Below are 115,343 nucleotides of genomic sequence, written 5' to 3'. Positions count from 1 at the left end.
TCAATTGGGATGGAGGCGAGAATTGAGAAGTTCGGATAGATCTTTTGAGTCCAGTGATTTATTTTCCATTGGATGGTCCAACCCAGCTTTTCCTAGTTCTTTGCCAGATCCGGATAAAGTGCCTGGAGCCAATATAGATAATCCGCGTAGTCCGCTCTCAGCTACTAGACGGGATATAGCGGGTTATGATGATACCAGAACAGATAATATTAATGCTTCGGCAGAATTAACGTATAAAGTTCCTGCAATAGAAGGGTTGAGTTTTACAGGAAGAGCTGGTTATTTACAAGTTTATAGATTTCGTAGTATTTTATCAAAGCCATATGAGTTGTGGTACTTAACAGATACCGGTTATAAAAGCCAAGTTGGTAGAGAGCAAACTACTTTGAGTGAGCAAACCTATAGATTTGAACGCTTAACTACCAACATAAGCGCAAATTATAATAGAAGTTTTGGGGAACATAACTTAAGTGCACTTCTTCTTTTTGAAAGTATTAGTGAGCAAACGAGGGATTACAGTGCCAACGGAAATGATTTATTGTCTAGTGCAACTCCCTTTTTATTTGCTAACAATCCAGATTTCGCCACGGTGTCCGGAGGAGGATCAGAGTTGGGGAGAACAGGTATTGTTGGGCGTTTAAATTATGACTATGCAAGCAAATACCTATTGGAGTTATCTTTTAGGCAAGATAAATCATCATTCTTTCCAGAAAATTCCAGGACTGGATTCTTTCCAGGAGTATCTGCTGGGTGGGTATTGTCTAAGGAGGATTTCTTAAAAAACTCAAAGTCAATTAACTTGTTAAAATTAAGAGGGTCTTATTCTCGCTTAGGAAATGATGGGTCCAATACCTATGACTATATTGATGGTTTTGAACAGTTAAGAGGCGAAAACGGATATGTTTTTAATGGAGATTACCAATCTGTAATACGTACCCTAGGTATTCCTAACCCCCGTATTACTTGGCAGCTAAGTGATTTATACAACGCAGGTTTGGAAATGCGATTTATGAATAATAGGTTGGGATTGGAAGTTGATGCGTTTTACAGAAAAAGAAGTCAATTGTTGGCTTTGGATCCTGGAGTTGTAATCGTTAATACATCCGGAGCAGTATTGCCATATGAAAACATTGAGGAAAGAGACAATAGAGGCTTTGAGGCAGCATTAAATTTTAGAGGAGGTGTGGAAGATTTTAATTATAAATTTTCTGCAAATGCCTCATGGTCAAGGGAAAAATGGGTAAAAAACTTTAGTGACCCAGAAGAATTTATTACTGAGGACAGAGAGCGCATAAATAAACTAAGTGGCAATTGGCTAAATAGAACTTTTGGTTATGCTTTTGACGGCTTCTTTACCCAGGAGGAAATTGATAATTTAACCATAGATTATTTTAATGGTCAAAGTCCTAATCTAAGAGCGGGTGATATTAAAATAAAGGATACCAATAATGATGGCAAAATTGATCAGGATGACCGTATACTAATAGGCCGTAATACAGTACCTGAGATTTTATATGGTTTTAATACCGAGCTTAACTATAAGAATTGGGATTTTACCATGTTTTGGCAGGGGGCTTCCAATTTTAACCAGAACTTTAGTGGTCAACAAAGGGGTATTTTTGTGCAGAATAGTGGTACTGCCACACCATACCAATACATTGTAGATAATTTATGGACAGCCGAAAATAATGGTGTAGGGGCGGAATTTCCTAGAGACTTAACAGGTCCTACCAATAGTTTGACACTGGATAAATACTTTATGGATTCTGGTTACTTACGCTTAAAGAACATTGTTGTTGGTTATTCTTTGCCAAAAGAAATATTAGAGAAATCCGGTATTAGTAATGTCAGGTTATCGGTAAGTGGAACCAATATTTTAACCTTTGATAAATTAGGTGTATTTCCTTGGGATCCTGAAACCGGGGGTGTTAATAATTACCCCGCACAACGTCAATATACTCTTGGTTTAAACGTAAGTTTCTAAAAAATAAAAAATGAGAAAAATAAAGATTTTAGTTATAGTTTCCTTGTTGGCCAATTTGGCTTGTCAAGACCCTTTAGATGCAACAAGATTGGATGTGATCTCAGCAAATGTAGTGTGGGATGATGCCAATTTAGTGGATGCCTATATGGCAGATGTATTCAATAGAATAGACGTGGTGTACCAACCAAATTATGGTAGGGTAAACAATGAGCTTTATGCGGAAACCAGTCTTGGGGCTGAAGGACGATTTAGGGGCACTGCAAACGGCTATTCAGATGTAGGCGGTAGTGTAAATGGTAGCAATACAAATCATGTCATGGCTTATTGGAGATGGCAGCTAATGCGTGTTGTCAACGAGGCCATAGCGCGATTATCTGATGAAAATAGCGGATTAACCACGGAATATCGTGAACAGCGTTTGGGACAAGCTTACTTTTCCAGGGCGATTATGTATTTCCAAATGGTAAAACGTTATGGTGGTGTACCAATTATTTTAGAAGTGCAAGATGTAAGTTTGGATCCAGACTTACTTAAAGTTCCAAGAAGTACTGAAAAAGAAACATACGATCAAGTTATAAGTGATTTCAATAAGGCAATAGAACTATTACAGGATAAGCCCGTGGGTGGTTGGGAACCAAATGTGGATGCGGCCATTGCCTTTAAGAGCCGTGCTGCTTTATATGCGGGTAGTATCGCAGAGTTTGATGCCTTGCTTCCTATGAAAAAGGATGGCTTGGTAGGTATTAGTGCCTCTAACGCAGACAACTATTATACGCAATCATTGGAAGCTTCAAAGCTTCTAATGCCGGCACCTTTTGGTACCGGCTCTTACCAGTTAAGACCGGGCGCTACAACATCTGAATATCGTGAAATTTTTGACGATATAGGAAGTGCTAATGATACTGAGAGCATAATGTTCCAGCAATTTAGCGGTCAAGGAGGAATTACCAATAGTTTTGATACGCATACTTTGCCTAGAGCACTCCCCGATCATGCTAACTGGGGAGCAGCTGAAAATGTATATTTTGAAACTATTACTTGGTTTGATTATAAAGATGGAACTGATGGAGAATTACTACCCGATGGATCGGGAACTTTAGAAGATAATTTAGGGCCTGATACATTTTATGATCTAAAGGAATTGTTTGATGCCAGAGATCCAAGATTTAAGGCCTCTGTAGGTTATCCCGGAATGGTTTATGCTGGGGCACCTGCATATTTTCATGAGGCAGTAACGGATGCTGTCGCCGCCGCTGATGCTGGCGTACCTACATCATCCCCACGTCAAAACCGAATTCAATCCGCAATAGCAGCCTATAAATTAGCAAACACAGCAACACCTATCGTAGCTTCTCTTCAAAGTAATAACCCGCTTATGATAATGAGATTGGCAGAGATTTATTTAAACTATGCCGAGGCCGCATTTGCTTTAGGACAAACAGATAATGCTTTGGATGCTGTAAATGCAATTAGGGAAAGAGCTGGAATGCCATTGTTAAGTACAATAAGCTTTGACGATATAGTGAATGAACGTAAACTGGAATTAGCATTTGAGAGACATCGCTATTGGGATTTAAAACGTTGGAGAATAGCCGGCGATTTCTTAAATCAGCAATATACTGGGGTTCAATTTACTTGGGATGTTGCAGCTGATACGTACTCAATTACAAGAAAAACTAGTACAGAAGCCGTTGTGCGTCTATTTAAGCCACAAGATTATTATTTACCTATTCCTGTGGAGGATATTGAAAATAATGATGCTTTAATCCAAAACCCCGGATTTGAACTTTAGTATGGCCCTTATGATTTAGATTCATAATCATGCATCCAAAAGGACCTAGTCAAATTTTTTGTAGGTAGGGGTGCCATAACATGCTAAAATCTAGGTTGCGATAATTTTATTATAAGTGGATAGTTTAATTTTTAAAAGGGCAGATTTACAAAATCTGCCCTTTTTGTACCTATAAGCCGTTAAGTTGCTCATCGGCTACTCAAGCTTTGGTGTTACCTAGATGTCATTGGCTATATTTCCATATAGCGTGATTTTTTTAATGCCATGAAAAATTTATCAAAAAGAGGATTGAAACTTATAGTTTAAGCAAAAAACGTACCGCAAGAGGTCGTTTTTATGGTGGCAACTTCCCTATTCATATGCTAATTTTAAAAAATGATTTTTAGAAGAAATATATCGTCAATATGAACTATTCAACATTAAAATTTTGACCAATGTTAAGAGTACTCAATTTTATAACAATACTGTTTGCCTTGTCCCTATTCTCCTGCCATGCCCAGAGGAATAAGAAAACATCGGTGAAAACGGCAACACCATCCCCTAACATTATCTACATCCTTGCAGATGACCTGGGGTATGGCGATGTCAAGGCCTTTAACCCTGAAGGGAAAATTGCCACCCCTAACTTGGACGCTATGGCAGCCAATGGTGTTAAGTTTACAGATGCCCATACCTCATCGGCAGTATGTACCCCTACCCGCTATGGTATATTGACGGGGCGATATAATTGGAGAACCTCCTTAAAGAGTTTTGTATTAAGCGGCTATTCAAAATCCTTGATAAAACAGGAACGTACCACAGTTGCCGAAATGCTAAAAACACAGGGTTATACTACGGCTTACGTGGGCAAATGGCACCTTGGCTGGGATTGGGATATGCAGGATAAGAATCCTAACTTACAGCATAATAAACTAAATGGGAATCCAAAGGTGAATTTTGCTGCTCCGGTCGAAAATGGGCCAGCTACCCATGGGTTCGACTACTCCTTTGGTTTTTGTGGTTCATTGGATATGGCACCCTATGTATACGTGGAGAACGATATGCCTACCATGGTGCCCACCAAGTCTACCGTTTCGGTCGATGAAAAAGGGATATGGCGAAAAGGACCAACTTCGGACGATTTTGTACACGCCAACGTGCTGCAGGATTTGACGGATAAGGCCGTTGAGTATATAGATGAAAAGGCGAAGGGAAAAGCGCCCTTCTTCTTATATTTTCCATTGCCCGCTCCCCACACACCTATTTTGCCCACCACTGAATTTTTGGGTAAAAGCAATACCAATATGTACGGCGATTTTGTAATGCAGGTAGATGATGTGGTAGGCCAAATAAGGGCAGCCCTTAAAAAACAGGGCATATCGGAAAATACCCTTTTGGTGTTTACCAGTGACAACGGCTGTTCGCCCAAAGCCGATTTTGAGGAGTTAGCCAAAGTAGATCATGATCCCAGCTATACTTTTAGGGGAACCAAGGCCGATATTTTCGAAGGCGGGCACCATGTTCCCTTTATTGTAGAATGGCCTAATAAAGCTCCAAAAAATGCCAGTACGGACAAAATTATCTGTACTACCGACTTTTTTGCCACTTGCGCGGAATTAACAGGGTACAAAATTAAGGATGCCGAGGCAGAGGACAGCTATAGCATGCTGTCCCTTATAAAAGGAGAAAAAGATGAGGAGATTCGTGAATATACCGTTCATCATTCCATAAATGGATCTTTTGCCATCAGGCAGGGCTCTTGGAAATTAAGTATTTGTCCCGGTTCCGGCGGGTGGAGCTACCCAAGGCCACAGGATATAAAAAAGGAAAATCTTGATTTGCCCTCTATGCAGCTATATAATTTGGCAACTGATATTGGGGAGACAAAAAATTTGATAGCCCAACACCCAGAGAAAGCAGCCGAACTTAAGTCGGCCCTAAAAAAGATAATTCTAGATGGCAGAAGTACTCCTGGAACCAAGCAGAAAAATGATGGCATGGAGGGGTGGACACAAATTGATGGCATTGTCAACTAAATTTTTACTAACAATCATACAAGTCCATGCTTAAGTTTTATATATCCATTCTATCCTTTCTTTTGGTATTCTCTGTTTCCTGTCAAAAGCAGGAAAGTGAGAGTCGGCCCAATATTGTTTTCATCCTTGCCGATGATTTGGGCTATACCGATCTTAGTTGTATGGGCAGCACCTATTATGAAACACCAAACATAGACCGTATAGCAGATCAAGGAACTATTTTTACCAACGGCTATGCTGCAAGTAGGGTGTGTAGCCCTTCAAGGGCCAGTATAATGTCCGGTAAATTTACTGCCAGGCATAATATTACCGTACATATAGGGTCTCCTTCCGGTGAGGCATGGCGAAAAAGGAATCGCTTTACAAAACTGCTTCCTGCCGATTATACCCACAACCTGCCCAAGGATTACATTACCATGCCCGAAGCATTGAAACAGCATGGGTATAAAACTTTTTTTGCAGGGAAATGGCACTTAGGGGATAAGGGTTCTTGGCCCGAAGATCACGGATTTGATATCAACGTTGGCGGCTGGACTTCAGGAGGGCCAAGGGGAGGTTATTTTTCACCCTACCAAAACCCCAATTTGGAAAACCTGAAAGAAGGGGAGAACCTTTCGCACCGCCTTGCCAAGGAAACCGTAAATTTTATACAGGAAAATAATCCGCAGAAAACCGGAAAACCTTTTTTTGCTTACCTGTCCTTTTATGCGGTGCATTCGCCAATCCAGACCACACAGGAAAAATGGAAGAAATATCGGGATAAGGCTGTAGAACAGGGAATAGCGGAAAGTGCCTATAGCATGGGGAAATTTTTGCCCATTCGCCAAGTACAGGACAACCCCATATATGCCGGTTTGGTAGAACAAATGGATGATGCCGTTGGGCAGGTACTTTCGGCCCTTGATGATTTGGGATTGGAGGAAAATACCATTGTAGTGTTTACCTCCGATAATGGAGGGGTAGCTGCCGGGGATAATTTCTCTACCAGTAATAAACCCCTGCGAGCGGGCAAAGGGTACCAGTTTGAGGGCGGTATCAGGGAACCCTATTTTATTAAAGTTCCCGGTCTCTCCAAAGGAGGTGAGAAGATTGATTATCCTGTATCTGGAACGGATTTTTATCCCACATTTTTAGAGTTGGCAGGTGCCGAAAAACTGCCTGGGGAACACAATGACGGCATTAGCCTTCTTCCTTTATTTAAAGGGGAAACGCCGGCAGAGCGCGCCCTTATCTGGCATTTTCCGCATTACGGCAACCAAGGGGGAGAGCCTTCTTCAATTATTCGCCGAGGCAACTGGAAGCTTATTCATTACTATGAGGACGGAAGAAAAGAACTCTATAACCTGTCTAAAGACCTTAGTGAGACAACGGATGTTGCGACAGCCTATCCTGATAAGGTAGAAGAGCTGAACAAGGAGTTGTTCGACTATCTAAAAGAGGTGGGGGCCAAATACGCAAATCCCGACCCAGAATATTCAGAAGAGAAGGCCAAGGAGTTTTTGCACAAAATGGAATATGAAAAAATGCCTGCTTTGGAAAAACAACGGATGGAGATGCTATCCAATGATTTTGATCCCAATAACAACTGGTGGGGCAGTATGGCGACCAAAGATTAAAAATATATAAGCAAAATTTAAAATTTATATGATAATGCGGAGAATGTTCTTTTTTATTGCCCTGTTGACAGTTTTGGTGTCCTGCCAAAAACCGCTGAATAGTTTCCACCTAACTTCGCCAGACGGTAATCGTTCGCTTGCTATAGAACTTGTTGATGATAAGTTGAATTATTGGGTACATTCGGGAGACTTGCAAAGTATAGGGACTTCGGAACTGGAAATATTTCCAAACGCCTCAGTAACCATTTTGGAGGCTTCCGAAAGTGAAAACGATGATAGTTGGAGTCCGGTTTGGGGGCAGCAAAGCAGCATCCGGGACCATTATAAAGAACTTCAATTGGATCTAAATATCGATGGAGTATCCGGTAAATTGCTGGCCAGGGCCTATAATGAAGGAGTCGCATTTAGATTTGTCCTCCATGAAGGCGATAAGCCAAAGGAAGCCATTTTTAAATGCACATATAGCATTCCCCAAGGAAGTAATTTTTTTACGCCCGCAGGTGAAAGTGAGCCCTTGGGTCCCGTGGATTTTAAAGGATTAACGGATTATTTACTAAAGAAAAGCGATAAAAAAAGGAAAATAAGCGTCCCGTTGGTGGTTGAATCGCCAAACCAATCCTATATGGCACTATTGGAGTCGGACCTTTATGTGGCCAAGAGTATAGACCCTATGCAGCTGGATATAGCAGGTGCGGAAGGAAAAATATTGTCCGTAAACAAAGTAGAATTGAATGAAAAGGAATGGACCAGTCCCTGGCGGGTTATTCTTTTCGGGAAATCCGCTGGGGATCTTGTGGTGAACACAGTACCTATCAATTTGGCAACTCCATCCAAACTTGATACTACAGATTGGATAAAGCCTGGAAAGACCTTGTGGGACTGGCGTGTTCATGGGTACACTGCTCCCGATGGTTTTGAGTATGGCATCAATACCGAAAGCTATTTCCGTTTTATCGACTTTGCCGCAGAAAGAGGAATCGATTATTTCCTTATTGATGATTCTTGGTATAAGGAAGTTACCAAGGGACATTTTGAGCTTTCGGATAAACTGGACCTACAAAAAGTAATTGATTATGCCGAAGAAAGGGAGGTAGATCTAATGTTGTATTATGATAGGAGGCACGGAGAATACGGCGATGAGGAACTTTTTCCCTATTACCAGTCTTTGGGGATGAAGGGCATTAAATATGGTTTTATGGGTAACAATGTGGATTTTACCAGGGAGGCCATAAAGCAAAGTGCAGCCAGTAACTTACTGATCGACTTCCATGACAGTCCGGTACCTTTTACGGGAATAAGACGTACCTACCCCAATGCCATTACCCGCGAATATTGTCATGCCCAACAAGATTCACGTCGGGCCTTTACCCCAGAATCATTCATCAAAATGGCACTGATAAATGCCATTACCGGTCCTTTGGATATGAACAACGGCAACTTTGATTTGATCGGAATCAACAATGGCCTAAGGCAAAAAGGCCCACGGGAAACAAATACTTATTTTTCGACAGTAGCTTCTGAAGCCGCCCGAACATTGGTTATTTTCAGTGGTTTGGTCTGTATCCCGGATGCCCCGGAAGCATATGCGGCCAAGACCGATCTGTTCGAATTTATTCAAAAATTGCCTGTTGGGAAATGGGACGAGAGCCAGGTGCTACATTCCAAAATAGGCGAATATATTACTACGGCCAGGCGCCACGGTAAAGAATGGTTTATAGGAAGTGTGTACAACCAAGAAGGGGGAACTCTGGACATTGATCTGGACTTTTTGGAGACGGATCAGGAATACGATATCACCTTTTACGAAGACACCAAGGAAACCCATTGCAAGACCAATCCAGAAGCTTACCAGGTAAGGAAGGGCAAAGTAAGGAAAGGGGATGTTATTAAGGCCGTAATGGCGCCAGGAGGCGGACATTGTATGTGGATACGGCCAACTAAATAACACCTAATTCTTTCTGTGATGTAGATTTCTCACTTTGGGAAAGAATTCCAGTTGTTGAATTTTATGAGCCCGAGATATGTACAATTTATGCGTAGCAATAGCTAATTTATGAGTGTTATAAGGGAATTAATAGTATTATTTTAGACCAACAAACCATGGGTAACAAGTACATATTTTTTTCAAAAAAAAGAATGAAAATTTTCGTTCTACCAATCATCATCTCTCTACCCTTGAGCTTCCTTTTGGGTTGCGGATCCAATGCCCAAAACCCGTCCAAGGAAGTAAAGCCAAATTTCATTATCATCTTTACGGACGATCAAGGCTATGGAGACCTTAGTTGTTTTGGTGGTGAACATGTCTACACCCCCAATATTGATAAAATGGCCGCGGAAGGCGCTAAGCTCAGCAGTTTCTACGTGGCGGCCCCTTTGTGTACGCCGTCACGAGCAGCCCTTATGACGGGTTGTTACCCAAGAAGGCTAAACATGGAACCGCCCTCCAGTTTGGCGGTGGAGCTGCCAAATGTACCTGCGGGAAAACGGTTCCCGGTTTGTTTGGCTGCCGATGGAAATGGTTTGAACCCAGATGAAATTACCCTCGCAGAAATCGCCCAATCTGTGGGTTACAGAACTGGGATGTTTGGGAAGTGGCATTTGGGGGATCAGCCGGAGTTTTTACCAACCAGACAAGGGTTTGAAGAGTTTTTTGGCTTGCCATACAGTCACGATATTACTCCTAGTCACCCTAGACAGGAATTTTTTAAATTTCCATCCCTACCTCTTTTAGAAGGGGAAGAAGTCATAGCCCTGGATCCCGATCCCAATTATTTAACCAGAAGCATTACGGAACGGGCGGTGAAGTTTATAAAAAATCATAAGGATGAGAACTTCTTTCTTTATGTGCCACATCCCATTCCTCATGGGCCCTTGGCAGCATCATCAGAAATTAAAGAAGCATATGCACAAGAATTGGTCAATGGTCAAAAGGCTTCACCAGATCTTTATTCAACGGCTATTTATGAGATCGACTGGTCGGTAGGAGAAATTCTTTCGGCCCTAAAAGAACAGGGTATCGATGAAAATACGATTGTATTATTTACAAGTGATAACGGATCAGCTAATAGAAGGGGATCTACAAAACCATTGAGGGGGCATAAGGGGCAAACCTTGGAAGGAGGCATGCGTATGCCTACCGTGATTCGCTGGCCCGGTAAGATTAAAGCAGGGGTTGAAATTGATGAACTTCTTACCACTATGGATGTGCTTCCCACTTTTGCTAACTTGATTGGAGCAAAAATGCCCGAAGACCGTATTATTGATGGGAAGGATGTCATGTCCGTGCTTCTGGGTGGTGCAGAAAGTCCGCATGAATACTTTTTTTATTCCCATTGGGGAGTTTTGGAAGCGGTTAGGTGGAAAGATTGGAAGCTCAGGATCATAAATGGGGAAGAGGCACTCTATAACCTTAAGGATGATATTGCAGAGAAGAACAATTTAAAAGATCAATATCCTGATATTGTTGCACAACTAAAAAATGCAATGCAAGAATTTGATACGGAAGTAACCAAAAATGCGCGTCCTTCAGGGCATGTTGAACATCCAAAGGCATTAACCTTAACAAGTTCACAAACAAATGAACATTGAATATAATGAGTAAACAACTTATATTTTTAGGCTGCCTTGTTTTATTAATGGGTTCGTGCAATTTTAAAAAGCAAGATCCTGCCAATAAGCCAAACTTCATAATCATCTTCACCGATGATCAAGGATACAGCGATGTGGGCTGTTTTGGGTCGCCAAACATCAAGACCCCACATTTGGACAAAATGGCGTCTGAAGGGATGAAGTTTACCAACTTTTATGCCCAAACTGTCTGTGGGCCATCCCGAGCGGCATTAATGACAGGCTGTTACCCTATGCGCAATGCACGAAACGACAATGGAGACGTGCCACACCCCAAACTATCCCTGAGTGAAATTACCATTGCCGAGGTCCTAAAACCTGTTGGTTATAAAACTGGAATGATCGGGAAATGGGACCTGGCTGGGCACAATCCAGAGCAATTCAACCCCAATCTACTTCCAATGCACCAGGGATTTGATATGTCTTTTTTTACACCAACAAGCAACGATTCCAGAGTACATTTATTGAGAAACAATCAGTTGATTGAAAAGAATACTGATATGTCCACCCTTACAAAAAGGTATACGGATGAGGCTATCAATTTTATTGAAAAGAGTAGTGAACAGCCATTTTTCTTATATCTGGCACATACCATGCCGCACACTAAATTGGCGGTTTCAGATGCCTTTAAAGGGAAGTCGGAAGGTGGCTTTTATGGCGATGTCATTGAAGAAATAGATTTTAATGTTGGAAGGATCTTGGCCAAGCTTAAGGAAACAGGGCTGGATAACAACACCTATGTAATTTTTACCAGTGACAATGGACCGTGGTGGATCAAGAAAGACCATGGTGGCCATGCCCAGCCCCTTAGGGGAGCCAAAACCTCTGCCTGGGAAGGCGGACTTAGGGTACCCTTTATAATTAGGGCGCCTGGAAAAGTGCCGGCTGGTAAAACGTCAGATTTGGTAACGGCTACCCTAGATATGCTACCAACCTTGGCCCAAATTGCAGGAGCAGCAATCCCCAAGGATAGGGTAATAGATGGATTGGATATTTCAGATATTATCCATGGAGAAAGAACTGACTTAGACCGACCTTTTTTCTATTATCAGCACCATGTATTACGAGCTGTTAGAAAAGGAAAATGGAAATTACATTTGCCCCATCAGCCCCATTCTACCTCTATCGTCTATAAGAAATGGCCCATTCACTCTGCGCCCGAAGACCGCGTTTTATTTTCAAAATACATGTTGTATGATTTGGAAAACGACTTAGGGGAGACCACCGATGTTTCTGCCGATAACCCAGAGGTTGTTACCGAACTGGTAAAACTATTGGATTGGGCAAAGGAGGATATAGGTCATTTGGAGACAAGAGGAATAAATGCAGGCCCCTTGGGAACAGAGCCCTATTTTACACCAAATGATATTATTCCTGTGAAGGAAAAGAGTAAACAATAAACGATTAATGGGATGTTTTATAAAATAAAATTTTGTCGAAAATTAACGCTTTTAATAAGTGTTGTTTCACTTTTATATTGTGGTTTGTCAAGCTTGTTTGCCCAAGATAAACCAAACGTACTGTTTATTTGTACCGATGAGCAACATCCGGCGATTTCGGGGTTTCGAGGGAATCCGGTGATAAAAACACCCAACCTTGATGCCCTTGCAGCTAAAGGGGCCCATTTTACAAGGACCTATGTTGCAAGCCCGGTATGTGCTCCTAGCCGGGCCGCATACATGTTTGGTAAGTACGTTAACCAAATAGAAAGTTGGTATAACGCAAAAGCCTGGCCAACGGATGAAGTTACCTGGGCCACCAAACTTACAGAAAGTGGTTATCATACGGCCCATTACGGCAAAATGGATTCACCTGGATTATATGACAAACTGGGTTTTACAGAGGAGTGGCATTCTGCCAAAAGACCGGAAAGAAAGACTATAGGCCCGGACGCACGGTTTTTACCTGACCGACCTCGCTTGGCCAAAGGACATCTTAGGGTGAACACATTTGATATTAAGGATTATAAGGCCGACCCTTATACGAGAGGTTCCCATAAATTTGGACAATACGCCGTTGACCGTCCAACCATTAATCATGCCTTAAGGTTTCTGGAAAATAGAGAAAACGACAAGAAGCCTTGGATGCTGCATGTGGGACTTCTCATGCCCCACTGGCCTATGACGCTACCACAAAAATATTATGACATGTATGCGGATGTGGAGATCCCCATGCCCCATGACGCAAAGTTCCCTAACAAGGATATACATCCTGCCCTGCAGCATTTTCAAAAGTGGGACGGTTTGGATGTGCCTCCGGATGAGGAGAAGTTTAAAAATGCACTCAGAGCCTATTACGGGATGATAACCTGCCTTGATGATATGGTAGGAGAACTTATCGCCAAACTTAAAAAAGATGGGACTTATGACAATACGTTTATCATCTTTACCTCAGATCACGGTGATAATCTAGGGGAACATGGATTGATGGGTGACAAACATACCCCTATGGAAGGCTCAGTAGCTGTTCCGTTGATTATCACTGGCCCAGGTGTACAACCTGGTTTGAAGGTAGATGCCCCCGTCACTTTAGTAGATATGTATCCAACGATCATGGATATGGTAGGGATTTCCCATAACGATTCCCAGCTGTCAGGGGTAAGCCTGCTGCCTGTTTTGGAGGGAAAAGAGGCAGCTCCGGATCGGGACATATTCTCGGAATGGCATGGGGTTGGATTTCCGGGAGCTTGGTATATGCTTGCAAACAAGAAATACAAGTATATCTACTACGAGCGCAACAGACCCAGCTTGTTTGATATGGAGGAAGACCCGAAAGAACTAAATGACCTTGCACTTAATCCGTCATATGCCGAAAAACTAAAAGAGTTTAAAGCAAAACTTCACACTATGATTGATCCTATTAAGGTGGCCCAACTGGCCAGAAAGGATCAGGGATTGATTACCGAGGACGGGAAGGAATTGATATTCGGAGAAGCTGAGGTTCCGGATACAAAAGAATAGTAATAATTGGCACCTTAGTAGTAGCACAACGGTGTTGCGTTTTAATTAATGTAACCACCAACTATGAAAGAGATTAAAAATGATAAGGCAGAACATATCAAATGTGAATTTATAAAAAGTGGAAATATGAATCTCAGATTAAAAAACAGTCAAACTATGACTTTAAAACTAAGTGTTGCCCTTATTCTTGTATGTTGTATTGGGGCCTTAAAAATGCAGGCCCAAGATATGCCCAATGTAGTGTACATTTTGGTAGATGATTTGGGCTATGGTGATGTTGGTTGTTATGGAGCAACAAAAGTAAAAACCCCACATATAGACAAACTGGCGAGCGAAGGTAAAATATTTACCGATGCACATTCTGCCTCAGCAGTATGTACCCCATCCCGTTATGCCTTGCTTACGGGGCAATATCCAGTGCGGGCAAATAACGGAAAGGGATTGTGGGGGCCTTCACCCGTTACGTCGGAATTATTGATAAACCCTGAGCAATTTACACTTGCCGATGTGTTTAAAAAGAGTGGTTACGCAACAGCTGCTTTAGGGAAATGGCATTTAGGGTTTGGAGAAGGGGAAAACACTTGGGATAAGCCATTGCGCCCTGGACCCAACGATTTAGGATTTGACTATTATTACGGTATTCCAGTGGTAAATAGTGCACCCCCATATGTATATGTAGAAAATGACCGTGTAGTGGGCGAGGATCCAAACGACCCTTTGGTGTATGTAGGAAGAGGGAAGGAAAAAGAGGTTACACCAATTACTCCTATACCACCAGAAGCTTCCCAACGCACGGCCAATATGTTTAAAGGTGCTGTAAAAGCCCATAAGCTGTACAATGATTATACGGTGGGAACAGTATTGGCAGGAAAGGCTGTGGATTGGATTACAGAGAAAACAACCAAAGAGAAGAAAAGTCCTTTCTTTTTATACCTGGCCACCACCCATATTCATCACCCATTTACTCCTGGAAAAAATTTTCAAGGAAAAAGTGATGCCGATCTTTATGGCGATTTTATTCAGGAGCTGGATTGGATGGTGGGACAGGTAACTTCTACACTGGAAAAACAAGGAGTTGCCGAAAATACTTTAGTTATTTTTACCAGTGACAATGGGGCTATGTTGAATTTAGGGGGGCGTAATGCCGTAAAGGCGGGTCACAAAATAAACGGAGACCTTCTGGGCTTTAAGTTTGGTGTGTGGGAAGGTGGCCACCGTGTACCTTTCATTGCCAAATGGCCAGGGAAAATTGAAGCCGGTAGTGTATCCGATCAGTTGATCTGTAATGTAGATATGTTGGCTACTTTTATGGCCCTAACCAAACAAAATTCAAAAGATATTGATGATTTGGATGGTGTAAATGTGTTACCGGCCTTGGTAGGCAACCCTAAAGAACCCATTAGAAAAGAATTATTGTTGGCACCAAGAAGTCAGAAACACTTGTCACTGAGAAAAGGAAAATGGATGTATATTCCAGCTCAGGGGAGTGGAGGCTTTAGGGGTTATAAACCTCAGCATCATGCATGGGGAGGTGCTCCTGGAGTAGCTTATGTAGGGGGTACCAATAGTGATATGGAGAAAGGACAACTAAAAGAGGATGCCCAAATTGCACAATTATATAATTTAGAAGAAGACAAATATCAAACCACCAATGTATACAACCAGTTTCCGGAAGTGGTAAAAGAAATGGAAGCTGTTTTAGCAACCTTTAGGCCCAAAGACTAATTTTAATGTCTGGTCTATGCGTTGTATTATACAATTCGGAAAATGAAATAAAAAAAATGGGATTAAATAAACCAATGTTAATTATTGCCATAGCCTTTTTGTTAGGGGCTTGTAATTCGCCCAAAAAGAAAAATTCAGCTGTAATAGAGCCCTATGACGGTAGCTGGGAATCCCTTCAAAAAATGCCGGTACCCGACTGGTTCAATGACGGGAAAATAGGGATCTTTATTCATTGGGGCCCTTATAGTGTCATCGGTCACCGCAAAGGGGGTAGAGGATATGCGGAACATGTGCCAAAGTTGATTTACGAAGACTCAACATATTATTATAAGTATCTAAGAGAGCGCTGGGGCGCTGTGCCTCCGGAGTTTGGTTACAAGGATATTATTCCCGAGTTCAAAGCTGAAAATTGGAATCCTGACGATTGGGCAAAACTCTTTGCTGAAGTAGGCGCAAAGTATGTGGTCCTTACGGCAGAGCATCATGACGGTTGGGCAAATTGGGATTCGGACCTTACGCCTTGGAATGCAATGGACATGGGGCCCAAAAGGGATATTGTAGGCGATTTGGGAGAGGCAGTTCATAAGCATGGGCTTAAATATGCACCTTCCTACCACAGGGAAAGGCATACGAGCTTTTTTACCACCAAAAAATACGTGGTAGATGCCGAAGCAAGGCCCGATATCCTAGAGGAAATTAAGCGAGTTCCACAAGCGGAATCGCTTTATGGCCCATTTGGCTTTAGCAAGGAGGCCGTGGATGAATATGTGGCGAGGTGGAAAGAAATTCAAGAGAAATATCAACCCGATATGCTGTGGGTAGACGATATTCCTATTTTTACCCGTGATGGGAACGATACTCGTAAAGATCCCCAGGAATTTAAGCCTGTTATAAAGTATTTTTATGACCAGTGTCGCCTTATGATCACCGATTTTATGAATAACGGAGCACAAAGGGGACAGGAAGTTTATGTGAATAACAAAGGAGCCAATAGAAACTGGCCCGATGGGGTAGGCTGTTTGGAAAAGGATAACCTAAAGCTAGAAGTAATTGGCCCAAAATGGCAAAGCTGTACCACCTTTGGCACTTCCTTCGGTTATTTGGAGAACGATACCTACAAGACTGTTGAAGATGTGATTAGGGAGATGGTAGAGGTAGTGTCAAGAAATGGTAATTTCTTGGTGAATATCGGACCCAAGGCAGACGGGACCATCCCAGAGGAGCAAATAGAGCGATTGCAAGAAATGGGCAAGTGGTTGGGAATAAACGGGGAGGCAATTTATGGAACCCGCTATTGGAAGGTAAATCAGCAGGAAACAGGAAATCTTGCCTTTACTACCAAGGGAACAAAGCTTTTTGCGATTGCCTTGGAAAAACCAGAGGAATCCATAGTAATTGAGGGAACAAAAGGATGGACCGATAATGAAGTGGAGTCGGTTAAACTTCTAGGATCCGAGGCTGTGGTTAAATGGAGCATGACGCCCGCAGGCTTGAAAATTTTTCCCCCTGCAGACTTGGGAAAAAGTGAACATGCCTGGTCTTTTGAAATCGCAACCACTAGTGAACAACACGCACCCAATGTTATACAAACAGATGCCAATAAGGCGTTGAAGGGAACTAAAAAGGTAGATTTGGATGGGAACAATTAAAAAGGCGATAGGTTTTCTTCTTTGCTCTTTGATATTGTCTTCCTGTGAGCAGGAAAAAAGACCAAATATCATTTTTATCATGGCAGATGACCTGGGGTGGCAAGATGTGGGCTTTATGGGCAGCAAATGGTTTGAAACCCCCAACTTGGATCAGCTGGCAGCGGAAAGCCTTGTTTTTAACAATGCCTATATGTACCCAACCTGTTCCCCTTCACGAGCGGCATTGTTAACAGGTAAACAGTCCTTTAGAACGGGAATATACAATGTACCCGTACTGGAAAGAGGGGATAATCAACACAACATATTTTCGCGTTGGACAGTTGGCCTGGAACATAAGATGTATGCCGAACCATTAAAAAAAGCCGGTTACCAATCCATTCACTTGGGTAAATGGCATGTGGTTGGCCCCAACCCAAAAGAAGAGGCCGATTTTCCATTTGAAAAACCCTTAAAGCAACCGGCCAACGGTAGTTTGGATTGGTTGGCAGACCACTTAACCATTGATATTCAAAAATACTATCCATTGGGAAAGGGGTTTCATGAGAACGTAGGAGGTACTTGGTGGGGCGATCCTGCCCGTGGGTATACCCAAGGCTATAAATCTGAGAGCGGTGGCTATAGGGCCCCTTTTAAAAACCCGTTCATTGGTGACAAAGAAGATGATGAATGGTTGACCGATCGGCTTACCGATGAGGCTATCAATTTTATAAAACGCAACAAAAAGAAACACTTTTTTGTGAACCTTCATTATTATGCACCGCACCGGCCTACGGTTCCAAGAGACCAAGATTTGTTTCAGAAATATATGGGTAAGGCTTCAGATCCCAAAACAGGTCAAGGAGAAAATAACCGTGAAGAAATTGCGGGCTACGCTACCATGATAGCCGCCATAGATGAAAATGTAAAGCGCATTTTTGATTATTTGGATAAGGAGGGGTTAAGGGAAAATACCATTGTGATATTCACTTCCGATAACGGATATAATGGTTTGCAAAGCGGCACCAACAACTTGCGTGGAGCCAAAGGCACCATTTACGAAGGGGGGTTGCGAGTGCCTGCTTTTGTAAATTGGAAAAACCATATTGAACCCAGGGTTTCAGAAACGCCCATTTGCGGAATGGATTATTTTCCTACATTTTTGGAGTTGGCCCAGATAAAGGATTATGACGGCAAACTTGATGGGGAAAGTATAGTGCCTTTATTGAATAACACTTCATTTAATGAGCGGGCACTTTTTTGGCATGTGGCCAGTACCTATAAAAATCCGCCCTGTTCCATAATCAGAAAGGACGAATGGAAGCTGATCCAGTTTTTAAACGATGGTAAAGCGGAATTGTACAACCTGGATAAGGATTTAAAAGAGTCCCATAATTTGGCGGAAAACAATCCTGAAATAGTTTCACAGTTGCTGGATGAACTTATGACTTGGCGCAAAAACAATAGTGTGCCGCTTCCACCGGCATCAACCTTGGAATTTTAGAATAGTGTACAAATTATTTAATGGGTAAAATATGGTAAAAAACAGACAATTTTTAGTAGCGGTAATCCTAATATCCCTGATTATTGGTTGTACCAATAAAAAGAGATCGGCCTTAAATACCTCAGGGGAATGGGTTATAGATTCCCAGGAGGACTGGAAAGCGGAGATGGCCCAACAAACGAATATGAATATTGCTGATGGCAAACTACAACCCACAGACAGCCTGGCAACTTTTAGGAGTGCCCTAAAAAAGTTTGATAAAAAGCAAACGCTGAAATCTATTGCCTTAACGCAGTCGCCCGACTGGTTAAATTGGAAACCGGTTCCCAATGTGGGGCCTTCCAATCTTGGTGATGCACCGGTAGCCTTGCAGTTAGGCGAAGGCAACTATTGGATGTTTGGGAGATATGGCAAAAGTAAAAGTCAGAAAGAAGGTGTGTTCAAGGCGGAGGAGGCAACGCTGAAAGGGTTTGATATACCGTTATTGACAACACCATTTAAAAACCAATATGATGCCCCAGGAGGGCTTAAACCCACTAAAGGTGGATATCATGCCTGGCAAAGCAAGGATATGGTTAACTGGGTGCATCATGGGCCTGTATCCGAAAAGTTTTCAAAATGGGTAACTACGGCGGAATATGTAGATGGTAAGCTGTATTTGTACTATGATTTTCCAAACGATCAAGATCCACATCTTTATATTGATGAGGATTTAACCGATGGTGAACCAGGAAAGAATATGGGGATGGCTTTTAACGACCCTACACATGGTTCGGACTGTGCAGTAATTAGGGATCTAGAGGGTAATTTTCATTTAATTGTAGAAGATTGGTCCCCTATTGATGCATCTGCGCATGCTTGGGATTCTCCTTTGGCGGTTCATGCCGTAAGCAAAGACGGAATCAAGGATTTTAAGATCTTGGATCCACCTGTGGATGAGCGCACCAAACCTACAGGGAAATTTGCAGAATATGTACATCCGCATTGGCATGCCGAAGATCCTGATAGATTCCCAGGGAAAAAGGCTGAGGTAGATGTTCCCCAACATAAGGTCAAAGCAGGGGAAACACGTGCTTTTGCCAAATATGAAATTCATGAACCTGAGCAAAATGCATATGGTGACTGGGCGTCCATATCTATTGGGGGACAGTACTATTTATTTGCCGATTTTGATCCGGCTGGCGGACACGGAAGAGGAAGTATGAGTGCTGCTTGGTTTACCTCGGACGATATAAATAAACCATTTACTTTCTGTGGAAATATTGGCCAAGGACACCCAGACCCTGATATTATATTTGCCGAGGGCAAGTTTCATTTGATCACGCAAATGAACACAGACTACATTAGTGATGGCCCTTGGGTAGAAACCGTTGAGGTACGGGTAGGAGTGGATACCACTAACGATGGGGCTGTTGACCGGTGGAGCGAGTGGCAGGTGGTAAAGGAACAATATGATTATATGGAAGGTTTTGCCAAACAGATTGAAAAAATTCCTGCTACGCTTAATCTTTCAGGGCTTCCGGAAGGCTACGGCTTCCAATTTGAAGTGAAAGTAGCGGATAACACAGAAAACGAATCAAAACCAATCCTGGACAGAGTGGTGGTTGCTTTTGAAAAGTAGGTCTGCGGTAGCTATTGCCGTTAAATACCTCCCTTGCAAAAGGTTTAATAGGCTTGGACATAGTAAAGTAAAGGCCGGAAATGGAGGAAAGAGGATTGGCGGAAGGCGAAAAAGCTGAGAAAACAAAAGAGTATTATATATTAGAAAAATTGCAATTAAACATTAAAAACGAATGAAAAGATCAATTGGAAAAACCTGGTATCTATTCCCTATTTGTAGCGCTATGGCATTGTTGTTCATGCTGAGCTGTAAGTCTAAAAGTGAAGAGAAACCAAAAGAGGAGGTCATTGCTGCAGAAGTAGCCGATACGCCTACAAAATTTACCTATCAGGAGATTCCTGGCATTGGGATAGATAGTTTGTACAACCGTCGGGACAACAGTGATATCATTAAAGTAGGGGACACCTATTATGTGTGGTATTCCAGAATGGATAGACCAACCACCGCTGGTTATTGGGCAACCATTTGGTATGCAACCTCAAAAGATGAAGGGCATACCTGGGAAGAGCAGGGCATGGCCTTGGATGTTGGACAGGAAGGTGAATTTGACAGCCATTCGGTTTTTACCCCCAATATATTGGCCCATAAAGGAAAATATTATTTGTACTATACGGCTGTACAGCCAACTCCCGGTAAAGCAAACAAAGAGTTTGAAAACAATTCAACCAACGATTTTACTGCCATTGGCCTGGCAGTTGCCGATAGCCCGGACGGTCCTTTTGTTAGGGTAAAAAACAATCCTATTTTGGAAGTAAGTGAGGTACCTGAGGATTTTGATAGTTACCGTATAGATGATGCCAGTTTGTTGGTAAGGGATCAAAAAATATGGCTGTATTATAAGGGAAGGTCCATTATACATGGAAAAAAGGGACCGGGACGCACAAAAATGGGGGTCGCCATAGCCGACCAGCCTGAGGGGACTTATAAAAAACACCCAAAACCCTTGGTAGATAAAGGACATGAGGTGTTGATCTGGAACCATAATGGGGGAGTAGCCTCTTTGGCATCAATAAGTAAAACCATACACTGGGCCAAGGACGGAATAAATTTTTCCCCAATGGAGGAAAACCTAAAGAAAATTCCAATTGCTCCAGGCCTTTATCGCCCGCATTTGGAAGATGGGAATAAGGCCATGGAAATTCCGGGCTGGGGTATCTCTATAAAGGGTAAAAAAGGATATGTTTACCTAGAGCGCTTCGAAATGAATTAAAGGGAATTTAATTTAATAACGATATGGGGGCTCGCACTTTTGGTGCAAGGCCCCATACCTTTTTATATTTCACTGTCAAGAATCGCCCTCTCCTTTGAAAAGCTGTTCTCTGGCGCGGATTTGGGCAGGGTTTCCTGAAAATCCCTGAGTTTCTCCATTAATTCCTGGACCTTTTCCGGGTTTTCCGCAGATAGGTCTTTCTGTTCTGCCCAATCTGTGGCAATATTGTACAGTTCTGTTCTACCCATCTCTTGGTTGGTCAATAGTTTCCAATTAGCCTCTTGTACGGCGGCACTGGGCCAAAAACCAGGTCGGTCACTGGAAAAACGCCAGTCCCAGAAGATAGGCTTTTGCCGGTTAAAGGGTTTTCCCATAATAGCGGAGGCAATGCTTACGCCATCCGGTTGGTAGGCTTGGGGATGGTTGGTCCCTGCCAATTCCAAAAATGTGGGCAGTAGGTCTACCGCGGCCAATTCGGTAGTTTTATCTACCACTCCGGCAGGTACTTTAGCTGGCCAACGTACCAAAAAAGGAATGCGAATGCCACCAGCGAAGAGTGCGCGCTTACGACCTTTGAGTCCGCCAGTTTCTCCAACAGAATAGTAGGTTCCCAAACCGGGCCCGGTAGAATTATCCTTTGTTATTTTATTCTTGCCCGTTATTTCGGGACCATTGTCGGAGGAGAAAACAACCAAGGTATTGTCATCTATTCCAAGCTCCTCTAGGGCAGCAAATAATTCCCCAATACGGGCGTCATATTCGGCTACTACTGCAGCATATACCTGTTCCTGTTCGTTTAAATGTGCAAATTGCTGCATATACTTTTCCTTGGGGTAATGTGGGGTATGGGTGGCATGGATCCATGCATTTATAAAAAATGGTTTGTCCTTGTTCCGTTTGGCAAAATCAATGGTTTTGTACAGGGTAGAATCTGCCTGCATTTGATATAATCTGCTTGGCAAATTAAACGCCCCATATTCATCATAGCCGTATTCCAAAGGAGAAGGGGCATCTTTTACATGGGTGTTGGATAAATGCCATTTACCAAAATGGGCAGTTGTATAACCTGCTTTCTTTAACATTTTGGGGAGTAAAGGTGCTTCTGGGTTCAACCAATCGGGCATATTTCTTTTTATATGGGATGCAACAGAGGCAAAATGTCCGTGTACACTATGACGTGCTGGATATTGTCCTGTCATTACCCCCACCCGGCTGGGGGAACAAACCGGGTTCACCACTGAGAAGTTCTGAAAATCGATGCCCTCGGAAGCCATTTTATCCAAATGGGGTGTTTTACAGAAAGTACTTCCGTGAACGCCCAAATCGCCATAGCCCCAATCATCGGCAAAAATAAATATGATATTCGGTTGGGTTTCCTCCGTGGAAACAGCTTCCTTTTTAGTCTCTTTTTTGCTGCCACAGGATAGGAGAAATAGGGAGCAAAAGAACAAGATTATTGATCTCATCTTCATCTTTTAAATTAAATTTTAAGGTATCTGTTCTTACATCGGAACTGCTGGTTGACCCTTAGAGATAGCAAAAGCGTTCCTTAGACAAACCTAAGGCCAAACCTCAAAAGAGGCTTTCTCATATCGCTCTTTTTCTTTCTTATTTCAATCAGTTAGGAAGAAAGCACATCAATACCTACATTTTAACCCATTTGGGAAGGTCCCAATTTTCTTTAACATATGCCTGTGGCCTACCAGGGGTTGTTCTTCCGTTGGTAATTATTTTAGATATCTTTTTACTGAGTTTTTTCACCACATCAGGGTGTTTAAAATAGAGGTTGGTAGTCTCAGATGGGTCTTCCTCAATATTATAAAGTTCCAATTCGGCTTCCCCATCTTTAGGTTTAATAAATCTAGGTTCCAAGGAGCCTCCAGAACCGCGTAGCATGTTCAATTTCCATTTGCCATCGCGTATGGCAAAGTGGCCAGTTACCGAATGGTGGATTACCGGACCTCTCGCATCACCTTTCTGCTCGTCCCCTTTTAAAATGGGCAATAGGCTATAACTGTCTTCCCCTGCATTATCGGGCAGATCAACACCAATAATATCCGCAATGGTCGCCAGATAATCGGTTTGGCATACGGGGACATCGGATTGTAATCCTGCCTTGATCTGCGCCGGCCACCTCATTAGGAAGGGAACGCGGTGCCCTCCTTCATAGATATCGCGCTTACCACCCTTAAAATGTAAGCTGCTGTAATGTCCGTATACATCCCGTTGGTACACATAGTTGGTTTCCGCCCCGTTATCCGAAGAAAAGATCACCAAGGTGTTGTCATCAATGCCATTGGCCTTTAGGGCATTCAGCACTTGGCCTACCCTATAGTCTGTTTCTTCCATAAAATCCCCGTAATTGCCACAGTTGCTACGGCCCTGAAAATCTGGGTGGGTACTATGTGGCAAATGTGGACTGTTCAATGGCAGGTATAAAAAGAAAGGCTTGCCGTTTTTTGCTTCTTGGGCCGATTCGTTTATATACTCCACTGCCTTATTGGCCAAGGTTTCCAGTACCAGCTCGTCATTGAAGGTGGGGGCTACCTCTACCCAGCCTCTTCCGCCTTCCTTTTCATAAGGAGGGGTCATTCTATAGGGCTGTGGCCTAATTGTATCGCTAAATGTTCTGGGATTGGTAGCAGGTTTCTTTTTTGTCCATAACAAAGGGGGATCCAATACCCTATCGTTTTCCAAATAGGTAAGTATACCATAGTTCATAGAGGCAGGAATACCAAAAAAGTAATCAAAGCCCTTTTCGGTAGGGCCATCGGTAAAGGGTTTGGACCAGTCACGGCCCTGTCCCAAACTGCCTTCAAATTCCATTTGTAGATGCCATTTGCCAACCATGGCCGTATTGTAACCATTCTGCTGTAGCAAGGAGGCAATGGTCATCCTATCCTGTTCAATCAAACAGGGACCATCGGCTCCAAGAACCCCCTTTTTTAAGGAAGTCCTCCAGCTGTATCTACCGGTAAGTAAGGAGTATCGGGAGGGTGTACATACGGCATCACTACTATGTCCATCCGTAAAGATGATTCCCTCCTTGGCCAATATGTCCATGTTGGGAGTCTTAAATTTGGCATCGGGGTTAAGGGCGGCTACATCCCCATAACCTTGGTCGTCGGTATAAATTATAACAATATTGGGTTTTTGACGGCTTTGAGCCATGGAGTTCATAGAAATCAGTAGTAGTAAAACGCCAAGTATATGTTTTGGTTGATATCTCATCTCTTTTAATTATATTTTATTCAACAACGGGAATTTGGTTATCCGTTCTAAAAGGATATGCAGGTAGATTGGCGCCATTCACCAAGTTTACGTCCGGTTTTCCGGCGAAGGCATATCTAACATAGAGCGGGTTTGTTATACTGCTATTGGAGAGAATCACGGTTTCTCCTTGTAGTTTTGCCTCTGCCGGCTTCCATTGCATGGATTCGTCCGCAACCCAAAATCCCCTGGGGGCTTTATGATCTATAGTTTTTAAACCTTGGGCATGGTTAAAATGAACGGCCAACTGCTTATTTAGCTTTTCTACTTTTTTTAATGTGGGGCCTTCCGCAACAATTTCCTTATTAAGGGTATGTTTTTCCGCGGCTAGTGCCAGCCTAATGCCAATAGGAAGTTTATCCTTTGGATGTATGTTTTTTTCATCCCCTAGGTCAATGGTATTGACAACAGAGGTATGGGGAAGGTCCAATACCTTCATTTGCGATTCCCGCATCCAAGCCCATGATAGTGCGGTGGGACTTTTGGGGTCTATACTTGGCTTTATTGCCGTTCCCTTGCCATATCCCGGAAGCATAACAATGGAGAAATGCATGCTATTATTGTTCCATTCCTTTCTATAGCGTTTTATCCATGATTTAAGGACATCCCCATATTCTTTCATCCCTATTACCCTATGGAACCAAGTGTCTTCTGTAACCTCGGGTACCCCGGAAAAGTAACGGGTATTGCGTTCCCCTTGGTACCATACCAAGCCCCTGCATGCATAGGGGGCCAAAGGCTTCATCATGGCATTATATAGAATATTGGGTTGCCTCCTCATAAAAATATCCTCTTTGGTAGACCAGCTCTCACCATTGGAAAGGGTGGAATTGATTCTATTTCTGGTTTCGGTATCGGCATCCAAGTCGTCCATAATAGCTTTAAAATATGGATAGTCCTTGACCATATCCCTGGGCATCCAGGCTTCCAGGGACGAGCTGCCCCATGAGGCGTGTAATATCCCTACGGGGATATCTTCCGCTTTTTCAAGGAAGTATGCAAAGCCAAAGGCTACGGCACTGCTTGGGGGTACGCCTTCCCAATTACCAATAACATTGTCTTCTTCTTCAAAGGAAACCGTTCTTTTTACCTCAAAACTTCTTATATTTTTAGCTGTGGGCAGTAGTGCTTTGACTTTCGGTGCATTGTCAACTGCATATTGCATGTTGGATTGCCCTGAACATATCCATACCTCACCCACTACCACATTGGAAAGTACTATTTCGGTATTTCCGCTAATAGTCATTTTCCTAGGGGTCTTGGAGGCTTTTAAAGGCTTCAATTTTACCATCCATTTTCCGTCTTTTCCCGCCTTTGTGGATCTGGTCTGACCGGCAAATTTTACCGTTACCTTTTCCTTGGGCGACGCAACACCCCAAACGGGGACGGCCATGCCCCGTTGCAATACCATATTATTGCCGAACAAATTGGACGGTTTTAATTCTTGGGAATACGTAGCTACTGTGTTAAATAGTAGCACTACTAATAAGGTTAAGAGGAACGGCTTTTTTGTCATTGTTATAAATTATCGTTTTTATTCCATACTTCCTTCGGGGGTCAAACGTATTTCTTTAAGGCTGGCTCTTTTTCTATTGCCATCTACCAAGCTAACTGTTATGGTATGTTCTCCCGCTGTTTCAAATTTTAATAGCCCCATCTCATAATAGTTATAGACCTCCGATGAATTCTGCTGATTCTGAACTAAGTTTCCTTTGTCCGAGCTGATTTTCCAGACTAGGCGGCCAGAGCCTGCATAATTCAGTTCTGTTTGATAGTAGCCGGGCTCCTTCACCATTACCGTCCAGCTTACCTTTCCCTTATCTGTCCAATCTTGGGCCTGTTTAATGTGTTTCCACTCCCCAAATTTTTCCATCCACCGTTTCTCTTTGATGTTACAGGCTTTGGCGGTGGCAAAATCAACTGGCAGTGCTGTGGCAAAAACAGGGTCTAAACTAAGTCTTGAATCTACCTCTGGACCACCTTCTACCTCAAGCTCAATAACGGAAATCAATTTTTCCGGTCTTTGGGCGGGAAGGCTTATGGCCGTCCAATCCCCTTCCTTGGCTGTTTCCAAAGTCAATGGCTCTCCGTTTACCCAGAGCTTTGCGAAGATAATATTATTTTTTAGGCCTGGAAGCCATAATTTGCCATCCAATGGCCATTTATATACACTGAGGTTCAACTTGCCATCTGAGGCTATGGTAACATCTCCCCAGGGCAATTTGCGCCCCCAGGGAGAAGCCTCGGTCTTATATACTACCTGAGGGTATTTGTTGATCCATGCTCCAGAGGCCCTTAAGGATTCCTGTGCCTCCATTGGAATACTGCCGTCAGGGGCCGGTCCTACATTTAACATATAGGTGCCTCCCCGCGCCACGGTAGAGATTATACTTTTTAAGATCCGTTTGGGGCTCTTCCAATTCTGATCGTACCAAGCATATCCCCAAGAATCATTGGTAACATCTACGGTTTCCCATAGCCCCCCTATATTGGCAACTGGAATGTTCATGTCGCCTAGCGATTTGTAGTCGCCCAAGCCGTGGCCGGCCCTTCCAGAAATCATGGCATTGGGTTGGTGCTTACGTACCACATCTACCAATTCTGCGACATATTTTTTCTCCATATTTCCAGGGGTATCAAACCAGACCATGGCAATATCCCCATATTCGGTCACGATTTCCTTTACCTGGGGCAGGCATTTTTTCTTGAAGTAATAATCAAAGCCTACTGCCTTGCCTTTTTTATTGACTTTAGGGCCACCGTTGCCGCCGGGGAAGGTCCAGTCCTGATTGTGTGAATAGTAAAAGCCGAATCCAAGTCCCATTTCCTTACAGGCTTTGGCCAGTTCTTTCATAGGGTCCCTGGCAAAGGGGGTGGCCTTAACAATATTAAAATCATTGCTTTTGGAGTTGTACATGGCAAAGCCGTCATGGTGCTTGCTGGTAACGACTATATATTTCATACCGGCATCCTTTGCCAACTGTGCAATTGCCTTGGCATCAAAATTAACCGGGTCAAAGTTTTTGGCTTCCGCCATATATTCATCTACTGGAATATTGGCCCTCCTTGGGTTCATGATCCACTCACTAATACCGTAATACGTACTGTCTTTCCATTTATTGGCAATATTGGAGTAAATACCCCAATGGATGAACATGGCGTAGTTGCCGTCATCAAACAGGGCTGTCCTGGAAGCGGGTGCATCTGCGCCCAAGGTGTTCTGTTCGCCCCACATTTCATCCATCGTCTTTTCTGTTTGTTTTTCCTGTGCCAATATGGTATTTGCTTGCATTATAAGTGCCATCAATAGCCATATAAATTGCCTTTTCCCAATTTTAAAATTCATTGTGTGCTATTATTTAAAGATTTATGCTAGTTTAATTAGTCCCCTAATTGTTTTAATTTGAAGTTCTTGTTTTTTATTTTTTGTTGACCATTCGCATGGGAGAACTATACATCATCCCTTCTGAATCCCTGATGTTAACAAAATAGGCCTGAGTGTTGCTGGGCAATTTTGCCGAAATTATCCTCCCTGTTTTGGAAAAATCCATGCTTGTTTGCTGCCATGTATAGTTATCGCGGCCCCAATCTGCAGTATCTGTAGTGGTATAAAGATAGGCTTCTGTTGCCTTTTCATCGCACTCATATACCAGTTGGTCTTTTTTTCTAAGTCCCTTAAATTTGGGGACAAGGGGGCGCTTGCCATTTTTTACAATATAATCGGCAAAGGCATATATTTCTTCCGGTTCCCAACCCGGTCTATGCCCGTGTTTCATATTATGCTCAATGTAGAGGTACTTTTCATTTTTGGAAGCTTTATATGTTTTGGTAAAGCTGTTCATAGTGAAATGAAAATCATTGGTGCCGTTTACGAATAAGCTAGGCTGTTCTTGCAGTGATAGATACAGTGAAGGTTCCCAATTTTGAAGGTAGAACTGTTGCTGTTCTGTTGTTAAACCGGCTAGGAGCTTTTTGTAATGGGGGGTTTCCTGTAAGAACCCACAGCCATAGACCGGTATGGCAAAGGCATATCTATTATCAATGCCGGTAATTACATTGGTAAGAATGCCACCCCAGGAAATACCACTAATTCCTATGCTCTGGGCATCCACCTCAGGGAAACTCTTTAGCAAACTACTGGCCAGTATAACATCGGCAACAGCGTGGTAAAACCATTGGTCCTCCAACTTTTTAGTAACCACATCCTCAAAAAATCCTATTCTTCGTGGCCCGGAATATTCATGGCCAGGCCACAATTTTTCTCCGGTATTATGTTCAACTCTTTCTCCGGGGACCTGTCCTTCCAAGGCTACTGCCATAGCAATATATCCCTTGTCTGTCCATTTCTTGACCCATTCCGGGAAAGCGGTACCGCCCCCACCATGAACCAATACCACGGCAGGCCTTTTCTCACCGGCTAGAAGTCCATTGGGCAGCCCGTACCAACAAAAAACCTTCGTCTGTTTTCCATTATAGGGCAGCCCCTTAAAAAACAATCCCTTTATGTTAGGAAACTGCTTGTGTTCATCATAATCATTGGTAAAGCTATAACTGGGGGCAATAAATACCCCTTCTTTGATGAGTTTGTTTTTTATCCAGAGGGGACCTGTCTTCTCTTGGGGATTTATAATGGGCCCATTTAAAGTGTGCAATTGTTCTTGCGCAGTACTGCAAATAGTCAGGAACAAGAGAAGGCAACCCAATACATTGCTTTTCTCAAAGTTTTTTTTCTTTAATAGGAACATATAATCCAAATACCACATTGTTGCTTAATACTCTTTTGAAAACTACGGCCCTTCCTCATGGCCAGCAGGTTTTATGAGGTCAAAGCTAAAGACAGATAAGGGAGAATACCTTCTCTTTTCAACCAATCCTTTGCTTATTTCAACCAATCAACCTGTATAGTATACCTTGGGCTTATTTAAAACAAATAATATAGGGGCAATCTAAAGGTTTTGTGTGGTTTGCATGAATAGAATAAATTATCCTAGATTTCATGTTCTGTTCATTTTTTGCATCGCCCAAAAAACGAACCAAAAAATGCTAGGCTGATTTTAAATTTCTATAAATCCACGCACTTTCCACAGCCGCACCGTCCAGGCCGCTTTCACTGGGGTGAAATGCTCTTTGGACGGCTTCTTTTTTCCATATGTGGAAACCACTTGATTTAGGACGAAATTGAAAATAGGCCGTTTCTTAGTTCCGTACCCCTTTAGGGTGTAGACAAATCATTGTAAGTTATAGAGTACTGTTAAACATAGACTTCAAAGTCTGTAGTGTGGTCTATCTTCTTTTGTAGTGGGGATGGCATGGCCGTTGAGAATTATTGAAGCATTGGAAATAATTTAAGCCCGGACATCGGTCTGTAAAATCTTCTTTTAGCTAATCGATAATCCTGAAACTCATTAGTTCGAAGATTTTGGACAAGCAAAGACACCGAAGATTCACGATAACCTTTAAATATCAATAGGGACTACATGGGTAAACCAATATCCAAAAAACAGCCATCAATAAGCGGGATATATGTTAGGCCTTGTGTGTTCCTGGTTAATTGATCTTGATAAATTCGGAAGGGGAAACCCCGTGTAGTTTTTTAAAAGCGGTGGAGAAATAGGAATTGGACTCGATACCTATCTTATACATCACCTCGGAAACATTAAGGCCCTCATTATCCCCTAGAAGCTCGGCTGCCCTTTGTAATCTAAAATTTCTTAAATAGACATTGGGGGACTGTCCGGTAAGCTGTTTAAGGCGTCTATAAAAGTGTGAGGTGCTAAGTCCTATTTCTTTGGCGAGCTCTTCCACCCCAAAATTGGAATCGGAAATGTTTTTTTCCATTATGGCAATAATGTTGCTCAAAAATTCCTTGTCCCGGGTTGAAATTCCACTGGCATTCTTGGGGAGCTTACTATTCCTTGAGAAATATTCCCGTAACCGTTCCTTGGTCCGGATCAATTTTTCTACCCTTAGCTCAAGGTGTTTTAAGGAAAAGGGCTTGCCTAGGTACTCATCGGCTCCAAACTGCAGTCCTTTTATCATATCCTCGTTCTCGTTCAAAGCGGTTAGGAGCAGCACGTGAATATGACTGAGTTCTGGGTCCGACTTTATCTTCTCGCACATTTCAAATCCGTCCATCTCTGGCATCATTACATCGCTAATGACCAGGTCAGGTTCTTTATTTCTTATTTTTTCCAGCCCCTCTATCCCATTGTTCGCTACTTCAATATTATATTTATCAGATAAGGTGCCCTTTAAAAAAGTCTGTACATCCACTTCGTTTTCCACCAGTAGGATGGAATACTTCTTTTTACTGCCATTGTCCTGTGCTATAGCCCTGTTCCCATCAGTAATTTTAGAGGACAAAGGAATCCAGTCGTCCACAAAAGATTTTTTGGAAATATCAATTTCCTGCGCATTGTATGTTTTTAGGGATTGGGAAGGGAGTATGACCGAAAAGCGGGTTTCTACCCCGGGTGTACTTTGAGCAGCAATTTCACCATTGAGCAAGTTTACAAGAGATTTGCAAAAAGACAGGCCTATCCCGCCACCGCTTACCTTATTGGTCCTATTTCCCAATTGATAGAATCTTTCAAAAATGTTTTCTAAATCCTCTTCCGGAATGCCCTTTCCACTGTCTACAACATCTATGAGGATTATCTTTTCTCCTGAAGTATATTCAATTTTTAATTCGATGCCGATAGTGCCAAAGGGAGGGGTGTTCTTAAAAGAATTGGAAAGTAGATTGAAGATAATACGTTCGGTTTTTTCTACATCGATTATTATTTCTTCGTCCGGGGAACTTACTTTGTGGGTAAAATTGATGTCTTTTTCAATGGCGTAATTTTCAAATGTCTCAATGGTAGGGGCAATAAAAGCACCTAAGGTTTCCTTCCTTAAATTTAATTTCAATCGCCCCTGTTCTGCCTGTTGAAAGCTGATCAATTGATCTGCCAGACTTAGAAGTCGTTTCGTATTTTTCTGGATGATCGCTAAATATTTGTTGTTTTCCGGGTCAGTATTTCGGCTAAGTAAGCGTTCCAAAGGACCGGCAATCAATGTCAAGGGTGTTCTAAATTCATGTGACATATTGGTGAAATATTCAAATTTGCCCTTGTTGATTGTGCGCACCCTTTCTTTGTCCAATTCTTCAAATTTTAGGCGTTGCTTTAATTTCTCATGTTGCGAGAAATAAACTACTACTCCAATGCCAATACTCACTGTAAGCAATGTAAAAATAAGATAGCTCCACCATGTGCGGTACCAAGGGGGCAATATTTTAAGGTCCAATGTTTTGGTCTTGGTACTCCAAATGCCATCGCCGTTGGCCGCCCGTACCTTAAATTTGTAACCTCTGGCCGGTAGGTTTGTATAGGTAACCGTAGTCTTGCCTTCATTTACAACTACCCAATCTTCATTAAAGCCTTCCAGCTTATAGGCCACCTTATTTTTGGCAGGGGTAGAGGTATGCTCCACGGCCAGCTCAAAGGCAATAAATTGCTCTTTTTGGCTTACGGCTATCCCTTTTGTCTCTGAAATAGATCTCTCTAGTATTAGCTTATTGTTAAGTTTTTCGCCTATTTGTACCCGCTCGTTATTTATAAGAAGGTTGGTAATTAGTACTTTGGGGGGTTGGTGATTTAATTTAATTTCCTCGGGCTTAAAAATTGTTAGCCCATTTAATCCGCCAAAATAATAATATCCCGACCTGCCCTTATAAAAGGCCCCTTGCCTAAAATTGTTATGTGGGAGGCCATCGTATACATCAAATACATCTATGCTGTTGTCTCTTAGGTGCAATCGCAGTAGCCCCATATCGGAGCTCAGCCATAAAAAGTTGTTCCCATCTGGCAATATACCATAGATGGCGTCGTCCGGTAACACATCATTTTTGCGCAAAAAGGAGATTTTATTAGGTTTTCCCGAACTGTCCAAGGACATTTTGTTTAACCCGCCACCAAAGGTACCTACCCAGATATTATCTGAATTATCCTCATATAGCGAGAATACATTCTCATAACTTAATCTTATTTTGTCCTCCTGGCTGTCTGTATAAGTATGCAGCACCTTAATTTCACTTCCATTATAAGCAGCGTGGATCAACCCTTTTTTGGTTCCAATCCACCATGAACCATCGCTGGACTTTAGGAAAGTATGGCCAATTTCATTTTCCATGGGCATAGCCGATTTAACCACTAACTTTGGATTTTTATTGCTGTCAATTTCGGACCATGGATTGCGTACTACAGTGAGATGGCTTCCCAATAGCAGCATTTCATTTTCTGTTAGTTGACAAATACTTCTAATTCCGTTGTTTAAAAGAGGTATGCCATCCTTTGTCAATTCTACCTTTTTAAATTGATCATTTTTGGGGTTATACACTATCAGGCACTGGTCTGCCCCAAACCATAAGTACCCTTTTTTATCCTCATAAATGCTCCGAACAATATCCATGTCGGAAATAGGAAATCTATTGTCCAGGTTTTCAAACTTAAGTGAGTTGGAGGTCTCAGCATTTACGGCAGTGGTACTTCTAAAAAGGGGAGTGGTATAACCGGACAACCATAACCTTCCATTGCTGTCTTCAAGAATTGCTGTAAGTAAATTATCGGTCAAAGACTGCGGATCATAGGGGTTGTTGGAGTAGTTTCTAAATTGTTTTTGGGTAAGATCCAGCTTATTTATTCCCCCTTGGGCCGTGCCCACCCAAAGTACATTAAAATCATCCTGAAAAAGGGCATTGATATTTTGACTACTTATGCCAAAGGAATTTCGGGGGTCATAGGCATAGTGTTGAAAATTGTCCTCCTCTTCCAAATATTTATAGAGACCGTTATCGGTTGTGCCTATCCATACACTATTGTTATGGTCTTCAAAAATTACATCTACTGCAATGTTGGAGTTTGCGGGATTAAATTTATTATTCGTATTAAAATTAGTGATAATATGTGCCTTATCTCCCTCTAGAGATGCCTTGTAAAGCCCTTTATTGGTCCCTATCCAATAGATGTTGTTCCTGTTTATAAGCGAGGTAACAACTTCCTCTTCCAAAGCCTTGAATTTGGTCAAGGCCTTTATCTCCAAATGCTTTCCAGGAAGCTCGGTTCCTAGGGATAGGTCCCAGAGTCCCTTGGAGGTAGCCAGTAGCAATGAATTTTTGTCCCTAAAGCTGAAATCGTTTAGATAGGGAACCTCAGGGTACGATTCCAGGAGGTTATGGGAAACCTGGAATACGCCATTCTGTACATCCGTAAGTTGGCATGCATAAAGTTTGTTTTCACCGGAAAACCAGATTTTACCATCCGCACCGGAACCAATCCCGCTTATGCTAAGCCTACTGTCTAGGGGAACTGTGAGAAATTTTTCTAGGGATGGAACATAAACATTAAGCCCTAGGCTGGTACCTATCCATAATAACCCCTCTTTATCATTATACAATTGTTTAATATCGTTGCTAAGAATGCTTCCATTGCCCGCAGTTTGGGTGGTGTAGGTTATAAATTCATAACCATCGTGCCTAATGAGTCCGTTTGGTGTGCCAAACCATAAAAACCCATATCTGTCCTGTGCTATGGAATTAATGGTATTCTGGTTAAATCCCTGTTGGTTGGAGAACCTTTCAAACTTTTGGGAATATAGACAGCTTGGGACCGAAAGGCTAAAAATAATAATGCCCAACAATAGTAGTAAAGAGGCTTGCTTACAATTCTTTTTATTTCCCATGTTTTAATTTTGCAGAAGACTACGGTCTAATCCCTTTTGTTGCTGAAGAGAAACAAATATAAATTTGTTGGACCGTAATTCCTAGCTTATTATTTTTTGGAATGGCCTGAGACAATTGAAAAAATAAGCTTGAAAATTTCAATTCTAAGCCAGATTATAATTGGTCCAATGAAGATGTTGTAAAAAAATACGGTTTATGATCTACCTAAGGCTTTGGGTTGTATTCTTGTGGTGATGAAAGGGCTGAACCAAGGGGAGCGATATTTTAATGAACACGCAGAAGCCATACGGTAGTAATTAGGTATCGGGGCAAGTAAAGAGCAATATTAAAAAGTGTACTATAAATACAATAATCAAATATAAAATGACCCATAAAATTTTATTCGTTTACGCTTTACTATCCACTTCTTTTTCCCTCCTGGGCCAAACGTATATTACCAATGTAAGCGTTGGGGATGTGGAACGGCAAAGACTGCTTCCCAATCAGACGGTGGTAATTGACAATAATAAGATTAAGGACATTAAGAAAAGTACAAAAGTTAAGATTCCTGAAAATGCCAAGGTGCTGGATGGAAGTGGTAAGTTCCTATTTCCCGGATTGACCGATGCCCATATTCATTTTTTTCAGAATGGCGGACTCTATACCCGTCCAGATGCCATTGATCTACGAAAGGAGAGACCTTATCACAAAGAAATGGCCCATGCGCTTCAAAATATGGAAGAAGTGCTGTTGCGGTATTTGCAAAACGGTATTACCAATGTGATAGATGTTGGGGCCACTTATAATTTTCTTGAAAAAAGGGATCAATTTAAGGGTAGGGCAGATACACCATCGGTTTATATGACAGGGCCTTTGTTGACCACCTATGAACCCTCGGCCTTTAAGGATTTGGAAAAGGATGCGCCTTTTAGTTTGGTAAGGACCAGGGAAGAAGCAGTAAAAATGGTGCAGGAACAACTTCCGTACCGCCCAGATTTTATTAAGATATGGTATATAGCGGCCAGGGATGGGTTGGCAGTGGAAGAAAGTGCGCGTAAAAATTTGCCAATCATCAAGGCTATAATCAACGAAGCCCATAGCAACAACTTAAAAGTTGCCGTACACGCCACCCAACGGATTACCGCACAATTGGCCGTGGAAAGTGGAGCCGATTATTTGGTGCACAGTGTAGTGGATGAAGAGATAGCGGATAGTTTTGTGCAATTGCTTAAAAAAAACAATACCATCCTTTGTCCTACCTTAACCGTACATCTGGGATACAGCAATACTTTTGGGCAAAAGGAAGAACTTGGCCATGAGGACCTGCTAAAGGCAGATCCCTTTCAATTGGGGACCCTGTTAGATCTAAAACATTTGCCAGATACCCTATTGGTCAGCAGCTATAAAAAGCGCTCAAATTCCCAGGCCAATAAAGACCGACTAGACCGTAGGGACAGGATTATGATGGCCAATCTAAAGAAACTTTCCGATGCCGATGTTGATATTGCCACAGGTACCGATGCCGGAAATATTGGGACACTTCACGCTTCATCCTATTGGGCAGAATTACGGGCCATGAGTAAAAATGGTATGGGAAATTGGCAGCTAATAAAAGCCTCTACCCTTAACGGTGCTAAGGTCTTGGGCAAGGAAAATGAATTTGGGAGCATTGGCGTTGGCAAGCAGGCCAACCTTATTCTATTGAATTCCAATCCAATTGAGGATATAGAAAACCTTATGGATCTCCATACGGTGATCAATAACGGCACAGTGTTTAATCCAGATGAAATTCTGCCCGATAGCCCTTCCCATCTGGCACAGCGACAATTAAACGGCTATAACCTAAGGAATATAGATGCCTTTTTGGAACCCTATGCAGACGACGTTGAGGTGTATACCTATCCAGATAAATTGCGATACAAGGGGAAAGAAATTATGAGGGACAGATACTCCAAGATGTTCCAAAATACACCCAATTTACACTGTGAATTGGTGGCCAGAATTGCTAAGGGGAATATAGTAATAGACCAGGAACGTGTGCAATTTGGCAATAGGATTAAAGAAGCCGTGGCTATATACCACATAGAAAACAATAAAATTAAAAAAGTGTATTTTATAAAGTAAATGGGGGCGGCCGGCAACGGAACACTTTTAAGGACCATCAACATTTTGTGATTACATCCTGTCAATACAGGTATGGGCCTGTATCCATATCCAACAACAATGGAAAAGTTCAAGGCTGGGCATGCCACATTTGAAGAGGAAAGAGTTTGGTGCAATTAAGGTTAATTAAACCTTTGCTATACTTTATAGTCTAAAAAATAATAAAATGACCCTTTAAAATGAAGTTACAAAAATGTATCTTTCTTTTGGCTGTTTGCTTACTACCCCTATGCTATGGATTTATTACAGTGAACCCAGAAAAGGAATCATCCCATTTGTCAAGGAATCAAGAGATCCCCGTTTACAATTTTGAATCCTTAAAGCCACTTTTATATACCAATTCCGATAAAGTCCATATAGTTAATTTTTGGGCGATGTGGTGCGCTCCTTGTGTAAAAGAGTTACCTATACTTAAGCAGTATGAAGCCAATAATCCAAATGTGGAAATTCTGCTGGTAAGTCTTGATTTTCCCGAAAATATTGATTCTACGCTAAAGCCTTTTTTAAAGAAAAAGGGGATTACATCAGAAGTTGTATTGTTGGATGACCCCGATGCCAATAGTTGGATAGACAAGATAGACCCCAAGTGGTCAGGGGCAATACCCTTTACCATCATATTCAATAATGAAAATCGCTCTTATCACGAACGTGCTTTTGAGAATATTGAGGATTTAGAAAATGAAATAAAGAAAACTATAAAAAACAAATAATTATGAGAATTCATCATATACTGTATACAGCAATACTTACAGCGGGCAGCTTTCTTATAACTCTAGGTGCTGCCGCCCAGGAAAGAAAAGGACCACCCCGTGGCGGTGGCGGACATAGTCCTGTCCAAACAAAGACCTTGGAAGAAGTTGGAGGTTATAAAATTGGGGATGTCGCAACCGATTTTAAACTGAAAAATGTAGACGGAAATATGTTCTCCTTGTCCGATATAGAAAAAGCCAAAGGATATATAGTAGTTTTTACTTGTAATGAATGCCCTTTCGCCAAAATGTATGAGGACCGATTAATTGCCTTGCATAATGAGTATGCACCAAAAGGATATTCTGTAATTGCCATCAATCCAAATGTAAGCGACTCCAACACAAGGGAGGGCTTTAAAGCAATGCAGAAAAGGGCAGAAGAAAAGGAGTTTCCATTTGTGTATTTGGCAGATGAAGGACAAAAAATAGCTCCGCAATACGGTGCGTTAAGAACACCTCACGTATTTTTGTTGGACCATGAGCGCAAGGTACAGTATATAGGCACCATAGATGATAATGCCCGATCTGCAGAAAACGTAAAAGTAAAATATGTTGTTAATGCAATTGAATCCTTGGAAAATGACGAAAAGCCAAATCCCAACTTTACAAAGGCTATTGGATGTCAGGTAAAGATTGCAAGAAACTAAATAAGTCCATTATCTTTAGGAAGGCCATTTAGGCATATGGGAAACTGCTGACTACCTTTTTCTGCAAACAACAGGGCTTGGTTCAGATATGGCATTTCAAAGAGACAGTATCATTTAAAAGTGGGGATATACAAATAAAATCATATAGGTATGAAAATAGGAATATTGGGAATGGGTGGTGTAGGAAGTTTTATTGGTGCAAAACTTACGAAGCATTATGAAAATGATGAAAATACCCAAATATTCTTTATTTGTCGCAATGAAACAAAGGAGGCTATTGTTAACAATGGACTTACCTTAATTGCAGCTGATAAAACCATTAATTCCAGGCCTTATTTAGTTTCCGATAAGCCTGATGAAATTGGATTACTGGATATACTAATAATTGCTACAAAATCCTATGCATTGGGTACTGCCATTAGTGACTATCAAGATTGCCTTAAAGACGATACCATTATAATCCCATTGCAAAATGGGGTAAACGCAAAGAATATAATTGAGAAGAACATAGATCACGACAGTACAAAAATATTGGAGGGTTGTATTTATATTGTTTCAAACATTGAGGAACCGGGCATAGTAAAACATATGGGCGGACCTGGAAAAATATTTTTTGGGAACAATGACAACCATGATTTTGGATGGGTTGGGGACATATTGGCCAAAGGTGGTTTAGATGTAACTTACACCAAGGACATTCAGGAAATATTATGGAAAAAATACCTGTTTGTTTCACCATTGTCCACAATGAGCACTGCACTCCATATTAGCTTAGGGGAATTGGCCGAAGATTCCATACATATGGCCAAACTTAAAAAAATGATGATAGAGGTCCAAGAGTTGGCCAGTAAGCACAAGGTAACCTTAACCAAAGAAGATATAGAAGCGTCCTTGGCTATGCTTTCCAAGTTTCCGTATAAATCCAAAACATCCTTACAGTTAGATTTTGAGAACCGAAACAGCAATACCGAAAAGAATATTTTAGTGGATTTTGTTATAGAAAATGGGGAAAAATTTGGGGTTGACACAGATCATTACCAGGAAATGAACAATATTATAAACACAACTCGTAAAAGCTAATAATAACGGTGCTTTTTATACCGATCCGCCCCTGATATATCAAACTTTGGGTCATTTAATAATTGCGGTTAGACTGGAGGTCTTTAAAATAGGTCGTTGTTAGTAGGGTCCCCAAGCTTGTGTATCATAAAAGTTAACCCTAAATAGAGTATAAAGCCTAGTGACCATTGCCGCTTAACCATCATTTGCCAAAGGGGTTGCAACAATTGTTTTTCTTCTTTGACCTTTAAATTGAATAGAGAACCAATATTTTTTATATTAGTGGGCTGTAATCAACACTTGGTTGTAGTATTCCCCCCACTGTACACCCACAAAAATTTATAGTAATCATGGGTCTAATAGTACGTATTAGTAAGGAGTTACGCTTGCTATATGGGAATATAGGTGCGGGTTACTTTGTATGTATGTTGGCAACAATTTGACAAAACTTCGCTCTATTCAATAACTCAATATAACAAATGCTTAAATTGAGATACTAATTATTTAAAATCTAGATTAAATGAAAAGAATAACAAAAAGAAAAGCTTTAATTTTATTATCAATTGGAATACTTGCAATTGCAACTTCACAAATTGCATCTCAATATTTTGAATTACCTGATTTTACAAAGGGTTCTTTTATCGGAATTGGAATCGGACTTTTACTTACTTCTTTAATTTTTGGAAATTTCAAAACTGTTCGTGATTAGAATCGAACAAAAGCGGAAAAACGGAATTGCCTACCATAAATGGAAAAAATTGCCCCTTTTTTTAATTACACTAACCAAAATTATACTGACAGAATAAAATATCAGCAAAATGGATATATATAAATTTTGCCGAATCTGAATTTTAAAAAGTACGGGAAAAATCAGAACCTAATTGATAAAAAAACTATTGAAATGTTAACTTAAGAAGGATTCGATCGTTTACATAGAGGCTTAATGTAATAGTCAACAAAACAATTCATAAAACAAATAATTCCCAAAAATGTTTAAAAAAGTACTTTTTTGTGCTATACTAATGTTAGCATTTAGTTGCTCTAAAGATGATTGCACTAAAACACAGACCCTATACGGGGGATATGGACCATACGGCCCTCTTCCTGATAAAACCATTGAAGTCCCTTGTGATTTTTCCGATCCTGTACCAATAGGAGAATTGTAATATTCACTTTGATAGCATATTATGGTTAAACCAAATAGAGTCCCTTATAAAAAACACTAGGAAATAAATACGTGCTACAACAACTTATAAAATTAACTGCTCTTTTGTGTTTTATTATAAGTTGTTGTTTGTTTTATCTAATTTTCCTCCACTCTAAAAAGCGTGGCAAGACGGAAATTCCTCGCAGGTAAACCCGCAACTATTCTAATACGAGATGTTGCCTACAAGCTAAAAAAACGACATTTCTAGCTAAAGGACTACTGTAAAAATGGAATTGAGAATTAAATTGCCGGTTTAAGGTTAGCCTTAAAAGATTATTGGGATCAAACTTATTATTACGGAATGAAAACAATTTTTGACAAAACCACCAGAAACGGCTTGATTGCCCGAATTGAATTACTACATGAAAATAGTGCTGCCAATTGGGGCAAAATGAATGTTTCACAAATGCTGAAACATTGCACTCTTTATGATGAATGGTTATTAGGGAAGAACAATCCAATATATAAACAAGCATTTATTGGAAAAATATTTGGGAAAATGGCTTTGAAAAGTATGATAAAAGATGAAAGACCATTGAAGCAAAATATGGGAACTTTAGATGAACTTAAAGTAACAGAAAGCAACGGAAATGTATCAGTTCAAAAAGAGAAATGGATTGATTTAATCAGAGAATTTGAACATTTTTCAAATCCCGATTTTATTCATACTTTTTTTGGAAAGATGACAAAAGAGCAAATAGGATATTTGGACTATAAGCATACTGACCACCATTTGAGACAATTTGGGGTATGAAAAAAGAGGAAAGCAATTAAAAGTGAAAACATCAAGTGAATTTAAAAAGAGTTAATAGCAGAACACAAAAGTAAGTTGCCAAACAATGCCTCCTATGAAAAGCAGGCGAAACAGTAATAAACTTAAGGCTTTAGGCTTTTATCAAAGTATGTGTTTAACCGAAAGTTTAGTGCTTCAAAATCGGCTACTATTTTATACAAACCGTTGTTAACAGGCTAAAAACGAATTGCTATGTTACATTTGGTTTGGTCAATAGGTAGGCTTCCCTAAAAAAGGAAACTATAATAAAATAAAACATGGAATATCACTTCGATAAAAGTTTGGATTTGGAGTTTAATAAAATAGATGAATTAAAATGGACTCCCTGGATAGGAGAAAATTATTTAAACAATACCTCTGCACCCAAAGTATTAATAATAGGTGAAAGTCATTATGAATGGGATAAAGAAGAGGATGATCAAGAATCTATTGAGTATTTAAAAAACCCAGATTTTACAAGAAATTTTATTAATTAGAGAGGACTTCATTTTCTTTCGGATGGGATAGTTAATGCTAATGTTTTAAGGAATTTAGAACGATCAATTTTTCAAAGTAAAAATGTAGAAAATGAACATAAATGGAATAATGGAGTAATAGCTCGTATTATGTGTTCATACAAAGAGCTTTATCATCTAGATATAATAATGCTAGGCCCGATGCTCAAGATTTTATAAAAGGGTGGGAAGTTTTCGATGGAGTTGTATCCATTTTAAAACCTGACATTTGTTTGTTCTTAGGGGTAGAATCTACTAACCACTACAACGTACTGAAACCTAAACCATCCCTTAATATAACTTTTCTAGACATTGAAAAGGAAGATTCAAGAATTGGTTCATCATATCCAAGAACCGGGAACCTTAAACTTGATGACAATAAAGAAATAAAGCTGATATTTATCAAACACCCAAGTAGCTATTTCAGCTGGGAAAAGTGGGGAGATTTTCTTAAAAAGAAAATTGAGATTTAAAAGAAGATATACTTATATAAGTCGGTTTTCCCCATTCAAAATTTCTCCTTTCCCATACTGAGGTCCGCGTCATTGAACAGCTGTTCTATTTCCAGGTTTTCTGTATCCTAATCTATATAAAGATTTTGCGACAGCTCAAAGAGGTGGGCCTCCGTTTCATAAAAATTCATCAAATTGCCCGCTGTGTTCACGAAAACCAGATAGTCGCCAGGGGAAGGCAATCTAGAAAAAGCCACTATTCTCTTTTAATAAAACTCCCTGCTCCTGTACAACTCGATGCTAGGGAGCTGTGTCCAAAGTTAGAGGTAATGTTACCGATTTGGTAACTTTTTGTATATTTGCTCTAAAGAACTCGTTTTGAGAGTAATAGCGAAAAGAACTATAAGGGAATTTTGGACCAAGCACGAGGATAGTGAACAACAATTGACCGCATGGTATAGGGAAACTGAAAAATCTGAATTTAAAAACTTGAACGAGCTAAAAATTGAATATCCAAGCGCAAGCATACTAAAGGACAATCGAATTGTTTTTAACATAAAGGGCAATAGATATCGGTTAATAGCAAAGTTCAATTTTGAATACCAGATCTGTTGGATTCGCTTTGTTGGGACACATGCTGAGTATGATAAAATTAATGCAAACGAAATATAAAATGAAAATAGCACCTATAAGAAACGAAAAGGACTATCAGAACGCAATTAAGCGTCTAGAACAGATATTCGATGCCGAAAAGGGTAGTGAAGAAGGAGACGAACTCGAAATTTTATCGATTTTAATCGACCAATATGAAAACGAGAATTTTCCTATTGGAATGCCAGATCCTATTGAGGCCATTAAATTCCGAATGGAACAAATGGGAATGAAGCAAAAAGACTTGGCAGAGGTCGTAGGTTATAAGAGCCGTGTAAGTGAGATTTTAAGTAAAAAGCGTAAACTAACTTTGGATATGATAAGAAAACTTAATACCACTTTACATATTCCAACTGAAGTTTTGGTTCAGGACTACTAGCAGAAAGCGGGTGTCTAACAAAACGTAAGAGTAATCTGGTCATAGTGTTATGTTTTAACTTTTACTTATTTTTAAGTAGTTGTAGAAACTTTACGTCTTTGTGCTTAGAATAAAAAATATAACCGGCCCACTCCCCCACCAGAATAATATAGTCGAACATGTGTCTGATTTGTACGGGCAGGCAAAAGTATATGTAATGGGCAAGACGGATTGGGTGCATTAGTTTTTTCACGCACTGTTGATAGCTTAGGCATGGTAGCATATCATCTAAAAATGTATTGGAATGTACAAAACCTTACTTTTTATCGCTTCTAACAATGGGCCAATTTTGTTGGATATTTTTAGCAGTAAAATGATATGAAATGAAAGCCTTTACGAGATCAAAATATGGTGGGCCAGAATTACTTCAATTGGAAGAGGTAGAAAAGCCTAGTTTAAAAGATGGCCATATTTTGGTCAAGGTTTTGGCCAATTCCGCCAATCCCGCAGACTGGCATATTCTTAGGGGGAAGCCTTTTTTTGCACGTTTCTCTTTTGGGCTGTTCTATCCAAAAGAAAAAATTCTTGGGGCCGACTTCGCAGGTGTTGTGGAGGAAGTGGGGAACAATGTAGACCGGTTGCGAATTGGTGACCGGGTATTTGGAGAAACACTGGGTGCCGCCTTTGCACAATATGTCTGTGTCCCGGCAGAGGTATGTGGTATTATGCCCAGAAATGCCAGTTTTCCGGAAATGGCAAGCGTACCAGTAGCCGGACTAACCGCTTTACAGGCCCTCATTACAAACGGACAACTCAAAGAAGGGGAATCGGTTTTGATCAATGGTTCCTCAGGAGGTGTAGGCCATTTTGCAGTTCAAATTGCAAAGGCCTATGGCGCTGAGGTAACTGGGGTATGTTCCACTAAGAATGTGGATTTTGTTAGGTCCTTGGGTGCCGATGAGGTTATAGCCTATGATAGGATTGATATCCATAAACACATGGGTAGGTACAGCCTCATCATAGATAGCCACGGTAATCTCACCCACAACGATTATATGCGTATGGGAGACCGTGGGGTTATGGTAGGCTTTACTACCATAGGTCATATGATAAGGGTGCTTTTACAAAATACTTTTAGTAAATTTCCTTTAAAGCAGTTTACTGCAGAAGCCAATAGAACGGATTTGGAGACATTGGCATCCTTGATAGAGAGTGGGAAAGTTAAAGCTTACGTTGGGAAAACCTACCCCTATACCCAAATACCCGAGGCTATAAAGTATATTGAAGCCATGCGTACCAAAGGGAAAGTGGCAATGGTTTGGGAACAAGGGTAGCGGTATTCAGCGGTTTGTAAAAAGGGTCTTGACAAAGGCAAGCCCCCAAAGCGGAGTATAGTGGGGCAATAGCCCTAAGAACCAATAAATAACCTCTATAGAATTTTGAGAAATGGAGAAAGTAGATAATTATTTAGAACAGATAAAAAACTGGAAAGAAGAAACAAAGTTGCTCCGGGAAATATGTCTTGATTGCGGACTAACAGAAGATTTTAAATGGATGCACCCTTGCTATACATATCAAGAAAAGAACGTAGTGCTTATACATGGATTTAAAGATTATTGTGCCTTGCTATTTCACAAAGGGGCGCTATTGCATGACGGCCACAATATTTTAGTGCAACAAACAGAAAATGTACAATCGGCAAGGCAAATTAGATTTACCAAGCCCTCAGAAATTACCAGTCTAAAGTCGATTATAAAAGCCTATGTCTTTGAGGCTATTGAAGTGGAAAAAGCGGGGCTGAAAGTGAAATTGAAAAAGACGTCACAATTTAAAATGGTAGATGAGTTTAAGCAGGCATTGGAAAATGATCCCCAACTGCAATCCGCGTTTAAAAGTTTGACCCCCGGCCGGCAACGCGGGTATTTATTGTATTTTTCACAGGCCAAGCAATCTAAAACCCGTGTTTCCAGAATAGAAAAGTCCATTCCTAAAATATTGGAAGGAAAAGGTCATAACGAAAGATAAACTTGCCCAGAGTATTTCAAGTAAGGTTGCAGCAGCTAAAATTTGTCCAATAAACTGAAGGAGCTATGAGGAAGCTTTTGTTTGCCTAATTGGGAGTAATTGCTCCCATCCTATACTGGTCTGGGTACATAGGCAAGGGACAATGGATAATTAAATAGACTCGGGTGCCCTTTTTACTTTTTGACCTCCCTTAACCACCTCCTTTCATTAAAGATTTTTCTTGTTAAAATGTATATGTTTGCAACTTGATTCATTATAGCTTCAAAAAACGTAAATCTTAAATTGAATAATTATGCTTAAAGCACTAACTAAAATGGCCCTTGTGGCAAGCATGGGTATGCTTTTACTTGCCTGCAGTTCAGAGGATCCCGAGCCAGAACTGGTATTCAACGATTTTCAGCCGGAAACAAATAGTATAACCTATACCTCTGCAAATATTATTTTTTACGGTTCGTTTTCCTTTGATAACCGTACTTTTTTGTATAGGAAAAAAAATACGGGGGGTACTTTCCAGGAGTTACCTTTTGAGGGGAGTAGGGTAGAATTGACCAATTTGGAAAGGGCTACCACCTATGAGTATAAGGTGCAAATTTCCAACAACAGTAGTACAAAAGAATCCGATACCTATTACCTTACCACCAAGGCGGTAACCATAGATTATAATAAATTATTGTTGGATAAGGAGCCGGGCTATACTTCGCCAACCTTACTTTTTGCCCATACTAATCAGGAAATTACCATCCATGCTGAAGGTCTTTCGGAATTTGACAATGTAGCCCTTTATTTGGTGAATGAGGAGAGGACAGACAGTTTGGCCATGGCAACGACCAAGGTTGCAGATTCCCTGCGATTTACCATCCCAGAAGATTTTCTTGGGCAGGATCCAAGGGAGACGGACAAAAAGACCTTCGTAGGGCTGCAGATAGGGGATACCTATCAATATTTGATGAACTATCACGCCTATGTTAACTTTATAACTGGTAAACTGGTTTCTGGTGACGAAGGATTGTTAAGGCTAAAAATTATTAATTCAAAACCCTACATTAGGTCTGTAGATGTTAGACTGGCAGACAGCTCCCAATGCTTAAATTACACCCAACTTACTTTTCTAGGTGACTTTTTAGGTTATTGGGAAGAGTATTCTTGGACCCCCAGTAGTGCCCAAATTACCATTTATGATGCAGATGGGGCCGTATACTATTCCCAATTGCATGAATACGGGGATGATACAGATGAGTGTGGGGACCTATGGGTAACCATTAATAGTAGTAAAACTTTGGTAGAAGGAGTGCACAATTACCACCAAAGAAACTATGCCACCACAAAAATTTATTTAATGCCCGATGGTGACTATTCCGCGGAACTGCGATTTGAGTTTAATGACGGTCAATTGCCCCGCACCACAGAACGCTTTTATTTTACTAAGGAATAAACTTATAAGGCTTCTTTTAATAAGAAACCCAGCCACCGTGCTGGGTTTTTTATGCTTTGGAAGGGCATTCATGTCCCCTACTGTCGCCCCCGCTGGCGCGAGCCTGCCTATCCCGTCAGGCAGGCATCTTGCTCCTGCCATAAGTACCCCTGCTGGCGCCGGCCTTACTATACCTTCAGGGGGGCATCCTGCCCCATCCACAACAAGATCTACTGATAATAACCTAGGAAATATACACTTAAATCCAGTGTTGTACGGTGGCTGTGGTATTGCCAATATTCCTTATCTTAGAAAGGAGGAAACAACCCCCTGGTTGTAGTGTTCCCTCCACCGTTCCGAATAGAAAATTTAACCAATAAATCATGGAAGATGAAAAATGCAGTTCCAATACATAGTGTATACAATTTGGCCGAAACACTGATTTTTCCCAATGCTATTACTTTGAAAATACTCCTTTCCGGAAAGCATACCAACGGAATCCAAGCAATTTTTGAAGATATTGTTGAACCAGGAGTAGGTCCAGGAAGGCATATTCACCACCATCAAGACGAAACATTTTTCTTTTTGGAAGGAAAATTTATCGCAGAAGTAGGAGGTGAAATGTTTGAATTTAAGCCAGGGGATGTAGCCTTTATTCCCAAAGGAACAGTACACGCATTTAAAAATGTAGGTGATACAAGTGCAAGACTGCGTTACATTTTCTCCCCAGCCAAGACCATTGAAGAAATGTTTCGGGAATTTTATAAACGCTCTAAAGAGGGAGCCTTAACATTGGAAGAAATGGCAGAAATTTCAGCAAAACACGGACAGGAGTTTGTAGGACCACCACTATGATTAAAATATTGGTTAAAAAAGAAAATATGGCAACTAAGATTTTTTGGAAATATTAGTGGCTTTGCTGAAGCACCAAATCCGTTTTGCTATATTTGGAGTCTGTTCCAAAATGAAAGGATAGCATTTATAATTGGCTAGCTTTCATACACTAACCCTCAGGAGCAAAAGAAAGAGCATGGAAAATATATTGATATTACTGATATTTTTGATTTTACCTATTTCAACTATTTTTCTGTTTATTCTTAAGGACAATAATAGGACAAGAAGAAATATTCTGAATTTTATTCTTATTGCCAATACTTCATTGTTCCTGTTTCCATTGGCTTATGCCTACCTTGCTACCGGTTCAGGAGGTAATATGTGGAATGAAAATGGTCCTGGCGCAATTTTATGGCTTTATATGTTGATATTGCCAATATGCGGAATCATTCAGTTTATTCTTTTTTTGCTAAAAATTATTTTTTATCAGTCCAGTAAATTCAAGGCAGCAAAAAATTAATGGTTTTTGGAATTCGGCTTGGGGAAGTGGCCTTACCCCAGCTAATCACTGCCAAACAGCTTTTCATTAATGAAGTCTCCTCTTGCTGGCGCTAGCATCTTGCTCGTGCCATAAGAACATCTAATTAACATATAGCAGCCTGAATTATTAGTCTGTTTTAGGAATTCCTGAGCCTAGGGCGGGGGTAAACTTTGTGTTGTACGGTGGTTGTAGTATTGCTAATATTCATTATATTAGAAGGGAGCAAACAAACACTTGGTTGTAGTATTCCCCCCGCTGTACTTCCACAAAAATTTTATTATAACAAAGCGTATGGATACCTATTCATAATAGCTATTTACGGTAACATGTAGGTGTAGTTCTTTTATACTTAGGTTGTGCGTCACATTTGCCAACGCTATTGATAAACAAAACGGGAAGGCCGAAAACCGAACAAAGTAGGCAATTAATAACTAACCAATATTATGAAAAAAATATCAGGATTATTAAACGAAATGGCTGTACTGCTAACAGTTTGCATTTTTGTATTTGGATTTCAAAGTTGTAAGGAACAGCCCAAAGAAAAGGAACCACCGGTAACCGAATTTAATCTAACGACCGCCAAAGCTGAAATTGAAGAAGCCAACAAGAAATTTATGACTTTTCTGGCAAAGGGAGATTCTATTGGGATAGCAAATTCATACACTGCAGATGCCAAAGTAATGTTTGCAGGAGCACCTTCTGTAACTGGAAGAGAAAATATTCAAAAACTATTTTCAGGTATTATTAATTCTGGAGTAACAAGAATAAACCTTGAAACTAAAGAAGTTTTTGGCACCGAAGATTTGTTGGCAGAAGAGGGTGAAGTGACTGTTTATGTGAACGATGATACGGTTGCAGAAGAAAAATATATTATTCTTTGGAAGAAAGAAGATGGTAAATGGAAGTTGTTCAGAGACATTGCCAACTCAAATTCGCCAGCAGAAGAGTCAACTAATTAGTGGAGAGATTACAATGGAGTAAGTTTAAAATACGAGCGTACAATAACTAGGTCTTCTTTTGGCGGTACAGCCTATCGCGAAATAAAACGCCTTGGCGCCGGCCTGCCTAATCCGACAGGCCCCCTCGCTGGCGCGAGCCTGCCTATCCCGTCAGGCAGGCATCTTGCTCGTGCCATAAGAACACCTAATTAACATATGGCAGCCTGTATTATTCTTCCATAATTCAAAGGTATAGGGCAGATATCGGGTCCACAGAGCTAAGGAACGGCTCTACTTTGTGTTGTAGAGTGCTTGTAGTATTCCTCCCACTGTGCTCCCACAATATATTGCTAATTACCAATAGGTTATTGCTGCCTATTAAGTGCTATTTACGATTGATATAAGGGAAAATAGGCGCAGCTTACTCAATACCTGGGTAGTGTATTTAAAAAATCCATTGCTGGTCGTTAACACAGATTCCAAATGACAAACCTGCTTGCCCATAAATAAAGACGGAGGTGTTGAGGTAGAATAGATTAGGGAGTTTCAATTTTCTCTACAAAAACATCAAACTGCGTTATCACTTGATTTTCAGGTATTGATATGGAGAAAATCTCGCCAAGATTGTTTTCAAATATCCTAATGGGATACCCTTTGGTTTTTATAGATATACTTTGACTTGTTTCAGTATCAAACAAAAGAACTTCCCGCTTTAAAAACTCAGTTTTCACATCACTTCCATACCAATCTGGGTTATTGGAAGAAGCAAAAATGTATTTTGAATCTTTACTTAATCCTAGAGCAAAAAGATTTTGGGGCATTTGTGCTTCTATCTGAAAAGTAAGGGTTGAATACAACGTTCTTTGGCCATAATTTATCAAAGAGTTGGCTGAGTCACTATAAAAAGAGACATTCTTGTAAACAGGAATATAATTGGAATCTAAGGGTAAAGAAACTACTTTCTTATTTTGGATCTGTCCTTTTTCATCAATTGTAAGGAGGATACTTTCCTGTTCAGCCTTATGACCAATAAGAATTTCATTATCATTCACAGCAAGCATCCTGTAATTAGAATCTCCATGATGAGTGGTGTAATGAATTTGCTTGTCCAGAAGAATTAACTCTTCTCCATCTCTTTGGAAAACAAATATATTATCATTATCCACTACCACTATAAAACCATTCTTTGTATATAAAAAATCAACAATAATAGACAAATTAAATTCTTCATATAGGTAGAAGGAGTCAAAAGAAGAATTCTCTATAAGCGAGTTTGGATCATGAAAATGCATATTGTTGCCGCTATTAACAATTAATTCTCTTCCTTCTGGAAAATTAATGGGTTTTTTAAACGGAATTCTATAAGAAAAGCTGGTATTTTCACTGGTAAATGATTCTACTAATCCTGTAGCATAGTTATATCTTAACACTGCATTTAAGTCATAATTGGCCCAATCGGGAATCTTACTCCGACCATATAAGTATACAATAGGTTCTTCCGTGTCTATCTCTATATGTTCAATACTAATGGAACCAACCATATCCTTTCTTCTAAAAGAGACTTGTTCATAGTTGGAAACAATTTTGCTGCCAAATATATTGTAAGCGTTTATGGCAAAAAAAGGATTCTCCAAATAGGGTGGGTCCGTGTCAAGAAAGCGGGTTTCTTCAATAACATCAATTAAAGAGATACTATCTTCTTCATGAAATAGCATATTGCTGGCGTCTGAATTAGCATATACTATTTCGTAATGAGAAAAATAAGGAATGCTGTATTTGTCCCACTCCAATAGGATATGTTCCCCTTCTACACTAGGAGATTTTAGAATGACTGAATTTGGAATAACTAATTCTCTCGGATTTTCACTAAGCAGATTGCTTTCGCCCACCAAAATACCATTTGAATATACCCTCAAAAAATAGCATAAATTACCTTGGGTTCGGGGTGGACTATAATCTGTAAATGTAGTTTTGGAAATGTCATTAATTTCAGCGACAAGTTCTGCGTCTTCTTTTGTACAAACTCCTTCTTGGGAGCGGTAAATCTTATAACTGCTAAAGGAACTATTGTCAGTATTCTGCTTCCAGTCAAATTTCAGCAGCGTTGGCTGGTTTAAATCCCTTACAAAAGACTTGGCTGTGTGATTGTTGGGAATTGGGTCGTATGGCCTTAAAAAGGCTTTAAAATTATCTTGATTTCCATCATTGTCAATATCATATCTAAAATTGATGATCAATTGAGAAGGCTCGGACTCAATTACTGGAAACTCTACCTTTTCTCCAGTTGTACTCGACACTATTATTACTCCGTTTTCAATTTTCCAATTGCCCAAAGTCGTACTTGGAATACAATCAGATTTATTGTATAAAACTTCTTTATAAACACCACTCTCGGAAAAAACGATATGATCAAATCCACAATCCGGAAAATTAGGCGTCGTTTCAACAAAGTTGTCCATAAATTCGCCAGCATAAACATACCAGGTTCCCTGAATATCTTCTCTTGAGACCTGGGTATCCACTTCAGTTTCGGTGGTAGTAATGTCATTTTCTTGATTACAAGCTATAAAAACGAGTATGGCAATAATTAAATATATGTATCTTTTAAACATACTGAAGAGCTTCAAAGACTTTTTGTCTTTATCTGAAGGGCTAAATTAGAGTTTAATTTTTAAGGCACTAATTGTTTTCGACATATTGTAACCTATGATAGTGCAATCGAATACTACGGTATTTTTTTCAGTTACACCACTTGCACTGGCACCTTGCTCCTGCCATAACAAGAGCTACTAATGGTAAGTAGGAGATAGACTTAAATCTTGTTTTGTACGGTGGTTGTAAAGTTGCCAATATTCTTTATCTTAGAAGCTTGTTCACCAGGTCTGGGTGATGGTATGCCTCCTGCTGAACTCCACGGAAATTTTATAACAATAACTTGGTTTATAGTACGTAGAAGTAGCCATTTGGAAATATAGTAGGGAGTTACTTTATGCCTATGTTGTGTGTCACTGAAAAAAATGAGCTATTAATGAATTATCAGACATTTCAGCCTCATCCAGATTTAGAATCGCTTGTTAGCTGTTATTGGACTTTAGAAGTTCCTGCTGATAATTATTCGCAAAGACAACGGATTGTTCCTGATGGCTGTATTGAGATGGCTTTTATTCTTGGCGATGATATTAAACGATATACTATAGGGGATGAATTCATCCTTCAGCCCCGTGCAATGGTACTTGGGCAAACAATTGAACCATTTTATATTGAACCTACAGGCTATGTGAATACATTCGCCATCCGATTCTATCCGTACGGATTTGCCAATTTTATATCAGAACCAATTAAAAATTTAGCAAATAAAGAAACACCAATAGAATTATTGTTTGAAGAAAAATCCGCCAAGGAACTAGAACAGAAAATAATTCAGGCGAGAGACATTAAAGAAAGAATAGAAATAATAGAAAAATTTCTCTTAGCAAGATTAAACAATAAATCGTTTGTTGAGAATATAGTAAAATCAACTGTTAATGCGCTTTTGTTAACCAAAGGAAATGAATCGATAAAAACCATTCTTAAAGAAGACTTGTCCAAAAGAAGGCAACTTGAGAGAAAGTTTGCAAACCAAATTGGAGTGAGTCCAAAACAGTTGGGCAAAGTCATTCGCCTGCAAACAGCATTAAAAATGCTACTTAACAAAGAGAAAAAAAGCTTAACTAATATTGCTTACGAAAGCGAATATTATGACCAAGCCCATTTCATTAAAGACTTTAAAGAATTTACGGGCACCAACCCAAAGGAGTTTTTGGGAAGTGAAAATTTAACTCTTTCTGCTACTTTTTACAAGTAAACCCAGTGTCGCATTCTTACAATTTCAATTCATCTGTTGGTGATAATATTGTAGCATCAATTTAATCAATATAAATGAAAAGATTTATACTATTGGCCAGTATTCCTATTGTCTTTGGTTTTATGGCTTGCAACAATCAGCACAAACCCAATTCACAAACAGAAAAGCAAGATTTACCAATTAAAAAAAACATGAATGATATGAACAGTTTTATTTCCCTTTTTGAAATTCCAGCAATAGATATTTCCCGAGCAGTCAATTTCTATCAAGCCATTTTGGACATTAACATTGAGAGAATGGAAATGCCAGGAATGGAAATGGGAATATTTCCGTACAAAGAACAAATAGTGACTGGAGTTATAATGAAAGGAGAAGGCTACAAACCTTCAGCAGATGGATCTACTATATATCTAAATGGCGGAGACAATCTTCAAACTATACTGGATAAAGTTGAAAAAAATGGCGGAACAATCATTGTACCAAAAACCGCTCACGCAGATGAAAGTGGATTTTTTGCTTTGTTTTTGGACACGGAAGGGAATAAACTCGGTCTAAATTCCCCAAACTAAACAGAAGTAAAACGAACGCACAACAATCTATATAACCAATAGCGGTTTGGGTGTAAACTCGAACCGCTATTGGTTTAATTCAATATCTTGTTATTTGATGAATAGGTGAACTTAATCCGCCTCCGCTCCCCCCGCTGGCGCGAGCCTGCCTATCCCGTCAGGCAGGCATCTTACTCGTGCCAAAAGAAGCAGGGCCATGTACCTATTTCATTTTAGAGGCACTAAAAAAATGTTACCCGATAGGGAAGAGAAGAGTCTATTGTAATAAAACTAGTTCAGGTATAATCCTAATTGTCATTTTTCCATATCTTAGAACGGAGCAAACAAACCCTTGGTGGCAGTATTACCTCTGCTGTAAACCCGCCATAGTATTATAATAAGCAAAGCTAATGCTGCCTATTAATAGTTGTTTACGATGGCTATAGGGAACTATAGAGGGGGGTGCTTTATGTGTAAGTTGTACTTAATCTAAACCAAAATAAATTTTAGAAAATGAAAAAAACGATTTTAACCCTAACTTTTGCTTTAACAACATTGACTTTTTGTAATGCTCAACAAATTGAAATGGAAAAAGTATTTGGTGGATACAAATACACTCAAAACGGAACACTAATGAAAATGAAAGATTTGGTAAAAACAATGGAGTCAAATCAACAAGCTTTTGATTTAATTAAAAAAGCTCAATCGAATAACACCATGGCATCAATTTTTGGCGGAGCTGGTGGATTTTTAGTTGGTTGGCCAATTGGAACTGCTATTGGCGGTGGAGATGCAAACTGGACTTTAGCAGGAGTTGGAGCTGGTCTTATAGCAATCGCAATTCCATTTTCTTCAGGTGCAAATAAAAACGCAAAACAAGCTGTGGAATTATACAACTCATCATTGAATTTGACTTCATATTATGAATTTAAAATTATAGGAAACGGAAACGGAATTGGACTCTCAATTAATTTTTAAAAAACGACTACAACAAAACCTAAAAGTAAAGCGGACTTTAGGACTTAACCACGCCTGTAGCGTGGCAGGTTGAAAGGTCTGTGTATATTTATAAAGTCGCTAAATAGAATATTACGCTTCAGCAAAATGTTCAAATTTAGCTCTGGAACAAAAAAAGAATAAGCAAAACAATAAGCTTTAGTTGCGTCGGCAGACGGAAAAGAAAAGTTTCCTTTCTTCTCGCTGGCGCCAGCCTGCCTATCCCGTCAGGCAGGCATCTTGCTCGTGCCAAAAGAAGCAGGGCCATATAGCTATTTCCTTTTTTGAGGCACTAAAAAAATGTTGCCCGATAGGGAAGTGAAGAGTCCATTGTAATAAAACTAGTTCAGGTATAATCCTAATTGCCAATTTTCCATATCTTAGAACGGAGCAAACAAACCCTTGGTGGCAGTATTACTTCTGCTGTAAACCCACCATAGTATTATAATAAGCCAAAGCTATTGCTGCCTATTAATAGTTGTTTGCGATGGCTATATGGCACTATGTTGAGGGGTTGCCTTATTTGTAAGTTGACAGTAGTTAAAACAGAACTCTCCACATGAATAAAAAAATCGCAATTTTAAGAGGAATAAATGTCGGAGGAAAACGGAAAATCCTAATGGCCGATTTAAAATCACTGTGCGGGAAATTGGGACTGGAAAATGTAAAAACATACATTCAGAGTGGAAATCTAATTTTCAATTCGGATAGGAAAAACGCTGAATTGGAAAACGACCTTGAAAAAGCGATTACCGAAATATTTGGATTTGATGTTCCCATAATTGTTAGAACCGGAAAAGAACTTGAAACCACAATTAGCAACAGTCCTTTCTTGGATAAAGATGTTGATATTAATCATTTGCACTTGACTTTTTTGAAAGAAAAACCCAATAAAGAAAACATTGAAAGGACTCTGGCCTACGATTACGGACCCGACAAATTCAAAATTGACAACAAAGACGTATTTATATTTTGTGCAGGTAAATATCACCAATCAAAATTGACGAATAACTTTTTTGAAAAACATTTAAAAGTTGGTGCCACAACAAGGAATTGGAAAACTGTGTTAAAATTATCGGAACTAAGTAGGAGTTAAAAACCTAATCGCTTCAAGCAGTATCTAAACAGCATCGCCCCCGCGGCGCAAGTACCTTAACCTCACTGGCGCGAGCCTGCCTATCCCGTCAGGCAGGCATCTTGCTCGTGCCAAAAGAAGCAAGGCCATATACCTATTTCTATTTAGAGGCACTAAAAAAATGTTACCCGATAGGGAAGAGGGGAGTCCATTGTAATAAAACTAGTTCAAGTATAATCCTAATTGCCAATTTTCCATATCTTGGAATAGTGAAAATATATGTTTGGTTGTGGAATTCCCCCACTGTACATCCACAAAGATTTAATAATAATCATATGGTTAATTGTACCTACTTACCATAGCTATATGGAACTATAGTGGGGGGGGTACTTTATGGCTATATTGTGCTTTATGCCAAAAAACGGGAGTAAAAATTACCGTTCAAATCAAAACGAGAGTAAATAATTAGTATTTTTACCCTTGAACAGGATTTAGGTTTAAAAGTTACTCTCGTTATGAACAGCTTCAATAAATCTCAACCATATAATGATCTTCCTTTACTTCCTCCTAAAGAAGACCTGGAAACGAAGGAAATTCTAATCAAAACAATAAAGGCAAGTAGAGCCTTGGCTCAATTAAATGGTGCAATAAGAAATCTACCAAACCCTAGTCTATTTCTTGATACGCTTCACTTACAAGAAGCGAAAGCTAGTTCTGAAATTGAGAACATCATAACAACAAATGACGACTTGTATCAAGCTGTTGTAGCAGATAAAAAATTAGATAATCCTGCTACAAAGGAAGTTATTAGCTACAAAGAAGCTTTATGGCTTGGCTTTAAAAGACTGGAGAGTAAGCCTTTTATTACGACTAATCTGTGTATTGAACTTGTTCAATGTATTAAGCAAAATACTGCGGGTATACGAACTACACCTGGCACAATTCTATCCAATACAAAAGGAGAAGTTATTTACACCCCACCTTCAGGAGAGCAAATCATTCGAGAAAAAATGGCTAACCTAGAAGCTTTCATAAATGAAAACAGTTCATTAGATCCACTTATTAAAATGGCTATATCACATTACCAGTTTGAAGCCATACATCCATTTTCAGATGGTAATGGTAGAACAGGTAGAATCCTTTTATTACTACAATTGAAACTCGAAAAATTACTTGATATACCTGCATTATTCTTGAGTGAATACATTATTAGTCATAAAGACCAATACTACACAGGACTAATGGCAGTTACCGAAAAGAATGATTGGTCAAAATTTATCCTCTATATGTTAGAGATGGTAGAATCAACAGCAATAAATGGTCTTGAAAGATTAGAATCTATCATTCAGCTTATGGAGGCAACTGGCCAAGAAATTAAAGAAAAACTACCAAAAGTATATTCCAAAGATTTAGTTGAAGTCATCTTCAAACTCCCTTATACCAAAAGACAAAACCTAATTGATATTGAACTAGGCACACCAAAAACAGTTGGAAACTACCTCATGGCTTTAGAGGAAAAAGGATTTCTAAAATCTGTAAGAGTTGGAAAAGAAAAACTGTATCTAAATCAGAAATTAATGAACATACTTGAAAATTAAAAAGCACGAAGTTACAACCAACCCTATACGCAAGGCCCTTCGGGACAAGGCGCATAGATAGAACATTGTGCTACATTATGACCAACCTAAACCAATGATAAAATTCTTTAGAAAAATGATACCAATAAAGAGAATCCATTTATTTAAAATAACACTAATTGCCATTATCGGATTATGCCTTTTTTCATGTAAACAGCAACAAAGTTTGCAAAACATGATTGATTTGTCCATAAAAAACAAGGATTTGGTTTTAGTGATCCCCGATGGAAAATACGTAATACACAAACCATTACTTCTCTCAGGGGTAAATAATCTTGTTATCAAAGGTGATACGCCAAATGGAGTAATAATAACCTCTAGCATGGAAGTGCCAATAAAAAACTTGACATGCCTGGATGAAGCAATTGGAATGTATGAGTATACTAGCCCAAAGTTAATTATGTCACCTTGGCCAGATTCATTTAAGGGTTATGCCGGGTGGCCAGAAATCTATATTGCTGGCGTTCCATTATCCATATCCCGTTACCCAAACGAAGGATTCATAAAAGCAGATTCAATAATTAGGGCTGGTAGAAAGCCAAAAAATAAGGAAACAAAGCAATTACCTGCGAAATTTCTATCAGCAAATCTTATAAAAAATTACAACAAAGAACTTCCCTTGTTTCTCAACGGATACTGGAGTTATAAATGGGCCGACGAAATTATTCGGGTCGACTCCATAGACCCCATCTCTGGTGAGATCAAATTGGCAGCCCCACACAATTATGGAATGGGATCTCCGTCCGGGGGGCTCTTTTACGCTTTAAATCAACCTGAATATGTTGATATTGAAAATGAATATTATTACAACCCCAAAACAGGAACAATCCGTTTTATCCATTCTTTTTCTAATGAGAAAGTAGAATCGATTCAAATTGCTTATCAAGATTTCACCCTTTTGAACATACAAGATTGTAATCAAGTAAAAATTGAAAATATAAATTTTAGGTATCATAACAATTTAGCCGTAAATATTTCCAATTCTAAATCTGTAGAGATAAAACGGTGTGAGATGTATGGATTAGGTAGGTCTGCTATAGCGATAACTGACGGATCTAATTGTGGAGTTAGAAACAGTACTCTTAAATATTTAGGAAACACCGGGATTTCACTTATAGGTGGGGATAAGAATTCGTTAACAAAGGCTGCCCATTTCGTGGAAAACTGTTCCATTAGTTATTTTGCAAGGCATGTTAAAACCTATGCACCCGCCGTTAAATTGAACGGTGTTGGGCATATAGTAAAAAGAAACAACATTAGTTTTGCCCCTCATAACGCGATTCTATTTTCCGGGAATGATCATTTGATTGCTCAAAATGAAATAAGAAAAGTGTGTTTAAATACTTCGGATGCTGGAGCTATTTATTGCGGTAGGGACTGGACTATGGGAGGAACCGTGATTCGGGAAAATATAATCAGTGAGTTGGGAAAGGCAAGTCACCATCATAACTGGGCCATTTATTTAGATGATTTGGCCTCAGGAATAAGTGTGATTAACAATCAGATTGCCGATAGCCCTTCTGGGATATTAATAGGTGGTGGACGTTATAATCTAATTAATAACAATACGATAAGTAATTGTCCGAAAGCATCAATTGTGTATGATGCTAGAGGATATGATGATTGGTTTAAGCACCATTTAATGGATCGTGAATTGTCCTTATGGCCTCGTTTAAACGCAGTTCCCATTAATCAACCACCATGGAGCGAACGATTTCCTTGGTTGCAGGAAATACACAGTGATGATGCAGCACTTCCTAGGGGAGCTGAAATAAAAAACAATCAAATAGTAAATTCTGCACCACCTAAGATTCATGATAAAGTATATAAATATGGGCAGGTAGATATTAAAAGGGCACAAGGGAAATAAGTATTTAAGGAGAAAAGAATATACGCGCCTAACAAGGGTTAAACCATAATATGGGCTATGCGCCCATTCTACCTATGGCCAAACCGTGGTACCAAAGCTTAAGAGAAAAACATGGAAACAAAACCTTGTTTTGCTGATTAATTTTTGACGAGAAATTTGATAGCTGTACAACAATGCCTCAATAAACAATTATTTGTATATTGGTCTTATTGTCAGTCTTTTACAACTAGCTAAAACAATCTCTCTCTATATGAAGTTCAGAAATCCTATATTGGTTTTTAACCTAGTTCTTGTGTTTATTATCGTTTCTTCCTTTACGGTAAGGGATACCAAAGCATCGGTTATGCAATCGCAGTCTCTAGAGTTCAATACTGAAGGGTTGTATTATGCCGAATTTTATGATTTTGTATTTCGCGGACATTTTGAGCATATCAAGGTTAATCGTGAGGATGTTGAATTTCTTTCAATTTTTGAACAATATTTAAGGGCTTATGCCCGACAATGCAAGCAGTACTTGCCCGAAAACAAGGTGGAGATTATGGATTTGGTTTGTGCTCGTGAATACGTTGAAAAAGATTTATATGGTGACGTAGTGAGCCGTACTTGTGTCAAATGGATTTGGCAAGGTTCCAAATTGTTTGCTCGTCCAGATTTGTACAATGCAAAGTTATCCGTAGAAAAACTACAATCCAACGACGCCTTGCAAAAAGCTTTTGCCGAAATGACGGACCCAAACGCCATTGGCAATTCAATGGATAGGGTTCACAAATTAAATGGGTTAAAAAATGACATGGCACAGATATTTACGCTTAATTCATGTAACAGTGCGGGCATAAAGCGTTTTGAAGAAAATTTAAAGCGATATGCACTTAACCAAACAGCTATCCGCATGAAAGCGGAAAGTAAGTATTCAGCCATGAAAAACAGTGGAGGTCCCAAAGGAGTTCAAAACCTTAATAAACTTGTGGACGACCTTGTTGCCAATCAGGCCAAAACCTGGGCCATGAACAAATATGTTCCTCAGAGCATTTCAGGACTTACTGTTCTTAAAAAAGATTCACAAGGTCAGCCATTGGTAGCCAAGGCAAATTATACCTATCAGTTTTTTGGAAAATCTGGAGAAGGTTGGGTACAGATAAGTTTTGAAAATGGTTTGCCCAAATGTCTTTATTTTCATGATTTCCCTCAAAATTGTAAAACACCGGGCAGTAGTATTGTATCGTCCTATGCACAAGGATCGTATGCCAACTAGCTTATAAGTCATAGCAAAGCCTTATTTAGGGTTGTTTTAAAATTTTAAAATGATCATTGCTTACTGCAAACTGTGATAGCTATAAGGAAATATAGGCGCAAGTTGATTTATATAGGGCATTCATATGTTGTTTGGCCTAGTTCAGCATTCTACTTTGGGACGCAAGCCTTGGTCAAGGTCCAAGGGACAATGAATGGCTATCCTTTCAAAGCTCAATTATGGCGTTGCAAGACCTTAATAATAAATTACCCGTCAAAACTAAATACCTAATGCCATTGAGAAAGATGTTGGTGGTGAAATAGCTATACATTAAAAAGGAAAGATTGAAATGAATACTTCATTGCCAATTATAATACATCCTAGGATAGTATTGTATTGGAAAGAAGCAAGACAAAAAGATACTGATGGAAACCACCGCATATTATTTTTTGGTGGAAAAAACCGACTAAACACATCGTGGCGAATTGAAAACTGCATAGCAAGTTGAGTTAAACAATACAAACAACAACGGTTCCGGTAATAATTAGTTGTCCACTTCCCTAAAACTAATAAATAGTAATGGCGGGACATTTCAAAAAACACTTTATTTAATAGCACATCAACAAGGGTATAATTTTGGGGAAAATATAGTTTTAATTAGGTAAATGCCCTATACTTGACAAATGAAAAACCGCGTACATATCCTATTTTTTGTAGTTTCCTTCCTTGTATACCATACTGCTTTTACACAAGAAAACTTCAAGAAAACCAAAATTGTAGCTACTGTATTTAAAGCACTAAAAAAACAGAACGAACAAAAATTCTTAAAGGGTTTGCCTTCTAAGGACGATATTCTTTATCTAATTCCAATAATCAAAGCTGCACAGCCAAACGAAAATATTCCAGAGGCTGATACCATAATTGCAAATTTTAAAATGAAAGCAACCGAGAATTTTAGAAAAGTAATTAAAAGAGGAAGTTCGTTTGGTGTTAAGTGGGAAGATATGGCTTTAGAGAAAGTGGAATACAAAGCTAATCCCGATCCCAAGGTGGACATAGAAAGAGGGAACATTACCTTGGTATGCAGTAGCAATGATAAAAAATTTCTGATCATATTAAATAAGTCTTCCAAAATACGTGGTAGCTGGAAATTAATGAATACCATGAAGTTTACCCTTCTGTAAAGGGGTGTTATAGTTCAGAACAACAATGGCCCGCTGCCGTAAGCCTGGTTATCCCCTCGCTGGCGCGAGCCTGCCTATCCCGTCAGGCAGGCATCTTGCTCGTGCCATAAGAACACCTAATTAATATATAGCAGCCTGTATTATTCATCCATAATTCAAAGGTACAGGCCAGATATCGGCGCCACAAAGCTAAGGAACGGCTCTACTTTGTATCGTACAGCAAGTTTTGGTATTGCCAATTTTCCTTATCTTAGAAGGGAGCATACAAACCCTTGGTTGTAGTATTCCCTCCGATGTACGCCCACAAGATTTTATAATAAACATAGCTTGCTACTGCCTGTTAATAGCTGATAATTATGGCTAATTGGCACTATAGAGAGGAGATGCTTTATAGCTATGTTGTGTATTATTTGAAAAAACCAAAAAGTATACACCTTTTGAAAATGTGTATAAGGCTATAAGGCGATAATGTACTGATCTTTGTCCCAACAAAATCAAGACAGGGATGAGTATTAAGAACCAATTTGGAAAACAAGGGTGGACACCCGATAGAATAAATGATTTAAGCGGGAAAACGTTCGTGATAACGGGTGCTACCAGTGGAACAGGGCTTGAGGCATCTAAAATATTGCTGTTCAAAGGAGCAAAAGTGGTGATGCTAAATCGGAATCCTAAAAAATCCGAGGACACCATTGCTACTTTGAAACATGAAATGGGTAGTAATATAGATGTATCATTCATACAAATGGACTTGGCAGAACAGGCTTCTGTGAAAAAAGCGGCAGCAGCGGTACTTGGGAAAGTGAATTGTATTGATGCATTGATTTGTAACGCTGCTATTGCCCAGGTGCCCTATCAGAAGCTTACTGTTGATGGCTTTGAAAGTCAGCTCGGCGTAAACCACTATGGGCATTTTACCCTACAAGCGCTGCTTTTTCCGTTGATTGAGAAATCTGAGGGGCGTATTGTGGTGGTAGGCAGTGAAGGCTATAAAATGGGTCTCAAAACCATCAAATTTAATGATATGAACTGGGACATGAACTACAATGCAAATGATGCCTACAGTCAGAGCAAGTTAGCACAGATAATGACTGTATATGAATTGCAGGATCGATTAAAAAAGGCTGGTAAGACCCATGTAAAGGTTTATGCATGTCACCCTGGGGCTTCAGCAACTTCTCTTATAAAAACCAGTGGTAGTTTAATGACACGGTTCATATGGCAACTCATGAAGTTGTCTCCAATGGTACAATCGGCCAAAAAGGGTGCATATCCAGAATTGATGTGTGCCATTGAAAAAGATTTGGATCAGGGTGGTTTTTATGGTCCTACAGGAAGAAATTATTGGACGGGTGCTGTTGGAGAATGTAAACTGGAACCACATGCAAAGGACAAAGTTGTGGCAGGGAAATTGTGGGAAATATCAGAAAAGTCCACCGGTTTGGAATGGAAGTTTTAAAATGGAAAACCTTTAAAAACCTTAGATATGGATATTTTAAAAGCAGCCACCGATTGGGCAAAAGCAGAACTTTTTTCAACCCCATTTTTCATTCTTTTCGGAGTGGCATTTATGATAGCAAGTCTTGGGTTTTGGCAATTGGGTAAAACCGAAATGGCCAAAGCCTACATCATACCTGTCTTAGTCGCGGGTGTTTTGCTTACAATAATTGGTCTTGGTTTATTTTTTACCAATAAAACTAGAGTTTCACAGTTTGAAACCGCCTATAATACCGATGCTCTGGTCTTTGTTACATCAGAGGTTGAACGAGCTGAAGCTACCTTAAAGGAATACAAAACAATTGTTTTTAAAGCTATTCCTATAATCATAGCGGTCTGTTCCCTTATCATTATATTTGTTAATACGCCCATCTGGCGCGCCAGTATGATTAAAATTATTGCCATGTTGGTGGTAATTTTGCTCATTGATGGCTTGGCCCACGCCCGCATTGAAGACTATAACAAGCAGTTATTGCAGGCAGAACAAGAATTGAAAAACTAAGATGCAGCACTTTAAAACTTTATCCTCATATTTAGAATATTTGGAGCTTCCTAGGCCAGAACATCCCATGCTTAGTGTGTTTACTGCCATGGGTGAAGGTTTTCTGCCCTGCCCTAAGGAGAGCTCGCCTCCAATAACCAATGATTGCTATTCCATAAGTTTTAAAAAAATAGTAAAGGGTGATCTAAACTATGGCCGTACCAAATACGATTTTACCAATGGTACATTGTTTTTCATTGCACCAAGACAGGTATTGCAGTGGGAGGATAACATAGTTTTTGAGCAAAAAGGCTTTTCAATCAACTTTCATGAAGATTTTTTGAAAGGATCGGAGTTGGCAAATCAGATTAAGAAGTATGGTTTCTTTTCATACTCTGCCAATGAAGCTCTACACCTTTCTCCCAAAGAAGAAAAGCAGATTGAGTCTATCGTGGAAAATATCGACATAGAATACCAAAACAATCAGGATGAGTTTAGCAAAGAAATTATTATTTCTCAGCTTAGCACCCTTTTAAAATATGCCAACCGCTTTTATGAAAGACAGTTTTTAAATCGCAAAGAGCTTTCAAACGATTTGCTGGGGCGGTTTAATAGGCAATTGGAAGTTTACTTTGATTCAGGGAAATTGCAGGAAAATGGAATTCCCAGCATCGAACAAATTGCGGAGAAGCTTTCGGTTTCCCAACGTTATTTAAGCGATACGTTGAAAAAAGAAACCGGAAAAACATCTACTGAGCACTTGCAATTATACTTAATAGACGAAGCCAAGAATATCTTGTTGGATCCCAAGAAAACTATTTCTGAGGTAGCTTATGAATTGGGTTTTGAATATCCGCCCTATTTCTCAAGATTGTTTAAAAAGAAAGAAGGCATCAGTCCCACAGAATACAGGGAGAAATATAAAATGAACTAACCCGTGGAGTCTCATTATACCCAATCAATTCCTTGGGTATAAACGAGTAACCGACTTGTACCATAACAAATGCTATTCTCAACAATAGGGAAGGGTAGACTTTCTGTTTTAGGGGGCTGTAGTATTCCCAAAATTCTTTATCTTAGAAGCTTAAACTACATTTGGTTGTAGCATTCCCCCCACTGTTCACCCACAAGATTTTATAATAAACATAGCTTGCTGCTGCCTGTTAATAGCTGATAATAATAGCTATTTGGCACTATAGGGTGTAGATGCTGTATATCCACGTTGTACCTCATACTGCCCCATCCCGTATAAAAATACATAATACCGAACATTATGTGTAAAAACGACTGAAAAGAATACCTGAAAGCAGCAAACCAAATAGCGTTATAACTAACCAATAAAGACCAATAAAAATGAAAGAATCTATCGCAAAAAAGATCAATTTCGATAAAGCCGGATATTTTGCCATTGGATTATTTGCTCTGGCTTTTTTAGGTTTTTGGCCTACCTATTTTTCAAAATTCTTTGATGGTACGGCTAACTTCAATAACTATTTTCATTTCCATTTTGCAATGTCATCTCTATGGATAGCACTATTAGTTTTACAGCCAATACTTATCCGAAATAAGAAATTCGCTATCCATAAGCAAACTGGGAAATTGAGTTTTATCATCTTACCCTTGTTCTTCGCATCGGTTATTTTACTAAAGCATCATAATATTGGAGGTGAAGTTACAGAAGGCCTAGGGGCTAGTTTATGGCTGCAGTTAAAGGATTTGGTTATTATCGGACTTATGTTTGTTATAGCCATAGCGAACACAAAAAATATGCAAATTCATGCACGTGCCATGATTGCCACTGGAATTGTATTTATAGAGCCAACTTTGGGACGTTTTATTATTCTCACCTTATTGCCAGAGCCTGATTTTATGCTTGGATTGGGAATTACGGTTGCCATAATGTACGGGCTGATTATTTCGCTCATCATTATTGAAAAAAAACAAAGCAGCGGACGATGGGTTTTTCCCATTCTTTTAGTGCTGTTTATGATATTTCACTATCTAATTTTCTTTCAAGTTAGCTTTCCGTTGTGGGATTCCATTGCAGCATGGTTTGCAAGCTTGCCTATTACATAATAAATGGATGTTAGGGCTAAAAAATAACAATGCAGGGCAAGGAGTATATTCATGTCCTGTATGCTTCGCGGCATACAAACCGCTGTGCTTCATATTTACCGAATTGCAATTAATTAAATATCATATCTTTAGGGAAACCAACCTCTGATGCTTAAATTCTTTCGTAAAATTCGTCAAAGCTTGATGGCTGAAAACAGATTCAGCAAGTATGTACTTTATGCTATTGGTGAGATTGTCCTTGTGGTAATTGGAATTTTAATTGCGGTCCAAATCAATAATAAAAACATTAAAAACCAAAGGAGCGATTTGGAAAGAAGTATTTTGATTGAAATTTTGGATAACCTGGAAGATGATCTGGTGCAGATAGAGGACGAGCTCTATAGTGATAAGGTTGTGATGCATGCCGACTCCATAGTCATTGCCCATATACGTTCCAAAGCTTCATTTCAAGATAGTATTGCTGCTTATTTAAGAATTTCAGAAATGTTTCCGCACTTGGATTCTAAAGAAAGTGGATATAGCTTGCTGGAGTCAAAAGGAATAGACCTGATAAGAAATGATTCCCTTCGGATTAGAATTACGAATTTCTATAACCGGGACTACCCCTATTTTAGAAAGTATGAAAAAGAACGAGTGGACATAGTCCAAACAATAATCAAACCGTACCTAACTAAGAATTTTTATCTGGAAAGTTATTCGGAATGGCCTTACACAAAGAGAGTTCCCTTTAGCTATGATAACTATTTGAATGATCCGGAGCTCATTTCTGTTTTACAGACGAGTTCAAGTCTTTCGAACATTATGCATGAAAAGGGGGAGTTTCTGGAGAAAAAAGCTCATCTTCTCATACAGCATATTAATCATTATTTAAATAGAAAATAGGAAAGGTTAGGCTTTATGTTTTAGGAGGTTGTAGAATTCCCAATTTTCTTTATCTTAGAAGAGAGTAAACAAAAACTTGGTTGTAGAATTCCCTCCACTGTACACCCACAAACATTTTATAAAAACATAGAATTAATAGTACGTAACAGTAACTATTTGCGCTAGCTATATGAAAATATAGGTGGGAGTTATTTTATAGGTGAGTTGGCAATAATTATGATTCACTCTGAAGTAACATTCGGGTTTAAAAAACAATAATTTAAATTTTGTAGATTTGTTTTTGGATGGAAATAGCAACTGACATAAGTAAAATTCGTAGTTTATCACAAATCATTTCGCCTTCTAATTTTAAAAAGATTGTGCGAAAAGGAGACTATTATTCAACATTTTACAAATTAAAACAATATACTACAGTTACAGATGCCACGACCAATCTAGATGCTATCAATTTTATTTACAAATCACTTTTAAAAAATTATAAAAACGAATACGTCTATAAAAATATACTCACAAACAAATTACTTCTAAAAAAGTACAGTTTAAAAAATACAATTGCATTGAATGAATTCAACATTGGCAAGTCAATTGCTGATTTTGTTCTATTAAATGGAGAAGCAAGAGTTTATGAAATAAAAACGGAACTTGATAATCTTGAAAAAATAGATAAGCAAGTTTTAGATTATTGCAAGTTTGCAGATAAAATATACATAGTGACAAGTTCAAAACACATTAATAAATTAATTGAGCTTTATGAAAATTCTACAATTGGGATTATTGAGTTAACTTCAAGAAATGCCTTAAAAACTGTGAGAGAGGCTAAAAATAATTCATCAACTTTTAGTCACGAGACATTGTTTAAGACTTTAAGGAAACAAGAATATCTTGAATTAATTCAAGAGCATTTCAAATTCATACCTAAAGTTTCTAATACTTTGATTTTTAGAGAATGTTTAAATCTTGCTAAAAAAATAGAGGTATCAATATTTCAGAAATTGGTAATAAATAAGCTTAAATCAAGAAATATTTCTAATCCAAAAATAATCAAAGAAGAATCTATTCCTGAAAGCTTAAAACATATTTGTTATACTTTGGATTTTTCCGAAAATGAATATGAGGAATTAAACTCATTTCTTAATAAAAATAGCAAAATATGTATTTCCCGTATTTAAGAGGTAAGCAATTTGAGTTAATTGCTTTAAGAGAATTATGCGCTCTATTCCCAAATGATTTAGAGAAAATTTCACCGGTAATTGAACCTGTAAAATCTTCAAGTACTTTGAGTACAACACTTGTTGAATTAGCTAACAGAAATGCCAATTTCAATATTATCATTAATCCAAGAGTTGGAGACTTAAAGAATCAATACGGTGAGATAATTGAAATCATTAGTTCTTCTTTACCAAATGACTATAATAATTATCAATTAGCAGTTATTATTCACCCAAAAACAGAAAGCAACATTCAGCCTCTAATTCAGTTTTTGAATGGATTAGAAATAAACTATAACGGAATAACTTTAATTCATAATACTGAAATAAGTAATCATAATATTGAATTATTGCATAATCAACTAAATATCTCATACAACTTAATATACTTTTCAAAAACAAGTCGAAGATACTATCGTGAATTTGACCCTGCGACTTTAGTCAGTCTAGACGACTACTTTGAAGAGTTATCAAGGAATGCGGACTATTTAAACCAAGAAAGTGATTTTTCGAATGAGTACAGGTTTTATCAACAAGACGGTTTTGTAGGCTTTTCAGATTTCCTAACAATAGGAGACAACTATTCGGAATCCGGATTCTTACCAAGAGCTGTTGCCATTCATTTAAGTTATTTAGACAACGATAGAATCAAAGTAAAACATTTTGTATCTGATTCGAATGAAGATGTTTCTGATATTGGTGGTAAATTTTCAGAAGCGATTAACAAATTAGTTATTTGGTGCGACCAAAATAATCTAAATACTTCCGCTATAAATGTGTTTAGAGATTTGCAACAAAGAGGTCATTTTCCAGGTTTAGGTACATTGAAAAAATTATCCATAATGAATCACATTGAATTAGTAATCAACAATATTTAATTATGAATTGTTGTGTTAAATGCTTTACTAGTTCATATCTAATTAGCATTATAAATGGTGATGATAGAACTGGAACTTGTGATTTTTGTAGCACAGTAAACACTTCTATTTATTCAGCTAGAGAGTTATCACCTTTTTTTAGAAATATACTTTCTCTTTATAATCCAGATGAAAGTTCAGATTCGAAAATTTCAAAATCATTAAAAGAAGATTTTAATGTAATAAGTGAAATTGTTGTAAGTCCTATTGAACTATTGAAAGCCATTTTTGAAGATGAAATTGATACTTTCCAACCAATATTCGATAGTAATGTTTCTTTAAAACGCAGGCCATTTCTAGAAACACAAGCAGATAATATTCATAATGTCTGGAATGAATTTAAAGAGGAGATAAAATTCGTAAATCGCTACCACATTCAGAATACAATTGATTTAAAGAAGTTAGAAACATTTTTTCTACACGAAAGTTTTTACAGAAATATCAAAAAAGGAAGGATTTTCTTTAGATGTCGAGTATCGGATGAAAATGGTTTCCCATGTGAAAAGATGGGAAATCCACCAATCGAACTCGCTTCAAGTGGTAGAGCGAACCCAAAAGGGATTTCTTACTTATACGTTGCTGATAGTCTTGAGACGTCAATGTACGAGACAAGAGCTTCACTGTTTGACTATGTTACGGTTGGCGAGTTCAAACTTACTGAAGACATCAAAATATTAAATCTTCGAAATCCAAAAGACGATCCAATTTATTGGTCAGAGATAGAGGAAATAGAAAATTATTTAATTTATATTCCTTTCATTCAAACATTGCAAAAGGAACTTTCTTTGCCAATTAGAAAATGTGACAAACTTTTAGACTATATTCCTACTCAATATATATCGGAATTTATTAAATCTTTGGGCTTTGACGGTGTGGAATACCAAAGTTCATTGAATTCGGTAGGTTATAACATCGCAATATTTAACCCTGAAAAATTAGAATGTTTTAAAACCAATGTTTATGAAATTAAAGATATAAAATTAACACACGGAATAATTAAATAACTATTACCAACAATACCTCTTATGAAAAGCTGCGCTGGCGCCAACCCACCTATCCAGTCATGCAAGCAACTTGCTCCTGCTATAACAATAGCTACTGGAAACAACATAGTATCTAAAGACTTAGACTAAGTGTTGTACGGCTGTTGTAGTATTCCTAATTTTCCCTATCTTAGAAAGGTGCAAACAAACCCTTGGTTGTAGCATTCCCTCCGCTGTACACCCACACATTTTATTATTGCCTTATGTCTTGCCCTATTCATGGGTATTAGAAAATGCTGCATAGAAAATAGGCAGGTATATTTCCAATGTAATGGGGTTGCCTAATAACAGTATTAATGCTGATAATTAAATACTAACTATATCATGGAAACAAATCAAAACACTGAGATTATCGACAATTTGTACAAGGCCTTTTCAACCGGTGATATACCCACCGTTCTGGGATTAATGCACCCAAAAATTGAATGGAAGGAAGCGGAAAGTAATTCCCTTGCAGATGGGAATCCCTATATTGGCCCAGACGCCATATTAGAGGGCGTTTTTGCGCGACTTGGGTCTAGGCACGATTATTTTACAGTAAAGGATGTTGCCATTCACGGTATGGACAATAATATGGTGCTGGCTACCCTTCGCTATGATGCCAAAGTAAAGGAAACCTCTAAGGCTTATAATGCACAGGCAGCACATTTATGGACACTTAACGACGAGGGGAAAATTTTGGCCTTTCAGCAGTATGTGGACACCAAGAAGTTGGCAGATGCCGAAAAATAACGCTAACTATTCTTATATTTAGATCCTATAAATAAAACGGTTCTGAGAAGCTACTAGCCATTAGCAATCTTAGAAGCACCACATTTAAGAAAACCTCCTACCTAAGCTTATATGGCCAAGAGTAAAGCAAGACAAATATTTGGTATAACATTGATTGTCGCATCCATAGCCTCCCTGTACTTTGTACCCTGGCTTTTGGTAAAGGCATGGATACTTCCTCTACCGGATACGGTGCAAGAACAGTTGGATGAGGCTATAGACCATGGGTTCGACGGAATGATTGTCTATGTAGACCTAGCGGGTAATCCCCCACAGCATTATGCTGCCGGGTGGCATAATAGGGAAACCAAGATACCTGCTAGGCCCAAGGCCCTATTTAAGCTGGCCAGTATCAGCAAGCTATATGATGCGGTGGCGGTTACCAAATTGGTTGCCGATAAACGCTTGGATTTGGATAAGTCCTTGGCTCATTATCTGCCGGAGTTAAAAGGAAGAATAGAGAACGCCGATAAAATTACCCTGCGATTGATGTTACAACATAGAAGTGGCATTCCCAATTTTACGGATGCCTACAATTTTTGGGCCGCACCTACACAGACCTATGAAGAAAGCCTGGCATTGATCCTGGACAAACCGGCCAACTTTGAGCCAAGTGAAGATTATGAATACTGCAATACCAATTACCTGTTGATCAATAAAATAATGGATAATACCCTAGGGTATGGGAATTTTCAATTTATACAGGAAGAAATTCTAAGACCATTACACCTTGACCATACCTATGGTTCATTGGGTGAAGTGAATTTAGACCATGTAATGAGCGGCTATCATGTAGGACATCCCTATGATTTAAAGACAGACGATCACGGTATGTTGGCCACAGCAGAAGATACAGGTGCATTTCTTAGGGCATTGAACAATGGATCTGTATTTAAACAGGGTGAACGGGAAATTTATGATTCTATTTATGAGTATGAACACGGCGGTTGGGTCCCGGGATACCAAAGCTTCGCAGAATATGACAAGGAACTGGATGCGGTGGTAATAGCCTTTTATAGCACCACCGATTCCAAACTGTACAATTGGAACCTGTCTGAGATTATAAACAATAGAATTGTTAAAATTCTAAAAAGGCAAAAGCAGCACTAAGCGTTTTCTGCAAAAGACCCCATGGGGTTTGGTAAAAGTTTTGCTGAACTTAACGCACAACAACTACTTTTTACTTATTAATCCCCACTATCTAAAACCCATCAATACAAAAAGCTCATTTTACTTTATTTTTTTATGTTTTAGGCATAAAAAATATCGTCATTTAGGCGTTTTGAGGTTGTGTAGCTGCATTTAATGGCGGACTTTTGTAAGGAACTAATAGTAAGATTAGTTTACGAAATCGTTTGCGTAACACGGCGAATAGCTTAGACTAAAAATAGGAGCGAGGAAATTCAAAAGCCAAGCGAAGTGGAAAAATAAGGAAGTAGGTAAGGCATAGGCTTGTGCTGAATTGGATTGTGGTGATATAGGAATTGGACCGGCTCAAGGCCAAGTGGTATTATGGAATATCAACAATAGCAACAAACTTAAAACTATAAATATGAGCAACACTATCGAAGATATCCTATTGGATGCGCACCACCACAACAAACGCGAAGAATTATTGGCCTATTTGGAGACCATCCGTATTAAGAATCCCAATAGGGAACTAACCGATTTGTATCAGATGGCCTATGAAAGGGTAATGCGACCTTGATTTTGGTATAGGAAATTAAAAAGCCGACTGTTGGTTTACCACAGCAGTCGGCTTAAAACTTTGTAAAGCGTTGGTCTATCTTTTTTAGGATAGATCCAACAAATAAGGCCTTATTTTCTGGTCCTAATAACTTATCTTAAAAACGGTGCCGTTGAGGTCCTCACATACATAAAGTGCTCCATCGGGGCCTTGTGCCAATCCACAAGGTCTATACTTTATGGGGCCACTGGGGTTGGCCAAGTCTATTCCCGAAAAGTTATCGGCAAATATCTCCCAGTCGCCTGATGGCTTCCCATCCTTAAAGGGAACAAAGGCTATAAAATATCCTTTTTTTAGCTCTGGTGATTGCCCATGGAAGGCAATAAAGGCCCCATTTCTATATTTTTCGGGAAACATGGTTCCGGTATAGAACAAGAGGTCGTTAGGCGCTAAATGTGCAGGGAATGCCATAAGGGGATCAATGGCCTCTTCACCTGCAGTGATTTTTCCATCCCCACCGTATTCAGGGGCCAACATTTTTTGGTTTTTAAACTGATCGTAATAAATATAGGGCCAACCGGCATCGTCCCCCTCCTTAATTTCGTAGAGGGTCTCAGCAGGTAGCTCAGCACTCTGTTTGGCGGTAAAAAATTCCGGAAAGGCATCATGGAAAGCACCACGACCATGCACTGCAGCAAACAGGGAATTGGTTTTTTGGTTCCAAGCCGTGGCTACGGCATTCTTTACCCCAGTGGCATAACGCTTGCCATTGGCAAAGGATTGGTTGAGTTTGTTGGCCTTGTACTGCCAAATGCCCCCGGCAGAATCCAATATGGTACAGGGCATCATACCCTCCCCACTGTCGTCCTGCCTGCAGGTATCGCTCCAAGAACCTATGGTAACATAGATATTGTTGTCCTTGTCCATCACAAACGATTTGGCATTATCCCTACCTTTGTCCGCCAGGCCTTCCACTATAAGCTCGGGCTTGTCTATATCAATAACTTCGTCCTTATCGTTTAAGGCATAACGGTAAATGGCAGAATTGGAGGAGGTATAGAGGTATCCGTTATGGACCAATACCCCGGTACCGGGATGGGGACCAAAGAATTTTTGGTCGTCAATGCTGCCGTCCTGGTCCTTGTCCTGCAACCATACCAAGCCTTTTTCATCCTTTAATTTGGAACGGTTTATATAAATATCCCCGGTCTTGGAGACCGACATATGTCGTAAATTGCCCAGATCCTTGGCCACGACTTGCACCGAAAAACCTTCCGGAACCACAATGGCCGTATCATTTACCGGGGCAGATGCTTTCTTTTTGGAATTCTCCTTGCATTGGGTGCCAAGCAATCCCAATAAAACAATTATAAATACTGGTAGTTGGGGTTTGGTAATGTTGTACTTCATAAAAATTGGTTTCAATTGGTTTGAAAAAGCCTTAAAGATAACATTTCATTCCTATTTGGGAATATGGTTTTACAAATTTAGTAGGGTAGCTGGGCAGCACCTTCTTTTCAGAATTATAGCTCCATAGAAGAGAAGTGAGAAACACTCTCCAATAGACATGGTAGCGGTTTGTTTTTGAAAATATATATCGTAAAAAAGCCGTTCGCTAACGGATATTAAAAAAAAACACCCTAAAAATCGTTATTTTCACCAAATACTTTGAAATACAAATAGAATGGGCAAAAAAACCACCATATACGATATTGCCAAAAAGTTGAATATTACCGCCGCTACGGTTTCGCGGGCTCTGAACGATAACCCTAGGGTGAGCCAGGCAACCAAGGAACTTGTTGTAAAGACGGCGGCTGAAATGAACTATGAGCAAAATAGATTGGCATTGGCCTTAAAGAGTGGTAAGAGTATGAACGTGGGGGTTATAGTACCTTATATAAATCGTAATTTTTTCTCCACTATCATCCGGGGCATAGAAGAGGAGTTATATCCCATGGGGTACCATGTTATTATATGTCAGACCCATGATGAGGCCAAAAGGGAGAAGGAAACGGTACAGAATTTATTGAATGCACAGGTAGATGGCATTCTGATGTCCTTGGCAACAGATTCCGAAGGGGAGGAACATTTTAAGCAGGTCCTTAAGAAGAACGTACCCCTAATTTTTTTCGATAGAAAAAAGAATGTGGTTGGCGCTAGTTCGGTATGTATTGATGACTTTCTAGGAGGGTTTGAGGCTACGCAGCACCTAATAGAGCAGGGATGTAAGAGAATTGCGCATCTCGCTTTAAACCGTTCCTTGGATGTATACAAGAATAGATTTGAAGGGTATAGAAAAGCACTGAAAAAGAACGGCTTGGAGTTTAATGAGCAGTATATAATAGAATTGGAGAGCGATTTTGAGGCGGGTAAGGAAGCTGCAGAAAAGCTGATGAAGTTAGATCCGCCGCCCGATGCCATTTTCTCTGCAACCGATCACGGTGCACTGGGGGCCATAAAATATATAAAAAGCAAAGGGGTCAAGATTCCGGACCAAGTGTGTGTGGTGGGGTTTAGTAATGAACCTTTTACACAGTTTATGGAGCAGTCCATTAGCTCTGTAGATCAGTCCCCTTTGGAGATGGGAAAAAAGGCGGCCAGGGTGTTCCTGGAACAGCTGGAGCAGAAGGGGAAGGAAAAAATTGTAAAGGAAGTGGTCCTAACCCCAAAGCTGGAAATTAGGCAGTCGTCTTTGAGAAATATATAACGACCAGTGCCCTTAATTACCTTCCGCACAGCTAGTGGAGTCCATAATTGAAGTTTGTCCATGGTTACTAAAAGTACCAATAGCAGCAGCTATATACGTAGATTGGCCGTATGGTCCAATGGAAGATTATTGGGGGCAATGTTTTATACAATGTTCACCTATCACTTTACTGCTTTTAAACCATCTAATACTTCTCTGGGAACCTTTATTACCGTTCCATGTCTTGTTCCCTTTGGGAATGTTATTTGCTCTGATATATCGGTCCAGTTTTTTAGATCTCCAGAGGAGACGGCACCAAATTGCTTATCAACATATTTGTCAAAATACACCACCCATTTTCCGTTGATCTTTATGGCGGTGGGACCTTCCGCCCAATAATCGCCCGTAATGGGGACACTAGCTTCAGAATAGGGTCCGCTTAGTGCATCGCTAAAGGCTATTTTTATATTTTTTTCCGCTGGTTCCAGGGTTTCATCCTTTAGGAACATAATATAGCGGTCCCCTACTTTCTTTATGCTGGAGTCTATAACATTAAAGCCGGGATTATAAAGCAGTTGGGTATCCGTAAACTCTTTAAAATCGCTAGTAAGGGTATAATACATTCGGTGGCTGTATTTATTTTCTTTTGTGCTCTTTGTTTCAGTAAACCGACCTTCAATGGTACTGGCCCAATAAATCATATATTGTTGGTTGCTTGGGTCGTAGGTGATTTCCGGGGCCCAAGTATTCCTGGCGTTCTTTTCATGCCCCATGACCGGAATAAATTGTTGAGGGGACCAGTTGATGAGGTCTTTGGAGGAGGCATAACCAATCCCCTTATCCGTCCAACTTACGGTCCATACCATATGGTAGCGTCCGTCACCGCCCTTAATAATACAGGGGTCACGCATTAATTTGTCCTTGCCCACCTTTGGTGTTAAAAAGGAGCCGTTGTTCTTTAGAGCTTCCCAAGTGTAGCCATCCTCGCTATAGGCCAGATGGAGTCCGTCTTCCCCATTGCCTTTAAAAAAAGAAAATAGGTACACCTCGTCATCATGTATAAGTTTATTGGCCAACAACCATTGTTTTAAGTCTTCGGGCCAATGGGCATGGGTCCCAAAAACACCCAGGCCAAAACCATGTCCCCCTTTTTCATATACATGCATTTCTGCGGAAACCTTGTGCTGTTTTAAGGCCAAGTAATATTCTATACTGTTTTCTACGGGAACCGCTTTGTCATCAGTCGCATGCACCAAAAAGGCCGGAGGTGTTGAGTGGGTTACCTGTTTGGCATTGGAATATTTGTTAATGGATTTTTGGGAAGGATTCTCTCCCAGTAAATTTTTCTTGGAACCGTTATGGGTGGTTCCTTCCAACATTGATATTACCGGATAAACAAGTATGGAAAAATCTGGTTTGGCTGAGGTTTGGTCTTTTGGGATATAGGTTTTGTCATCGTAATGTGTAGACAGGGTGGAGGCCAAATGCCCCCCGGCCGAAAAGCCCATAACCCCAATTTTATCGGCAGAAATATGCCATTTTTCTGAATTTCGACGTACCATGCGAATGGCTTCCTGTACGTCCTGTAAGGGGCCTATGGTTTTATCGTCCATTGTAAGATCTGTAGGCATACGGTATTTTAGTACAAAGGCCGATATGCCAAGGGTATTGAACCACTTTGCAACCTTATATCCCTCCTTATTGATGGCCAAATGTGAATATCCGCCGCCAGGACATATGATTACTGCCGTACCCTTGCTAAGGGCAGTATCTGCCAGAAAAGGGGTTAGGGTAGGCTGGGATATTTTACTAATTCCCCTGAGCGCTCCTAGGGCATCATAAGCATATTCTTCTATGTAATCGGTATTTTCAATGGCTCCAGGGGCACCCTCTGGCCATAGGGGTATGGCTTGGTTCTGGGCAAGGGCAACATTTATAAATAATAGACAAATCAGCGAAAGTACTCTGGAAGGTATTCTATTGGCAATGGGCATGGTTGGTTTTTATCTCGGTTTACGTAATGGTAGTGCAACCTTGGGCTATGGCATTGTTAAAATGGGATAGCAGGGAAGCACTATGGGCAATATAATCAATTTTCAAGTATTCTTTGGGTTTGTTTTGGTTCAGTGTTGTTGTTTTGGGAATAACGGTTTTACAGCGACGTATTAACTGTAACTGTTTGTTGAATTGAGGGATAATGGGCCGATGGTAGTTCAAGGATCTTTCAATTTGTATAACAATTTTAAATCTTATTAGTAGGTTTCCCCTTTAAAAAAATAAAAGAGCCGCTAAATTACAAGCGGCTCTCTTTTAAGAATATTCCACAACTCCGGAAAGTCCGGATTGGGATTGGTTTAAAACGTTTACATCATTAGCGCTTTATCAGTTCTTCAGCGGTTAAGGCTTGTTTTAGTTCTGCCTTAATGCGTCTGTGGCTGTTGAAGAACAATTTGCCATTTTTACGTTTTAGGTATACTTCAACGGTACCGTCTGGCAATTCATTCATCTCAGAAATAACCACAGTCTTTTTTGTGATGCTCTTGTAATTTGCAATTCCGCCTTTTTTAATGATGAAATTTTTTCTTGGTAATTTAATGTGCATGTAGGAATTGGAAGATGGGGCACCAATTACCAATTCGGATCCCACTTTTATATCCTCCAAAATTGGGTCGTTGTTGGCTTGTGCCAGACCTACCGACAATAAAAAAGAAAGTAAGATAAATGTTGATTTCATAGTTTTACTGGTATTTTTTAATTGTTTAATTATTTTTACGGGCTAAAAATAGCAAATCTCCAGAAAATGACCATCTTAAGATTTTCTTAAATCGATTTCAAAAATTCTTAAAATAAGAGTACCTACTGTAGGATGGTTGCCGATAATGCCTTTACAGACAATAACAGTAACTCACTTAAATGATTAGGGAATGGAATCTACTCAATTGTAGTTCACTATATCTATGTCAACCTCCTTGCCCAAGGCAGTAAGCCCTTTCCAAAGGGTATCTAAACGCGCTTTATCCCCATCGTCCAAGGCAGAAACATTTTTTCGGCTGTTTACCCTTAGGTCAAGGCCTCTTAAGTTCATAAAATATTTGGCTCCGATGGCGTATTTTTTCCCGATGACCGATTTGTTGGAAAGTATAAAATCGTTCACTTTTTTTACGGATGCGGATGCTTCTTTGTGGCGACCGTTACGCCAGAGATAAGAGAAGAGTTCCGGATAAAAGTTGCCTGCTATACAGGACATACCTGCCCCACCATGTCTTATGGAATGTAATACATCTGGCGAGTGGGCATTGTATATTCCTAAATCGGAATTGGAGGCTATGGCTATTTTTTGGGCCACCAACTCCGCGTCGCAGGTGGTATCTTTAAAGTATAGGAAGCGACCGGTTTTTTGTAGTTGATCCAATATATCCGGACCTATTAATCGCTTATAGGGTGATGGACATTCATAAATGCCCAGAGGGATATCCCCGGTCTCTTTCATGATGTTTTCAAAAGAATGCAGTAAAGCCATATTGTTTTCATCTTTACGGACCATTACCGATGGTATAAGTACAACCGCCTGCACTCCCGTAGCATGGATTTTTTTTATAAAATCTATATTTTCCCCTATTTGGTCAGAAAAGGTTCCTGTAGATACAACAGGGAGTTTGCTGTTCTCTACCACAAACTTGGTCAGTGCTATACGTTCTTGATTATTGAGGTCGTACATTTCACTTGAACCACAATTGGCAAACAGGCCTGTGGCACCAGAATCTTCATACCACCTAATTAATCGCTTTAGCCCGTCATAATCAATGGTCAGGTCCTCCTTATAGGGAGTCATCATTACGGGCCAAAATCCTCCCGGCAACTTGTTTTCAGTTGTAAAAAAAGATAGTTTTTCAAAGCCGCTACTTAACCAAACACCACCTAAGGTGGTCATTATTCCGGCATTTAAAAATTTTCTGCGAGTCCAATTCATGGGTTTATTGTTGTTTAATGCTTTATCCTGTTTATGCCAAGCCACAAGCCTCTCTAATCCGGTCACGGTTCTCTGTGTCTGTAGTTTCCGGTAGCGGCGCTTGAATATCATCAGCTATAACTCCAGTGATCATTATGGCTACTATTTTATTTGTATACTGCATAAACCCAACCGGAAACAGCAATGATTTCATGTGGTTATTTTTATACTGCTGAAGTAAATTATAGCATAGTCAGTATTTCATTTTATTAATGATTATTCAAAATTATTGATTGGTTTTTAAAATAATACATAGAATTTTGCCAATTACCTGTGTAATCTTATAGATTAATTGTTTAGTCGTAAATTTTTCTTTTTAAGAATTGGGTCGCCCGCAAGGCGAGTTTAGAAATAACTGGGTAGGAAAGGGCTGTGGTGCTGGGGATGGAATAATGACTAAATAAAAAGTGTGGTCTTTAGGAGGAACGAGGTCTTCGGCTTTTTTATGAAATGACTTGTTATGCTGCTGTATTGTAAATTGGAGCCTATTATTTATAGGATTGCGAAATCCAATTAATATTGGAATGCAAGCAATAAGTTGGATTGTTCTAACTTTCCTTTTGGGGGTGTTAGGCAGGCCTTGGACCATTGCTTCTTGTTCCTTGTATAGAGCTGATAAACATAATATCCTTATTTTGGTAGCGAGCTTATTTTTCAAAGTATCTATAGGCGTAAAAGAATGAGTTTTATGGATTACAAAAGGATTCAGATCACAGCAGATGAGGCTGTAACCATTGCCCTGGAGAACTATAATGTTCAAGGTAGCGCCAAAAAGCTCCCTGGGGAAATCGATTTTAATTTTAAGATAAGCGGGACAAATGGCGAAGCCTATATTCTAAAAATATCGCGCCCTGATGAGAACAAGGAGTACCTTGATTTCCAACAGCATCTATTGCAATATGTCGCCATACACGCCAAAGGCATTAGCTCCCCTTTAACCATCCCGGATAAAGAAGGAAATTCCATTTCCCAATTTGAGGACCGTAGTGGACAGACAAGGATGGTGAGACTCTTGTCTTGGATTAGTGGGAGGATTTGGAGTGATGTAAATCCACAGTTGGAGGATTTGCGATATGGTTTGGGGGAGTATTGCGGACAATTGACCAAGGCACTGCTGGGTTTTCAGCATCCAATGGCAGACCGCGGCTTGGATTGGGATATTGCCCAAGCCAGTTGGACCCTTGACCATTTACAGCTTTTTAAGGTTTGGCAGAAAGAGATTATTTCATTTTTTCAGCAAGAATTCATCCAGGCACAGCCCCAATATTCTGGTTTAAGGAAGGCCGTAGTGCACAATGATGCCAATGATAACAATATAATTGTTTCCCAAGACCTGATAAAACCCAGTGTGGTGTCGGTTATAGATTTTGGGGATGCCGTATATACCCAGATCATTAATGATGTGGCCATTGCCTGTGCCTATGCCATCATGGGGCACAATGACCCCTTGGAGGCTGCACTGCCCATTGTAAGCGGGTATCACAAGGTATTTCCCTTGCAGGAAAGGGAATTGGAATACCTCTATATGGCTATTGCTATGCGTTTGGTGATATCGGTAACCAAGTCGGCCATTAATAAAAAGGAGGAGCCAGACAATAGCTATCTGTTGATCAGTGAAAAACCTGCCTGGGAGTTATTGCGGAAATGGAAGGATATAAACGCAGATTTTGCACATTATAGTTTTAGGGCAGCCTGTGGTTTTACGGCCCATCCCGCTGAGAAAAAATTTAAGCTTTGGTCCCAAAGGCAAAGCATTTCTATTGGAAAGCTCTTCCCCAGTATTGGGCTTAATGAGGTTCAAAGGGTAGATTTAAGTGTTTCCAGTAGTTGGTTAGGCCATGCAAAGGATTTTAACAACTTGGATTTTTTTCAGTACAAGCTTAATGCACTTCAAGGGGAACACCCCAATAAATTATTGGCTGGAGGATATATGGAGCCTAGGCCCATTTATATCACCTCTTCTTATGATAAAATAGGCAACCAGGGGCGTGAGAGTAGGAGTATTCATTTGGGTGTCGATTTTTGGTTGCCAGCGGCTACCCCGGTGCATGCCCTTTTTGAAGGGGAGGTAGTTACCGCTGTAAAAGACGCGGGGGATAAGGAGTACGGCGGACTGGTAATTTTGCGCCATCAGGAGGATGGATTGGAATTCTATACGCTTTACGGACACTTATCGGTGGACAGTGCCACCCGGCATAAGTTAGGTGCCCGTTTAAAGGCCGGCGACCTTATTGGGGTATTGGGAGATTGGCCCGATAACGGTAATTGGGTGCCACATCTGCATTTTCAGGTTATGCTATCCATGCTCGATTATAGGACTGATTTTCCTGGAGTAGGGTATTTTAATCAATTAAAGGTGTGGAAGAGCCTTTGTCCAGATCCCAATTTACTGTTTAAGGCAAAGGGCTTATTAGGGAAGCACACAGTGAGCAATGAGGAAATTATCGCTTTTAGAAAACAACACTTGGGCAAGGGGCTGAGCCTGCAATATAAAGTGCCTATTAAAATGGTTAGGGGTGCAGGACAGTACCTAATGGATCAGTACGGTAGGAAATATTTGGATACGGTAAACAATGTGGCCCATGTAGGACATGAACATGCTGCTGTAGTAGAGGCCGGACAGCAGCAAATGGCATTGATCAATACCAATAGTCGCTACCTGCATGAAAATATCAATGCCTTGGCCAGGGAGCTGTTAGAGACCTTGCCGCCACAATTAAGTGTTTTTCATTTTGTGAATTCGGGTAGTGAGGCCAATGAGTTGGCAATACGGATGGTGAAAGCAGCCACTGGGGAAAAGGATATAATTGCCTCGGAGGTGGGCTATCATGGTAATACCAATATGTGTATCGATATTAGTTCGTATAAGTTTGATGGCAAGGGCGGACAGGGAGCTCCGGAGCACACCCATATTTTTCCACTGCCCGATGCGTTCAGGGGAAAATATAGAGGGGAAGATGCAGGGGCACCATATGCTGGGGAGGTTAAAAAACAGATAGACAATATACATGCCAAGGGAAGAGGATTAGGGGGGTTCATCATTGAGCCCATTATTAGTTGCGGCGGACAGATAGAGTTGCCTGAAGGTTTTTTGGCAGCGGCATATGAGTATGTTAGGACGGCAGGAGGCTTATGCATTTCCGATGAGGTGCAGGTGGGCTGCGGCCGAATGGGCAAAACATTTTGGGGCTTTCAGCTTCATAAGGTGGTGCCAGATATTGTAACCATAGGTAAACCACTGGGTAACGGACATCCTTTGGCCGCGGTGGTTTGCACCCCTGAAGTGGCGAAAAAATTTGCCAACGGCATGGAGTATTTTAACACCTTTGGTGGTAATCCGGTATCCTGTGCCATAGGGACCGAGGTATTGAGGGTGGTGAAGCGTGAAAAGTTACAAGCCCACGCCTTGGCAGTAGGGACTTTTTTGAAGAAGGAGCTAATTTCCTTGGCATTGGATTTCCCAATTATTGGGGACGTTAGGGGTCAAGGTCTTTTCTTGGGGATAGAGCTGGTGAATGAAAAAATGGAGCCTTTGGCAGAACAGACTACTTATTTGGCCAACCGCATAAAAGAGCACGGTATCCTAATGAGTACAGATGGGCCAGACCACAATGTTCTTAAAATAAAACCTCCTATGGTCTTTAGCCAAGGGAATGCCGAGGAACTCATTTTTTATCTTAGAAAAATTTTGGCCGAAGATTTTATGAAAGTTTAACGGGTTGTTCAGTATCTTCTATAAATTAAATAATGCTATTCTAATAGTGAAGTCGAGGTTTGTCAGGTCAAGCGGAGACGAGACCACAACCTGAACATACAACAACCCATAACCTCTCAACTGCCCATGCCTATCGGTAGGCTCTAGGAGACATTGTAGTATGATTAATAGGGATTATTCAAAATTGTTACCGTCAATCCTATAAACTTAATCCATCACAAACTTGGCACCCAGTTCAAATATACTGGCACTTAATCCGGTAGTTCTCTCGTATTGGTTAAACCTAAAACTAATGCTTTTTAGACCGAATTTCCATACCTTGGATTGGGTAAAAATATCCTTATAGGTAATGCCAAAACCGTATTGGTTGCTATTAAATTCGGACAAGTCATAGTCAGACGTATAATATTCGTAGGTGGATAATGCCGTTTCCTTGGCGTAAAAATAATCGGCAGCCGACTGCGTATAATAGCGGTACATAGGATACACCGTAAATTTGTCCGATATCTTTATAGGGATTTCCAAACTTCCGGTGTATGCAGTAATGCCCCAATCGTCATAGTAATACCTAAAATAAGTGCGAAGAATCATTAGGTCATTGAGGAAGTAGGACAGCCTGCCACCAATGGGCAATTTAAATCTGCTTGTGGGTACTATTTCCACGTTGTCTGCCAACTGAAAGTCCTCTATAAAGAAGTCGCCCCTATCCTGCAGATAGACTCTTTGGTGCGGGGTAGACAGTAGGCCTTGCTGTAATACCAGATCCAAGGAAAGGGATGCCTGGAAGCGTTTAGTGATAACCTGGGAAAAATTTAGGGATAGGGAATAGGAGTTTCTATTGAGGTCGTTAAACTCATTAAATAGGGGCGAATAAGTACCTGATCCGGTAATTCGATTGTCAAAAAAGCCCTCGCGAAGTTCTATGGGGTATTGGGGCTTATAGGTGTCCAGATATACTTGCCCACTAATGCCTAGTTCTGTATTTTTTTGGTTCATGAGGTGGGTATATCCTCCTCCGAAGCCCAAGGAAAAGTAATCGTATTCTGCAGACACAGCAATATTGGCACTAAGGATGTTGTTCCGGTCTTTGGAACTATGGGTAAAGGTGGGGTGAACATAGGTGAGGGCATCACTTCTTGAAGCTCCTGATGATTCTATCCATGGACTAGCAGTTTTGCTACCGTCAAAAGGGTTTACATTGCTCGATGAGGCCGAGGTATAGGCAGATATTCCTGCATCCAAAGTAAGGGTATTGTCCTCTCCTACAGGGATGCTCACTATAATGGTAGGGGTCATATCGGTAAGTTTTTCTGTACCCTCCCCTCCGCTTACGGCCGCATTGTCCCCGTCCTGGGAATAATAGCTATAGAGAAGCTCCACTTCGGGGGTTTCCAAAACTTTCTTAACATATTCCTGATTGTTTCCTTGGGAAAATCCTGCCAATGAAATCAATCCAAAAACCAATATAAAACCTATTCTCTTCATGTTTATTTTAATTACAACCACATCCACCCCCTGTTTTTCCGCCGTTGGCCCCGGCAGCTGCCTCCCTATATATATGAAAATTGGTTTCAAACCGCTCCAAGCTTTTGGATGTCAAGCTCATTTCTTCATCGTTCAGGTATACCTTGTCATATTCCCTTACCGCAACACAAGAGGATAGTGATAAAACGGCCATAATGAGTATAATTAATTGTCGCATAAGCTATTGGGTTTTGTTAAGTTCAATGTTTTTGGAAGTGTGGATCTGATTTTTATCATCTATAACAATACATTCCACTCCTTTAATTTGGTTTATGGTGTTAAGGCCCGTTTCCGTTCCAGTAATAAAAACAGAAGTCGCCAGGGCATCGCACAATTCCGCACTAGGGGCAAAAATAGTGACACTTAGTATGCCTGTGGAGGGATAACCGGTCCGTGGATCAATAATATGGCTGTATTTCACCCCGTTGAAGGTGACGTATTTTTCGTAATTGCCAGAGGTGGCAACTGCCGCGTTGACTACCGGGAACCAGGAGAATATATTGTCTTTGTTTAGGGGGTTGGTAATGCCAACCATCCAATCCGTTCCATCGGGTTGTTTCCCCCAAGTGGTGAGGTCGCCCGAGGCATTGATAATTCCTGATTTAACACCTTCGGCTTTTAGCATACTTCTCACCTTATCTGCGGCAAATCCTTTGCCAATGGCCCCGAAACCTATTCTCATACCTTTTTGTTTTAAAAATACGGTCTGTGCCTTCTTATCCAGCACAATGTGCTGGTAACCTATCTTGGCAACGGAATTTTGTATAGCTCCTTTAGAAGGTATTTGGGTCATACTATCGTCATATTTCCATACCTTGTCTATGGAGGCATAGGTGATATCAAAGGCACCGTCCGTTATTCTGGAGACGGTGATGCACCGCTCAATAAGTTCTAGTAATTCTTGATCAACCCTAACAGGTTTAATCCCGGCATTTAGATTAATATCTGAGGTCTGTGAGCTAGGAATCCATGAGGAAATCAACGTTTCAATCCTGTTGATTTCTTGGATGGCCATATCTATATAGGAATCAGCAGTAACTTGGTCCTTTGCAACTATGGTAAAATCAAACCTACTCCCCATTAGTTTTGTGGTTCGTCTATGTGCTATCTCCTGCGCAAGAACGAAACTTGGGATTAAAAAAATAATTGCTATCAATAGTGGGTTTTTCAACCTTCGAACGATTTTAACAGTGCAATATATTCCTTTACGGAAATATTTTTATAACCGGTTTGGCCCAATACTTGGCCGTTGGGGTCCAGTAGCAATACCAGTGGGAAATAGCCATTTTTATTGTACTTATCTGCAAGTTGGGCGTTTGTATTCCTTTGCTCATCCGGGAGTTGATTCGCTTTCTTTCTGGGGAAATCTGCTCTGAGCATGGTCCAATGGTTTTTGGCGTAATCTATAAATTCAGGGGATTGCCAAATGCTCTTATCCAATTTAATACAGGGGGCACACCAATCGGAACCCGAAAAAACCAGCAGAATATTTTGTTGATTTTGCTTGGCCAATGTAGCTGCGGCCTGCCAATTGGTTTCCCATTTTTGAGCAGTTATAAGACTTGAAAACATCAACCCCATAATTAAAATCCACTTCTTCATTCCCGGATGTTTTAGCGTTAAAAATGATGGTTTTTTATAAAGCCGTGATATAAAGGCCTGTTATAATTGTCGCTTATTAGATAATTCCTTACTATTTACTACACGCTGTTATATATGCGCACTAAAATTCCTTACTTGGGGTGTTTATAGGCTATTCATCCAACCTATCCATTGATCGGTCCATGTAGCCAAATGGGAATCCTGTAATCCTAGGGCAAATCCGTGTCCTCCAGAGGGATAGATATGCATGGCTGCGGGCACTTTATGTTTTAACAAAGCAGTATAGAATAGAAGGCTATTTTCTACCGGTACTCCTTGATCATCAGAGGCATGTACCAAAAATGTGGGTGGGGTATCGGCAGTAACCTGTAATTCGTTGGAAAAATGATCCAGCATTTTTTGGGAAGGGTTTTCACCCAGTAAGTTCTTTCTGGAACCACCATGGGTATTTAAGTCCCCCATTGTAATAACGGGATAGGCCAGGGTCATAAAATCTGGTCTGGCACTAAGTTGGTCTATAGCATCCTGTTTGGCATATACCTCCTCATTATAATGTGTTCCCAGGGTAGAAGCCAAATGCCCGCCTGCCGAAAAGCCTATTATTCCAATGTTGTTGGAATCAATATTCCATTCCGCTGCATTCTGCCTTACCGTTCTAATGGCACGTTGCGCATCTTGTAAAGGCACCTTGTGTTTTTCGGTTACCGATTTGGAATTGGGCAGTCTGTATTTAACCACAATTCCTGCAATACCCTTTGCGTTCAGTAATTTTGCAAAGTCGATCCCTTCCCAATCATAGGCCAGAATGCCATAGCCACCTCCGGGGAAAATTAAAACGGCCTGGCCGGTAGCTATTTTTTTTGCAGGTAGATATACTTCTATCTGCGGAACCTGAACCTTGGCTATCCGTACAATGTCCTTACTAACAACTTCCTCTTTTTCATCTGTTTTGATAGAGTTGGGTATGTTGTTGGGCCAAAGTGGGAGTACAGTGTTTTGGGCGTAAGTGGTCATAGAGAGAAATAGGGTGATAAGGAAAATAAATGGTTTCATTTTTAATTTTGAATAGGTTGATACGGTTAAAGATAGAAAATATAGTGGAACAAGAAGGTTTAATGTTTTTCAAGCTTATTATAGCCTAAAAATGAGTTTTTAAAATCGACTTTTCTGTTAAAAGGTATCTATTATTGATGCTTTTAGGTTATTAAATATATCATATTGATATTTAATAGTTATTTAAAGTTTTATAAGCAATTGATTAAGAGTGGTTTGTGTTTTTGTTGGAATGCCAAATATGCTAATGGAGGCATTCTTTCAGGATTAGGCTCCTTCCCTTGGTTAAGGGAAGGAGGATCCTGCGTTCTAGCGAAGGAGACGGCAATGATTGTATGCAATACAAATGTTAAAATACCTTATGTCCTTGATTTACCTTTTGGAAAACCATCAACAATTTTATCATACAGGAAGTTGCAGCCAGGTCTGTGCGACTTCTCTCCCAATAATCATCGGGAGTCCTAAAAGGGAATCTGTAGAAGTGACTACGGCTGTCATTTCGACCAGAGGGAGAAATCACACAACTAGCTATTATGCAGTTTCACCAATACCCGTAAAATAGAAATGTCTTGAACTAGATCACCTAAGTAGCTATTCCGAAACATTAAAAGTGTGAATAGGGTTACTGATATAATCGATTAAAAAATATGCCGTGAACAAAACCATTATATGTGCGACTTCTCGTAGTCCTAAAAAGGGACGCTGTTGAAGTGACTCCCCCAGTCATTTCATACGAATTGTAAACTATTGAGTAAATGTAAATATGTATGATAGACTTCTTTAAATAGACCTATTTCCGTATCAATAGGCTGCACCCCTTCCGTTTCCTCAGCCGATTTCTGAAGATCCACCTTGTCCTCCCGCGGAAAAAGCGGGATAGACCTGATCAGGGGAAGGAGCTCTTACTCTAAAGGTTATGATGGTTTGTGTAGCCGTCGGTTCGAGTGAAATGGCGTATGCCATTTTGTATCGAGAACGGCTTTGGTACTCCCTCTCTGCTTCTTCCAATAACCCAAAAAATGTGCCGTGACCAAAACCATTATATGTGCGACTTCTCGTCGTCCCAAAAAAGGGACTCTGTCGAAGTGACCTCCACAGTCATTTCACCTTATGGGGAAAATCGAAGATTCAGCGTAGCTAAATCGAAGATTCACTAAAACCGATAAAAAGCATTAAAGCCCACTTGAGTAAAATGAAAGCATTTGGTATTTATAAATTCTTCTTTTACAGATTAATAAGAATTTTGACATAAACAAAATAATTAGGCTTGATCATAATATAATCCGTTTATTGATTTGTCATTAATGATGTTGGCCGATTATATCTTATGCTTTAAGATTATTATGGCTTGTGTATACTAGTCAAAACTAGGGATATTCATAGATTCACCTCCCTTTAAGGCAGATTTATGCGCAACAATCCCTGGTGCCGTATAAGCCAAGGATTCATGAATATTGATTTCTGGGTCGCGGTTGTTTACAATAGCATCAATAAACTCATGGGTTATAAACGAATGGGAACCATCATGTCCACTACCATGTCTAAGTGCTGCAGGTAACATATCGGTCTTCCACCAAAGAGGCTGATCATATTTTTCTACCCTACTTTTTTTGTTTTTAAAACCTGCGTCATCCTTTCCAATTTCGTTGGAAGCCCATACCAGAGTGGAATCCCCTCCTCCATGCTCAGACATATAAAAACTCATTTTATCACCTCGCCATTCTCCCCTTTCAACTTCACGTAGAGCTCCTTTCCAGTTCACTTCTACACGAAAAGGTGTTCCTTTGTTGGTCTTGAAAAAGGCTGTTTCGTTCCAGAAAGGGTTATTGTATGGATTGTTTTGCAATAATGGACTGTCATCCCCCCAACCCATAGCGGTAACTTGGGTTAGCCGTTCCCCTGTTACGGAAATTAAGAAAGAAGTACAATGTGTAGGATATAACATAGGTGGCACCCCATGTCTCCAAGTGGCCTTGCCATCCTCAAAATATAGTTCCTCCAGTCCTGGATGATTATATTCGGCTGCGGCACTGAACACCTTCCCGAAAGCTCCTTCCTTATAAAACTTTTTAACCGATATGGTAGCCTGTCTATAAACGCTGGTTTCGGCCATCATATAAGTAAGTCCAGTGCGGTTCACCGCCTCTCTTAATTCATAACATTCCTCCAAGGTCCAGGCTGCCGGTACAGCACACAAAACATGCTTTCCTGCGTTTAGGCTTGCCAAAACATGGGCAGCATGGTCTGGGGCTGGAGTGGCAATAAAAACGGCTTCGATTTTGGGGTCCTTCAGCAATTTATCCAAGGATTCATAACTTTTTTTGCAGGCATATACCTTCATAAGACGGTCACGGCGATCGGCACGTAAATCACTTACTGCTTCTACAATGCAATTGGGGTGTTCATGGAAATAAAAACTGGCACCAAACCTTCCTCCAACAATACCGATCCTGACCTTTTTATCCACTGCAGGTATGTTGGCGAAAGCAAAATGAGGGGCTAAGGCCAGGGCGCTGCTTCCCAGTAATGCCGTGCCTAAAAACTTTCTTCTATCGGGATTGGCAGCGATGCCATTTTTTATTGTTTTCATAACCTTATATTATTTTAATTTCGTGTGTAAATAAACCAGCTCCCATCCTCATCCAGAGTTTTGTAAGCTATTTGCTTTTTCTAGCCCTTAATTCATTTCATTTTTGACTCTGGATTGTTGTGGTTTTCAGGTTGTTGTGCGAGGGAACTAAGTCCAAGGAAAAGCATAAAGGGGTTAAAGAACAGCTGTTTTACTTTTGGCATTATGTGGTTCTTAGGAGTTTGGTTTTTTTTTTGGTTTACTATTGGTATATAAATAACGTTAAAAGTTATGTATAAACCAACATAATATTCGCCTATATGCAAGGGTTATGGACTATGTTTTACATGCTAAGACCCTGGTTTTGTTATGGTTTCTTAGGGGTAGGGGTGTGTTTGGATACCGCTTTTTTTAAGGCAACTTTATAATTGGGGTCATCCGTGCTAATTTCACGGTTTCCTTCCTGATGGATATTTTCTGGTAGGGTATTGTTATAGGCAACGCCAGGGGTGCTGCCATTTGTAAATAGATGATTGTTTTTTACCATGTTGGTTGAAGCCCTGTGAAAACGTAAGGGAGACTTGGCAATATTATAGATAAGGTTGCCTTTGACCAGAACATCTTTGGTGCCTTCATCCAGAAACATCCCATTGCTTTCCGCCCTGCCCGCATTGACAGAAATATCATGAATATGGTTGTTGAGCAATTTACTTCCCGGCTGTAGGCCCAGCATATAAATACCTCCTCCGTCACTAAGCTTTTGCATTACATGATGAATATGGTTGTTTGCTATAATATTGTCCCGGCAGGGGGTAGCTTCGGGGCTCCACATCCAACCTATGGAAATCCCGGTATAGGGCAGATTGTAAATTTCATTGTACCTTAGTTCGGTTTCTGCAGTGAGTCCACACCATATGCCCACCGCACCGTAAAATTGTAGCCCGCAATCCCATATTTTACAGTCTTGCACCCTGTTACCTAGAGCAGCTTGTTCCGTTGCTATTTTCCACCACGGTTTCCCGTTAACCAATCTGTCCCGTCCTTCACCTATCATTATGCCATTCCCGGAAATATCCCATAAACTGCTGTTTTTGATGCTGCAATTCTTACTTCCGGTTCCTAGCCATATGCCCCCTCCCCCTAAAGAGGTAAATTCACAGTTGGTAAATGAAATATTGTTGGCCCAGCTGGTCTGTACGGCAGCTGGCACTACCGCCCATTCTTTTTTTCCTCGCTGGGTGTCAAAATGGGTAGCCTGGATCCCTGCATAGATTTTATTGGGGAGGTTATACCTGCAATGTTTAAATTGAATCCCTTCGAAACTTATATTGGAAATGGGATGCTTTTCGCTTCCCTCCACAAGCAATAAGGATTCTGCCAAGGGCACCTCTATGGTAAGTTGTGAAGGATCCGAGTCCCTTGGTAATTTTAAATAAATTTTGGAGGCTACATTATCCAAATACCATTCATATTCCACATCCAAAAATTCGAGTGCATTTTCAAGGTAATAACGTGGATTAGGTTCCCAATGATCAAGATTAAAGAAATCCAAACCTTTGGCCCCTATCCAATCCACCGCGCTAATAGTGCGACTCTCCACGGCTATGTCACTTACCGGGATTCGGGTGATGGACCAATCGTGCAATACAACAAGTTCTACTTGTTCCGGATTATTGGGGAGGGGAAAATCACTGGGATTATAAGTAAAATTGGTTCGCCTGTCGGCCCCAACCTTTTGCACTCTATTGTATCCTTTGTTTGGATGCCTGGCTCTAATAGAACGCTTGCCCTGTACAAATAGCTCGCGGAAATGGCCTAAATGTTCGGGAAGCGTGGAGACCCACACGCCCTCTCCCTGGTACGTCCAGTTGTTTATGGTTTCCGATCCGGAAATAATAGGTTTTGAACCTGGGACCGACTTAAATTCAACCGGTACCTTATGGTGCTTTATGTTGAGGTCTATGGTTATGGGTTTCCTAATCCTATAGGTGCCATCCTGTAACCATACTATAATCTTATTTTGATTATAGGCCTCCAAGGATCCCAAACGCTCAATGACCTTATATAGGGTTTTATAGGGGCTGCCCTTCGTTCCAGAATTGCTGTCGGAACCCAATGGTGAAACATAGATGTCCTTTGATTGCTGTGCTGTACAAGGGTTATTCCATATAAAGATAAAAATTGGGACGATTATTTTTAGAAAGCTGGTTGTTCGCATACTGGGTTTGGTGTTTACAAAATGTGGTTATTATCCAATCTAGGTACAAATTACAATAACTATTTTTATCCTTATCATCATCCCATTACATTGATCTTAGGGGCTAAGGTTTATTTCTTGCCCAGGATGGGTTTGTATGATCAGTGTGTCGGCATCCCAGCTATGGGTTATAGTATCGTCATGGAATATATCTTTGTTTTGAAATGGATTTTTCAGTCGGATTTCCCCACCTTTTTCGGCATATATCTTTACCCATTTAACTATACCTTCTTCTTTTTGTGCCGATACTAGAAAGGCACCTTCTGTGCGTAATTGACCAAACCCTACATTTTCCCATTCTTTGGGGATGGCTGGAAAAAGATGTACGGTTCCAGTATGGCTTTGTATAAGCATTTCCTGTAGTCCTGAGGCGAAGGCAAAATTACCCTCCAGGGTGAAGGGCCTATAGGTGAAATTGGATTTACCTGTTCCGGATTGATCACCGTTGACATGAAAACTATTGGGCAGCACAAAGGAAGTGGCAAAATCGGATAAGGCTTTTGCGGCTCCTTCACCGTCAAAGGCCCTAGCTTTGACATTGGCCAGCCAGCTAAAGGAATATCCTACCCATTGACTTGTACCGGTTGCGTCCAAATTGGCAATGGTTTTATCTATGAGCTCTTTATCCTTGGAGCTGTTTGAGGCGTCTATTAAACCTAAGGGATGTATGGCCATTAAATGGGAGAAGTGGCGGTGCGATTCATTATAGGGCAGACTGGGGGAAAACATTAGCCCGGTTTTATCCACGGCATAGTCTGGCCATTCTTTTAAGGCAGCTTCCCATAGGTCTGCTTCTTTCTTAAGTCCAAGTTCCAAGGCCAGCTCTGCCGCATGGGAATAGGTCCATTTAATCAATGCCAGATCAAAATTGGTCATATCGCCAAACCAGGCCTCACGGGAATTATTGTGTATTTCAGGGCTGGAGCTCAAGGGGAGTTTTCGTTTGCCATCCTCACCCAAAACATTCAATTCGTTAAAATGGATGGCAACCTCCTTGATCCACGGATAAGCCTCATTCTTTAAAAAATCGCGATCCATGGAATAGCGCCAATGCAGATAAAAATGCTGCCCCAGCCAAGCCCCTACGGTTGGGCCAAAGGAATATTGGATCCAGCCGCCCATTGGGTCTCCGTTCAAGGTGGTTACCCCTGGTACGTTAAGTCCGTTAGTACCATAGAATTCCTTGGTATACTTTTTAAAGGTGGGTTTGTTCTGTATCAGCCAGTCTATAAACCCCTGTTCCAAATCTAGATGATTTCCAGAATAGGTGGGCCAATAGCTAAGTTGCGTATTGAGGTCGTGATGATAATCCCCTTTCCAAGGGGGTAGCTTTCCATTGTCGGCCGTCCAAACACTTTGCAGGGAAATTGGGGGTGCTCCTTTTCTAGCTGCCGAGCCCAATTTATATATTTCCATATACCATTGGTTCTGCAATATGGGATCTGGTACGCTTATGGTGGATTGCTTCCAAAAAGCAGTCCACCAATCCTTGTGACTTTGCAGTGCGGGAACAATGCCCTGGCGGAGGGATTCCGTTACCAACTGTTTTGCTGATTCTTGGGTTTTTCCTTCCGAAGTCTTGGAACTAATACTCCAACTGCCTTTTAGCCCTGTAGGGCTGGGATTCCATTGGGTGTGTACCTGGAATTTAAAATCGGACCATCCGGGTTGATCGTAGGTGATAGAGTTGTCTTTATGGGTAACCCGGCCTCCGTCATATTCCAGCCGCCTTAGGTCCTGTCCGGTTACTGGGTCGTTATCCGTAGCCTGCTGAAGGGAAACATAGGCTGGTGGAATTATAATAGGGGTAAGATCGCTGCTTATATTTTCAAAGCTATACCATCCTATTGGTTCTGTGGCATGTACAAAGGTTTTTAGCTGGGCGCCATTCTCCCATTTTACGGTGCAAATGGCGGTGGCTATGTCTAATTCTACCGATTCTACTGTCCCTAGTCCGCTGATGTCAAACTCCAGGGCTGCCCCGGGAATTTTGGAGGGTGCCGGTAATTGGTCATAGGGAACGTCATAGCGTTCTTGGACTTTTTGATAGCTGTCTTTTTCCCATTGTTCCTTTACCCAATTAAACCCGTATTTTTTAAAGTCCAGGTTTTCCATTGGCCGGAGGTCCCACAGATCGGCTCTGTCCAAAGAAAATCGGAGTTTGCCCTCCCTTTGCCATACCAGGGCCCCAATGGTGGCATTGCCCAAAGGTACGGCTTCGTCCCAAGAGGAGGCCAGTTGATTGAAATGGAGCTTGAAATTGGGAATGGCGTCCAATTCCTGAAATTCCCGTTCCGATACACAACTCCATAAACTGAAAAAAATAGTTAATAGATATACGGTTTTGGTTTTCATAAGTCCTGTTTTTATGTTTAATAAATTACAAACCAAGTACTGTCATTGGGGGGAATTTGCACTTCCAACTCCACCAAGTAATCCCTGGCCAGTTCATATTCTACCTTCTCTTTGTCTTTCTCACTTATCTGCACCTTTTTACTGTGTCCGGTATAGTAAAGCGGCAGGTTAATGGTCTGGGTGAGGGTTTTATTGGTGGGGTTAAAGAATAGAGCCAATCCCTTTTCTTGTAATGCTGGATTTATATGCATTATTCCATCAATCTCCCGGCCATTGGCTCTTTTTAAATGGATAATGGGCGAATTCAAGATATCTCGGTATTTTTTGTACCAGGCTACAACCTCTATAACGGTGGCTTTTGTTTTTTCCGTATCGTACAATCGCGGCCCTCTGTAGCAGGCCTGTAGTCCCATGCCATAATTTTGGATCATATGGGCCTTATAAGCCCCCAAATGGGTGTCCAAAGGTTCTATGGTTGCCGCAGCACCCCCGCCATGATATTCTGTAAGTGGAACAAATGTCCAACTCATACTGGGGAGTCGGTCATAAGTGCCATCGTACATATTTTGCCTGCCAAGAACCAATTGTCGTTCCCTAGGTAAGGACCAATTTACTTCACGATAACCAATCCCATTTTTGGTGCTTCCACTTAGATAATACCAATCCGGGATGTTTAAAGAAATACCATTTTCATTGCACCATTTGTAAAAATCGGTTATTCGTTTCCAAGATTTCCATTGGGAATCTTCAAGTCCTTTGTGTCCTATATGCGAGGTGGAGGCGCATAGTTGTCCTGGGTAGGAGCCGTCATGTTCCAACAAATCGAAACCTGTTTTACTAAAGAAGGTCCTTAATTTTTCAAAATAATCTATTCCCCATTGACTGTTAAGGCAGGGCGAGCTGCCGTGTATTACGCCGCCCCTCTTTCCGGTTTCAGGATTAATTACGTCTACCTCTTCACTGATCCACCTACTGGATAAAAGGGAATATCCGCCAAGTTCTATGCCCTTGGAATGGGCATAATCTGCAAGGGCCTTAAACTTCTCTATATTGCTTTTGGACAGGTCTTCCATGTTAAGGCCGCTACCAAAACTTAAAATCACCATTTCATAGCCGGTTTCTGCACATTGGTCAATGGCAGCCTTAACTTTGTCATCGTCGGTGGTGGTTAAATGTAAGAACAACGGATTTTCTGTTACCCAAGGTGCAATTTTGGCATACATGGCATTTGTATACAGGGCCTTGCGTTGTTTGTCATGGCTGTCAAAGGGCATCTCCCATACCCGAAAGGATTGGAAAGTTCCATTTGCATCAAGGGTTTTATTAGGGCCAATAGGCAATTTGCACTCCAACAAACAGGGGGTAGATAATAGGTAACTGGCCTGTGAGGTGTAGCGTGGATCTTTTTCCCAATGCACTACTTTATTGGCATTTTTCATGGACATGGAATGAAAAGCGTAATCGCTTTCAACATGAATGTTGGGCGTCTCCCAACCCTTTTGTTTTTCAACGGCGCTTTCCGCCTCCACCATGGCCAGGATTTCACTTTTAAAACTGTTTAATACAACCGCTTTTTGTCCGTTGTTTTTAAGTGTTATCCATTTGCTTATCAATGGAATTCCATCATAAATTTCGTAGTGAACGGTTACCGCTAGGTCAGGGTATTTTGGATGTGTATAATCAAAACCAATATGCTTTCCTTTTATGGGGCCCTTGGGTTGGGAGGACCATCTTTTATTGGGCCAATTTATACGTTTTTTTATGGTGCCAACTGTGAAATTGCTGAGTTGAAAGGAATTGGGCGGACTCCACATCTGCTCCAGCCATTCTTCTTTCATATAGCCGTACTCAATTTGTCCGTCCAAGCCACCTACCACATACTCATCACCATCTAGGGTGATGGTTGCTTCAGGGCCAACCCCTCTAAGTAAGGTCTCAGCTGTTGTTAGGTTGGTAAAACCCACCGTTGCACAATTTGGGGTGAGTCGGAAAGTTCTACTGACCAAGCCATTGGAAATTACAATTTCCTTACCATTGGCCTGTTGATAGACCTTGGAGGGCAGGTTTATGTCATTTACCAACCAATCGGCCTTAGTTCCCTGCACATATTCGCCCTGGCCCATGGGGAGCTCCTGCACTAGGGGCTTGATCTTATTGGTGAAATTTTTATCAACAGTTTTTAGTTTGTTTAGATAATTGGCATCTACCAGTTGTGGTTTAAAACTGGTATATGTAACGGTGGGTTGGGCCCATATTGCATGGTCCCCTGAAATACCGTCGCCGTTGTCCTCAACGCTTAATTCCAAAACTTGAATGCCGCTAAGGTCTATTTTAACCGGCTGTGGTTTCTGGCCCCCAGTAATTTTTTTGCTTTTCCACAGGGTTTTTCCATCGCCTTTTATGATGAATCTAACACTGCCCTTACCAATATTATTTTTTGTGTTGGCTATACCCACAAAGGTTTTTTCGCCCTGCTGTTGGGTGTAGAATAATTTAGAACCATCACTGAGGACATTAAATTGGACGTTTTCTGCTGGGTCTTGTTTGTCCTGGATCCCAACATGGCATTTAAAATCTGAGCTTCTACCGTCCAGGAAAAAGAAAAGTCTACTGCCAGACAGGGTGCCAATACCGTGTTTATAGGGATTGCCGGCAATCTTTATGGGGGCATTGGTAATAGCTTTGTTCTTAGTGGCCGGCCACCAAGGTTGGTCGGTATTTTCTATCTCCAATTGGGAAAGGAGAAGATGGCCTTCTTGTGATTGTTGGCCATTGATAACCATACCAATCAAAAGAAGTAAAGGGAGTTGTGTTTTTAGTAAGTATTTCATTATTAGGGGGGTAATCTGTTGTTTAGTGGTTTTAAAGGTAGGGCTAATATAGCTATGTTTCTAGAATACGTCATGCCGCGAAAGTGCAATTTGCGCAAGCTTTTACCTTGTCAAGGAATGTGTTTAGCGGGTTTTTATATCTAAAAAATGGTTGACCAACAGTGTCGGCCAACCATTTGGATGGGGGATTTTTATTATTATTTAATTTCCACCACTACCTATAGTGGGATTGTTTTGGTCCCACCAAAGGCGTTGTGAATTAAGAACACTGGGTGTTTCATCCCTAGGGCTTGTAAACCCTTGGTCTTCATTGGCCTGTAGCCATTTGGCAACATTTAGGTCACCAGGTTCCGGTGAAGGGATTCTCCTTGGGAATGGTATTTCTGGATCATCTGTTGCAGATCTTGCCAATAAGGAAGAACCATATTGTGGATATCCTGTACGCATGGAGAGAATCCATCCCTCCTCTGGGAGGCGGTAAAAATTCAAGAATTGTTGTATGTACACCTTTTCAAGGTCATCTGTTCCGTTCAGTGCTAAGGAAGAATTGTCCAAATAGTTGGTTATTTCATCTTCGCTTATAGGTAAATAGGGATACTCCTTATTGGCTACGCGCATAATCAAGTCCTGCTTTTCACCTAGCATATTATAGGTTCTCAATGATGATTCCATACCTTTTCTGTACCAGTCGGAGGCATCGCCCGAGATGTATCCTTTTAAGATAAATTCAGACATCATTAAGCATACTTCGGAATAGGATATCATTACATCTACATAATTGCCTTCGGGCTGAGGTAATCCGCCATAGCGAAAATTGCATTCCTGAAGTAGTCTTCTGTTGTATTTGGACAACATAGTAGCATTGGATCCTACCGTATTGGGTTGGTCGGCGTACAAATAGTAATCTGGTACACCTATATTGGGGTTGTTTCTATAGGCTGGTAGCCCTATAAAGCGATAACCCAAAATATCCTCTCCATCGGCAGTGGTATACAGTACCTCATTGTCGTTGTCTATATCTACAGCGGGTGATATTTCTGAGGGATCGGCAAAGGCATCAATAGTTTCTTGAGTGTATCCATTGGGTTCATAGAATATTCTCAACCTAGGATCGGCCGTTGTTTTCATAAATTCTACCATGGGTTCTGCCGCCCACATTACACCTTTCCATTCAAAACCGGCACCTGGAGCTCCACGGTAGGTTCCTCCTAAATCAAAGGTAAATTGGTCGTCCTCGCTTTCAAATAACCTTCCATCGGAAACTACACTATTGATAATTTCCGAGGCTTTGGACTCGTTCTGGCTTAAAAGGCGTGTAGCAATTCTCAACTTCACCGCATTGGCACATTTTATCCATTTGGTAACATCCCCTTGGTATACAATGTCATTGGAAGAAAAATCATAATTGCTATCAATATTTTCGTCCATTTTGGCAATAGCAGCGTCCAATTCATCCAGTAGTTGGTTTAGTACAGCCTCCTGTTTGTCGTAATTAGGGTCTAATTTACCTTCCCTACGACCAATGGCGGCCTCAGAGTAGGGGATATCCCCATATTGATCCGTAACCCTTAGGGCAAAAAAGGCCTGCATTACATCGGATGCCGCTACCATTTTTTGATAGAACTTTTGTTCTTCATCGGACAGCTCTGAAATTTGCAGTCTCATCTCTGTTAAATGGTTCAATATTTTCACATAGAAGCTACTGTATTTACTACCGGGTAAAATAGTGTTGATATCGCTATCATTGGCCTTCCCTTGAACAAGGTATTGTGCCCAGGTCATTTTTTGATGGTTTTCATGATACCATTCGCCGCCGTTCTTATAGGTTACCATTTCCTTTTGTACATAGGTGAAGAAAGTTTCAGGTGGTGGCACCCCTATGTCGGGATTCGTATTAATTTCTGCGAAATCATCGTCGCAGCCGGTAAATAGTACCAGGCCAATTATTATATATAATACTTTTTTCATGTTTGAAATTTTCTGGATTAGAAATTGAGTTTTAACGAAAAAGAAATAGATCTAATGTATGGCGATGACTTTTGCTGTAAGGGATTCGCCGCAGCATTGCTACTTAAAGTAGGATTAATATTGTCTGGCAAGGAATTGTATAGGTACCCTAAATCCCGTCCTGTTAAAGCCATAGAGGCGCTTTTAACAAATAGTTTGTCCAATACGGCCGTTGGTACATCATATGTCAGCGTTATTTCCCTAAGAGCTACCCAACTAGAGGTGTATACCCCGGTTATAGGGGTTCCCGTACTGGCCGAAGTCCAACGATATACATATCCGGACCAGTGCGTTGGTTCTACAAGACCTTGGTCGTATGCCTGTTGGTAGGTCATGCCCCCAACATCTACACTTGTTCTATTATCTGCTGGCCCTGAGGTAACTGTTGTTCCATCTGGAAATACACCATTGGGAATGTATCCGTCCTCATATGTTTTACCATAGAAGTTTTGTCCCTGGCCTTCACTGGTCCAAGTGATACCACCTTGGGAGGCATCCCTGTTGGGCAACGAGCTTTGTAGAACACCCTGATGCAGGCCGTAGCGGGCATCTGCTGAGTAAATCTCACCTCCAAATTTGGCATCTACAATTGCACTAAGACGTAAGCGCTTATACCTTAAGGAAGTATTCATGCCGCCATACCAATCGGCCTGCATATTCCCCATAACGTAGAGGGAATCCTTATTCTGTATTCCTATAGGGTAGGCTACAGACCAGCCATTTCTATTGGCCAATACCGGAATACCGTGGTTATTGGTGTTGGAGCCATCATAATAATCGTAACCTCTTCTAGTAACCAAATCTCCGTAATTACCACCTACATAGGCATAGGATGCGGTTGCCGAATTGGAATCATCAGGGTTGCCAAAAAGTCTAAATTCATTTATTCCTGGAGCCAGTTCAATAATCTTATCCCTGTTGTGGGTGTAATTGGCACCTAGGTCCCAACCAAAATCAGGATTGTCCACTAATTTTAGATTCAAGGCAGCCTCAACCCCTTGATTCTGTAAATTACCGGCATTGATAAGCTGATTTTCTATTCCAGATTCGGAGGGTACTTGTAAGGGAATAATCTGGTTTTTGGTATTGTCTTTATAGTAGGCAACATCCAATCCAATGCGGTTGTTCAAGAATCTAATGTCCAGTCCTGTTTCAAACGAATATTTCTTTTCTGGTTTTAGGTCGATAGAGACGGCAGTGTTGTCTTCAAACCTAAACATGTTCAAATCTGGATTTGCGCTAAAATTATCCGCTACAAACCCTGTGCTTAAGCTATAGGGGTCAGTATCATTCCCAACAATGGCGTAAGAGGCCCTAAGTTTGGCAAAGGAAATGAAATCAGGGAGTTCAAAGGTTTCTGAACTTACCCACCCCAAACTGGCAGAGGGATAAAAATAGGAATTGTTTCCATCGCCATTGGGGTATACCAAGGCGGAAGACCAGTCATTTCTAGCGGTAACGCTCAAATAAAGGTCTCTTTTATAGCTAGTGTTTAAGAAGGCATAGACCGAATTTATTTTTTTTCTTGGGCCTATACCACCATCGGCATTAATAGCATCCTTGGAGTTGGCCAAGGCATAGAAATCGCGAATCTTAAATCCTCCAGTTGTATTGGCATACTGACTCTGTTCTTTGGAGGTCCATAATTCACCTCCTAACAAAAGGTCCATTTTTATGTCCTCATTGATCTGTTTGTCAAAGAACATTTTGGCAGAGAAGCTATGTTGAAATTTTTCCCCATTTCCAAAATAGTAGGAACCATTAAGTCGGTCTCTATTATCGGCAAAAGTCTTAGTTTCCTGATTGTAGGTGTATTGGTTTACGTTGCCTTCCAGAGTAGCCGAAATATGGTCGGAAATTTTATAGTTTAAATTGATGTTGGAAATAAAGGAGCCTTCGGTACGGGTATTATCATCCTCAAGTGCATGGGCCCAAATCCTACTCATTCTGGTGTAGTTATAGTTGTTGCCATAGGGATGTGGTACCCCACCATCTACATCCAAGTAGTTGTCTTTCCATTTGTTTACGTCATAATTTCTTGGGAAGCCATCATGAAACCAATGAGAAAGTCCGCCTGGCTGTAAAGGGTTTTTGGCCTTGGAGCGGGTATAGTGCATAGCTGCACTAACGGTTAATTTGTCTTTTATTAAATCATGCGCCCCTTTAAAGCTAATGGAGTTTTTGTCAAAGTCGTTTCTCAATTCCACTCCAGATTCGGAGAAGTTTGAGAATGAAAGTCGGAAGCTGCCAGTTTCACTTCCACCATCAATGGCCACATTGGTGTTTCTTACAAATCCGGTGTCAAAATAATCCTTGTAGTTATCTGGCTGGGCTGTCCAAGTAGCCCTAGAGCCATCATAATCTATAATTTCCTGTCCGTCAAAGCGAGGTCCCCAACTGGCCGCATGCTCTTCGTAGGAGTCAAAGGCCATAGAAGGTAGGCCTGTATCCAGGTCGTAAGTGAAAAATTGACTGGTGTCATGGGCGTCGTCCCTGGTTCTGGTATTGGGACCGTTGGTAACAAAACTAAAACCTCCTGCAGTTAGACCAGATCCGTATTGGTTCTGAAAATCAGGAGAGTCATAGACCGTTCTTACACCTACGGTCTGATTAATGCTGACGCCAAGGCCCTTGCGCTTTTGACCGGATTTGGTGGTAACGATTACCACGCCATTAATGGCTCGTGATCCGTATAGGGCAGAAGCCGCAGCACCTTTTAAAATGGAAAAGGATTCAAAATCATCTGGGTTTAGGTTTTTTAGTTGGTTACCCCAGTCAGCACCGCTTTGACCACTGATGTCGTTGTCCATAATTACTCCGTCTACAACAAATATGGGCTGGGTATTCTGGTCAAAGGTAGAATTTCCTCTTACAGTTATCCTAGTACCCCCAAAAGTTCCTCCGGAAGTTGTACTTATTTGAACCCCGGCGGTTTTACCCTGTAAGGAGTTAACGGGGTTGATCTGTACGGTTTGGGCAATTTCATCCCCTTTTATCTCAGAGACCGCATAGCCTAAGGCGCGCTCCTCGCGCTTAATACCCAAGGCCGTTACAACAACCTCATCCAATTGACTGGCATCCTCCGCCATGGCAACATCAATAGTGTTCAAATTACCTATTGTCACAGTCTGGGATTTCATTCCAATGTAGGAGAAAACCAGGACCTCGCCCAGGGAGGCCTCAATACTGTAATTGCCATCAAAATCGGTTTGTGTTCCATTTGTAGTGCCTTGCACCACAATACTTACTCCCGGTAACGGGCTACCATCATTGGCATCCGTTACGGAGCCAGATACTGTCTTGCTTTGTGCCATGGCTGCATTAAAACATAGCATAGCAAAAGCCATTAAAAAGAAATTAATCTTCTTGTTCATACGATTTATGTTAGTTTAGTTAGATTTTACGCGGGTTTCGTCCGCGTATGTTCTATTAAAATTCTTAACTATTTGTTAAATAGGAAAAATATATCGACAAACAACGTTTATGAACAAACAGGCAACCTCTAATAGTCGATAGAAAAAGTATTTTAGCTAGTTAGGGTAGTGATATTTTATCAAAAAATGATACTATTTTTGCATTCATTATTAGTAGTAATTAGTGTTGGGTATTTTTAATCATGGTAATGGGCAACCAGACACTTTTTATTTTGATGAGTCAGTACTACTGCTCTCTAAAATTTTTTCTCTTATAAAACTATTTATTTCCCACTGATCCCCTTGCAGGTTTAGGGTGTGGGGTTTGTAAAGGGCATAGGGTGGCGGGCCATATTCTGGGGTGATGGTAATATGGGAGCGGTTGTTAGTCTCTGCATTTTTTATCATTAAACCCCACCATTGGGTAAACAAATCCAACTCAGCTTTATAATTCCCGTCCCTAGGGTCTATTACCTGCGGACTTTGTGCCGAGCCTACCCTGGCATGGATATGATAGGTATGTGCAATAGCTTTCTGCACTGCTGTTGTTTGGTTCTCCAGCATAGATTCCGCAACGCAACACCAATGGGAGAGATCGGCGGTAAGTTTTAAGAAGGGATATTCCTCCAGGTAGGGAAGACAGACATGGGCAGCAAATGCGAAGCGCGACCTATGGGTTTCATGGGTTATGGGTACTCCCGTTTCCAATTCTATTTCATGGGCTGTTTCAATAAGATTGGCATTTTCAGCATTGGAGAAAAAGTCCATCCCCGTGTGCGAATTCACAAAAAGGGGAGTGGCTTCCACTAGGTTGTACAAATGCCTTTTGTACTGTTCTTGATGCTTGGTGAAATCTACTTCCTTGGTTTCCCAATGCTGACCCACGAAATCCAGTTCCAGATCCTTTAGCATGGAACAGATCTCATTTTTTTTAATTCTGTCCATAGGAAGGTCTATTTCCACTCCCTGATAACCGGTATTTTTTATCTTATTCAAAAAAGCGGACCAGGGTATATCCGAGCTTCCCCATCTGGGGTAAACAAATTTAAGTTGCATGGTGATATCATTGGTTTCTTTGCTTTCTTTCCCCTGTATGGTCCACTCCCTGCTCCCTTTCATAATCGATCATTTTTTTGGGTCTAAAATTTAAGATCAATGCCCGCCGTTGACTGTTGGTTGTGTTCCCACGGCTAAAGTGTAGGGTGTGGCCATCATGAAAGGTACATCCGCCCGGTTCCAAGGGAACACTTACGGCTTCCGCTGTATCGGTTTCACAATAGAGGGCACCTCCATGGGGCAGGTTTTTATGTGCTAAAAGTGGTTGTTCTTCCTTTTTGGGGATAAACCACATACAACCATTTTCTTCAAATACATTGTCCAAGGCTATCCAGCAGCTCGCTGATCTTTTATCGGGCATGGCAATCCAATAGGCGGCATCCTGGTGCCAAGGAGTTGGGGTGTTGGTATGTGGTGCCTTGTTGATCATCATATCAAAATCCATTTCCATATCCTCGCCAAGGAGTTCCTTGGCCCAATATAGGGCCTTTTTATAGGCGCCGGTTTTTAATAGTTCAGTGATTATCGTGCTAGGCCTCATAATTTGGGTAATACGCTCCACTTTTTTGGAGTCCTCCTTCTTGCCCCCGGCCAGATCACTGCGCAGATGGCCGGTTTTTTCTTTGTCCTGAAGCAATTGGTCATAGATGTCCCTAATTGTTTCTACTTCCTCAACGGAAAGTAGGGCATCGAGGCTAATAAACCCTTTTTTGTTAAATGCTATACGCTTGCTCTCCATAAATAAATCTGGTTTGTTGTTTCCAAATATGCGATTAATAGGTGTATAAGTCTTTCAAATTTGTACTATATTACTTTTTTATACATTTTACGGATTGGTGTAATGGAAGAGAGAAAGGTTTTTAATTTACAGGATTATGGGGTAAGCAGGGGATTGTCTTTTGGTCACTATAAATATAGGGAAGTTAAACCCGGGCTAACGGAACACCTACATCAAGGAGCAGTGGAACTGTGCTTTTCTATGAGCGGTAGACAAACTTATATGGTTGGGGAACGCTTATTTGAACTCAAGGGCAATGATATTTTTATTGTGGGCCCAGATGTATTGCACAGTACAGGGAATTACCCTGAAGATAAGGGAGAATTGTTCTGGATTCAGATTTTGGTAGACCATGGCAAGGGAAGATTGTGTAATTTGGAAAAGGAGCAATCAGATTTTATATTGAACGGGCTTCTAGAGAAATCCGAGTGTATTTTTGCCGGAGCATTTCAGCTAAAATTAATCCTGGGAAAACTGGCGCTGCAATTGGCCAAAGAGCCTTCCGTGTTATCCCGCCTAGTAGTAGATCAATTGATTACCCAATTGCTGCTGGAAACGTTATTATTGTCAAAGGATAGTAGTCCTAAAGCGGCATCCACTAGGCTAAAGACCATAAATGACTATATAAGGCAGCATTTGCATAGGATTATTTATGTGGATGAGTTGGCCGGATTGGTTTCCATGTCCACTGGATATTTTAAGGCCTGGTTTAAGGCAGAATCCGGGATGCCCCCAAAAGAATATGTAAACCGCTTAAAAATTGAACAAGCAAAACTGGATTTGCTTCAACGGAGGACCGTTACCCAAGTGGCCTTTGATCTTGGATTTGGCTCCTCACAATATTTTGCAACCACTTTTAAGAAATTTACGGGTTACACCCCAAGGTCTTATATACGTTCTCTAGAAGAATAAAAAAGATATTGCCATAAAGCATAAAAAAAATCCGGAGACCTAATTGGTTCCGGATTTTTCAAAACTAACTCAACTTTTATTAGGCCTATACAACAGAACTCAACCTGCACCTAATATTTAAAAAACTCAACTATTTATTTCAACTATGAATATCATAAAAGAAATCTTATGCAAGATAGATAGCTTAGTCCCCATAGGCTACCAATTTAGTGATCAATTATGATACTTATTTTGCATATGGGTTAAAAATAATTGGAATATGGTTCATTTATGTGATATATGAGTCTTTGTATCTATGGATTGCTACCTTATTTTTTCAGATATTCCTCAAAGTTGGATTAATGGCTGCGCTATTCCCTACTAGGGTATTATAAGAAAAAGGACAGGATACGACCCATTTGTGTGGTAGGTATCACTGTCCTTTTTTAATCTTACTACCTTAGCGCTGGTTTGGTTTTGCTCCAAGGACAAGAGTTAAGGTAGTGGCAAAACTTATGCAAGATCCTTGTCTAGTAACCAGTATTTTGTACTAAATTAGGGTTGTTCTGCATTTCAGATGTTGGGATGGGAAACAATAGTTCCCTTTCTGTTAACGCCTTATTGGGTAGGTAAGAGAAGTTATGTCCCACAAAATCTTCCAATGCATTGGTCTCTGGGTTATACGCTTTTCTCCATCTGGCCATGTCATACCAAGTCTTGTTTTCAAAACTCAACTCATGGATACGCTCTATGCGTACCGCCTCTCTAAAGGCCTCTTGTGAAAGACCGCTCAAATCTACCAGTTCGGCACGTTGCCTGATCTCGTTCACAGCATCATATGCCTCAGTTGTAGGTCCGCCTTCAGCTTCGTTCGCTGCCTCGGCATACATCAACAATACATCGGCATAGCGATAAAGGCACCAGTTCAAGTCTGATTGGGCGCTCCCTTCATTTGCTTCAATATCAAAATGTTTGTAGATGTAAGGTGCACCTAGGTTTACGCTGCTGTTGCGATCGGCCTCCAAGGAATAGCTGGTAAAAAAGAATTGCTTTTCTTCTGCCCTTTTATCTCCATCTTCATAGGAGTCGGCAAATTCATTAGTGGAAAAGATACCTCCAGTTTGGGCTGAATAGGCCGAAATTCCCAAGTTATAGGGTAAAATCCCTGGCTGCCAGTTGCCTGATTGGATACCAGCCGCGAATTGGGTCATAAAGATGTATTCTCCTGTGTTCTTGGTGGCAGGGTCATGTAACTCGTCATAAGTGTCAAACAGTCCAAACTCCTCAGAATCTATAACTTCTTTAGCCTTGGCGGCAGCAAGCGCGTAATTCTCTGTTTTTTGGAGCGGGTAGCCTGCCATAGTCAAATATACATCGGCCAGTAAGGTTTTAATTGCACCCATAGATACTCTTCCAGAACCAACTCTCCAATCTATGTCAGCGCTTTCGGCTTCTGTAAGGTCGCTAACAATTAAGTCGTACACAGCTTCAGGGGAAGCTTGTTCAGGGTATAATTGCTCCGAGCTTAAATCGACCGAACTGGTTATGATAGGAATGTTGCCGAACATACGAACCAAACCAAAATAGTAGTAAGCTCTAAAAAACTTCGCTTCGGCCAAATAATTCTGCTTTAAAGTTTCATCCATATTTATTTCAGGGATTTTTTCAATGGCCAAGTTGGCTCTGGCGATACCGGTATAATATTCGTTCCAGAAGTTATTTCCATATCCATTATCCGAATTATTGATCAAATCCTTTACCAAGTAAATATTGGTTGCCTGTCCCAAAGAGGTGTTGGCCAAGCCCGTTGCAAATTCGAGCATCATCCATGTACCTCCACCAAAACCACTATTGGTAATTGAAATCAACGGTTCATATATTCCGTTTACGGCACTCTCGGCATGTGCTGCCGTGGTAAAGTAGGTGTCCGTTGTAAAGTTGGATTCATCTTCTTCATCCAAAAAGTTACTACAGGCCGTTATGCTTGTAATTGCTGTTACGACGGCTATAGCTCTTATAAAGTTTTTGTAGATTTTCATTTTTTTATCTTTTATATGATTATAGTCCAACATTTAATCCGATCATAAAGGTGCGAGGTCTTGGATAATCGTAAAGGGAGAATCCTTGATCGAAGGCACCGCCACCATTTGAACTTTCTGGGTCATACCCTGGATATTTGGTTGATACAAAAAAGTTCTGCACCGAAGTGTATACCCTTAGGCGATTTAAATGTAAGCGCTCTACCAATTCAGGTTTGAATACATAGGATAGCATTAAATTTCTACCTCTTAAAAAGGAAGCATCCTTTAATTTTCCAGAATCGTTATTTGTATCGTATCCTGCCGCAATTGGTCTTATTTGGGCAATATCGGTATCCTGATTGTCCGGAGTCCACGCATTTAATACGGTCGCGAAGCTGTTGGCAATTGTCTGACGGTCTTCCGCTGAGTGTTCGTCACGGTACATTACACTATTGCCATATTGGAACTGTAGGTCTACCAATAGCTCAAAATTGCCATATCTAAAGGTGTTGGAAAAAGTTCCGAAGCCGTCTGGGATACCTTTGCCTATAATGGCCCGGTCATCACTATTAATGGCCCCATCATTGTTAAGGTCACGGTATTTTATGTCACCTGGCAATCTATCATAGATGGCGGCCTCAGCGGCTTCATCTGTGTTCCATGTGCCCTCATCAATATAACCGAAGAAAGTACTTACTGGTTCACCAACACGGATCAATGTGGATCCTAGGAAAATATCGGAACCTCCTGAAAGAGCAGTTACTTCGTTTTTATTAATAGAAATATTGAAGTTACTATTCCATCCAAATAGTTCATTATCAAAATTTACAGTATGCAAATTAATTTCAATACCCTTGTTTTCCATGCTACCAACGTTTCTAAAAACATTGGAAAAACCACTTGAAGAGGGAACTGGAGCATTAAGAAGCATATCGGAAGTTAACTTGCGATATACATCAACTTCCAACCCGATACGATTATTGAAAAGGCCCAATTCCAGTCCGGCATCTACCTGTTCCGTTTTTTCCCATTTTAAATCAGGGTTGGACATACGGCCTGGGACTGTGTAGGCGGAACGGGCGCCATCAAAAATTACCGAACCATTGGTTAAACCTGCCAAAGCTTGATAAGCTGGTAATTCTGAGTTACCGGTGGCACCGTAACTAGCTCTAATTTTAAGATTGGAGATGGTTTCGCTCTGCGAAAGAAAATCTTCTTCAGAAGCTCTCCATGCCAATGCTGCGGATGGGAAAAAGGCAAACTGATTTTCCGGCCCAAATTTAGACGAACCGTCGGCCCTACCTGTAAGGGTCAACAAATATTTGTTCATGTAGTTATAGTTGACACGCCCAAAATAAGAGTTTAGTCCATAAGCGGTTTTGCTAGAAGTTGGCGTCTGAGGGTTAGAGCCGGCACCAAGGTTGTTAAAACCGTAAAAGTCATCGGTAAACCCACGTGTGGATGCGCGTGAACTAAATTGATCTACATGCTGCCAGGAAAGTCCGGCCATGGCCGTCAGGGAATTGTTGCTGTCAAAATCCTTCATATAGGTCAAATAGTTTTCAAACTGCCATGAATTGTAACGGGAGTTATCCACATATGCGGCACCATCGGGCATGGCTATATATCTTAGGTCCTTGCCTCCGTAGTAATCGTTTCTTTGGTTAATGATATTGGTACCTAGTGTAGTTCTCAATTGTAGGTTATCATTGAATTCAATATTGCTATAGAAGTTACCAAGAACTGTTTGGGTCTTAAGGAAATACCTACGGTCGTTGGCTACGGCCACTGGGCTACCGCCACCTTCCATTCCTGGATAGTGAATATTGGACCCCCAAGTACCGTCCTCATAGCGCACTGGTATAATAGGCAGTGCCTCAAAAACTTGTCGCATTGTGGTGATACCACCACCACCAAGTTGGTCTACTTGTTTTTCATTTTGGTCGTTATAGCTCAAGGTACCTCCAACTTTTAACCAATCGGTAACCTCTGTGTCCAGGGTAAATCTCCCGGAATAACGCTTTAGCCATGATTCTACGATAAGGCCTTCTTCATCCCTGAAACCCATAAACAGTCCAAAATTTGATTTTTGGTTACCACCTGTAAAAGAAAGTTGGTGATTTTGGGTAATTGCATCCCTAATGGCTTCATCCTGCCAATCCGTATCATAAAGCGGCTTGCCATCGGCATCAAAAAGCCTAGGGTCTGTTCTTTTTAATCTAGGATCTGTGTACCTGCCTCCTGCCCAGCCGTCCGGGTCAAATTTTTCAGCATTGGCGTACGCTATTTCCTCAACAAGAAGGAATTCTTCAGCATTTAAAAGATCGAGCTTTTTGGGCAAGGTTCCTAGACTAAAATCCACATCGTAGTTAAGATGGGTCTCACCAGTTGTTGTTCCTTTTTTGGTAGACACCAGTATTACACCATTGGCACCTCTTGCTCCATAGATGGCAGTTGCAGAAGCATCTTTTAAAACCTCAATGGATTCTATGTCATTGGGGTTCAAATAATCTATTGGGGTACTCCCGTTGGGTAAACTGGCCGCATTAAGGATAACACCGTCAATTACATATAGCGGTGTATTGGCAATACTAACCGAGGTATTTCCTCGGATACGTACTACGGTTCTACCACCTGGTCTTCCAGATCCGGAAGTTACGTTTACACCGGCAACCTTACCTGCCATGGCCTGGTTTAAAGAGGCAGCAGGTCTCTCTGCAAGTTCTTCGGCCTTAACGGAGCCCACTGCACCGGTAAGGTCACTTTTTTTCTGGGTACCATACCCTATCAATACCACCTCATCCAGTCCGGCAGCGCTTTCTTCCAAACTGATGGAAATAGAGGATTGTCCGTTAAGTGGTACTTCCTTGGAGGCGAATCCGATGTAGGATACCACCAAGGTTGCATTTTCATTGGCTACATCAAGGGAGAAATTCCCGTCAAAATCGGCCGTAACCCCATTGGTGGTACCTTTCTCCACTATGTTTGCCCCAGGTAGGGGAGCGCCATCCATATCGGTAATGGTACCACTTACAGTGTGTTGCTCTACCTCCTCCTTGATAGGGGAAATAGGTTGGATTGGTTTTCCCGTTTTTAAAATAATCTGCTTGTTCTTTACGGTGAAGTACACATCTGTTGCTTCAAAAATCCCATCCAATATATTGGAGATAGGTTGCTTCCTTGCGGTTACGGAAACTGTTCTATTTAAATTTACCTTTTCGTGATTGTACAAAAACCTAAAATCGGATAGGGATTCTATTTCCTTAAACACCTTTTCAACGGTTACGTTTTTAAGGTTGAGTGAGATTTTAGTGTTCTGTCCGTAAGTGTTGGCCTGAATTTTAAATAGAGAAACTATAAGTAATAGTGTTGTTAGTTTCATCTTTAAATGATGTTTGCTTAGCCAATCCGCATGGAGAGGCCGGACTAGGTTGAATTTTTTCATACTTTTGTAATGTGTTTGGTGATTGAACATTTTGTTTGTTTACATCACTTTATTATGCCGGGAAATGCGCCAACATTTTCCGGTTTTTTTGTAAAAGTGACTTTTCTAGCGCTCGTATTTCTATTTACTTTTCATAGGCATCTTTCTTTAAATTAGCATTGTTGTTGTCTAGTATCGTTATTTTGGATCCTTCCCTTTTGTATTGGAAAGGAGTATCTTCCTTAAAAGCCTCAAGGATTTCTTCAATAGTTTCGTTTCTAAATGTGGCCGTATAGACCTGATTGTGCAAAAGCTGGGTTTTGTCTTCTATACTTATGTTGAAATGGCGTTCCAATTTTGACCTTATTCTGTAAAAAGGAGAAGCCTTAAAAAGAAGGTAGCCGTCCTTCCAAGCCGTATGGTTATGGGTGTCTACCTGATTCACGGACATTTCGTTCTTACTTTTGTTAAAGGCAGCTTGCTGACCTGGGACGAGTTGGGTAGTGGTGTTTTTTTTCATATCGGCCCCTTCCTTGTAAAGGGCAACAGAGCCTTCAACCAACACGGTGCTGATATCTTCATCTTCCGGATAAAAGGAAAGGTTGAACTGTGTGCCCAATACACGTATGTTGATCTGATCTGCATTTACAATAAAGGGGTGGGAGGCATCCTTGGCAACATCAAAAAAGGCTTCCCCTTTTAAGTATACTTTCCTGTCTTTGCCTGCTATGAAATTCACAGGGTATCGCAAGGAACTTCCCGAGTTTAAGGTAACCTGTGTCCCATCGGATAAAAGCAGCTCAAACTGCTTTCCAAAAGGGATGTTTAAGGTGTTGTACACCAATTTTTCCTGGGCCTTATTGCCTTTGTATTCCAAGGTGTTCCCCTGCTGTGAAGCAAGAAGACCCCCCGTTGGAGAAGTAATTTTTCGCTCACCACTTTCAGAAATGGTCTCAATATTGCCATTGTCCAGTTGAAGGGTTATGGCATTGGCGTCCAAATGCTGTTCTATGGGGTTGGTTAAGCCTGGTTGGGGTACGGTATTCTTTTTATAAAATGTAAAAATGCCAGCAATAATAAGGAAACAGGCGGCAATACCCGTCCAATATACCTTAGGGGCCAATATCTTTTTTTTCTTGGCTTTTTGTAGGTTTTCCAGGGGTTCAATTTTATTGAGGATTTTTTGAAATAAAACCTTTGAATCCAAATCGTGTCGCTCCCTAATAAAATATTTTGAAGATTTAATCTTTTTCCATTGTGCCGCCCAAGCCGCATCTGAAATGTTATTGGTTTCCCTAACTTTAATAAGTTCCATAAGCTTATCAAATTCCTCTTTGGAAATGGTATTATCCGCCAACTTTTGGAAAAGCCTATATGTTAGATTTTTGCTGTTCAACTATTAGGGTTGATTAATTAAAATATTATGGGTCGTATAATTAATACACGCTAAAAATGTAAAAGTCCCAAATGGGAGCTATATTTTTTGCGAATTACATGAATATGGAGGGTCTTAGTAAAAAAGAAATAAGCCAAGAAGGCTTGCGTAAACGCTATCGGTAATATGTGGTTCCAGTTGGGTCCTAATAATTTGAAGGGTCTTCCAAAGGTGGTTTTTTACCGTTTTTTGGGTGATTCCCAAAAGATCAGCAATTTCTTTATTACTTTTTCCTTGTTGCTTGGATAAAATATAGATACTGCGCTTTTGGGTAGGTATCTGTTGAAGGATGTCATTTACAATATCCTCGTATTCCGCTAGGATTATGGAATCTTTGGTTTCCTCGTTTAATGAGGTAATGTTTTTCCAATATTCTTCTTTTAGCGATTGTTGATTGGCAATATTTCTAAGGTAATTGTAGGTTAAATTTTTGGCAATGGTGAAAATAAAGGACTCAAAGGAACGGTCAAGGTCTATGGTTTCCTTTTTTGTCCATATTTTTATAAATACTTCCTGCAGAATTTCCTCTGTGGCATATTCGGATTTGGTTATAGAGAACACAAAGTAATACAACCTTTTCTCATAAAGGTCGAATATGGCTTCAAACGCGGCCCTATTTCCTTTTTTCAATGAAGCCAATAAAAACGCTAAAGATTGTCCTGACATGTTCAAAGAAATTAGCAAATTGAAAATTTGAGCGAGAAAAATTAGGTCTATTTTTTTAGTATTACAAATAGGTCCGCAAAAATTGCTGCCCGAAAATAACTTCTTTTTTCTTACAATTCAACCAAAGAATTAACCTATAACAATACTTTTTTTGCCAATATTAAAACCTTTTAAAAAAAGGTGTATATTTAATGTTTTAAAACTGAGTCTTAATTTTTCTTTATAATTCTTATGAAGCTACATCTTCTGAATAGGGCGAGTCTAAAAAACAGTTCGTTTACCGTTACCCAGAATAGCTACCCCCATTTTCTTAAAATTTGGCATTATCATCCAGAATTGGAATTGGTATATATTGTTGAAAGTAGTGGTACCCGTTTTATTGGAGATGGGATAGAGAAATTCTCGGAAGGGGATTTGGTGTTGATAGGTAAGAACCTTCCCCATATGTGGCTTAATGATGAAATTTATTTTGAGCCCGATTCCAAGCTAATGTCAGAAGCCATAGCCATTCATTTCAAGGAGGACTTTTTGGGGGTAGATTTTCTAAATGCCATAGAAATGAAGCCTATTCAGCAAATGATAAAAAGGGCCAGGCAGGGCATCAAGTTTTCCAATATGGATCCCAAAGTAATTGGTAAAATTATGGCATTGCAAGATTTTGATCCCTTTGAAAAAACCATTCGCTTTGTGGAAGTCTTGTACCAATTGGCCAATCATGAGGAATACCAATTGCTTTCCAGTCCTGGGTTTTTAAACTCTTTTAATAAGACTGATAATAAAGGATTGGATGAGATATATGAGTTTGTTTTTAAGAACTTTAACCAGCCTATTGGTTCCAAGGATGTGGCCGAAATTGCTAAAATGAACCCCTCCGCCTTCAGTAGGTTCTTTAAGCGGATCCACAGAAAAACCTTTACCCGCTATTTAAATGAGATCCGGATAGGATATGCCTGCAAATTGTTGATTGAGAACGGTAACAATATTACACCGGTCTGTTATGAATCTGGCTTTAACAATATTTCTAATTTCAATAGACATTTTAAGTCCATCACCGGAATGTCCCCTTCAGAGTATATTAAGCTTCATACCCAAAAATAGCTTATTTTTCAAATAGGGTTAAAAAAGTATCGGTATTGGAGTTTCTAGTGGTGGAAATAAACTTGGTTAAGATGTAATTTTGTGCGAATAATATAACTTTAGATGGACAGTAAAACTATAATTACGGATGTTCTGGTTAAGGATGTCCGATTTCCAACCAGTAGATCCTTGGACGGATCAGATGCAATGAATCCAGACCCGGATTATTCCGCGGCCTATGTTATTTTAAAAACAGACCATCCAGATGGTTTGGAAGGACACGGTCTTACCTTTACCATTGGTAGGGGCAATGAGTTGTGCGCAGCGGCAATTAATTCTCTGGCTCCTTTGGTGAAAGGAAAATCCTTGGAGAGTTTTACCGCCAATATGGGTGCTTTTTGGAAGATGATTACTGGCGACAGTCAATTGCGTTGGCTTGGGCCTGAGAAGGGAGTAATACATTTGGCTACCGGTGCTGTGGTGAATGCGGTTTGGGACCTATATGCCAAGGTGGAAAAAAAGCCACTTTGGAAACTTTTGGCCGATATGACCCCGGAAGAATTGGTGTCCTGTGTAGACTTCACATATATTACGGACGCCGTTACTCCAGAGGAAGCCTTGGCTATGCTAAAGGAAAAGACAGCTACCAAACAGCAGCGTATAGATAAATTACTAAAAGATGGTTATCCGGCATACACTACCTCTGCAGGTTGGTTGGGATATCCTGATGATAAAATGAGGAGATTGTGCAAGGAGGCAAAAGAGGCCGGCTTTAAGCACATGAAAATAAAAGTAGGTTCCGATCTACAAGACGATATGCGACGTGCAGCCATAATTAGGGAAGAGATCGGAAGCGATTTAAGACTGATGATGGATGCCAATCAAAAATGGGATGTGGATGAGGCAATAGCCAATATGGCTGAACTTAAAAAGTTTGATCCATGGTGGATAGAGGAGCCAACCAGTCCGGACGACATTTTGGGGCATGCCAAAATTGCCAAGGCTGTCGCTCCCGTAAAAGTGGCAACTGGTGAACATTGCCAGAATAGGGTTGTCTTTAAGCAGTTGATGCAGGCCGATGCCATCGGTATTTGTCAGATTGATAGCTGCAGAGTTGGTGGGGTAAATGAAATTTTGGCCATCTTGTTAATGGCGGCAAAATTTAATATTCCTGTTTGTCCACATGCAGGCGGAGTTGGACTTTGTGAGTACGTGCAACACCTTTCCATGATTGATTACATAGCAATAAGTGGTTCCTTGGAAGATCGTATCATTGAATTCGTAGATCATTTGCACGAGCATTTTTACGATCCGGTGGTAATAAAGAATGGTGCTTATATGCCTCCATCCATGCCAGGTTACAGTATTACCATGAAAGAGAAATCCTTGGAAGATTACAGTTTCCCAAATGGGGTTGTTTGGCAAGAGGATGCCTTAATGAAGGAATAGTCCATTAAAACAGTAGTAAAAAACAATCATAGCAATAATATGTCACTTTTTAGTTTAGAAAATAAAACAGCAATAATCACCGGTGGCGCTAGCGGTATTGGTGAGGCTATTTCAAAGGCCTTTGCAAAACAAGGTGCTGATGTGCACATTTTGGAATTTAATGCCGAAAATGGAGAGCGCGTGGCAAAGGAGATTTCATCCAATGGCGGAAAGGTTACTTTTCACGCCTGCGATGTCTCCAATAATGGGCAGGTAGCCGAAATTATTAACGGTATTGCGGAAAAGCAGTACATAGATATTTTGGTGAACAATGCCGGAATTGCCCATGTGGGGAATTTGGAAGGCACGGGTGTAGAAGATATGGACCGTATCTACAATGTAAATGTAAAAGGGGTGTATAATTGTATGCATGCCGTAATAACAAAAATGAAGGAAAAAGGAGGGATGATCTTGAATATGGCCTCCATTGCTTCATCGGTAGGTATAACGGACCGTTTTGCATACTCCATGTCAAAAGGGGCTGTGCTCACTATGAGCTACTCTGTGGCCAAGGATTATATGGAATATGGTATTCGCTGTAATACCATTTCCCCGGCTAGGATCCACA

At 40.4% G+C, this 115,343-nt stretch carries 84 protein-coding genes (2 of these 84 only partly in view); 54 read left to right on the top strand and 30 right to left on the bottom strand.

Going from position 1 to position 115,343, the window contains the following annotated elements; genetic code table 11:
* The 13 genes from EHW67_RS02620 to EHW67_RS02560 all read left to right on the top strand — a co-directional run.
* Positions 1-1,984, top strand: the 3' portion of a protein-coding gene (locus EHW67_RS02620; protein ID WP_126160778.1) for a SusC/RagA family TonB-linked outer membrane protein. Its footprint begins 1,439 nt before the window's first position; 1,984 of the gene's 3,423 nt are visible here — the last part of the coding sequence; its start codon lies beyond the left edge, outside the window; it ends in the stop codon at positions 1,982-1,984.
* Between the two features lie 10 nt (positions 1,985-1,994).
* Positions 1,995-3,776 (top strand): RagB/SusD family nutrient uptake outer membrane protein, encoded by a 1,782-nt coding sequence (locus tag EHW67_RS02615; protein WP_126160777.1) that lies wholly within the window; start codon positions 1,995-1,997, stop codon positions 3,774-3,776.
* A 434-nt stretch (positions 3,777-4,210) separates the two neighbouring features.
* The gene (locus EHW67_RS02610) at positions 4,211-5,791 is read left to right on the top strand and encodes a sulfatase family protein (RefSeq protein WP_126160776.1); all 1,581 of its coding nucleotides are present in this window, start codon (positions 4,211-4,213) and stop codon (positions 5,789-5,791) included.
* A 26-nt stretch (positions 5,792-5,817) separates the two neighbouring features.
* The gene (locus EHW67_RS02605) at positions 5,818-7,407 is read left to right on the top strand and encodes a sulfatase (protein ID WP_126160775.1); all 1,590 of its coding nucleotides are present in this window, start codon (positions 5,818-5,820) and stop codon (positions 7,405-7,407) included.
* Positions 7,408-7,435: 28 nt separating this feature from the next.
* The gene (locus EHW67_RS02600) at positions 7,436-9,352 is read left to right on the top strand and encodes a glycoside hydrolase family 97 protein (protein WP_126160774.1); all 1,917 of its coding nucleotides are present in this window, start codon (positions 7,436-7,438) and stop codon (positions 9,350-9,352) included.
* Positions 9,353-9,543: 191 nt separating this feature from the next.
* Positions 9,544-10,995, top strand: coding sequence for a sulfatase family protein (locus EHW67_RS02595; protein WP_126160773.1), 1,452 nt, complete (start codon positions 9,544-9,546; stop codon positions 10,993-10,995).
* Between the two features lie 5 nt (positions 10,996-11,000).
* Entirely contained in the window at positions 11,001-12,434 is a 1,434-nt protein-coding gene (locus EHW67_RS02590; RefSeq protein ID WP_202911902.1) for a sulfatase family protein, read from the top strand.
* Positions 12,435-12,518: 84 nt separating this feature from the next.
* Positions 12,519-13,994: a sulfatase family protein gene (locus EHW67_RS02585; protein WP_158285058.1), complete on the top strand. Its 1,476-nt coding sequence runs from the start codon at positions 12,519-12,521 to the stop codon at positions 13,992-13,994.
* 63 nt (positions 13,995-14,057) lie between these two features.
* Positions 14,058-15,719: a sulfatase family protein gene (locus EHW67_RS02580; protein WP_202911901.1), complete on the top strand. Its 1,662-nt coding sequence runs from the start codon at positions 14,058-14,060 to the stop codon at positions 15,717-15,719.
* Positions 15,720-15,775: 56 nt separating this feature from the next.
* Complete coding sequence (locus tag EHW67_RS02575) at positions 15,776-17,368, top strand: alpha-L-fucosidase (RefSeq protein ID WP_202911900.1); 1,593 nt, start codon at positions 15,776-15,778, stop codon at positions 17,366-17,368.
* Entirely contained in the window at positions 17,355-18,848 is a 1,494-nt protein-coding gene (locus EHW67_RS02570) for a sulfatase (protein WP_126160771.1), read from the top strand. Before EHW67_RS02575 ends, EHW67_RS02570 begins: the two co-directional genes overlap by 14 nt.
* A 31-nt stretch (positions 18,849-18,879) precedes the next feature.
* The gene (locus EHW67_RS02565) at positions 18,880-20,469 is read left to right on the top strand and encodes a glycoside hydrolase family protein (RefSeq protein ID WP_126160770.1); all 1,590 of its coding nucleotides are present in this window, start codon (positions 18,880-18,882) and stop codon (positions 20,467-20,469) included.
* Positions 20,470-20,641: 172 nt separating this feature from the next.
* Positions 20,642-21,679, top strand: a complete 1,038-nt coding sequence (locus EHW67_RS02560) for a family 43 glycosylhydrolase (protein WP_126160769.1) — start codon at positions 20,642-20,644, stop codon at positions 21,677-21,679.
* Positions 21,680-21,741: 62 nt separating this feature from the next.
* On the opposite strand, the gene EHW67_RS02555 is transcribed toward EHW67_RS02560, so the two are convergent.
* The 6 genes from EHW67_RS02555 to EHW67_RS02530 form a co-directional block, all read right to left on the bottom strand.
* Entirely contained in the window at positions 21,742-23,145 is a 1,404-nt protein-coding gene (locus EHW67_RS02555; protein ID WP_126160768.1) for a sulfatase-like hydrolase/transferase, read from the bottom strand.
* A 178-nt stretch (positions 23,146-23,323) separates the two neighbouring features.
* On the bottom strand, positions 23,324-24,910 hold the full coding sequence (locus EHW67_RS02550; RefSeq protein ID WP_126160767.1) for a sulfatase family protein: 1,587 nt from the start codon (positions 24,908-24,910) through the stop codon (positions 23,324-23,326).
* A gap of 16 nt (positions 24,911-24,926) precedes the next feature.
* A complete protein-coding gene (locus EHW67_RS02545) occupies positions 24,927-26,465 on the bottom strand; it encodes a sialate O-acetylesterase (RefSeq protein WP_202911899.1) in 1,539 nt (512 codons plus the stop codon).
* 18 nt (positions 26,466-26,483) lie between these two features.
* A complete protein-coding gene (locus EHW67_RS02540) occupies positions 26,484-28,295 on the bottom strand; it encodes an alpha-L-fucosidase (protein ID WP_202911898.1) in 1,812 nt (603 codons plus the stop codon).
* 73 nt (positions 28,296-28,368) lie between these two features.
* Positions 28,369-29,712 carry an alpha/beta hydrolase family protein gene (locus EHW67_RS02535; protein WP_126160766.1) on the bottom strand — a complete coding sequence of 448 codons (1,344 nt, stop codon included), beginning with the start codon at positions 29,710-29,712 and terminating at the stop codon, positions 28,369-28,371.
* A 784-nt stretch (positions 29,713-30,496) separates the two neighbouring features.
* Positions 30,497-34,669: a hybrid sensor histidine kinase/response regulator transcription factor gene (locus EHW67_RS02530; protein ID WP_126160765.1), complete on the bottom strand. Its 4,173-nt coding sequence runs from the start codon at positions 34,667-34,669 to the stop codon at positions 30,497-30,499.
* Positions 34,670-35,033: 364 nt separating this feature from the next.
* Between EHW67_RS02530 and EHW67_RS02525 the strand changes: the two genes are divergently transcribed.
* The 16 genes from EHW67_RS02525 to EHW67_RS02450 all read left to right on the top strand — a co-directional run bounded on the left by EHW67_RS02525 (position 35,034) and on the right by EHW67_RS02450 (position 48,992).
* A complete protein-coding gene (locus tag EHW67_RS02525; RefSeq protein ID WP_126160764.1) occupies positions 35,034-36,773 on the top strand; it encodes an amidohydrolase family protein in 1,740 nt (579 codons plus the stop codon).
* A 218-nt stretch (positions 36,774-36,991) separates the two neighbouring features.
* Positions 36,992-37,522, top strand: a complete 531-nt coding sequence (locus tag EHW67_RS02520) for a TlpA family protein disulfide reductase (RefSeq protein WP_126160763.1) — start codon at positions 36,992-36,994, stop codon at positions 37,520-37,522.
* A 2-nt stretch (positions 37,523-37,524) separates the two neighbouring features.
* Positions 37,525-38,208, top strand: a complete 684-nt coding sequence (locus EHW67_RS02515; RefSeq protein ID WP_126160762.1) for a thioredoxin family protein — start codon at positions 37,525-37,527, stop codon at positions 38,206-38,208.
* A 150-nt stretch (positions 38,209-38,358) separates the two neighbouring features.
* Positions 38,359-39,288, top strand: a complete 930-nt coding sequence (locus EHW67_RS02510; RefSeq protein ID WP_126160761.1) for a ketopantoate reductase family protein — start codon at positions 38,359-38,361, stop codon at positions 39,286-39,288.
* Between the two features lie 499 nt (positions 39,289-39,787).
* Positions 39,788-39,976 (top strand): hypothetical protein, encoded by a 189-nt coding sequence (locus EHW67_RS02505; protein WP_126160760.1) that lies wholly within the window; start codon positions 39,788-39,790, stop codon positions 39,974-39,976.
* A 799-nt stretch (positions 39,977-40,775) separates the two neighbouring features.
* The gene (locus EHW67_RS02500; RefSeq protein WP_126160759.1) at positions 40,776-41,228 is read left to right on the top strand and encodes a DUF1569 domain-containing protein; all 453 of its coding nucleotides are present in this window, start codon (positions 40,776-40,778) and stop codon (positions 41,226-41,228) included.
* A gap of 296 nt (positions 41,229-41,524) precedes the next feature.
* Positions 41,525-41,743, top strand: a complete 219-nt coding sequence (locus EHW67_RS02495) for a hypothetical protein (RefSeq protein ID WP_126160758.1) — start codon at positions 41,525-41,527, stop codon at positions 41,741-41,743.
* Positions 41,744-41,874: 131 nt separating this feature from the next.
* The gene (locus EHW67_RS02490) at positions 41,875-42,234 is read left to right on the top strand and encodes a hypothetical protein (protein WP_126160757.1); all 360 of its coding nucleotides are present in this window, start codon (positions 41,875-41,877) and stop codon (positions 42,232-42,234) included.
* 357 nt (positions 42,235-42,591) lie between these two features.
* Entirely contained in the window at positions 42,592-42,885 is a 294-nt protein-coding gene (locus EHW67_RS02485) for a type II toxin-antitoxin system HigB family toxin (protein ID WP_126160756.1), read from the top strand.
* A gap of 1 nt (position 42,886) precedes the next feature.
* Positions 42,887-43,243, top strand: coding sequence for a helix-turn-helix domain-containing protein (locus tag EHW67_RS02480; protein ID WP_126160755.1), 357 nt, complete (start codon positions 42,887-42,889; stop codon positions 43,241-43,243).
* Between the two features lie 362 nt (positions 43,244-43,605).
* Positions 43,606-44,556, top strand: coding sequence for an NAD(P)-dependent alcohol dehydrogenase (locus EHW67_RS02475; RefSeq protein ID WP_126160754.1), 951 nt, complete (start codon positions 43,606-43,608; stop codon positions 44,554-44,556).
* 112 nt (positions 44,557-44,668) lie between these two features.
* A complete protein-coding gene (locus tag EHW67_RS02470) occupies positions 44,669-45,247 on the top strand; it encodes a YdeI/OmpD-associated family protein (protein WP_126160753.1) in 579 nt (192 codons plus the stop codon).
* Positions 45,248-45,539: 292 nt separating this feature from the next.
* Complete coding sequence (locus EHW67_RS02465; RefSeq protein WP_126160752.1) at positions 45,540-46,679, top strand: hypothetical protein; 1,140 nt, start codon at positions 45,540-45,542, stop codon at positions 46,677-46,679.
* Between the two features lie 369 nt (positions 46,680-47,048).
* Positions 47,049-47,513: a cupin domain-containing protein gene (locus tag EHW67_RS02460; protein WP_126160751.1), complete on the top strand. Its 465-nt coding sequence runs from the start codon at positions 47,049-47,051 to the stop codon at positions 47,511-47,513.
* Between the two features lie 175 nt (positions 47,514-47,688).
* The gene (locus EHW67_RS02455) at positions 47,689-48,012 is read left to right on the top strand and encodes a hypothetical protein (protein ID WP_126160750.1); all 324 of its coding nucleotides are present in this window, start codon (positions 47,689-47,691) and stop codon (positions 48,010-48,012) included.
* Positions 48,013-48,476: 464 nt separating this feature from the next.
* Positions 48,477-48,992 (top strand): YybH family protein, encoded by a 516-nt coding sequence (locus EHW67_RS02450; protein WP_126160749.1) that lies wholly within the window; start codon positions 48,477-48,479, stop codon positions 48,990-48,992.
* A gap of 515 nt (positions 48,993-49,507) precedes the next feature.
* On the opposite strand, the gene EHW67_RS02445 is transcribed toward EHW67_RS02450, so the two are convergent.
* Complete coding sequence (locus EHW67_RS02445) at positions 49,508-51,583, bottom strand: lipocalin family protein (protein ID WP_126160748.1); 2,076 nt, start codon at positions 51,581-51,583, stop codon at positions 49,508-49,510.
* Between the two features lie 416 nt (positions 51,584-51,999).
* Here EHW67_RS02445 and EHW67_RS02440 point away from each other — a divergent pair, with 416 nt between their 5' ends.
* The 19 genes from EHW67_RS02440 to EHW67_RS20295 all read left to right on the top strand — a co-directional run bounded on the left by EHW67_RS02440 (position 52,000) and on the right by EHW67_RS20295 (position 71,939).
* Positions 52,000-52,815, top strand: a complete 816-nt coding sequence (locus EHW67_RS02440; protein ID WP_126160747.1) for an AraC family transcriptional regulator — start codon at positions 52,000-52,002, stop codon at positions 52,813-52,815.
* Positions 52,816-52,889: 74 nt separating this feature from the next.
* Positions 52,890-53,384, top strand: coding sequence for a VOC family protein (locus EHW67_RS02435; protein ID WP_202911897.1), 495 nt, complete (start codon positions 52,890-52,892; stop codon positions 53,382-53,384).
* Positions 53,385-53,876: 492 nt separating this feature from the next.
* Positions 53,877-54,341 carry a hypothetical protein gene (locus tag EHW67_RS02430; protein WP_126160746.1) on the top strand — a complete coding sequence of 155 codons (465 nt, stop codon included), beginning with the start codon at positions 53,877-53,879 and terminating at the stop codon, positions 54,339-54,341.
* Positions 54,342-54,918: 577 nt separating this feature from the next.
* The gene (locus tag EHW67_RS02425; protein WP_126160745.1) at positions 54,919-55,455 is read left to right on the top strand and encodes a DUF1697 domain-containing protein; all 537 of its coding nucleotides are present in this window, start codon (positions 54,919-54,921) and stop codon (positions 55,453-55,455) included.
* A 494-nt stretch (positions 55,456-55,949) separates the two neighbouring features.
* Complete coding sequence (locus EHW67_RS02420; RefSeq protein ID WP_126160744.1) at positions 55,950-57,032, top strand: Fic family protein; 1,083 nt, start codon at positions 55,950-55,952, stop codon at positions 57,030-57,032.
* Between the two features lie 223 nt (positions 57,033-57,255).
* Complete coding sequence (locus tag EHW67_RS02415; RefSeq protein ID WP_158285057.1) at positions 57,256-58,941, top strand: right-handed parallel beta-helix repeat-containing protein; 1,686 nt, start codon at positions 57,256-57,258, stop codon at positions 58,939-58,941.
* A gap of 250 nt (positions 58,942-59,191) precedes the next feature.
* Positions 59,192-60,193, top strand: coding sequence for a hypothetical protein (locus EHW67_RS02410; RefSeq protein WP_126160742.1), 1,002 nt, complete (start codon positions 59,192-59,194; stop codon positions 60,191-60,193).
* A 662-nt stretch (positions 60,194-60,855) separates the two neighbouring features.
* Positions 60,856-61,356 carry a hypothetical protein gene (locus tag EHW67_RS02400; protein WP_126160741.1) on the top strand — a complete coding sequence of 167 codons (501 nt, stop codon included), beginning with the start codon at positions 60,856-60,858 and terminating at the stop codon, positions 61,354-61,356.
* 505 nt (positions 61,357-61,861) lie between these two features.
* On the top strand, positions 61,862-62,815 hold the full coding sequence (locus tag EHW67_RS02395; RefSeq protein ID WP_126160740.1) for an SDR family NAD(P)-dependent oxidoreductase: 954 nt from the start codon (positions 61,862-61,864) through the stop codon (positions 62,813-62,815).
* Positions 62,816-62,842: 27 nt separating this feature from the next.
* Positions 62,843-63,355 (top strand): hypothetical protein, encoded by a 513-nt coding sequence (locus EHW67_RS02390; RefSeq protein WP_126160739.1) that lies wholly within the window; start codon positions 62,843-62,845, stop codon positions 63,353-63,355.
* A gap of 1 nt (position 63,356) precedes the next feature.
* Positions 63,357-64,268, top strand: a complete 912-nt coding sequence (locus tag EHW67_RS02385; RefSeq protein WP_126160738.1) for a helix-turn-helix domain-containing protein — start codon at positions 63,357-63,359, stop codon at positions 64,266-64,268.
* A 419-nt stretch (positions 64,269-64,687) separates the two neighbouring features.
* The gene (locus EHW67_RS02380) at positions 64,688-65,410 is read left to right on the top strand and encodes a hypothetical protein (RefSeq protein ID WP_126160737.1); all 723 of its coding nucleotides are present in this window, start codon (positions 64,688-64,690) and stop codon (positions 65,408-65,410) included.
* 183 nt (positions 65,411-65,593) lie between these two features.
* Positions 65,594-66,292, top strand: a complete 699-nt coding sequence (locus EHW67_RS02375) for a DUF6090 family protein (RefSeq protein ID WP_126160736.1) — start codon at positions 65,594-65,596, stop codon at positions 66,290-66,292.
* Between the two features lie 284 nt (positions 66,293-66,576).
* The gene (locus EHW67_RS02370; protein WP_126160735.1) at positions 66,577-67,461 is read left to right on the top strand and encodes a sce7726 family protein; all 885 of its coding nucleotides are present in this window, start codon (positions 66,577-66,579) and stop codon (positions 67,459-67,461) included.
* Positions 67,443-68,378: an ABC-three component system protein gene (locus tag EHW67_RS02365; protein WP_126160734.1), complete on the top strand. Its 936-nt coding sequence runs from the start codon at positions 67,443-67,445 to the stop codon at positions 68,376-68,378. Before EHW67_RS02370 ends, EHW67_RS02365 begins: the two co-directional genes overlap by 19 nt.
* Before the next feature lie 2 nt (positions 68,379-68,380).
* On the top strand, positions 68,381-69,421 hold the full coding sequence (locus EHW67_RS02360) for an RES domain-containing protein (protein WP_126160733.1): 1,041 nt from the start codon (positions 68,381-68,383) through the stop codon (positions 69,419-69,421).
* Between the two features lie 363 nt (positions 69,422-69,784).
* Complete coding sequence (locus EHW67_RS02355; protein WP_126160732.1) at positions 69,785-70,192, top strand: nuclear transport factor 2 family protein; 408 nt, start codon at positions 69,785-69,787, stop codon at positions 70,190-70,192.
* 111 nt (positions 70,193-70,303) lie between these two features.
* Positions 70,304-71,341 carry a serine hydrolase domain-containing protein gene (locus EHW67_RS02350; RefSeq protein ID WP_126160731.1) on the top strand — a complete coding sequence of 346 codons (1,038 nt, stop codon included), beginning with the start codon at positions 70,304-70,306 and terminating at the stop codon, positions 71,339-71,341.
* A gap of 442 nt (positions 71,342-71,783) precedes the next feature.
* Positions 71,784-71,939 carry a hypothetical protein gene (locus EHW67_RS20295; protein WP_158285056.1) on the top strand — a complete coding sequence of 52 codons (156 nt, stop codon included), beginning with the start codon at positions 71,784-71,786 and terminating at the stop codon, positions 71,937-71,939.
* Positions 71,940-72,062: 123 nt separating this feature from the next.
* Here the strand turns inward: EHW67_RS20295 and EHW67_RS02345 are convergent, their stop codons facing one another.
* Positions 72,063-73,328: a PQQ-dependent sugar dehydrogenase gene (locus EHW67_RS02345; protein ID WP_126160730.1), complete on the bottom strand. Its 1,266-nt coding sequence runs from the start codon at positions 73,326-73,328 to the stop codon at positions 72,063-72,065.
* 274 nt (positions 73,329-73,602) lie between these two features.
* Here EHW67_RS02345 and EHW67_RS02340 point away from each other — a divergent pair, with 274 nt between their 5' ends.
* Complete coding sequence (locus tag EHW67_RS02340; RefSeq protein WP_126160729.1) at positions 73,603-74,625, top strand: LacI family DNA-binding transcriptional regulator; 1,023 nt, start codon at positions 73,603-73,605, stop codon at positions 74,623-74,625.
* Positions 74,626-74,786: 161 nt separating this feature from the next.
* On the opposite strand, the gene EHW67_RS02335 is transcribed toward EHW67_RS02340, so the two are convergent.
* From EHW67_RS02335 to EHW67_RS20290, 5 genes are all read right to left on the bottom strand, one after another.
* Positions 74,787-76,598 (bottom strand): prolyl oligopeptidase family serine peptidase, encoded by a 1,812-nt coding sequence (locus EHW67_RS02335; RefSeq protein WP_126160728.1) that lies wholly within the window; start codon positions 76,596-76,598, stop codon positions 74,787-74,789.
* A gap of 19 nt (positions 76,599-76,617) precedes the next feature.
* Positions 76,618-76,821, bottom strand: a complete 204-nt coding sequence (locus tag EHW67_RS02330) for a hypothetical protein (protein WP_126160727.1) — start codon at positions 76,819-76,821, stop codon at positions 76,618-76,620.
* A 154-nt stretch (positions 76,822-76,975) separates the two neighbouring features.
* Positions 76,976-77,338 carry a hypothetical protein gene (locus EHW67_RS02325; RefSeq protein ID WP_126160726.1) on the bottom strand — a complete coding sequence of 121 codons (363 nt, stop codon included), beginning with the start codon at positions 77,336-77,338 and terminating at the stop codon, positions 76,976-76,978.
* Between the two features lie 201 nt (positions 77,339-77,539).
* A complete protein-coding gene (locus EHW67_RS02320) occupies positions 77,540-78,574 on the bottom strand; it encodes a dihydrodipicolinate synthase family protein (RefSeq protein WP_158285055.1) in 1,035 nt (344 codons plus the stop codon).
* Between the two features lie 31 nt (positions 78,575-78,605).
* Positions 78,606-78,767 (bottom strand): hypothetical protein, encoded by a 162-nt coding sequence (locus tag EHW67_RS20290; RefSeq protein WP_158285054.1) that lies wholly within the window; start codon positions 78,765-78,767, stop codon positions 78,606-78,608.
* A 534-nt stretch (positions 78,768-79,301) separates the two neighbouring features.
* Here EHW67_RS20290 and EHW67_RS02315 point away from each other — a divergent pair.
* On the top strand, positions 79,302-82,328 hold the full coding sequence (locus EHW67_RS02315) for an aminotransferase class III-fold pyridoxal phosphate-dependent enzyme (RefSeq protein ID WP_126160724.1): 3,027 nt from the start codon (positions 79,302-79,304) through the stop codon (positions 82,326-82,328).
* A 207-nt stretch (positions 82,329-82,535) separates the two neighbouring features.
* Here EHW67_RS02315 and EHW67_RS02310 read toward each other — a convergent pair whose 3' ends face one another.
* From EHW67_RS02310 to EHW67_RS02250, 13 genes are all read right to left on the bottom strand, one after another.
* Positions 82,536-83,813, bottom strand: coding sequence for a DUF3570 domain-containing protein (locus EHW67_RS02310; RefSeq protein ID WP_126160723.1), 1,278 nt, complete (start codon positions 83,811-83,813; stop codon positions 82,536-82,538).
* Between the two features lie 7 nt (positions 83,814-83,820).
* Positions 83,821-84,030 (bottom strand): DUF4266 domain-containing protein, encoded by a 210-nt coding sequence (locus tag EHW67_RS02305; RefSeq protein WP_126160722.1) that lies wholly within the window; start codon positions 84,028-84,030, stop codon positions 83,821-83,823.
* A 3-nt stretch (positions 84,031-84,033) separates the two neighbouring features.
* On the bottom strand, positions 84,034-85,023 hold the full coding sequence (locus EHW67_RS02300; protein ID WP_238389822.1) for an FAD:protein FMN transferase: 990 nt from the start codon (positions 85,021-85,023) through the stop codon (positions 84,034-84,036).
* Positions 85,020-85,454, bottom strand: coding sequence for a thioredoxin family protein (locus EHW67_RS02295; RefSeq protein WP_126160721.1), 435 nt, complete (start codon positions 85,452-85,454; stop codon positions 85,020-85,022). Before EHW67_RS02295 ends, EHW67_RS02300 begins: the two co-directional genes overlap by 4 nt.
* A gap of 144 nt (positions 85,455-85,598) precedes the next feature.
* Entirely contained in the window at positions 85,599-86,507 is a 909-nt protein-coding gene (locus EHW67_RS02290) for an alpha/beta hydrolase (RefSeq protein ID WP_126160720.1), read from the bottom strand.
* A gap of 1,357 nt (positions 86,508-87,864) precedes the next feature.
* Positions 87,865-89,097, bottom strand: a complete 1,233-nt coding sequence (locus EHW67_RS02285; RefSeq protein WP_126160719.1) for a Gfo/Idh/MocA family protein — start codon at positions 89,095-89,097, stop codon at positions 87,865-87,867.
* Between the two features lie 346 nt (positions 89,098-89,443).
* Complete coding sequence (locus EHW67_RS02280) at positions 89,444-91,294, bottom strand: right-handed parallel beta-helix repeat-containing protein (RefSeq protein ID WP_126160718.1); 1,851 nt, start codon at positions 91,292-91,294, stop codon at positions 89,444-89,446.
* A gap of 96 nt (positions 91,295-91,390) precedes the next feature.
* A complete protein-coding gene (locus tag EHW67_RS02275) occupies positions 91,391-93,688 on the bottom strand; it encodes a glycosyl hydrolase family 95 catalytic domain-containing protein (RefSeq protein WP_126160717.1) in 2,298 nt (765 codons plus the stop codon).
* Between the two features lie 17 nt (positions 93,689-93,705).
* Positions 93,706-96,519 carry an NPCBM/NEW2 domain-containing protein gene (locus EHW67_RS02270; RefSeq protein WP_202911896.1) on the bottom strand — a complete coding sequence of 938 codons (2,814 nt, stop codon included), beginning with the start codon at positions 96,517-96,519 and terminating at the stop codon, positions 93,706-93,708.
* Between the two features lie 201 nt (positions 96,520-96,720).
* Complete coding sequence (locus tag EHW67_RS02265; RefSeq protein ID WP_126160716.1) at positions 96,721-98,487, bottom strand: SusD/RagB family nutrient-binding outer membrane lipoprotein; 1,767 nt, start codon at positions 98,485-98,487, stop codon at positions 96,721-96,723.
* Between the two features lie 17 nt (positions 98,488-98,504).
* Complete coding sequence (locus EHW67_RS02260; RefSeq protein ID WP_126160715.1) at positions 98,505-101,900, bottom strand: SusC/RagA family TonB-linked outer membrane protein; 3,396 nt, start codon at positions 101,898-101,900, stop codon at positions 98,505-98,507.
* 267 nt (positions 101,901-102,167) lie between these two features.
* On the bottom strand, positions 102,168-103,058 hold the full coding sequence (locus EHW67_RS02255) for a sugar phosphate isomerase/epimerase family protein (RefSeq protein WP_238389821.1): 891 nt from the start codon (positions 103,056-103,058) through the stop codon (positions 102,168-102,170).
* On the bottom strand, positions 103,003-103,734 hold the full coding sequence (locus EHW67_RS02250) for a phytanoyl-CoA dioxygenase family protein (RefSeq protein ID WP_126160714.1): 732 nt from the start codon (positions 103,732-103,734) through the stop codon (positions 103,003-103,005). The genes EHW67_RS02255 and EHW67_RS02250 overlap by 56 nt, the downstream gene beginning before the upstream one ends.
* Positions 103,735-103,836: 102 nt before the next feature.
* Here EHW67_RS02250 and EHW67_RS02245 point away from each other — a divergent pair, with 102 nt between their 5' ends.
* A complete protein-coding gene (locus EHW67_RS02245; RefSeq protein ID WP_126160713.1) occupies positions 103,837-104,685 on the top strand; it encodes an AraC family transcriptional regulator in 849 nt (282 codons plus the stop codon).
* 509 nt (positions 104,686-105,194) lie between these two features.
* Here EHW67_RS02245 and EHW67_RS02240 read toward each other — a convergent pair.
* The 4 genes from EHW67_RS02240 to EHW67_RS02225 all read right to left on the bottom strand — a co-directional run bounded on the left by EHW67_RS02240 (position 105,195) and on the right by EHW67_RS02225 (position 112,210).
* Entirely contained in the window at positions 105,195-106,703 is a 1,509-nt protein-coding gene (locus EHW67_RS02240; RefSeq protein ID WP_126160712.1) for a RagB/SusD family nutrient uptake outer membrane protein, read from the bottom strand.
* A gap of 19 nt (positions 106,704-106,722) precedes the next feature.
* A complete protein-coding gene (locus tag EHW67_RS02235) occupies positions 106,723-110,067 on the bottom strand; it encodes a TonB-dependent receptor (RefSeq protein ID WP_202911895.1) in 3,345 nt (1,114 codons plus the stop codon).
* A gap of 187 nt (positions 110,068-110,254) precedes the next feature.
* On the bottom strand, positions 110,255-111,505 hold the full coding sequence (locus EHW67_RS02230) for a FecR family protein (RefSeq protein ID WP_126160710.1): 1,251 nt from the start codon (positions 111,503-111,505) through the stop codon (positions 110,255-110,257).
* A gap of 114 nt (positions 111,506-111,619) precedes the next feature.
* Positions 111,620-112,210 carry an RNA polymerase sigma factor gene (locus tag EHW67_RS02225; RefSeq protein WP_126160709.1) on the bottom strand — a complete coding sequence of 197 codons (591 nt, stop codon included), beginning with the start codon at positions 112,208-112,210 and terminating at the stop codon, positions 111,620-111,622.
* Positions 112,211-112,441: 231 nt separating this feature from the next.
* On the opposite strand from EHW67_RS02225, the gene EHW67_RS02220 reads away from it, so the two are divergent.
* The 3 genes from EHW67_RS02220 to EHW67_RS02210 all read left to right on the top strand — a co-directional run.
* Positions 112,442-113,308 carry an AraC family transcriptional regulator gene (locus tag EHW67_RS02220; RefSeq protein ID WP_126160708.1) on the top strand — a complete coding sequence of 289 codons (867 nt, stop codon included), beginning with the start codon at positions 112,442-112,444 and terminating at the stop codon, positions 113,306-113,308.
* A 102-nt stretch (positions 113,309-113,410) separates the two neighbouring features.
* On the top strand, positions 113,411-114,736 hold the full coding sequence (locus tag EHW67_RS02215) for an L-fuconate dehydratase (RefSeq protein WP_126160707.1): 1,326 nt from the start codon (positions 113,411-113,413) through the stop codon (positions 114,734-114,736).
* A gap of 39 nt (positions 114,737-114,775) precedes the next feature.
* On the top strand, positions 114,776-115,343 hold the 5' portion of the coding sequence (locus EHW67_RS02210) for an SDR family NAD(P)-dependent oxidoreductase (RefSeq protein WP_126160706.1). Its footprint extends 209 nt past the window's final position; the window shows 568 of its 777 coding nt (coding positions 1-568); its start codon is at positions 114,776-114,778; its stop codon lies beyond the right edge, outside the window.

It is taken from the genome of Arenibacter aquaticus, from assembly GCF_003957295.1.
GTDB classification, from domain to species: domain Bacteria; phylum Bacteroidota; class Bacteroidia; order Flavobacteriales; family Flavobacteriaceae; genus Arenibacter; species Arenibacter aquaticus.
Note: the sequence above shows the minus strand (reverse complement) of the source record. Positions and strands in the feature narration are given on the sequence as shown.

Coding starts and splice junctions, on each gene's coding strand:
- EHW67_RS02465 (WP_126160752.1), top strand. CDS start 45,540: ATGCTTAAAGCACTAACTAAAATGGCCCTTGTGGCAAGCATGGGTATG.
- EHW67_RS02370 (WP_126160735.1), top strand. CDS start 66,577: ATGGAAATAGCAACTGACATAAGTAAAATTCGTAGTTTATCACAAATC.
- EHW67_RS02315 (WP_126160724.1), top strand. CDS start 79,302: ATGGATTACAAAAGGATTCAGATCACAGCAGATGAGGCTGTAACCATT.
- EHW67_RS02605 (WP_126160775.1), top strand. CDS start 5,818: ATGCTTAAGTTTTATATATCCATTCTATCCTTTCTTTTGGTATTCTCT.
- EHW67_RS02500 (WP_126160759.1), top strand. CDS start 40,776: ATGAAAACAATTTTTGACAAAACCACCAGAAACGGCTTGATTGCCCGA.
- EHW67_RS02615 (WP_126160777.1), top strand. CDS start 1,995: ATGAGAAAAATAAAGATTTTAGTTATAGTTTCCTTGTTGGCCAATTTG.
- EHW67_RS02600 (WP_126160774.1), top strand. CDS start 7,436: ATGATAATGCGGAGAATGTTCTTTTTTATTGCCCTGTTGACAGTTTTG.
- EHW67_RS02460 (WP_126160751.1), top strand. CDS start 47,049: ATGAAAAATGCAGTTCCAATACATAGTGTATACAATTTGGCCGAAACA.
- EHW67_RS02290 (WP_126160720.1), bottom strand. CDS start 86,507: ATGAAACCATTTATTTTCCTTATCACCCTATTTCTCTCTATGACCACT.
- EHW67_RS20295 (WP_158285056.1), top strand. CDS start 71,784: ATGAGCAACACTATCGAAGATATCCTATTGGATGCGCACCACCACAAC.
- EHW67_RS02480 (WP_126160755.1), top strand. CDS start 42,887: ATGAAAATAGCACCTATAAGAAACGAAAAGGACTATCAGAACGCAATT.
- EHW67_RS02430 (WP_126160746.1), top strand. CDS start 53,877: ATGAAAAAAACGATTTTAACCCTAACTTTTGCTTTAACAACATTGACT.
- EHW67_RS02525 (WP_126160764.1), top strand. CDS start 35,034: ATGACCCATAAAATTTTATTCGTTTACGCTTTACTATCCACTTCTTTT.
- EHW67_RS02350 (WP_126160731.1), top strand. CDS start 70,304: ATGGCCAAGAGTAAAGCAAGACAAATATTTGGTATAACATTGATTGTC.
- EHW67_RS02495 (WP_126160758.1), top strand. CDS start 41,525: ATGGAATATCACTTCGATAAAAGTTTGGATTTGGAGTTTAATAAAATA.
- EHW67_RS02280 (WP_126160718.1), bottom strand. CDS start 91,294: ATGCGAACAACCAGCTTTCTAAAAATAATCGTCCCAATTTTTATCTTT.
- EHW67_RS02540 (WP_202911898.1), bottom strand. CDS start 28,295: ATGAATTTTAAAATTGGGAAAAGGCAATTTATATGGCTATTGATGGCA.
- EHW67_RS02380 (WP_126160737.1), top strand. CDS start 64,688: ATGAAAGAATCTATCGCAAAAAAGATCAATTTCGATAAAGCCGGATAT.
- EHW67_RS02360 (WP_126160733.1), top strand. CDS start 68,381: ATGAATTGTTGTGTTAAATGCTTTACTAGTTCATATCTAATTAGCATT.
- EHW67_RS02215 (WP_126160707.1), top strand. CDS start 113,411: ATGGACAGTAAAACTATAATTACGGATGTTCTGGTTAAGGATGTCCGA.
- EHW67_RS02555 (WP_126160768.1), bottom strand. CDS start 23,145: ATGAGATCAATAATCTTGTTCTTTTGCTCCCTATTTCTCCTATCCTGT.
- EHW67_RS02235 (WP_202911895.1), bottom strand. CDS start 110,067: ATGAAACTAACAACACTATTACTTATAGTTTCTCTATTTAAAATTCAG.
- EHW67_RS02545 (WP_202911899.1), bottom strand. CDS start 26,465: ATGACAAAAAAGCCGTTCCTCTTAACCTTATTAGTAGTGCTACTATTT.
- EHW67_RS02250 (WP_126160714.1), bottom strand. CDS start 103,734: ATGGAGAGCAAGCGTATAGCATTTAACAAAAAAGGGTTTATTAGCCTC.
- EHW67_RS02440 (WP_126160747.1), top strand. CDS start 52,000: ATGAATTATCAGACATTTCAGCCTCATCCAGATTTAGAATCGCTTGTT.
- EHW67_RS02310 (WP_126160723.1), bottom strand. CDS start 83,813: ATGAAGAGAATAGGTTTTATATTGGTTTTTGGATTGATTTCATTGGCA.
- EHW67_RS02535 (WP_126160766.1), bottom strand. CDS start 29,712: ATGTGGTATTTGGATTATATGTTCCTATTAAAGAAAAAAAACTTTGAG.
- EHW67_RS02455 (WP_126160750.1), top strand. CDS start 47,689: ATGGAAAATATATTGATATTACTGATATTTTTGATTTTACCTATTTCA.
- EHW67_RS02570 (WP_126160771.1), top strand. CDS start 17,355: ATGGGAACAATTAAAAAGGCGATAGGTTTTCTTCTTTGCTCTTTGATA.
- EHW67_RS02580 (WP_202911901.1), top strand. CDS start 14,058: ATGAAAGAGATTAAAAATGATAAGGCAGAACATATCAAATGTGAATTT.
- EHW67_RS02450 (WP_126160749.1), top strand. CDS start 48,477: ATGAAAAAAATATCAGGATTATTAAACGAAATGGCTGTACTGCTAACA.
- EHW67_RS02285 (WP_126160719.1), bottom strand. CDS start 89,097: ATGAAAACAATAAAAAATGGCATCGCTGCCAATCCCGATAGAAGAAAG.
- EHW67_RS02335 (WP_126160728.1), bottom strand. CDS start 76,598: ATGCCCATTGCCAATAGAATACCTTCCAGAGTACTTTCGCTGATTTGT.
- EHW67_RS02470 (WP_126160753.1), top strand. CDS start 44,669: ATGGAGAAAGTAGATAATTATTTAGAACAGATAAAAAACTGGAAAGAA.
- EHW67_RS02420 (WP_126160744.1), top strand. CDS start 55,950: ATGAACAGCTTCAATAAATCTCAACCATATAATGATCTTCCTTTACTT.
- EHW67_RS02365 (WP_126160734.1), top strand. CDS start 67,443: ATGTATTTCCCGTATTTAAGAGGTAAGCAATTTGAGTTAATTGCTTTA.
- EHW67_RS02565 (WP_126160770.1), top strand. CDS start 18,880: ATGGTAAAAAACAGACAATTTTTAGTAGCGGTAATCCTAATATCCCTG.
- EHW67_RS02445 (WP_126160748.1), bottom strand. CDS start 51,583: ATGTTTAAAAGATACATATATTTAATTATTGCCATACTCGTTTTTATA.
- EHW67_RS02590 (WP_202911902.1), top strand. CDS start 11,001: ATGAGTAAACAACTTATATTTTTAGGCTGCCTTGTTTTATTAATGGGT.
- EHW67_RS02425 (WP_126160745.1), top strand. CDS start 54,919: ATGAATAAAAAAATCGCAATTTTAAGAGGAATAAATGTCGGAGGAAAA.
- EHW67_RS02520 (WP_126160763.1), top strand. CDS start 36,992: ATGAAGTTACAAAAATGTATCTTTCTTTTGGCTGTTTGCTTACTACCC.
- EHW67_RS02225 (WP_126160709.1), bottom strand. CDS start 112,210: ATGTCAGGACAATCTTTAGCGTTTTTATTGGCTTCATTGAAAAAAGGA.
- EHW67_RS02435 (WP_202911897.1), top strand. CDS start 52,890: ATGAAAAGATTTATACTATTGGCCAGTATTCCTATTGTCTTTGGTTTT.
- EHW67_RS02560 (WP_126160769.1), top strand. CDS start 20,642: ATGAAAAGATCAATTGGAAAAACCTGGTATCTATTCCCTATTTGTAGC.
- EHW67_RS02270 (WP_202911896.1), bottom strand. CDS start 96,519: ATGAAATACTTACTAAAAACACAACTCCCTTTACTTCTTTTGATTGGT.
- EHW67_RS02355 (WP_126160732.1), top strand. CDS start 69,785: ATGGAAACAAATCAAAACACTGAGATTATCGACAATTTGTACAAGGCC.
- EHW67_RS02510 (WP_126160761.1), top strand. CDS start 38,359: ATGAAAATAGGAATATTGGGAATGGGTGGTGTAGGAAGTTTTATTGGT.
- EHW67_RS02505 (WP_126160760.1), top strand. CDS start 39,788: ATGAAAAGAATAACAAAAAGAAAAGCTTTAATTTTATTATCAATTGGA.
- EHW67_RS02265 (WP_126160716.1), bottom strand. CDS start 98,487: ATGAAAAAAGTATTATATATAATAATTGGCCTGGTACTATTTACCGGC.
- EHW67_RS02410 (WP_126160742.1), top strand. CDS start 59,192: ATGAAGTTCAGAAATCCTATATTGGTTTTTAACCTAGTTCTTGTGTTT.
- EHW67_RS02295 (WP_126160721.1), bottom strand. CDS start 85,454: ATGAAGAAGTGGATTTTAATTATGGGGTTGATGTTTTCAAGTCTTATA.
- EHW67_RS02595 (WP_126160773.1), top strand. CDS start 9,544: ATGAAAATTTTCGTTCTACCAATCATCATCTCTCTACCCTTGAGCTTC.
- EHW67_RS02220 (WP_126160708.1), top strand. CDS start 112,442: ATGAAGCTACATCTTCTGAATAGGGCGAGTCTAAAAAACAGTTCGTTT.
- EHW67_RS02240 (WP_126160712.1), bottom strand. CDS start 106,703: ATGAAAATCTACAAAAACTTTATAAGAGCTATAGCCGTCGTAACAGCA.
- EHW67_RS02550 (WP_126160767.1), bottom strand. CDS start 24,910: ATGAGATATCAACCAAAACATATACTTGGCGTTTTACTACTACTGATT.
- EHW67_RS02340 (WP_126160729.1), top strand. CDS start 73,603: ATGGGCAAAAAAACCACCATATACGATATTGCCAAAAAGTTGAATATT.
- EHW67_RS02610 (WP_126160776.1), top strand. CDS start 4,211: ATGTTAAGAGTACTCAATTTTATAACAATACTGTTTGCCTTGTCCCTA.
- EHW67_RS02255 (WP_238389821.1), bottom strand. CDS start 103,058: ATGAAAGGGAGCAGGGAGTGGACCATACAGGGGAAAGAAAGCAAAGAA.
- EHW67_RS02400 (WP_126160741.1), top strand. CDS start 60,856: ATGAAAAACCGCGTACATATCCTATTTTTTGTAGTTTCCTTCCTTGTA.
- EHW67_RS02275 (WP_126160717.1), bottom strand. CDS start 93,688: ATGAAAACCAAAACCGTATATCTATTAACTATTTTTTTCAGTTTATGG.
- EHW67_RS02345 (WP_126160730.1), bottom strand. CDS start 73,328: ATGAAGTACAACATTACCAAACCCCAACTACCAGTATTTATAATTGTT.
- EHW67_RS02325 (WP_126160726.1), bottom strand. CDS start 77,338: ATGAAATCAACATTTATCTTACTTTCTTTTTTATTGTCGGTAGGTCTG.
- EHW67_RS02390 (WP_126160739.1), top strand. CDS start 62,843: ATGGATATTTTAAAAGCAGCCACCGATTGGGCAAAAGCAGAACTTTTT.
- EHW67_RS02385 (WP_126160738.1), top strand. CDS start 63,357: ATGCAGCACTTTAAAACTTTATCCTCATATTTAGAATATTTGGAGCTT.
- EHW67_RS02375 (WP_126160736.1), top strand. CDS start 65,594: ATGGCTGAAAACAGATTCAGCAAGTATGTACTTTATGCTATTGGTGAG.
- EHW67_RS02260 (WP_126160715.1), bottom strand. CDS start 101,900: ATGAACAAGAAGATTAATTTCTTTTTAATGGCTTTTGCTATGCTATGT.
- EHW67_RS02530 (WP_126160765.1), bottom strand. CDS start 34,669: ATGGGAAATAAAAAGAATTGTAAGCAAGCCTCTTTACTACTATTGTTG.
- EHW67_RS02575 (WP_202911900.1), top strand. CDS start 15,776: ATGGGATTAAATAAACCAATGTTAATTATTGCCATAGCCTTTTTGTTA.
- EHW67_RS02320 (WP_158285055.1), bottom strand. CDS start 78,574: ATGAATTGGACTCGCAGAAAATTTTTAAATGCCGGAATAATGACCACC.
- EHW67_RS02515 (WP_126160762.1), top strand. CDS start 37,525: ATGAGAATTCATCATATACTGTATACAGCAATACTTACAGCGGGCAGC.
- EHW67_RS02305 (WP_126160722.1), bottom strand. CDS start 84,030: ATGCGACAATTAATTATACTCATTATGGCCGTTTTATCACTATCCTCT.
- EHW67_RS02395 (WP_126160740.1), top strand. CDS start 61,862: ATGAGTATTAAGAACCAATTTGGAAAACAAGGGTGGACACCCGATAGA.
- EHW67_RS20290 (WP_158285054.1), bottom strand. CDS start 78,767: ATGAAATCATTGCTGTTTCCGGTTGGGTTTATGCAGTATACAAATAAA.
- EHW67_RS02245 (WP_126160713.1), top strand. CDS start 103,837: ATGGAAGAGAGAAAGGTTTTTAATTTACAGGATTATGGGGTAAGCAGG.
- EHW67_RS02475 (WP_126160754.1), top strand. CDS start 43,606: ATGAAAGCCTTTACGAGATCAAAATATGGTGGGCCAGAATTACTTCAA.